74 protein-coding genes are annotated in these 86,259 nt (G+C 57.3%); 33 read left to right on the top strand and 41 right to left on the bottom strand.

The annotated features are described in order from the left end of the window. Positions 1 to 229: 229 nt before the first annotated feature. The 5 genes from LA5095_RS26095 to LA5095_RS26075 form a co-directional block, all read right to left on the bottom strand. Positions 230 to 1,615 (bottom strand): hypothetical protein, encoded by a 1,386-nt coding sequence (locus LA5095_RS26095; protein ID WP_055120361.1) that lies wholly within the window; start codon positions 1,613 to 1,615, stop codon positions 230 to 232. A 1-nt stretch (position 1,616) separates the two neighbouring features. Next, positions 1,617 to 2,204: a hypothetical protein gene (locus LA5095_RS26090; RefSeq protein ID WP_055120359.1), complete on the bottom strand. Its 588-nt coding sequence runs from the start codon at positions 2,202 to 2,204 to the stop codon at positions 1,617 to 1,619. Positions 2,205 to 2,212: 8 nt separating this feature from the next. Continuing rightward, positions 2,213 to 3,856, bottom strand: a complete 1,644-nt coding sequence (locus tag LA5095_RS26085; protein WP_055404445.1) for a hypothetical protein — start codon at positions 3,854 to 3,856, stop codon at positions 2,213 to 2,215. Between the two features lie 12 nt (positions 3,857 to 3,868). After that, a complete protein-coding gene (locus tag LA5095_RS26080) occupies positions 3,869 to 6,745 on the bottom strand; it encodes a peroxidase family protein (RefSeq protein ID WP_055120355.1) in 2,877 nt (958 codons plus the stop codon). Positions 6,746 to 7,081: 336 nt separating this feature from the next. Beyond that, positions 7,082 to 7,414 (bottom strand): SMR family transporter, encoded by a 333-nt coding sequence (locus LA5095_RS26075; protein ID WP_173937438.1) that lies wholly within the window; start codon positions 7,412 to 7,414, stop codon positions 7,082 to 7,084. Positions 7,415 to 7,930: 516 nt separating this feature from the next. On the opposite strand from LA5095_RS26075, the gene LA5095_RS26065 reads away from it, so the two are divergent. Next, complete coding sequence (locus LA5095_RS26065; RefSeq protein WP_055120464.1) at positions 7,931 to 8,593, top strand: L,D-transpeptidase; 663 nt, start codon at positions 7,931 to 7,933, stop codon at positions 8,591 to 8,593. A gap of 3 nt (positions 8,594 to 8,596) precedes the next feature. Here LA5095_RS26065 and LA5095_RS26060 read toward each other — a convergent pair whose 3' ends face one another. The 6 genes from LA5095_RS26060 to dctP all read right to left on the bottom strand — a co-directional run bounded on the left by LA5095_RS26060 (position 8,597) and on the right by dctP (position 16,098). After that, complete coding sequence (locus LA5095_RS26060; protein ID WP_055120349.1) at positions 8,597 to 10,117, bottom strand: ABC-F family ATP-binding cassette domain-containing protein; 1,521 nt, start codon at positions 10,115 to 10,117, stop codon at positions 8,597 to 8,599. A 290-nt stretch (positions 10,118 to 10,407) separates the two neighbouring features. Beyond that, positions 10,408 to 11,925, bottom strand: a complete 1,518-nt coding sequence (locus tag LA5095_RS26055) for a malonate--CoA ligase (RefSeq protein ID WP_055120347.1) — start codon at positions 11,923 to 11,925, stop codon at positions 10,408 to 10,410. Then, complete coding sequence (locus LA5095_RS26050) at positions 11,918 to 13,186, bottom strand: malonyl-CoA decarboxylase (RefSeq protein ID WP_055120345.1); 1,269 nt, start codon at positions 13,184 to 13,186, stop codon at positions 11,918 to 11,920. The genes LA5095_RS26055 and LA5095_RS26050 overlap by 8 nt, the downstream gene beginning before the upstream one ends. Then, positions 13,183 to 14,499 carry a TRAP transporter large permease gene (locus tag LA5095_RS26045; protein WP_055120344.1) on the bottom strand — a complete coding sequence of 439 codons (1,317 nt, stop codon included), beginning with the start codon at positions 14,497 to 14,499 and terminating at the stop codon, positions 13,183 to 13,185. Before LA5095_RS26045 ends, LA5095_RS26050 begins: the two co-directional genes overlap by 4 nt. A gap of 5 nt (positions 14,500 to 14,504) precedes the next feature. Continuing rightward, entirely contained in the window at positions 14,505 to 15,047 is a 543-nt protein-coding gene (locus tag LA5095_RS26040) for a TRAP transporter small permease (protein ID WP_055120342.1), read from the bottom strand. A 64-nt stretch (positions 15,048 to 15,111) separates the two neighbouring features. Further along, on the bottom strand, positions 15,112 to 16,098 hold the full coding sequence (gene dctP / locus LA5095_RS26035) for a TRAP transporter substrate-binding protein DctP (RefSeq protein WP_029062015.1): 987 nt from the start codon (positions 16,096 to 16,098) through the stop codon (positions 15,112 to 15,114). A gap of 143 nt (positions 16,099 to 16,241) precedes the next feature. Here dctP and LA5095_RS26030 point away from each other — a divergent pair, with 143 nt between their 5' ends. The 12 genes from LA5095_RS26030 (at position 16,242) to ptsN (ending at position 26,682) form a co-directional block, all read left to right on the top strand. Continuing rightward, positions 16,242 to 16,898, top strand: a complete 657-nt coding sequence (locus LA5095_RS26030) for a GntR family transcriptional regulator (RefSeq protein WP_055120336.1) — start codon at positions 16,242 to 16,244, stop codon at positions 16,896 to 16,898. Between the two features lie 128 nt (positions 16,899 to 17,026). After that, entirely contained in the window at positions 17,027 to 19,384 is a 2,358-nt protein-coding gene (locus tag LA5095_RS26025; protein WP_055120334.1) for a heavy metal translocating P-type ATPase, read from the top strand. A gap of 10 nt (positions 19,385 to 19,394) precedes the next feature. Next, positions 19,395 to 19,799, top strand: a complete 405-nt coding sequence (gene cueR, locus LA5095_RS26020; protein WP_029062012.1) for a Cu(I)-responsive transcriptional regulator — start codon at positions 19,395 to 19,397, stop codon at positions 19,797 to 19,799. A gap of 15 nt (positions 19,800 to 19,814) precedes the next feature. Continuing rightward, positions 19,815 to 20,246: a c-type cytochrome gene (locus LA5095_RS26015; protein ID WP_055120330.1), complete on the top strand. Its 432-nt coding sequence runs from the start codon at positions 19,815 to 19,817 to the stop codon at positions 20,244 to 20,246. A gap of 14 nt (positions 20,247 to 20,260) precedes the next feature. Beyond that, on the top strand, positions 20,261 to 20,719 hold the full coding sequence (locus LA5095_RS26010) for a c-type cytochrome (protein WP_055120328.1): 459 nt from the start codon (positions 20,261 to 20,263) through the stop codon (positions 20,717 to 20,719). A 139-nt stretch (positions 20,720 to 20,858) separates the two neighbouring features. Continuing rightward, positions 20,859 to 21,479, top strand: coding sequence for a ribonuclease D (locus LA5095_RS26005; RefSeq protein WP_055120462.1), 621 nt, complete (start codon positions 20,859 to 20,861; stop codon positions 21,477 to 21,479). 53 nt (positions 21,480 to 21,532) lie between these two features. Then, positions 21,533 to 22,183: an LPS export ABC transporter periplasmic protein LptC gene (gene lptC, locus LA5095_RS26000; RefSeq protein WP_208992863.1), complete on the top strand. Its 651-nt coding sequence runs from the start codon at positions 21,533 to 21,535 to the stop codon at positions 22,181 to 22,183. Positions 22,184 to 22,186: 3 nt separating this feature from the next. Next, a complete protein-coding gene (locus LA5095_RS25995) occupies positions 22,187 to 22,756 on the top strand; it encodes an LptA/OstA family protein (RefSeq protein WP_055120326.1) in 570 nt (189 codons plus the stop codon). Positions 22,757 to 22,879: 123 nt separating this feature from the next. Further along, positions 22,880 to 23,635 carry an LPS export ABC transporter ATP-binding protein gene (lptB, locus tag LA5095_RS25990; protein ID WP_055120324.1) on the top strand — a complete coding sequence of 252 codons (756 nt, stop codon included), beginning with the start codon at positions 22,880 to 22,882 and terminating at the stop codon, positions 23,633 to 23,635. Positions 23,636 to 23,724: 89 nt separating this feature from the next. Next, positions 23,725 to 25,275, top strand: coding sequence for an RNA polymerase factor sigma-54 (rpoN, locus tag LA5095_RS25985; protein WP_055120322.1), 1,551 nt, complete (start codon positions 23,725 to 23,727; stop codon positions 25,273 to 25,275). Positions 25,276 to 25,564: 289 nt separating this feature from the next. Further along, complete coding sequence (hpf, locus tag LA5095_RS25980; RefSeq protein ID WP_055120458.1) at positions 25,565 to 26,152, top strand: ribosome hibernation-promoting factor, HPF/YfiA family; 588 nt, start codon at positions 25,565 to 25,567, stop codon at positions 26,150 to 26,152. A gap of 62 nt (positions 26,153 to 26,214) precedes the next feature. Then, positions 26,215 to 26,682 carry a PTS IIA-like nitrogen regulatory protein PtsN gene (gene ptsN, locus LA5095_RS25975; RefSeq protein ID WP_055120320.1) on the top strand — a complete coding sequence of 156 codons (468 nt, stop codon included), beginning with the start codon at positions 26,215 to 26,217 and terminating at the stop codon, positions 26,680 to 26,682. A gap of 48 nt (positions 26,683 to 26,730) precedes the next feature. On the opposite strand, the gene mdoH is transcribed toward ptsN, so the two are convergent. Beyond that, the gene (gene mdoH / locus LA5095_RS25970; RefSeq protein ID WP_055120455.1) at positions 26,731 to 28,554 is read right to left on the bottom strand and encodes a glucans biosynthesis glucosyltransferase MdoH; all 1,824 of its coding nucleotides are present in this window, start codon (positions 28,552 to 28,554) and stop codon (positions 26,731 to 26,733) included. Positions 28,555 to 28,652: 98 nt separating this feature from the next. On the opposite strand from mdoH, the gene LA5095_RS25965 reads away from it, so the two are divergent. From LA5095_RS25965 to LA5095_RS25925, 9 genes are all read left to right on the top strand, one after another. Further along, complete coding sequence (locus tag LA5095_RS25965; RefSeq protein WP_055120318.1) at positions 28,653 to 29,666, top strand: zinc-dependent alcohol dehydrogenase; 1,014 nt, start codon at positions 28,653 to 28,655, stop codon at positions 29,664 to 29,666. Positions 29,667 to 29,719: 53 nt separating this feature from the next. After that, on the top strand, positions 29,720 to 30,118 hold the full coding sequence (locus tag LA5095_RS25960; protein ID WP_055120316.1) for a 6-pyruvoyl trahydropterin synthase family protein: 399 nt from the start codon (positions 29,720 to 29,722) through the stop codon (positions 30,116 to 30,118). Positions 30,119 to 30,124: 6 nt separating this feature from the next. Continuing rightward, positions 30,125 to 31,177 (top strand): glycosyltransferase family 4 protein, encoded by a 1,053-nt coding sequence (locus LA5095_RS25955; RefSeq protein WP_055120315.1) that lies wholly within the window; start codon positions 30,125 to 30,127, stop codon positions 31,175 to 31,177. Then, positions 31,174 to 31,980, top strand: a complete 807-nt coding sequence (locus LA5095_RS25950; RefSeq protein WP_055120312.1) for a class I SAM-dependent methyltransferase — start codon at positions 31,174 to 31,176, stop codon at positions 31,978 to 31,980. Before LA5095_RS25955 ends, LA5095_RS25950 begins: the two co-directional genes overlap by 4 nt. A 283-nt stretch (positions 31,981 to 32,263) precedes the next feature. After that, on the top strand, positions 32,264 to 33,700 hold the full coding sequence (locus LA5095_RS25945; protein ID WP_055120310.1) for a UbiA family prenyltransferase: 1,437 nt from the start codon (positions 32,264 to 32,266) through the stop codon (positions 33,698 to 33,700). A 6-nt stretch (positions 33,701 to 33,706) separates the two neighbouring features. After that, positions 33,707 to 35,008, top strand: coding sequence for an FAD-binding oxidoreductase (locus LA5095_RS25940; RefSeq protein ID WP_055120307.1), 1,302 nt, complete (start codon positions 33,707 to 33,709; stop codon positions 35,006 to 35,008). Positions 35,009 to 35,180: 172 nt separating this feature from the next. Beyond that, positions 35,181 to 35,618 carry an EamA family transporter gene (locus LA5095_RS25935; protein ID WP_055120305.1) on the top strand — a complete coding sequence of 146 codons (438 nt, stop codon included), beginning with the start codon at positions 35,181 to 35,183 and terminating at the stop codon, positions 35,616 to 35,618. Further along, complete coding sequence (locus tag LA5095_RS25930; RefSeq protein ID WP_055120303.1) at positions 35,615 to 36,628, top strand: NAD-dependent epimerase/dehydratase family protein; 1,014 nt, start codon at positions 35,615 to 35,617, stop codon at positions 36,626 to 36,628. The genes LA5095_RS25935 and LA5095_RS25930 overlap by 4 nt, the downstream gene beginning before the upstream one ends. A gap of 9 nt (positions 36,629 to 36,637) precedes the next feature. Next, entirely contained in the window at positions 36,638 to 38,101 is a 1,464-nt protein-coding gene (locus LA5095_RS25925) for an aspartate aminotransferase family protein (RefSeq protein ID WP_082442971.1), read from the top strand. 302 nt (positions 38,102 to 38,403) lie between these two features. On the opposite strand, the gene LA5095_RS32510 is transcribed toward LA5095_RS25925, so the two are convergent. Next, positions 38,404 to 38,589: a hypothetical protein gene (locus tag LA5095_RS32510; protein ID WP_144436169.1), complete on the bottom strand. Its 186-nt coding sequence runs from the start codon at positions 38,587 to 38,589 to the stop codon at positions 38,404 to 38,406. A gap of 305 nt (positions 38,590 to 38,894) precedes the next feature. On the opposite strand from LA5095_RS32510, the gene LA5095_RS25920 reads away from it, so the two are divergent. Further along, the gene (locus tag LA5095_RS25920; RefSeq protein WP_055120301.1) at positions 38,895 to 39,476 is read left to right on the top strand and encodes a VPLPA-CTERM sorting domain-containing protein; all 582 of its coding nucleotides are present in this window, start codon (positions 38,895 to 38,897) and stop codon (positions 39,474 to 39,476) included. Between the two features lie 124 nt (positions 39,477 to 39,600). On the opposite strand, the gene LA5095_RS25915 is transcribed toward LA5095_RS25920, so the two are convergent. From LA5095_RS25915 to LA5095_RS25900, 4 genes are all read right to left on the bottom strand, one after another. Continuing rightward, positions 39,601 to 40,791, bottom strand: a complete 1,191-nt coding sequence (locus LA5095_RS25915; protein WP_055120299.1) for a hypothetical protein — start codon at positions 40,789 to 40,791, stop codon at positions 39,601 to 39,603. Positions 40,792 to 41,013: 222 nt separating this feature from the next. Continuing rightward, on the bottom strand, positions 41,014 to 42,447 hold the full coding sequence (locus LA5095_RS25910) for a lipopolysaccharide biosynthesis protein (protein ID WP_158510441.1): 1,434 nt from the start codon (positions 42,445 to 42,447) through the stop codon (positions 41,014 to 41,016). A 200-nt stretch (positions 42,448 to 42,647) separates the two neighbouring features. Then, positions 42,648 to 43,736 (bottom strand): GumK N-terminal domain-containing glycosyltransferase, encoded by a 1,089-nt coding sequence (locus LA5095_RS25905; RefSeq protein WP_055120295.1) that lies wholly within the window; start codon positions 43,734 to 43,736, stop codon positions 42,648 to 42,650. A 42-nt stretch (positions 43,737 to 43,778) separates the two neighbouring features. Further along, positions 43,779 to 44,849 (bottom strand): glycoside hydrolase family 5 protein, encoded by a 1,071-nt coding sequence (locus LA5095_RS25900; RefSeq protein WP_055120293.1) that lies wholly within the window; start codon positions 44,847 to 44,849, stop codon positions 43,779 to 43,781. A 116-nt stretch (positions 44,850 to 44,965) separates the two neighbouring features. Between LA5095_RS25900 and LA5095_RS25895 the strand changes: the two genes are divergently transcribed. Then, positions 44,966 to 46,132, top strand: a complete 1,167-nt coding sequence (locus LA5095_RS25895) for a glycosyltransferase family 4 protein (RefSeq protein ID WP_082442970.1) — start codon at positions 44,966 to 44,968, stop codon at positions 46,130 to 46,132. An 18-nt stretch (positions 46,133 to 46,150) separates the two neighbouring features. Here the strand turns inward: LA5095_RS25895 and LA5095_RS25890 are convergent, their stop codons facing one another. Both LA5095_RS25890 and LA5095_RS25885 read right to left on the bottom strand, forming a co-directional pair. Further along, complete coding sequence (locus tag LA5095_RS25890; protein ID WP_055120291.1) at positions 46,151 to 47,473, bottom strand: hypothetical protein; 1,323 nt, start codon at positions 47,471 to 47,473, stop codon at positions 46,151 to 46,153. Next, positions 47,433 to 49,508, bottom strand: a complete 2,076-nt coding sequence (locus tag LA5095_RS25885) for a GumC family protein (protein WP_055120289.1) — start codon at positions 49,506 to 49,508, stop codon at positions 47,433 to 47,435. Before LA5095_RS25885 ends, LA5095_RS25890 begins: the two co-directional genes overlap by 41 nt. A gap of 352 nt (positions 49,509 to 49,860) precedes the next feature. On the opposite strand from LA5095_RS25885, the gene LA5095_RS25880 reads away from it, so the two are divergent. Next, a complete protein-coding gene (locus tag LA5095_RS25880) occupies positions 49,861 to 50,631 on the top strand; it encodes a WecB/TagA/CpsF family glycosyltransferase (RefSeq protein WP_208992861.1) in 771 nt (256 codons plus the stop codon). A gap of 15 nt (positions 50,632 to 50,646) precedes the next feature. On the opposite strand, the gene LA5095_RS25875 is transcribed toward LA5095_RS25880, so the two are convergent. Together LA5095_RS25875 and LA5095_RS25870 are read right to left on the bottom strand one after the other, a co-directional pair. Continuing rightward, the gene (locus LA5095_RS25875) at positions 50,647 to 51,408 is read right to left on the bottom strand and encodes a cobalt-precorrin-6A reductase (RefSeq protein WP_055120285.1); all 762 of its coding nucleotides are present in this window, start codon (positions 51,406 to 51,408) and stop codon (positions 50,647 to 50,649) included. Beyond that, entirely contained in the window at positions 51,395 to 52,492 is a 1,098-nt protein-coding gene (locus tag LA5095_RS25870) for a cobalt-precorrin-5B (C(1))-methyltransferase (protein WP_055120449.1), read from the bottom strand. The genes LA5095_RS25875 and LA5095_RS25870 overlap by 14 nt, the downstream gene beginning before the upstream one ends. A 130-nt stretch (positions 52,493 to 52,622) precedes the next feature. Here LA5095_RS25870 and cobA point away from each other — a divergent pair, with 130 nt between their 5' ends. Beyond that, a complete protein-coding gene (gene cobA / locus LA5095_RS25865; RefSeq protein ID WP_055120283.1) occupies positions 52,623 to 53,489 on the top strand; it encodes a uroporphyrinogen-III C-methyltransferase in 867 nt (288 codons plus the stop codon). After that, a complete protein-coding gene (locus LA5095_RS25860; RefSeq protein ID WP_055120281.1) occupies positions 53,479 to 54,798 on the top strand; it encodes a cobyrinic acid a,c-diamide synthase CobB in 1,320 nt (439 codons plus the stop codon). The genes cobA and LA5095_RS25860 overlap by 11 nt, the downstream gene beginning before the upstream one ends. 165 nt (positions 54,799 to 54,963) lie before the next feature. Here LA5095_RS25860 and cobM read toward each other — a convergent pair whose 3' ends face one another. The 7 genes from cobM to LA5095_RS25825 are packed head-to-tail and all read right to left on the bottom strand — an operon-like array spanning position 54,964 to position 60,665. Next, positions 54,964 to 55,740, bottom strand: coding sequence for a precorrin-4 C(11)-methyltransferase (cobM, locus tag LA5095_RS25855; protein WP_055120279.1), 777 nt, complete (start codon positions 55,738 to 55,740; stop codon positions 54,964 to 54,966). Beyond that, positions 55,737 to 57,608: a precorrin-3B C(17)-methyltransferase gene (cobJ, locus tag LA5095_RS25850; protein WP_055120277.1), complete on the bottom strand. Its 1,872-nt coding sequence runs from the start codon at positions 57,606 to 57,608 to the stop codon at positions 55,737 to 55,739. The genes cobM and cobJ overlap by 4 nt, the downstream gene beginning before the upstream one ends. Continuing rightward, a complete protein-coding gene (cobI, locus tag LA5095_RS25845) occupies positions 57,578 to 58,303 on the bottom strand; it encodes a precorrin-2 C(20)-methyltransferase (RefSeq protein WP_186009656.1) in 726 nt (241 codons plus the stop codon). The genes cobJ and cobI overlap by 31 nt, the downstream gene beginning before the upstream one ends. Further along, on the bottom strand, positions 58,300 to 59,499 hold the full coding sequence (locus tag LA5095_RS25840) for a bifunctional cobalt-precorrin-7 (C(5))-methyltransferase/cobalt-precorrin-6B (C(15))-methyltransferase (RefSeq protein ID WP_055120274.1): 1,200 nt from the start codon (positions 59,497 to 59,499) through the stop codon (positions 58,300 to 58,302). The genes cobI and LA5095_RS25840 overlap by 4 nt, the downstream gene beginning before the upstream one ends. Beyond that, the gene (locus tag LA5095_RS25835; protein WP_144436168.1) at positions 59,496 to 59,732 is read right to left on the bottom strand and encodes a hypothetical protein; all 237 of its coding nucleotides are present in this window, start codon (positions 59,730 to 59,732) and stop codon (positions 59,496 to 59,498) included. The genes LA5095_RS25840 and LA5095_RS25835 overlap by 4 nt, the downstream gene beginning before the upstream one ends. Positions 59,733 to 59,739: 7 nt before the next feature. Then, on the bottom strand, positions 59,740 to 60,426 hold the full coding sequence (locus LA5095_RS25830) for a precorrin-8X methylmutase (RefSeq protein ID WP_055120270.1): 687 nt from the start codon (positions 60,424 to 60,426) through the stop codon (positions 59,740 to 59,742). Then, positions 60,423 to 60,665: a DUF6732 family protein gene (locus LA5095_RS25825; RefSeq protein WP_029061979.1), complete on the bottom strand. Its 243-nt coding sequence runs from the start codon at positions 60,663 to 60,665 to the stop codon at positions 60,423 to 60,425. Before LA5095_RS25825 ends, LA5095_RS25830 begins: the two co-directional genes overlap by 4 nt. Positions 60,666 to 61,050: 385 nt before the next feature. Between LA5095_RS25825 and LA5095_RS25820 the strand changes: the two genes are divergently transcribed. The 5 genes from LA5095_RS25820 to LA5095_RS25800 all read left to right on the top strand — a co-directional run bounded on the left by LA5095_RS25820 (position 61,051) and on the right by LA5095_RS25800 (position 64,459). Next, positions 61,051 to 61,413 carry a hypothetical protein gene (locus LA5095_RS25820; RefSeq protein ID WP_055120268.1) on the top strand — a complete coding sequence of 121 codons (363 nt, stop codon included), beginning with the start codon at positions 61,051 to 61,053 and terminating at the stop codon, positions 61,411 to 61,413. A 79-nt stretch (positions 61,414 to 61,492) separates the two neighbouring features. After that, positions 61,493 to 62,899: a PepSY-associated TM helix domain-containing protein gene (locus LA5095_RS25815; protein ID WP_055120266.1), complete on the top strand. Its 1,407-nt coding sequence runs from the start codon at positions 61,493 to 61,495 to the stop codon at positions 62,897 to 62,899. A gap of 165 nt (positions 62,900 to 63,064) precedes the next feature. Further along, positions 63,065 to 63,379, top strand: coding sequence for a DUF1905 domain-containing protein (locus tag LA5095_RS25810; protein ID WP_208992860.1), 315 nt, complete (start codon positions 63,065 to 63,067; stop codon positions 63,377 to 63,379). Positions 63,380 to 63,382: 3 nt separating this feature from the next. Beyond that, the gene (locus tag LA5095_RS25805) at positions 63,383 to 63,874 is read left to right on the top strand and encodes a barstar family protein (RefSeq protein WP_055120262.1); all 492 of its coding nucleotides are present in this window, start codon (positions 63,383 to 63,385) and stop codon (positions 63,872 to 63,874) included. 273 nt (positions 63,875 to 64,147) lie between these two features. Then, positions 64,148 to 64,459, top strand: a complete 312-nt coding sequence (locus LA5095_RS25800; protein WP_145902529.1) for a hypothetical protein — start codon at positions 64,148 to 64,150, stop codon at positions 64,457 to 64,459. Here LA5095_RS25800 and LA5095_RS25795 read toward each other — a convergent pair. Next, a complete protein-coding gene (locus tag LA5095_RS25795; RefSeq protein WP_055120258.1) occupies positions 64,456 to 65,745 on the bottom strand; it encodes an Hsp70 family protein in 1,290 nt (429 codons plus the stop codon). The genes LA5095_RS25800 and LA5095_RS25795 overlap by 4 nt on opposite strands. Before the next feature lie 549 nt (positions 65,746 to 66,294). On the opposite strand from LA5095_RS25795, the gene LA5095_RS25790 reads away from it, so the two are divergent. Continuing rightward, positions 66,295 to 67,128: an alkaline phosphatase family protein gene (locus LA5095_RS25790; protein ID WP_055120256.1), complete on the top strand. Its 834-nt coding sequence runs from the start codon at positions 66,295 to 66,297 to the stop codon at positions 67,126 to 67,128. On the opposite strand, the gene LA5095_RS25785 is transcribed toward LA5095_RS25790, so the two are convergent. The 12 genes from LA5095_RS25785 to LA5095_RS25730 all read right to left on the bottom strand — a co-directional run bounded on the left by LA5095_RS25785 (position 67,122) and on the right by LA5095_RS25730 (position 86,133). Next, positions 67,122 to 68,153 (bottom strand): GlxA family transcriptional regulator, encoded by a 1,032-nt coding sequence (locus LA5095_RS25785; protein ID WP_055120255.1) that lies wholly within the window; start codon positions 68,151 to 68,153, stop codon positions 67,122 to 67,124. The genes LA5095_RS25790 and LA5095_RS25785 overlap by 7 nt on opposite strands. 19 nt (positions 68,154 to 68,172) lie before the next feature. Next, complete coding sequence (locus LA5095_RS25780; protein WP_055120253.1) at positions 68,173 to 69,084, bottom strand: dimethyl sulfoxide reductase anchor subunit family protein; 912 nt, start codon at positions 69,082 to 69,084, stop codon at positions 68,173 to 68,175. Then, on the bottom strand, positions 69,084 to 69,833 hold the full coding sequence (locus LA5095_RS25775) for a 4Fe-4S dicluster domain-containing protein (protein WP_055120251.1): 750 nt from the start codon (positions 69,831 to 69,833) through the stop codon (positions 69,084 to 69,086). Before LA5095_RS25775 ends, LA5095_RS25780 begins: the two co-directional genes overlap by 1 nt. After that, a complete protein-coding gene (locus tag LA5095_RS25770; RefSeq protein ID WP_055120249.1) occupies positions 69,830 to 72,652 on the bottom strand; it encodes a molybdopterin oxidoreductase family protein in 2,823 nt (940 codons plus the stop codon). Before LA5095_RS25770 ends, LA5095_RS25775 begins: the two co-directional genes overlap by 4 nt. Continuing rightward, the gene (locus LA5095_RS25765) at positions 72,652 to 73,791 is read right to left on the bottom strand and encodes an acetate/propionate family kinase (RefSeq protein WP_055120247.1); all 1,140 of its coding nucleotides are present in this window, start codon (positions 73,789 to 73,791) and stop codon (positions 72,652 to 72,654) included. Before LA5095_RS25765 ends, LA5095_RS25770 begins: the two co-directional genes overlap by 1 nt. A gap of 19 nt (positions 73,792 to 73,810) precedes the next feature. Beyond that, entirely contained in the window at positions 73,811 to 75,589 is a 1,779-nt protein-coding gene (gene xsc, locus LA5095_RS25760; RefSeq protein WP_055120246.1) for a sulfoacetaldehyde acetyltransferase, read from the bottom strand. A gap of 272 nt (positions 75,590 to 75,861) precedes the next feature. After that, positions 75,862 to 78,303 (bottom strand): GcvT family protein, encoded by a 2,442-nt coding sequence (locus tag LA5095_RS25755; protein WP_055120245.1) that lies wholly within the window; start codon positions 78,301 to 78,303, stop codon positions 75,862 to 75,864. A 42-nt stretch (positions 78,304 to 78,345) separates the two neighbouring features. Then, positions 78,346 to 79,896 (bottom strand): trimethylamine methyltransferase family protein, encoded by a 1,551-nt coding sequence (locus LA5095_RS25750; protein ID WP_055120447.1) that lies wholly within the window; start codon positions 79,894 to 79,896, stop codon positions 78,346 to 78,348. A 55-nt stretch (positions 79,897 to 79,951) separates the two neighbouring features. After that, entirely contained in the window at positions 79,952 to 82,393 is a 2,442-nt protein-coding gene (locus LA5095_RS25745; RefSeq protein WP_055120244.1) for a GcvT family protein, read from the bottom strand. A 27-nt stretch (positions 82,394 to 82,420) separates the two neighbouring features. Further along, positions 82,421 to 82,978, bottom strand: coding sequence for a helix-turn-helix domain-containing protein (locus tag LA5095_RS25740; protein WP_029061968.1), 558 nt, complete (start codon positions 82,976 to 82,978; stop codon positions 82,421 to 82,423). A gap of 142 nt (positions 82,979 to 83,120) precedes the next feature. Continuing rightward, positions 83,121 to 84,590, bottom strand: coding sequence for a MocR-like pyridoxine biosynthesis transcription factor PdxR (gene pdxR, locus LA5095_RS25735; RefSeq protein WP_055120241.1), 1,470 nt, complete (start codon positions 84,588 to 84,590; stop codon positions 83,121 to 83,123). Positions 84,591 to 84,753: 163 nt separating this feature from the next. Next, entirely contained in the window at positions 84,754 to 86,133 is a 1,380-nt protein-coding gene (locus LA5095_RS25730; protein WP_055120239.1) for an aminotransferase family protein, read from the bottom strand. Between the last annotated feature and the right edge of the window lie 126 nt (positions 86,134 to 86,259).

The following is an 86,259-nucleotide window of genomic DNA, read 5'->3' as shown; positions in this document are numbered from 1 at the left end:
ATAGAGTTCGAACGACAGCAGAAAATGAAAGCCGAGGGCGTCTAGAAAACGCGGGGCTATTCAAGTTGATATGACCGTCCAAAACGAATTGTCCTGAAGATTAGAAATCATTGAGTAAGCCTTAGTCAAGGGGCTTTAGCTCACATTCTCTTTTGCGATTTGGTCCCTTTATTCTGCACACGACTTCGGCTCAGAGTAAATAACCTTTTCGTCGAATGGCTCCTAAACCTCAATCGGAATCTCTCTCGCCATCCCAAAGCTCATCGTGATTGCGGTGGCAGTCGGTCAGGCCATCCTCGAAGAATTTCTCGTAATAGGGAATTTCGACGTGATGCACCTGTAGCCAGACGCCAGGCACGTGAATGGCTTCGCAATGAGCCGGGAAGCGACCGTGGGTGTCGTAGATATAGTTGCAGACATCTCGGGCGCAGTTGATCACGTCCTGATTGTATTCGGCAGCTTCCTGCAGGTAGCGTTCGCCAAAATCACCCTTGTAGATCTTCTTGAAAGTGTCCCTGTCCTGGTAGACGCCACCGTCTCCGAACTTCCTGGCAAGCACCGCGTCGACCGCATCGCTCATGTTGGCATAGTTGGGCGGGCACTTGGCGACGATCAGGTCTTCGCCATTGTGGCGCAGGGCGACGGGATGGGACCTCAGATTGGCAAAACGCGGCAAGGGGACATGCCAGCGCAGAATGTCCGGCAGCCGCCATCGGGGTATGTGATGGTCAAATCCCAGCATGGGTCCGTACCGGTCGCTGAATTTTGGATCGCCCGTCAGAACAGGCGGACTGATGGTGGCGTGTATCCAGGCACCAAGTCCCATGGCCTCGGCCACGAGAAACAGGTTCTGCAGGAGGAGGGGTGCTTCCAGCTGGGTTCTGAGAGACCCGATCACACCGAGTGGAACCTTGATGTCATCATTCAGGAACTTGCGGCGAACCCAGTTCTTGACGCCGGCGGAAAAGTAAAAATTCCGGTCGTCTACGAGCGCCGGTCTCGAACCGTCCGGCTGGGTCAGAAGATACATCAGGCCGTTGATATATTGATGCGAAAGGTCGACGACCGGGACCAGGATCGTTGTCCCCGGCAGATTTGACAAGAGGCGGTTGGAATCCAGATAGGCCGGAAAGTTGCGCCCGCCCTGTTCAACATCCAGCCGCTTGTCGAGCAAACGGACTTTCGCCTGGTTCGCGCGCTCGATCAGCAACTCGGGCGAAAACGGTTCGCTGCTTGGCGGCAACTGCCTGAGGAAATAGGTACCACTGTCGTTGATCAGGAAAAAATGCGTTCCCTGTGCATTGTCGGGGCTTCCCGCGGTTCGTCCGGTCATGGTGAGGTTGGGTTTGGCCATGACCAGCCGACCGGTCTCGGGGTCCTGGAACGGCCGGTCCGGCATCGTCAGACCCGTTGCGCCGGTCATGGCAATCAGGATGGCTTCCTCGAGATCGGACAGGGGTTTGGGCTCCTGACCGGAACGGTAGGTCATCGATCCCGCGGCGACTTCCTCCACGCCGCGTGGAACCCTGTGGGTTCTGCGGCGCCAGATGGTTTCCAGCAACGGCCGCGCGAGGAGGTCTGCCAATCCCTTGTGAATATCCGCCTGCTTGTTCATCTCAGGTCTCCGTTACTTTGGCCGGTACTTGGACGATCGCCCGCACCAGGGCCGCGCCGACAAGTGTGCCGGCAAAAACAAAACCCAGGATCTGGATCGCGCCCCCTCTCAGGATGACAAGGGTCAGGGCGAAGATTAGAAAGGCGAGCAGTCTGGCGATCAGTTGGAACCAGAAGGACTGCATTCTGGCTGGCAGCAGCCAGATCATCAGAACATCGAGTGTCCAGACGCCGAGCAGCAGGAAATTGCCGCCCGCGATCAACGTTCCCTGTTGTACGAACGTATCGGCTACACCGTCGAAAATTATGAAGATCGCCCAATAGGCATGCAGCACGAACAGCACCCAGGCACCTGTCCAGAAAAGATAGGCCAGATTGGCGACCGTCTGGCCGGCGGTCCTGATAAGCCACAGGCCAAGCGCCGGGATCAGCAGGAATGTGGTCGCCCAGATGGTCAGCCTTGTGCGACCCATCTCAAGGTCACCATCCAGCTCCGGCGCAATCATGCACCAGATGATCAGAAGGCCTGCCGATAGGTTCACTATGGTGATTTGCGCAAGCGTCAGCGCGGTAGGTTTGTCACGGGTCATGGCGGACCTCACAGGGTTTTCAGGTATGCAAGCAGGTCGGACAGGGCAGCCGGATCCCGCTCCGGGTCGTCAATCGCCCACGGGTAGTTATGCCCCGCATTCGAATTTCCCGGTGCTGACGTCTCGAACAGGAAGTAACGCCGGCTGTCTTTTGCCGATGGGCTGGCAAATCCTGCACGGTCGGTGTCGTAGGTGTTCCAGCCGCGATAGAACTGGGCCCGCCTCGGCTCGAGATTGATAAGCTCTGCCAGGGTCAGAATGCTCGCATTGTGCAGGAACGGTGCTCTCAAAAAGGCGCCGTCGACCGGCCCCGCCACGTAGCCGCGAATGGCCAGATTGTCGGCGTCCTGGGGTTGAGGATGAACCTCGTCGCGAGCGAAGGCGAAGGGATGCTCCTTCGGAAAATAGGCGTGGAGCGCATCCGGCATCTCGCCATAGTGGCGGAACATGACCCGTTCGGGGTCGGTGCCGATTTCAGACAAGGGGATCACTTCATGCGTTCTTTCGCCCGGTTCCCACCCTTCGCCGGATCGGTCGCCGTGGCAGGACATGCAAGAATTCCTGTAGACCTGCCGTCCGCGCTGCACGGCACCCGGGTCGGGTTGCCCGGCCTCGGGAAACAGGTCCTGGAATTTGGGTGGTGCCAGCGAAATCGTGTAGGCGATCGCTTCGCGAATATTGTGCACGATCTCGGGGTGGGCGAGGTTGACCTCGGTCGCGCCGGCCGCGACGGCAGCAAGCGAACTGCGCGCTTCCACATTCGAAACAGATCCGTCGAACTGAGCCCGTTCGCGCCAGCCCTGATTGTAGATTGTCGCGATCTTGGAGTGGATCGGCAGGTTGTTGGCCGGGTAGTGCATCACGTTTCGAAGCAACGTGCGAAAGGCCAGTGTTCGGGTCGGCCCTGTGGGAGTGACATCTTCATCTCGCGAGCGGCCATAGCCGTATGGCTCGTCAAATCGCTCGATGTTTGCAAGAAGGCGTTCCCGGATCTGACGGAGCCACAGGCCGGTCATGATCCGTTCGGGCAGGCTGAGGCTCTTTCCCGTCTTTTCCTCGTAAGTGGCCATGATTGCCGGCACCGTCAGCCGGAACGGGGCGTCTTCCACCGGTTCTCCAGGAGCCGTCGGCATGCGTTCGATCAGCGACGACTGGAAGGCATCCAGCCACGCGAAAAGGTTGATGGAGACGCTTCCGGGGCCAAGCAACCGAACGGGTTCTGCGCCATCGGACGTGCTGAATTCGGTTGTGTGGCAAAGCGCGCAGGTAAGCGCGACGAACGGCACCGGCGATGGGGCCGCCGTCTGCGGCCGGTAGTTGGTCGTGGTAAACCCGACAGGAAGGCCGTCGGGATTGTCCGGATCGTCCAGAAATCCGAATTGTTCCACCCAGGTGCCGGCCTCCTGGCCGCCAGGCTGGAAATGATGCGGAAACAGATCCGGCAGGACGAGCGCCACGGGCAGCGGCATGACTTCGGTCCCGATCGTGCCATTGCGAAACGCCTGAGGCGCATCCCGATAGATCGGCTTGGCCCAGCCTCGTTCGATGTAAACAAGGTAGCCGGTCGCCAGAACGGCGATCAGAATGGCGATGTTCAATACCCAAAGGGCGACCCGCCAGACATAGTTGAGACGAGGGACGGAGACTGGCATGAGCTGTTCTCCTCAGGTCTGCCGAGGGCGCCAGGGCGCAAAGGCACTTTGTCCCGTGGGCAGGACACTCGCAAATTCAGGGAAATGACGCAGGATAATGCTCGTCATCGTATTTTCCTGAACCCAGGCAATTCCAAGCGGTGAATAGATTTCTGGTCGGAAATCGACAGTCAGGAAACGGTCGGATTGCAATCTGCGGGTCGCCATCAGGATGAAGATCCGGAAGGCGGTGTCGGAGAAGCCGAAACCCGGTGGTGGCGTTTCCGCAAATAGACCGACCATCGTGTCGACATTGTCGAACGAGCCGTAGATGTCCTTGAGGAGCCGCACATCCTCGCTGTTCGCCGTGATGTCTTCCCATCGCCGGATCGGCGACTTGTGAAGTCCCTGACGAAACTTGTTGTACCGCGGTATCCCTCGCGAGCGCTCCCGCACGAGATCGACGACCGACAGGTCTATGATCTCGGTCTTGAGGTCCGGCGATGTACGGGTGAAGTGCTGAAGCGACCTGGGATAATTGTGGAGCGTGATCGCACCCGGATGTGAGTTGCCCATCGAATAGAGCACGTCGGACAGCCCGACCCTGCGCATCACTTCGTCCGTCCTGATCCCCTGGATATCATTGAATTCCAGTTTCTCCCGGAAACCGCCGGTCGCGGAATCGTAAATATGATAGTCGTCAGGCAGAAGCGGATGCAGCCGGTAGACCGTGACAAAGTCTTCGGTCAGGCAATATCGCGCGTTGTGATGGTCCGGAAGCGTTTCGGGAATGCCACGCAGCGCGTGCGCTTCCTGAAGCCACAGACCCATCCGGGTGAATGCCCCGCCCGGACCGGACCAGTTCGCATTCAGGGCGACATCGATTTCCGGAGTTGCCAGGATGGCGGGCGTCCATTCAGCCGTATGGATCTTGGCAATCAGCGCGGAGATCACCAGCCTTGCTGTCTGATAGACCCGCTCGTCGCTCCAGGTGCTGTATTCACGCCGGAGAGCGTCACAAACCGAATTGTGCTCACGGGCAAACAGCGTGTGTAACGCGGACAGGCCAAGCCACCAGCTCTCGTTAAAGCCTGTAACTTCCATGCCGAGATTGTTTTCCGGCAGATAGCCTTCCTCCAGACGCAGCATCGGTCCGGTGCCGTCGCGCAAGCGTGCGGCTTTCTGTAGGCTGCTGCCGTAAATCTCCGATCCGTCCCACCAGTGGGAAACGGTATTTTCAAACGTCAGTTTCTGATCATCCGAAGTCCCGATGGGAACATCGCCGGAGATCCGCATGACGGTCTCTTTCTTACCCTTGGGCGTGTTTTTCCATGTTTCGCCCTCGGGCATTGGCACCTGGATGTCGTCTTCCCCGAATTTACGGCGGCTGTGCTGAACCCAGTCATGGACCTGGAACTGGATCCAGGCGGCTGCTATCACGTTCAGCGAAGTCGCCGGTATAAACGACTTTCGATAGAGCAACTGCTTGCTGACTTCGACCGGGTTCGGCGTATTGATATCGTCCGGGCGCGGATCAGGTGGCAGATTGCGACCGAACACGGCCTTGACCTTACCCATGTCCGGAACGCCGAGGTCGTTCTGCGTTCCGTCAAAGGACCTGCGGTCCCAGGCCTCTTCCGGTGTCGGGTTCCCGGGCTGCGTCGCTTGCGGGTTCGGTTCGACCGGTTCGCGGTCAATCAGGTTTTCCCGGCGCAGCTGATGACGCAGCAGGGACAGGTTCAAAAGCGCCAGCAGATGCGGCAGACGGTACCAGGGTCGCCAGCGGTTGAGCAGCCCGAAGGCGCGTTCGAGTACTGCCGTGACAATCCGGTTGCGCAGCGGAACTGGTTCGTAAAACCGTTTCCGTGCACGATGGGCAGCGCTTGCTGCGTAAACGGCCTTGCGAGCGCGGTTGAGATTTCCGAGTGGACGGAATTCAGGTCGGGTGTTCCATGGGTTGAAGGCCAGTCCGTCGATCTGAACGGCTTTGTCCTGCGCTTCCAGCGTGGTGACGTCCTGCTCGGGCACGGTCAGGACGGCGACGACTATCGGTGCCGATCTGTCTTCAGGCCATTCCGAAGCAGCATCCTCGACCGGTGTGATCTCCTCGTTCACGAAGCGCTGGACGCAAAATTCCCAGCTGGCGTCCCCTTCACTTACCAATTGGGCGATTTCGTTCCGCAGGTAATTTGGATTGTCCGGGACTTCAGTATTGCCCTCTTTTACGGCAGCACTGTTGGCAGGCCGGATAAAGTATCGCACGGGACCGGCGTCACCCCAGAGCGCCGCTCCGCGGCTCCAGAAGCTTTCCTCCGTCAGCGAATGGACGGGACGCTTGGTGCCACCTGAAACATTGCGAAGCATCCGAATGGCTTCCCGCGGACCGACCGCGAATACCAGCTTGATGACACCGACAATTCGGTTTCCGGCCATGGCGGAGGCAAATGCGATGAACTGTTCGGCATCACGGGCGTGCGGAACGGGAAAATTCGTCATCAGGAGGTCCTGGACACCGGCGCCGGTATCCACCCTGAGCGCCGCACCTCGCAGGTCACGATCGCTGTCCGGCTGGTGCTGGCCGCTCGCGTTGGACAGGCGCAGGACAACAGGCAGTTCCGCACCTTTTTGCCAGTGGCCCACGGACAGATCATCCGGCAGGTCTTCGGAAACCTTGAGCACCGCATTGTCAATCGCCAGAAGTGCCTTGGCGTGTTGCGCGCGATCGATGCGCAGCGCACCGGATCTGCGACGGACCTTGTCCTGAACTTTCAGGATCGTATGGGCGAAGCGCTCGAAGTCCTTGCGCTCCTGGTCGGCTCCGTTTCTTTCGCTCCTGTATTTCTCCCACTTTGTAATTCCAACAATATTGTCAGTAATTTCAGGTTTGTTTTCGTCGTCTGAAGCCAACATACACGCGCCCTCACAACCAAAAAGAGAAAAAATTGAAATGTTCTAAAATAAAGCAAACTGTATATTGATATTATATTGCTGAATTTTGTAATTTTCAACGCGGCTGTTGAGGTGCATTTGAGTTTTATTGTCATTACCTTACGAAATGGCGGCAACCTCTTTAAACAAAAGGGAAATGTCGTGCCTTGATTGTATCGAAGATGCCTTCGGCCTTGTTATCCAGCGACAGGCGGGTATACGACCGCGCTGGCGAAAGCATGGTGTGATTCCGCCTACAACCTGTTCATCGCCAGGCAAGGGCAGCGTCTTGGAGAGAGGCCATGCAGGTATCTGCTTCTAGTGAGCGACCGATTTCGAAAAGACATTGATGATCACGACGCCTGCGATGATCAGGCCGAGACCGACAAGGGCGGGAAGGTCCAGTTTCTGATCGAATGCCAGCCAGGCAACCATGGTGATCAGAACGATTCCGGCACCCGACCAGATGGCGTAGACCACACCGGTGGGTAGTACCCGGATCGGGTAGGACAAAAGCCAGAATGACAGACCGTAGCCGGCAATCGTAATGAGCGACGGCACAAGACGCGTGAAGTTTTCGGTTCTTGCCAATGCGGAGGTCGCGATGACTTCTGCCAGGATGGCGGCACCCAGGAACAGGTAGGTTGCGATCGGGCTGGCGGGCATGTGCGGCTCTTTAACTTGCAAAAGGAGGCGAAGGGCTACCGAAACGGACCGAAGTCGGTTGGCAGGAACACGTGCGGTTCAATCCGCTGTTTGTCACGAGAATGCTCCCTCGCGCAATATCCGTGTGAATTTTCTGCCAGCTCCGGACGCTGCCGTCGGTGGAGTTTGACATCATCGGGGACGGATAAAGTTGGGGCGGCGGCGAAGACCGGAAGCCTTGCAAAGTCAGGCTTTTCTCCCGAACGGATTTGCCGGGTGCTCCAACGCAAACCCGGTTGACGTTGTCTTCCGCCAAGGTAACCGAATTGATGTCAAGGAACCGGTTGAGAACACAATGACTTGAAGCGGCCATTAATTTGCCGTTTACCATAATATTGTTCGCTTGAACTCTGCGTTGCGTATTGAAGAGTGCCCTTTCGGTCCCGGATCCGGGGTCAGATGGCGCGAAGTTGCAATGTTGAACTGGATTGTCCGCTCGACCGAGCGCAAAGGGAATTGAAAATGGCATCAAAACTGAGCCGCCGTCATTTGGTTTTTGCAGTTCCGTTTCTGTTGGCGGCCTGTCAGGGCAAGCAGAAATCGACTGTTCAGGCGGGTCTGACCCCTCTTTCAGACGGAACACCGAATTATGCGTCCGCCTACGCGCCGGTCCGGGATGGTGGATTTTCACTTCCGGGGATCGACTATCAGTCTTTTGATCCGAAATACCTGCGGCAAACGGTGTTTTATCCAACCAAATATCCTGCAGGGACAATCGTCGTCGATCCGAAAAAGAAATTCCTTTATCTTGTTCAACCCGGCGGGCGCGCCATCCGCTATGGCATCGGTGTCGGGCGCGCGGGCTTTGCCTGGAACGGGGAAGCGGTCATCCGTTTCAAGCGGGAATGGCCGAAATGGTTCCCGCCCGACGAGATGATCGAGCGTGACCCCAAACTGGAAAAGTATCGGGACGGGCAGGAGGGTGGACCGCGAAACCCCATCGGTGCCCGCGGGCTCTATCTCTGGCAGGGCAACAAGGATACGCTCTACCGCATCCACAGTACCAACCAGCCGAGCAGCATCGGGACCAATGCGTCCAGCGGCTGTATCCGCATGTGGCACCAGGACATTATCGATCTTTACAAGCGCGTCGAGCTCGGCACCAAGGTGGTTGTGCTGAGCTGAGTTTCAGACCGCTCCGTCCATTTGCACGTCAAAGAACGTTTCGGGACTGTCGGTTTCCGCAAGCCGTTTACCGTCGATAAGCCAGAAACGTGTGCCGACATTGCGCACGAAAGTTCGGTCGTGGCTGACAATCAGCGCTGTGGTGTCGTGGATGAGCAGTTCCCGCTCAAGCGCTTCCTGGCCATCGATATCGAGATGGTTGGTGGGTTCGTCGAGAACATAGAGATTCGGCTTTGAAAGGCGCAGCAAAAGCATCGCCAACCTGCTGCGTTGTCCTCCCGAGAGAATGGAGATTCGTTTTTCCTGCAGATCGATATGAAGGCCTGCTTCGGCCAGGAGCGCGCGTGCTCTGTGGTCGCCGACATCCGACATCTCCGTCACCGCGGACATCGGGCTCTTGAACCTGTCGAGCTGGGAAAGGTTCTGATCGGAAACACCAGGGATTGCAGAAGGGGCAACGCGGATATTGGCAACTTCGGCATCAAGTGCGCCCGTCACCAGCGACAGCAGCCGCGTCTTGCCGGTACCGTTCGCGCCAAGAACAACGACCCTGTCTCCGGGGTTGATCCATAGCGGTGGAAGCTTGAACAGCGTACGGCCGTCCGGAATTGTCACGGCAGATTCGGCAAGGCTGACCAGGGCCTTGGCGTGCGCTCCTGAGTTTTCCAGGCGGATTTTTCCTGCAGATTGATGCCTTTCAGCGGGTCGGGCCGTATCTTCTATCTTCTGGGCACGCTCGTTCAGCTGTTTGGTCTTGTTAAGCAGCAGATCAGACCCTGAATTGATGCCGATGTTTTTCAACTTCGCAGCTTTGCGGCGGAGCTGGCTCGCCTTGGCGAAGTCGTTCTGAAACTGACGTTCGGCAGCGCTATCCTGTTCAGAAAGGCTTTCGCGTGCCTTTGTGTAAGGCAACGCGAAGACATGCGATTTTTCGCGGCGCAGGAAAAGGGTCCGGTTGCAGACCGCATCCAGAAATGCCCGGTCGTGACTGGCCACGATCATCGGTGTGCTGCGCGCGACGGTCGAAATCCAGGTCTGCAGAACCCCGATGCGGTTCAGATCCAGGTGGTTCGTCGGTTCGTCCAGCAGAAGCACATCTGGCTCACTCACCCAGGCCCTTGCAAGCAGCGCAACCCTTTGCCAGCCCCCTGACAGTTTGTTCAGGGGACGCCTCCAATGAATCTCCGGAACCTCCAGGTCATTCAACGCGATATCGGCACGCCAGCTTTCCGATTCGATCTGCTCGGGATCAAGAGCGGACAGGACCGCATCAAAGAGCGACAGTTCCACAAGGTCGTCTGGAACATCCTGTGTAACAAGTCCGACCTTCGTCCCCCGCGCAAGGATGATGTCACCCTGTGTCGCCTCGGTCTCACCGGCGATTATGCGGAGCAGAGTGGATTTGCCTGTCCCGTTTGCCGCAACGAGACCGATCCGCTCACCTTTGCCAAGGCTAAGGTTCAGGTTTTCAAACAGGGGTGTAGAGTAAATAACGCCGAGATTGCGCAGATTGATCAGGGACATGTGTCACAACTTTCGAACCGGGATTCGCAGCAATAAAGCTGCCTTCTGGGCAGATCGTGGTGACTTGAAAAACTGTCCTCCGATCAGCCCTACAAACGCATTTGCAGGGCCTGGACAGGACCTCGGGTTCGATCATGGAAGCGGAAATACGTCAAATGATCCTCCCTTGGTTCGTGTGGACTGTCCGGAACGCTAGTTCGGTCTTTTCGTCAAGTCAATCATCCCGGCAACCTTTTGACCTCTTTGAGGAGACCGTCAAGCCAGAGGGGCGCCGGGCGCGTCAGGGAAGGTCAGGCCGGCGCGAACATGTCCTGGAATTTGTCCCGCAGGATGTTTTTCTGAACCTTGCCCATGGTGTTGCGCGGCAGTTCATCAATCACGATCAGCTTTTTCGGGTGCTTGAATCGCGCCAGCGAGGTCTTGACCGCTTCGTGGATCGACTCGATATCCGGGGCCACGTCTTTCTCCGGCACAAGCACGCCCAGCACCGTTTCGCCAAAATCCGGATGAGGAACACCGATCACTGCGCTTTCCGCAACACCGGGTTGATCGTCCAGGACAAGCTCGATTTCCTTGGGATAGATATTGTAGCCGCCGGAAATAATCAGGTCCTTGTTGCGGCCAACGATGTGAACATATCCGTCCTCGTCGATCCGCCCGAGATCTCCTGTGATGAAGAATCCGTCGCTACGCAGTTCGGCAGCGGTTTTTTCCGGCATCTGCCAATAGCCCTTGAACACATTGGGGCCACGCACCTCGATCTGGCCGACGTCGCCCGGAGGCAGGGTTGCACCGCTCTCCGGATCGGTGATCTTGAGTTCCACGCCGGGAAGCGGAAAGCCGACGGTTCCGGCGCGGCGCTCGCCATCATAGGGATTGGACGTGTTCATGTTCGTTTCGGTCATGCCATATCGTTCCAGAATACGATGACCCGTCCGGTTTTCGAACTGGACGTGGGTTTCGGCCAGGAGCGGAGCGGACCCGGACACAAATAGACGCATGTGAGCCGTCAGTTCCCGGGTGAACCGCGGGTCGTCAAGCAGCCGGGTATAGAATGTTGGAACGCCCATCATCGCGGTCACGTCCGGCATGTGTGCGATGATCTGGTCCAGGTCGAATTTCGGCATGAAGACCATGCTCGCCCCCGATGCCAGGACGACATTCGTCGCCACGAACAGCCCATGCGTGTGAAAGATCGGCAGTGCGTGCAGAAGAACATCGCCTTTGGTGAAACGCCACTCCCCGACAAGGGTCTCGGCATTGGAAAGGAGATTGTTCTGCGTCAGCATTGCTCCCTTGGACCGGCCCGTCGTGCCTGAAGTATAGAGAAACGCGGCAAGGTCGTCGCCTGATCGGTCGACAGTGGCAAAACGTGTCGGCATCTCGGCGGCGCGCGCGCTCAAAGAGCCTGTTCCGTCCGGATTCAGCGTTTCGATCTTCGCGTTCAGTGACGCCGCGACCGGCTCCAGAGCATCTTTGCTGCGGCCATCGCACACGATCAGCGAAGCACCGCTATTGTCGATGAAATAGGTCAGCTCATCGACCGTATAGGCGGTGTTGAGCGGCAAGAACACCAATCCCGCCTGGGCGCAGGCGGCATAGAGCGCGAGTGCTTCCGGCGATTTTTGAATCTGTGCTGCGACCCGGTCACCGGCTGTCAGCCCGATTTGCGCAAGTACATTGGCGGTTCTCGCAGCCATTTCCAGGAAATCCTGATGCGTGATCGTGCTTCCGTCCAGCAGGTGGAGAAACGGTGTCGTCTTGCCGGCATGAACGCCAAACAGGCTGTCAAAGAGTGGATTAGGCATCGGCGTTACCTTTGCTTGTCTGTTGGAGCGCAGCGGATCTGGCTAGTGACTTGACTGCATCCGCGGCCATCACTTCCTGCGTCGTTGCAAACTTTTCGTGGTTTTGAGCGACTTTGGCGAGGTCGTAAAGATAGTTGACCATCGTTCCACCGGATTGTGCGCGGCCCTTGTCCGACGTGTCCGCATCTGGATGGACTGCATGAATGATGGCGCCATTGCCAAGATGAAATCGGGCGACGGGGTCGAAGGGTCTGGTGCCCCTGGACTTTGCATTCAGCAGGTAGTGGGCCGCCGTGGCCTTCATCTCTTCCGGCGCGGCAGCATGCCACTCGACGCCTTCGCGTTCCAGCCATCTCGTAAGTCCTGGAATGGGTGACAAGGTCACGAAGGTCTTCAGTCCACCGAGTTCGGCGGCCAGATCGGAAGCGACCTGTTTGATCAGTGAGTTGCCGAACGAAATATTTGCCAGGCCAGCCTGGCAATTGGATATCGAATAGAAAACAGCCGTATCGGCGTCTTCGGCCGGGTGCGCTTCCCGGTCCTCCGCCAGGAGAGACTGTATGGAGTTTGCAATTCCCTTGGTCAGAGCGACTTCGACGAAGATCAGCGGCTCATCAGGCATCGACGGATGAAAAAAAGCGAAGCAACGCCTGTCGGCCGGTTCCAGGCGGCGGCGAAGATCATCCCAGCTATGGATCGCATGAACCGCTTCATAAGCGATGATTTTTTCCAGGATATGGGCCGGGCTTTCCCAGTTGATGGGCCTGAGAACCAGGAACCCGCGGTTGAACCAGGATGCAAACAGGTGCCGCAGATCGAGATCCAGGGCATCGAGTTCGGGATCCTTGTCGCCGAGCCTCAACAGATCCGCACGCATGTTGACGAGTGTGCCCGTTGCTCCCGGCACCCTGTTCAGGCGCCGGAAGAGTTCCTGTCTTCGAGGTTCTGAGGCCGTCATGAAGTCCCGGTAACTCGCCTTGCACGGGTTCTTCTCATAGGCATCCAGTGCGGTTCGCACTTTTTCCGGGTCAATGTTGAGCCTGCCGGCGACTGTGCGGAAGAAGACGAGCTTGTCTTCATCGTTCAGATCCTCGAAGCCCGACAGGATGTCCTGCGCGAGCGCCAGTCCCGACGTTTCACCCGCCGAGCCGACCAGATCGCCAGCCAGTTCTTCAAGTGGCCGGTCATTCCGCAGATATCGTGCGGGTTGCCGGTAGCGACGCTCGAAGACGGTGGACAAAAGGTCGGCGAGCAGTGTCATACCGCCGCCCCCATGATCACGTCGGGAAGCCAGGTCGCCAACTCGGGGAAAAGGCAAAGGAGAATGATCGCCAGGACCATGCACCCGACAAAAGGCAGGGAGCCGGTCAGGATTGTCTTCAGGGAGATATCCGGCGCAATGCCGTTGATGACGTAAAGGTTCAAACCGACGGGGGGAGATATCAGTCCGATTTCCATGTTGATAGTCAGTACAACGGCGAACCAGATCGGGTCGAAACCGGCTGTGGTTATGATCGGCAACAGGATCGGAGCGGCCATCAGGATGACGGCAACCGGCGGCAGGAAAAAGCCCGCGATCAGCAGGAAGATGTTGACGGCACCCATCAGGATCCAGCGGTTCACATCAAGGGTCCCGATCCATTCGGCGATCGACTGCGTGATGAACAATGAGCTGAGCATGTACGAGAACACACCGGCCGCGGCGATGATGAAGAGGATCATCACCGATTCCTTGGTGCTGTCGCGCAGGACCACCCAAAGCGCCTGCGGCTGCCAGAGCTTGTAGATGATCATGGCGATCAGCAGGCACAGGAGAGCACCGACTGCTGCGGTCTCGGACGGGGTCGCAATACCGCCATACATGGCATAGAGCACGCCAAGGATGATGGCCAGAAACGGGAGAACGCGCGGAAGAATTTCAAATCGTTCCGCCCAGCTGTAACTGCCCGCACTCAATTGCCCGCCGTCACCGGATTTCCAGGTCGAATAGAGTGACCAGGCCATGAACAGGCCGACCAGCATCAGGCCCGGGATTACGCCTGCCAGAAACAAGCGGCCGATCGAGGTTTCGGTCGCAATGCCATAAACGATCATGGTGACGGACGGCGGAATGAGAATGCCAAGCGTGCCTCCCGCCGCAATGGAACCGGCAGCGACACCATCCGGATATCCGCGCTTGCGCATTTCCGGTATGCCCATCTTGCCGATGGCTGCACATGTTGCCGGTGAAGAGCCGGACATGGCTGCGAAGAGCGCGCACGCGCCGAGATTTGAGACGACCAGCCCACCCGGGACCCGTGTCAGCCACCGCTCGAGCGCCTCATACAGATCTGCACCTGCCCTGGTGGACGCGATTGAAGCGCCCATGATGATGAACATCGGGATCGATAGCAGTGCAAAGTTGTCGAGCTTGCCGAAAAGGATTTCCGGCATCAGTTCCAGTGAGCGGGGGCCATCGAAAATGATCAGGAAACCGGCGGATACGATCAACAGTCCAATGGCAACGGACACACCGGAAAAGAGAACCAGAATGGTCGCAATGGCAACGATTGCGCCAAGAAGAAGAGGGTCCATCGCCGTTACTCCAGGCCAAACGGTTTGTCTGCTCCGGTCAGTACGGCCACCAGGTCAGCGACAAGCTGCAGCAGGAGGAGGCCGAAACCGATCGGAAGGGCGAGATAGGGGATCCAGAGTCTGACGCCCCAAACCGTGTCGGAACGCCAGCCGCGATCCCAGGCGAAATGCCAGTATTCGTAACCATACCAGAGCATGATCGAGATTATGACGATAGACAGCGCCGATGTGAGAATGGCGAGCGCAAATCGTGCCCGGGGTGGAAGCGAAAGCGGAATGAGGTCGACATTCACATGACCTCGCAGGCGCTGCACATAGGGCAGCCCGATCAACGTTGCGGAAATGACAAGATAGATCACGGCCTCGGTCTGCCAGACGGTTGAGGCATTGAGTACCCATCGCACGAATATCATCTGGCAGGTAATGGCGACGGCCGCGACGATCATGGTCGCGGAACACCAGCCTGCCAGGGTTGAGATGGCTGCAACGGCGCGCAGAAACGGGTTGTTTCCAGTGCGCGCGGCAACAGCAGAGCTATGGCCGGCCATAACCGACTCCCCCAGATCCGGGATTGAAAGAAAGGGCGGGCGGCCTGGGCCGCCCGCAATGCCGTTATTCGACAGCCAGAGCCTTGTCGAGCAGATCCTGTCCGCCCGGCACTTCCTCGACGAATTTCTTGTAGGAAGTCTCCATGGCCAGCTTGCGCCAGGCTTCGAAGTCCTCCGGGCTCATCTCGGCGATATCAACCCCGGCTTCCTCAAAGACCTGAACCGAGGCGGCGTCCTGTTTCTTCGCTTCTTCCAGATAGAACGCCTCGGCCTTCTCGGCTCCTGCCAGGAGCGCTTGCTGCTGGGCTTCGTTCAGCCCTTCAAAGCTCGACTTGTTCATCAACAGCGGCTGATACATGAACCAGAGCGCGACGTCGCCAGCAGGTGTATAACACTTCACCTGTTCGTAGATCCGATAGGAAACGAAGGACGAGGACGAGGTGTTGGCCGCCTGCAGAACACCGGTTTGCATGGCGTTGTATATTTCGGACGAGGCCATCGAAGCGATGGACGCACCTGCTCCGGCGAGCATCTGTTCGAATGACTTGCCGGCCGCACGGGTCTGCAGGCCTTTGACGTCATCAGGGCTCGTGATGCACTTGTCCGTTCCGGCAAAGCCACCGGCGAGATAGCCGTGGACGAGAACCATCACATCGTCTTCCGCCATTTTCGCCTCAAGGGCGTCCATGAACGGCGAGTCGCTGAGACGGGCTGCGTGATCGTGGTTTTTCACGAGGCCCGGCATCAGGGTGAGGTTGTACGCTGGCTGCTGGCCACCGGCGTAGCTCAGCGGGAACACGGTCATGTCGAGTTGACCGCGGCTGAGCGGCTTGTATTGCTCACGGGGTTTGAACAGTGACTTCGATCCGAAGATCTTGATGTTCAGGTCGACATCCGCCGCTGCGACTTCATCGGCAACGATCTGTGCCACCTGGTGGCGAACATCCTTGTTTGACCATTGGTGCGACAATCGTAGTTCTGTCGCGTTGACGATCGATGCAGAACTCATGATGGCAAGGGCTGCCACCGCACCTTTCATAAAAGTTTTCATAATTTCCTCCCGAAGTGTCCGCCCGGGAGGCTTACCCGGGTGGATGTGGCCAATCTAAGGTTGGTTTGTATTTTTAGTCAACAATCTTGTATACAAAAAATTCGAATTTGCGTTTCAGAAGGGATCGAATTACAAGAAATGTCATGGAACAACGCCGCGCCGACAACATAGCTGAAGCGCTGGAAGAGCATATATTCAGCGGCTCTTTCCAGGACGGGGATCGCCTCGATGAAGTCAGGCTCGCCGAACAGTTCGGTGTCTCCCGCACCCCGTTACGCGAGGCCTTTCAAAGACTCGCGCTATCCGGCCTGGTCGAACTGGTGCCTCGGCGGGGCGCATTCGTTCGCCAGCCCGGACCGATCGAGCTGATGGAAATGTTCGAGGTCATGGCAGAGCTTGAAGCCGTGTGCGGACGCCTGGCGGCGATGCGGATATCGGAAGAGGCACTGGACGATCTTCGCGATGCGAATGCCAAGTGCCAGAAAGCGGTCGATGCCAGGGACACGGACGGCTACTACACCGAGAACGAACGTTTCCACAAAACCATTTACAGGCAGTCGGGTAATCGTTTCCTGGAACAGGAAGCGGCCAAACTGCACAAACGTTTGAAACCGTTCCGGCGGCAGCAATTGAAGTTCCGCGGCCGGATGGCCCAATCCATGGCCGAACACGAGGCTATTGTCGATGCATTGGCCACCGGCAAGCCGGAGGAATCCGCCAATGCGCTACGCAATCATGTCGCGGTTCAGGGCGAAAAGTTTCACAATCTGATGGCAAGCCTGAAAAGCAAGGCAGAGTGAAAATTCAAGGCGCAGTCTTTGCAAACGCTGGCGGATCAAACAGGCATACGTGATTTTTCAGATTGACCTTCCAGTGACTGGAAGCCCTAACTGACACCTGCAGTCAACTTGGAAAGAGTATCCAGATCATGCAGGAAACCGTTGCCTCAATTGTCCCAACAGAGGAAAACCGCGAGGCCACCGACCCGGTCTGCGGCATGACGGTTGCGCTCGGCAAGGGCAAGCCGACACTTCGCTACAAGGGTGAAGACTACCACTTCTGCAATCCGAAATGTCACGACAAGTTCGAGACGGACCCTTACTTCTACCTGTCAGGCAACAATCTGAAAAAGAAGGAGCTGGAAGCCGAAAGATCCGCGACCGGCGCTCTTTTTACGTGCCCGATGGACCCGGAAATCGTGCAGGAGGGCCCGGGCACATGCCCGATCTGCGGCATGGCGCTCGAACCGATGAGTGGTGTCTCAGACGAACCCAATCACGAACTCATCGATTTCACCCGTCGTCTCTGGGTCAGCGCGTTGGCTGCCATCCCCCTTCTTGTCCTGACCATGGGACCCATGGTCGGCGTGCCGGTACGCGACTGGATCGGGGAAGGCTTTGCAATCTATCTCGAGGCGATTCTTGCCACACCCGTTGTGCTTTGGGCGGCCCTGCCGTTCTTTCAACGCGGCTGGACTTCGCTCGTCACACGTCACTTCAACATGTGGACGCTGATCATGATCGGTGTCGGCGCCGCCTATCTTTATTCCATGATAGCCGCTTTCATGCCGTTCCTTTTTCCAGACACCCTCAAGGGTGCAGGCGGACATATGCCGGTCTATTTCGAGGCGGCAGTGGTGATTGTTGCGCTGGTTTTCGTCGGTCAGGTTCTGGAATTGAATGCAAGGGAACGCACGGGTGACGCCATTCGCGCGTTGCTTGACCTTGCACCGAAGACCGCTCGGCGGATTGTTGCTGATGGCGACGAATATGACGCACCGCTTGAAAACATCGTGGCCGGCGACAGGCTGCGTGTCCGGCCCGGTGAAGCGGTTCCGGTCGATGGAGTTGTACTGGAGGGGGGATCATCGGTCGACGAGAGCCTGGTCACAGGTGAACCGGTTCCGGTCGCAAAGGAACCTGGCGACAGGGTCACGGGCGGTACACTCAACAAGACCGGTACCCTTGTCATGGAAGCGCAGCTGGTCGGCGAAGACACGATGCTCGCCAAGATCGTCGACATGGTGGCTTCAGCACAGCGGTCCCGCGCACCCATCCAGGGTCTTGCTGACCGCGTGGCGGGCTATTTCGTGCCGACTGTCGTCGGTGTCGCAGTGCTGGCGTTCTGTGCCTGGCTTGTATTTGGACCAAGCCCGTCACTGGTGCATGCCGTAATTGCCGCCGTCTCCGTCCTCATCATCGCCTGTCCCTGTGCGCTCGGACTGGCAACGCCCATGTCGATCATGACCGCAACAGGAAGAGGTGCGCAGGCGGGCGTCCTCGTCAAGACCGCCGAAAGCCTGGAACGTCTTGCCGAGGTCGATATGATTGTTGTCGACAAGACCGGAACGCTTACGGAAGGTCGTCCGGTGGTAAGCGATATTCTTCCCAATGCCGGTGTCACGGAAAATCATGTTCTGGAACTGGCCGCAGCGCTCGAAAAAGGGTCCGAACACCCCCTGGCCGAAGCCATCCTCGATGCAGCTGGAGAACGACAGCTCGACATTCCGGTGGCAAACAGTTTTGAAGCGGTGACCGGCAAGGGCGTGACCGCAAAAATCGGCACCAGCCGTGTTTTCCTGGGAAATGCAGTTTTTGCAAGGGAGACCGGTGTTGATCTCGACGGACTGGACGAACGTGCTGAGGAGCTTTCCGAACTGGGCAGGACCGTCATGTTCCTGGTTCAGGATTTTGGGGGGCAAGCCTTTCTTCAAGGCCTGATTGCTGTCTCCGATCCGGTAAAGCCGAATGCCAAGGTGGCTATCGCTGCACTCCATCATGATGGCGTGAAAATCGTCATGGCGACCGGTGATGCACCGCAGACAGCTGCGGCCGTCGCTGCCGTTTTGGGAATTGACGAGGTCCATGCCGGCGTTTTGCCGGAAGGAAAGCAGAAGCTTGTCGAAGACTTGAAAGCCGGTGGCCACACGGTCGCAATGGCGGGAGATGGCGTCAACGACGCCCCTGCGCTTGCAGCCGCTGACGTCGGACTGGCTATGGGCACAGGCGCAGACGTTGCGGTTGAAAGCGCCGGTCTGACATTGCTCAAGGGAGATCTTGAAGGGATCTTGCGCGCACGAACCCTTGCCCGTGAGACCGTGAGGAACATCCGGCAGAACCTCTTCTTCGCCTTCGCCTACAATACTGTTGGAGTTCCCGTCGCTGCAGGCGTGCTCTATCCGGTTTTCGGAGTTCTGCTGTCGCCCATGCTGGCGGCGGTCGCCATGAGTTTGTCTTCGGTCTCCGTGATCAGCAATGCGTTGCGCTTGCGCACCCTCAAACTGTGAGGACACCCGGATGAATATCGGAACAGCATCTGAATTGAGCCACCTGCCGGTCAAGACCATTCGCTACTACGAGGAGATTGGCCTGATCGAACCGACACGTAGCGGCAATGGATACCGGGATTTTTCGGAAGTGGATGTCCAAAGACTGAAATTTCTTCAACGCGCCCGTGGGCTCGGGTTTTCGATTGAGGAATGCAGGGATCTTCTGTCGCTTTATGAGGATCGCAACCGGGCAAGCGCGGACGTTAAGGCCCTGACGCGCGCCAAGATCCAGGAAGTGGATCGAAAGATAAGCGAGCTGAAATCGCTCAAGCGCGTTCTTGAAACGCTTGCGGAAGCTTGTCACGGCGACGACCGACCGGACTGCCCGATCATTGATGATCTTGCAGGCAAGAGTGATCTGGATCAGGACTGACGGAGGCGCGAGAACATGAAACGTATCGGAACCGGAGTGGCCGTCGCTGCACTGCTTGCCGCAATACTGGCGGGGGCTGTTACCTGGCGCTCGCAATCTGTTGAAGATGCGCGGCCAGCCGAAACAGGTGCTCCTCTTGTTCAGGTGACGGAACCGGAGCTGTTGCCGGTTGCCTTGGAGGGACAGTCTGTCTTCCGCGCGAATTGCGCTGCCTGTCACGGAAATCTCGCAGATGGACGTGAAGGCTTGGGGCCGCCTCTGGTCCACAAGATCTATGAACCGGGACATCACGGCGATGCAGCCTTTTTTCTGGCAGCTGCACAAGGTGTCCGGTCACACCACTGGCCGTTCGGCGACATGCCGCCTGTTGCGGATGTAAGCCAGGATGATGTGCGCAAGATCGTCGCCTATGTGCGTACGCTTCAGCAGGCGAACGGTATCTATTGAAGAGGAAGAGCTTGATGAAACCCAGTCATGTTTTGTGGACGATCGCGGCCGGCATTGCAGGCCTTGGAGCTGCCTGGGCCCATGGCGGAGCCACGGGGATCGTCAAGGAACGCATGGATGCGATGACGGAAATCAGCCGCAATGTCAAACTTGTCGGCCAGATGCTGAAAGGCAACGCGGCCTACGACGGTGTTGAAATTGCGCGTGCAGGTCAGGCGATAGCCACTCATGCAGGTGACGCGATGATCAAGCTGTTTCCCGAAGGCAGTTTGAAGGCGCCATCGGAAGCCAGCCCATCGATCTGGAATGAATGGACGCAGTTCTCCGGGTATGCTGACAGTCTGCAAACATCGGCGCAGTCCCTGAAGGGACTTGCAGAACAAGGCGCGGATCAAAAAGCCGTTGCGGCCGCCTTTGGGAAGATGGCAGGAACCTGCAAAGCCTGTCACGAGGCATTCCGCATAAAAAAATAGTTTCTGTCGCCAATTACGCCGCGTCTTCAGCGGTTGACTTCAGCAATCTGCTTGCCACATGGGGCAGCATGTTTTACCTGACGGTCAAACAAAGCTGATAAACAAGCTGCAACGGCACGGCAACAGGAGACAGTTCGACATGACCATCCGGTACCACAAGGGGGACCTTCCGGATCTGAAGGCCTATGAGGCGGCGGAAGCGGTTGCGGTCGATTCGGAAACCCTGGGCCTCAATCCGCACAGAGATCGGCTTTGTGTCGTCCAGCTTTCCTCTGGGGACGGAACCGCGGATGTCGTGCAGATCGCGCGCGGCCAGACTGATGCGCCGAACCTTGCCAGGCTGTTTACCGACGTGACGAAGCCCAAGATTTTTCACTTTGCCAGGTTTGATGTTGCCGTGTTGCGGCACTATTTAGGCATCGAGGTCACACCTGTCTGGTGCACAAAGATCGCGTCCAAACTGGTGCGCACGTATACCGATAGGCACGGCCTGAAAGATATCACTCGCGAATTGCTGGGTGTTGAGCTGTCGAAACAGCAGCAAAGTTCGGACTGGGCCGCGGAAAACCTTTCGGATGCGCAACTCGCCTACGCCGCATCGGATGTATTGTATTTGCATGCATTGAAGGAAAAGCTGGAATTCATGCTCGAACGGGAAGAACGTGGGCACATTGCAAAGGCTTGCTTTGAATTTTTGCCGGTTCGTGCCGAACTCGATCTCAAGGGTTGGGACGAAAACGACATTTTCGCTCATTCCTGACCAGGGCGAGTGGTTGCCGGGGTTCTGGCGGCGTCGCTCTTTTGGAGACACCATTGACAGTCATCAGCGAAGACACGGGACAATCGGTCCCGAAGCACCAGTTCAGCCGTGCACAGCGGGCCGCCCGCAGGCACAGCATTATGGTGCGCGTTTTACGCTGGCTGTTTCCCGGAATCGGCCTGTTGATCCTGGCCGTCATGGTCGGGCTGGTGGTCTTGTTCAACGTATTGAGCGGTTTTGGTGCGGCGAACATGATGCTGACCAGTGACGGGCTGGTGATGGATCATCCGGAATTGTCCGGTCATGACGGCGAGCGTTCCTACAAGGTGACCGCGCGCCGCGCGATCCAGAGATTGAGTGATCCGCGTATCATCGATCTTGAGACGATTCGCGCCGATATCGTGCTCGACGAGGATGAGAGCGCTGAAATCATTGCGCTTAAAGGCACTTACAACAATGCGGCAGAGACCTTGCGTCTTTTTGAAGGTATCCAGATCGAATGGAGCGAAGGATATACCGTGGATCTGTCCGAAGTGGATATCGATCTGAAGGATGGCGCGATGCGCACGTCGGAACCGGTTTCTATCCGGTCGGAACAAGGTCGTGTTCAGTCTGGTAAACTTTCATATGATAAGGCTAAAGGTCTCGTCCGGTTTTCGGATGGTATCAAGATGACCATTCTACCGGCATCGGAAGGACAGTAGCAGATGACATTTTCCAAGCTTTTCGCGATCGCCTCTGTTGCGGTTCTGCTGACCGGCACTGCCGGCGCTCAGACATTTTCGGACTCTTTTGCGGGCTTCGGATCGAACGAAGGTGAACCGATCGAGATTGAAGCGAGTGAACTCAGGGTGGAAGACAACAACAACACGGCGACATTTGTCGGTGACGTTGTCGTGATCCAGGGCGAAACCAGCCTTAAGACCGAACGCTTGAAAGTTTTTTATGCCGGGTCTGATTCCTCGGAAGACGAAGGGGCGGTGCAGCAACGTATTTCTCGCCTGGAAGCCGAAGGAGGGGTTTTCGTGACCTCCAAGGACCAGACTGCCAAGGGGGATGCGGCAAGCTTCGACATGAACAAGGAAATCATGGTGATGACCGGCCGTGAAGTCGTTCTCAGTCAGGGTCCGAACGTGGTTGTCGGCCAGAAGCTGACGGTCAACTTGAAGACCGGACAGGCGAATTTGACGGCTGCCAACGGCAACGTGTCCGGTTCGGGCGGCGGTGGTGGACGTGTTAAGGTTCGTATCTTGCCGAACAGCGTGGAAGAGAACTGAGTTATTACCCTGCGGGCATGACGGATTTGGTTGCTACTTGACCTGAAACGCGCCGGCAATTTTTGGATGGATTTTTGTTACGTGAAGAGAAGCTCTTCAGACTACAATGGATTGCATGGAAGTATGCCGGAACCTGCTTTGCCTGAAGACGATCTGTCACAGGCGCTGGTGGTTGAGGGGATAGGCAAAACCTACGGCCGCCGCCAGGTTGTCAAGTATGTCAGCTTGTCGGTTAAGCCGGGTGAAGCCGTCGGCTTGCTGGGTCCCAATGGCGCCGGCAAAACCACGACATTTTACATGATCACGGGCCTGATCAGGCCTGATCAGGGTCAGATACTGCTTGAAGGGTTCAACATCACCCGTATGCCGATGTACCGAAGGGCGCGTCTGGGGATCGGGTATCTGCCGCAGGAAGCGTCAATTTTCCGGGGCCTGACGGTCGAGGAAAACATCCGTGCGGTTCTGGAAGTGGTGGAATCCAATCGTCAGAAACGCCGCGAAGAACTGGATTCGCTTCTGGCTGAATTCGGCCTGACTCATCTTCGCAAGTCGCCGAGTATTGCCCTTTCCGGCGGAGAACGCAGGCGTGTTGAAATCGCACGGGCGCTGGCCAGCCGTCCGTCCTTCATGTTGCTCGACGAACCCTTCGCAGGCATCGACCCGATCGCGGTTGGTGATATTCAGCAACTGGTGCGTCACTTGACGCAACGCGGGATCGGCGTCCTGATCACCGACCACAATGTACGCGAGACCCTCGGTCTGATCGACAGGGCCTATATCATCGCGTCCGGCGAGGTGCTCACGGAAGGGTTGCCGCAGGAAATCGTCACGAATCCCGACGTGCGAAGGCTTTATCTGGGCGAACAATTTACGCTTTGATGACGGGTGGCGAGCTAGGGTATAGTGCAGGTCTGCAAGTTATAAGCAAAAAACAGACCACAAGTAGCTGATAGGCGCCCGGGAACTCGATGGCCATTTCAACAAAGCTGGAGATGCGGCAAAGCCAGTCGCTGGTGATGACGCCGCAGCTGATGCAGGCGATCAAGCTTCTGCAGATGTCCAATCTCGATCTTGTTTCCTATGTTGAATCCGAACTTGAACGCAATCCGTTGCTCGAAAAAACCGACGGCGAGGCCAACGACGGAAATACGGGTGACACTTCCGTCACTTCGGACCGGATCTCCGACAATCCCGACGGTTCTTCTCCGGCTGGCGAAGAACCGGATGCCGGGGACTGGATGCAAAACGACCTGGAAACCGGGTCCGAGGCCATTGCATCGCGCATGGATACCGATCTTGGCAATGTATTTCCGGATGAACCTGGCGTGCCCGCATCTCCGGATCCTGCCCTCCTGAAAACCGGTGACAGCTACAAGAACGTCTCGAGCGGAGGCGCGTCGGAAGACTACAACCTGGAAGCCTTCGTTGCCGAGGAGGCTTCTCTGGTCACTTCGCTTGAAGAGCAGATGCATTTCGCGTTGAGCGACGAGGCGGACAGGTTGATTGCCGGTCATCTTATCAATTCTCTCGATGAAAACGGGTATCTTTATCTGGATCTGGAGGAAACGGCTGAACAGCTGGGTGTCGGGCCGGATCGTGTTGAATGGGTGCTGAACATCCTTCAGACCTTTGAACCCGCCGGTGTCTTTGCACGCAGTCTTGCCGAATGTCTGAAGCTGCAGTTGATTGACAGGAACAGGTTTGATCCGGCGATGGAAGCTTTCATCGACAATATCGAGCTGCTCGCAAAACGTGAGCTGTCCGCGCTCAAGAAGATCTGCGGTGTCGACGACGAGGATCTGACGGAGATGATCGCCGAGATCCGGGCTCTGGATCCCAAGCCGGGCAGCGTGTTCGGGTCATCGCTCGTGCAACCTGTGGTGCCGGACGTGTTTGTCCGCCCGGCCAACGACGGCACCTGGGCAGTGGAACTGAATTCGGATACCTTGCCCAAGGTTCTGGTAAATCAGACGTATTTTGCCAAGGTCATCAAGACAGCACGAAATGAAACCGAGAAGGAATATCTGACAGATTCCCTTCAAACCGCGAATTGGCTTGCCAAAAGCCTCGATCAGCGGGCCAAGACCATTCTCAAGGTATCAACCGAAATCGTTCGCCAGCAGGATGGGTTTCTGACTTACGGGATTGCCCATCTGCGCCCTTTGAATCTGAAGACCATTGCCGAAGCGATCGGCATGCATGAATCAACAGTCAGCCGCGTGACGTCCAACAAGTTCATGGCAACGCCTCGCGGGATTTTTGAACTTAAGTATTTCTTCTCGTCTGCCATTTCCGGCACCTCTGAAGGCGACACACATTCGGCAGAAGCGGTTCGTCACCGCATTCGGCAAATGATCGATGCTGAGGACCCGAAGGCGATTCTGTCCGATGACACGATCGTGAAAACTCTCAAGAATGACGGGATCGACATTGCGCGAAGAACAGTCGCAAAATATCGCGAAGCGATGAAAATCGGCTCATCGGTCCAGCGCCGCCGCGAAAAAAATTCCAATATCTGAGACACGATCGGCCGAGCAACAGGACCAAAGATGGCAATATTTCGAACTGAAATCGAAATATCCACTGAGACAATTTATTGGAACTACACCATTCTTCCGATGCGTTTGCCGACCTGTTTATTAAGAATTGACACTTTGCGTTAGCGCAATTATAGCACCGCCCTCATGACGTAATGAGGGGATGGCGCTGACGCGCTGACTGGTCCATTCTGTGGACTTGAGACGTTTCGCGTCTCGACATCGGCAATTGCTGATGATTTATCGGCCAATAGAAAAAGAAGAGGTCCCCATGGCTTTGCGGATTTCGGGTAAGAATGTTGATGTGGGCGATGCACTTCGCGAGCACATCACAGACCGAATCGATGATGCCCTGTCCAAGTATTTCACGGGCGGATTCACTGGCCACGTCACGCTTAGCAGGGAGGGCACAGGCTTCAAGTCTGAATGCAACCTGCACCTGGACACGGGAATCGTGCTACAGGTGTCGGCGCAGGATCAGGATCCGCGGAACAGTTTCGATGCTGCTGCGGACAAGATCGAAAAGCGATTGCGCCGTTACAAGCGGAAGCTAAAGGATCACCACAGCCACAACGGCAACGGTCGTGAGGCGTTCGAAGCAGCATCCTACGTATTGGCGTCACCGGAGGACGACGAGGAAGTGCCGGTGGATTTCAATCCGCTTGTTATTGCCGAGACCTCTGCCAAGGTTAAGACCATGACAGTCGGTATGGCGGTGATGGAGCTGGATCTGACCGAAGCACCGGTGGTTCTGTTCAAAAATGCGGCAAATGGCGGTGTAAACGTTGTCTACCGCAGAGCAGATGGCAATATAGGGTGGATAGACCCAGCGTTGGTGGCCGGAGAGGCCGCCGAATAAAATGATGCGGAAGAAGCCGGCATCCACGCCGGAGCCGGCTTCCGAAATTTGTAGGCAAACTAATGGATCTTAGTGATCTTCTGGGTAAAGATGCGGTGGTTTCCTGCCTGAAAGCCAAAAGCAAGAAACAGGCAATTCAGGAACTCTCCGGCCGTGCGGCGGAACTGACCGGTCTTTCCGAACGCGAAATTTTCGACACTTTGCTTCAGCGCGAGCGGTTGGGATCTACGGGAGTAGGTCACGGCATTGCGATCCCGCATGGCAAATTGACACGTCTTGACCGCCTGATGGGGATATTTGCGAAGCTCGACAAGCCAGTGGATTTTGATGCGCTGGATGACGAGCCGGTCGACCTCGTTTTCCTGCTGCTCGCACCAGAAGGGGCAGGTGCTGACCATCTGAAGGCTCTTGCCCGGATTGCGCGCCAGTTACGCGATTCTTCGGTCACCCAGGGTATCCGCGCGTCCTCGGACGCTGAACAGATATTCGGTTACCTGACGCAGCCTCTGGCGTCTTCCAACGCAGCTTAATCGTTTCAAATGACAAAGGACCTGCCGACCGGGCAGGTCTTTTCTGTGTCAGACTTCCGCCGGGTTGGGATCACCTTGAACCATGCCGGGCTGGGCAACCGTTTGAATCGCCCCCTTGGACAGAGCCGGCAAGTAAAGGTCGGCAAGTTCGGAAGGCGGGTTGGATTCTTCCGGAATGCGCCACAATGTCGACCGGATCCCGAGTTTTCCGAGAAATCTCGTCGATGTGGAAACAGCGATGAGGACGGCGAGCAATGGTCCGATGGCAATCGGAACAACGGGCCAGACCATACCGATCGGCTGGGTGGAGATCCAGCTTAATCCGGCGAGGCCGAACAGCGTCTGCGGCCACAGCTTGGCTGCGGCTAGCGGCACGGGAAGGCGCGCAACGCCGCGCGCCTGAGCGCCCCAGCCGATGCTCTTGCCAAATACCAGCCCTCCCATGAACAGGGTATGTGCGACGGCCATGATTGGTGCCAGCATGGCCGAATAGACGATTTCCGCACCGACACTGATCAGGATACGAACCGTCCCGCCGAAAGACTTTCTCAAATCCTTGCGGGCGAGCACATCTGCAACTGTCGCAAGCTTCGGCGCGAACACCATCGTTAGGATCATGAAGAACAGCACCGCTCCGGTGTCGGCACGAAACGGCGCATAGTCAGTCGTCATGCCAAGTGTTGCGGCGCCGACCATGAAACCGATCCACGCGGGAGAACCCAGGAACATCAGAATTGCCAGGAACAGCTGGGCACGGCTGACAGGTTTCAGACCTTTCATTCCCAGAAGGCGGCGATACTGAAGGTTGCCCTGACACCAGCGGAGATCGCGGCGGATGAATTCCAGCAGATGCGGCGGATTGTCCTCGTAGCTGCCAGTTTCGAGAGGCAGCACGCGGCACTCATAACCTGCACGGCGCATCAGGACAGCTTCGACCTGGTCGTGTGACAGGATTGTGCCTGCCAACGGCCCCTTTCCGGGCAGGACCGGCAACCTGCAATGCTCCTTGAAGGGTTTCAGGCGCAGAAGTGCATTATGGCCCCAATAGGGTCCGCAATCGCCCTGCCACCACGCGCTTCCGATTGTGTAGGAGCGCATCCCCAGCCGCATGCCGAACTGGAAAACCCGCGCGAAGGCGCTGTCCGTCGGCAGGCCGACGACGAGGCTTTGAAGAATACCGACCTTGGGATTGGCTTCCATCCGTCGGACGAGGCCCGTGATTGCATCCGCGGACATGTAGCTGTCGGCGTCCAGCACAAGCGCAAAATCGTGATCGTCGCCCCAACTGTCGCAGAATTCCTCGATGTTGCCGGCTTTGAAGCCCGTGTTCTTCGAGCGGCGCCGGTAGATGATTTCCATCTGGCCCTGGAACCGTTCGGACATTCGCGCTGCCATTTCCTGCTCTTGAAGGGCAATTGCACCGCGCGACGTGTCACTGAGAACATACAGTTTGAAATGCTTCGACTGACCCGAACGGATCAGGTTGGTCATCATCGCGCTGAGATTGGTTTCCAGGCTTTCCACGTCCTCGTCACGCACGCAGGACAGGAGCGCCGTCGAGCTTTTCAGCGGCATCTTCGGATCGCCTGCATTGATGGGACAGACAGCGGCAAGCGGATCGCGCGAAAGCCGCATGACCAGCAAGCCGATGACCGCATTCCAGAATCCGATGATCGTCCAGGGCAGCGTGACCATGAAGCACAGCACAATGAACAGATCGAGCGGTGTCAGGCCGCCTGGTGACAGCGTGACCACCATGAGTGCAGTGAGTGCGACAAAGCTGGTTCCAAGAAGAATTGCGAAGATCAGTCGTCTGATCGTCATTCTGGTCGCTGTTTTGTCTGAAATGGAGGTGTCAGTGACTCGAAACATTTTTGTGACTTCCAATCCGGGCAATCGTGGCGATAGTGCGCATGTCAAAATGTCCTAATATTGACAACGGCTAAGCGAGCAAGCGGAATGTTACGGGAATGACGGAAAAAAGGCTGGTGACGCACGGCACAACCACGCCGCTGGCGCTGTGGTACGTCGGAAACGGGCAATGTGAACTTGAACCGGTTGCGGTTGAAGAACCCAAACCGGATGAGGTTCTCGTGCAAACTCTTTTTAGCGGTGTCAGTCGCGGAACGGAGGGCCTCGTCTCCCGAGGTGAGGTTCCCGAAAGCGAGTGGCTGCGCATGCGCGCACCTTTCCAGGCGGGCAACTTCCCGTTTCCCGTGAAATACGGGTACGCAAATGTCGGCACGGTTCGCGGAGGAGACCCTGATCTGGTTGGTCGAACCGTCTTTTCGCTCTACCCACATCAAAGCGCTTACACTCTCCCTTCCAGTTCCTGCATGCCTGTTCCTGATGGCGTTTCGCCGGAACGTGCTGTTCTTGCTGCCAATATGGAAACAGCGCTTAACGCTATATGGGACGGAAAACCATCACCTGGGGATCACATCTGCGTGGTTGGCGGTGGTGTTGTCGGTCTCCTGACCGCTTACGTCGCCGGCAGGTTGCCTGGATCAACCGTCACCGTCATTGATACAAACCCTCAACGGGAAGAAACTGCACGAGCACTGGGACTTTCCTTTGCCCTGCCGGAAAACGCTCCCGACAATCAGGATCTCGTGTTTCACACCAGCGCGAGTGCCGCAGGCCTGGCGACGGCTCTGGCATGCGCCGGGGACGGGACATCGATCATTGAAATGAGCTGGTACGGCGCCCGGAGCGTTGCCACGCCGCTCGGAGCGGACTTCCATAGCCGGCGGTTGAAACTCGTGTCCAGCCAGGTGGGCTCCATTCCCCTGGAACGCCAGCCACGCTGGACCTACAGGCGGCGCCTGGAAGTGGCGATGACCCTGTTGAAGGACCCGGTGCTCGACAGGCTGATCACGCACGAGGTGCCCTTCCGGGCATTGCCGGATCAACTTCCCGATTTGTTGAACAAAGCGTCAGATGTCCTGGCAGCTGTTGTCGTTTATGACGCAAAAGCCTGCTAGAAAGCGATCGACGGCCTTCCCGCCATTTGCACAGAAGTTTCAGGAACCGGAATATGTTTGCTGTTGAAGTTCGAGACCATGTCATGATTGCGCACTCCTTCAAGGGAGACCTCTTCGGTCCCGCCCAGGCACTGCATGGAGCAACTTTCGTCATCGATGCGGCCTTTCTGGCAGAAAAGCTCGACGAAAACGGCGTGGTAATCGATATTGGCCGCGCGCATGAGGCTTTGAAGGAAGTGCTTGAACCGCTCAACTACAAGAACCTGGATGATGTTCCCGAATTTGCGGGCGTCAACACGACGACCGAATTTCTGACCAAACACATTCACGACCATCTGGCGCACGCGGCACGAGAAGACCGTCTGGGTCGGCCTGGGCACGAACTGAAGGCTATCCGGGTGACGATCTCCGAATCGCACGTCGCACGGGCCTGGTACGAAGCCGGAATCTGATCCCGCATGAAAACACTTTGTTTTGCCTATCCGGGGGATCTCGAAACACCCACCGGCGGTTACGGATATGACAGGAAGGTCATCGCGGGTCTGAGAGACCTCGGGTGGCAGGTCGATCTTGTGTCGCTCGGCGACGGGTTCCCGTTTCCGTCGCAGTCGACGCTGGCAAAGGCACGGGAGCTGTTCGCACGCGTACCCGATGGTGGAAGGCTGGTCGTTGACGGGCTGGCCCTTGGCGTCATGGATGAGGCGGCCGCGGAACAAGCTGAACGGCTGGACCTGATTGCACTGGTGCATCACCCGCTGTGCCGTGAAACGGGACTTTCTCCCGATCAGGCAGCCGAACTGTTCCAGAGCGAACGAAAATCCCTGACGCATGCAAGACATGTCATCGTCACAAGCCATGCAACATCCGATCAGGTGACGGACCTCTTTGCGATCGCGCAAAAGGATATCACGGTGGTTCTTCCGGGAACCGACATTCCGGCCCCCGTCTCGCGGGCAGCATCCGGCACAACGCGGCTTCTATCTGTCGGAACCGTTGTTCCCCGCAAGGGATATGATCTTCTGCTTGCCGCCTTGGCGGATCTTGCGGAATTGGATTGGAACCTCGATGTTGTCGGAGGCCTGGACGCAGATCCTGACTGCTATTCGGCTCTTCAGGCCCAGGTCGTTGACTTTGGGTTGAGCGACCGGGTGACCTTTCATGGTGCTGTTGCGCCGAAAATGTTGCCGGATTTCTACCGGAGCGCGGACGTCTTCGTGCTGGCCAGCCGCTATGAAGGATATGGAATGGCCTACACCGAGGCACTTGCATACGCGCTCCCGGTCATCGGCAGTGGCGGCGGCGCCGTGAAGGACACGCTGCCTCCGCGCGCCAGTGTCTATTGCGGTACCGAAGACATCGACAGTTTGCGCCAGGCGCTCCAGTTGCTGATCCTTGATGAAGGCAGGCGCAGGGACATGTCTGCAGCGGCCAGGATCTCCGCGGCGCAACTGCCAAGCTGGCGGGATGCAGCCACCCAGTTCGCGCTGAGTTTGGAGGCGGGGGACGCATGAGCGGATTTTCTTCCAAATGGTTGTCGCTCCGGGAACCACTCGACATAGCAGCCCGCAATCGTGCGGTGGAACAGTCTTTCCTGGAGCAGTTGCCCGGCGGCTCACCGAAAATTCTGGATCTCGCCAGTGGGGCGGGATCGACCGTGGCCGCCTTGAAAGATCGACTTCCTGCCAACACCCGTTGGTTGCTGACGGATCATGACAAGGGCTTGATTGACGTTGCCTCGAAACGCTGGAAGAACCGGTTGAAAGGCGACCTTTCATTCCGCCAGGTTGATCTGGCCGGGGCGCTTGAGGATCTGCCCTTTGGTGAAGTAGACGCCGTCAGCACCTCTGCTTTTCTTGATCTTGTCTCCGAGAGTTTTCTCACGCGGCTCGTGGATTGCATCGTCAGCGCAAGGAAGCCGTTCCTGGCAAGTTTGACGTATGACGGGCAGGCGGATTTCGCGCCTCCCGCAACCCTGGACAGGGCGATGCGGGAAGCCCTCAACACCGATCAGCTGCTGGACAAAGGCTTCGGCCCTGCCCTGGGACCTGGCGCGGCTCCCTGCGCTGTCGAGCTTTTCAAGGCGAGGGGATACAACGTCTTGCAGGGTCAGTCGGACTGGCGTGTCGACGCGTCAGAGAAGGATTTTCTGGAGGAGTTCCTGAATGGATGGGCAGGTCTTGGTCTGAGGAAAGGTCTTGATTGCAACGTTTTGGAGGACTGGCGGAGGCTTAGGTCGGATCAGACTGCGTCCGGAGAGATCCGCGTCAGGATCGGTCACATCGACTTCGCTGCCTTTCCACGTGTGAATTGTTGAACAGGCACATACCTTGTAAGGCTAAAATTCGAATTTTTTAATTTACGATTTGCTAAGTATATCGGCATCGATTTGGCAAAAATACGGGTTGTTTGCGTAAAATGTGCAAGCTTTCGTACTCTTCCACTTTGCCTTAAAGCGCATGATAAGAAATTTACGATAGCGTTCAGCCAAAATGAAGCACGATTACTGTGCGTTTAGAAATGGCTAACAGGGAAAAGATCAGGTTTGCTGGGCTCGATAGAAAGCCGGAGCAGTTGTTTGATCTTGGGACGTCTGCGTGATGGATCAGCGCTTAGAAACTTCAAACAGGGCAATCTACGTCGATCTGGACGGCACGCTGCTCCGCACGGATCTGCTGTGGGAAAGCCTGTTTCAGGCCCTGCGACGGAACCCATTGGTGATTTTCGCATTGTTTGGCTGGCTCATGAAGGGAATTGCCTTCACCAAGGCGAGACTTGCGGAGATCGCCGGAATTGACGTGACAGCACTGCCGTATCGAAGCGAAGTTGTTGAACAGCTCAACAGCCAGCGCGCCATGGGCCGGCGCATTGTCCTGGCAACCGGATCAAATGAGAAGCTGGCTCACGCAGTTGCAGGCCATCTCGGCCTGTTTGACGGTGTTCTGGCATCGGATGAGGAAACAAACCTTACCTCGGTGCGCAAACTGGAGCGCATCGAGGCGGAATCCGGCGGCGTCGGCTTCGAGTACTATGGCAATTCGCACCACGACATTTGTTTGTTCGAAGCAGCGTCGGAAGCGATCGTTGTCGCTCCGGACCGGGCCGCCAACCAGTGGCAGAAACAGTCTGGCGCGAACCGCATCGATGCGTCGGAAAGTGAATTGAAAGCTGCACTGCAGGCAATGAGGCCCCATCAGTGGCTCAAGAACGCGTTGATCTTCGTTCCGGCGGTTCTGGCGCATGATATTTTCGTAGGCTCTGTGTTTCTCAGTGCGGCTCTTGCGTTTGTCGCCTTTTCACTATCGGCCTCTGCCATCTATATCCTCAACGACCTGATGGATCTTGAAGCAGATCGGAAACACAAGACCAAGTGGAAACGGCCATTCGCCAGTGGGCGCTTGAGCGTGCCGAATGGCCTCATGCTGGCATTCGCATCAATCGTGGCGGCATTCGTCATTTCCGCCTTTCTGCCGATCGAATTTGCAGGAATTCTTCTTCTCTACCTGTTCATCACGACGGCCTATTCTCTTTCCGTCAAGCGTATGCTGCTGCTGGATGTGTTTGTTTTGGCCGGGCTATACACGATCCGCGTCCTTGCGGGGGGAGTGGCCGCAAGTATCGAATATTCCTTCTGGCTGCTTGCCTTTTCCGTGTTTTTCTTCCTGTCGCTTGCGCTTGTAAAACGCTTCACCGAATTGCAGCAGGTTGGCGAGATCGCCTCCAGGGAAGTGACAGGGCGCGGTTATCGTCATGTGGATCTGGAAACGATCTCGCAAGCCGGAATGACCTCCGGGTTCGCTGCGGTCCTCGTGCTCGCGCTTTACATTCAGAGCCCCGCCATCGAGCAGGCCTATGCCTTGCCGCAGATGATCTGGCTTTTATGTCCCCTCATTCTCTACATCATCATGCGAATATGGATACTGGCGCGTCGGGACGAAATGCATGAGGACCCGATTGTCTTTATCCTGAAAGACTGGCGCAGCCAGTTGATGATCGGATGCGGAGCCCTTTTGTTCCTCATCGCAGCGATCTGGTAGGTCGCCGTGACAAATCATATCCAGAGCTGGGGTGGGCTGAAGGTCGAAGCGCCGGATCTTCTTGAGCCTGAGGACTTTCTGAAATCGGATAGACCGGCAGGGAGCATTCTGCCATTCGGTAACGGCCGCAGTTACGGAGACAGCTGTCTGAACGCATCGGGAACTGCGATTGCGAACCGAAGCTCGAACAGCATCCTGTCATTTGACCGGGTCACGGGAATTGTCGAGGCAGAAGCCGGCGTTCTGCTTTCCGACCTGATCGATGCAGTCGCACCCCATGGCTGGTTTCCGCCGGTTCTTCCCGGGACGCAATTCGTGACCCTTGGCGGTGCGATCGCCAATGATATTCACGGCAAGAATCATCACCGGAAAGGCACCTTCGGTTGCCATGTCACCGAGATCCACCTGGATCGTTCCGACGCGGGAAGCCTTGTGCTGCACCAGGGTGATGAAACAGGGCTCTTTGAGGCGACGATTGGCGGACTGGGCCTGACGGGGCTGATCCGCAAGGCCTCGTTGCAACTCATGAAGGCAGGCTCGTCGTGGATCAGACAGGAGACAACACGGTTCGACAACCTGGAAGCCTATTTCGAGCTCGCGCCGAGGATTGACGAAACACACGAATATGCGGTCGCCTGGATCGACTCTCTCAGCAAGGGAGGGCGTTTCGGGCGCGGTCACCTGATCGCAGGTGATCACGAACAGACGGGGGGACATCCTGCAACCGGAGCCGCATCGAGACTCAGCATACCGTTCACGCCACCGATCAGCCCGCTCCAGGGTCCGTTTTTGAGGATGTTCAACGAAACCTATTTCCGGAATGCACCGGAGGGGACGTCGTCGAAACGCGTTCCGTTCGACACCTTCTTTTTTCCACTTGATAGCATTGGCAGCTGGAATCGCCTTTATGGTCCTCGCGGGCTTCATCAGCATCAAAGCGTGATCCCGGAAAGTCAGGGTTTTGAGACTGTCAAAACCCTCCTGGAATGCACTCAGGCAAGTCGGCACGGTTCGTTCCTGACGGTTCTCAAACGCTTTGGGTCAATGAAAAGTCCCGGATTCATGAGCTTTCCGCACGCAGGTTTCACGCTAACACTGGACTTTCCGGACAAGGGAGCTTCGACGTACCGGCTCCTGGAAAAACTCGACGAAGTGACACTTGCCGCCGGCGGTGCGGTCAATCCGTACAAGGACCGGCGAATGTCGGCTGCAACCTTCAAGGCCTCGTTTCCGGAGTGGCAGCGTCTTGAATTGCTGCGAGACCCCTTGCTGCTTTCAGATTTCTGGCGGCGAACAGCATTGCAATGAAAATATTAAGTAAACCAGGAGTTAAAATTATTAGTAAGAACAATAATTCGTGGTAACAATTAATTATTCATGTCGAGTTGGGTGGTTGGAGCAAGTTTAAAATTAAGACAAAATAATTGAATTCGTTGAATAATCTCGCTGATACATCGAGCGCGCGCGGAGATGGCCCTGCATGAATACCTACCTTCCTTTCATATTGTTTACAGTTCTGACCAACGCCGCTGCGCAGATCCTGTTGAAATACGGCATGGTCCGGATCGGTGACTTCAGCACGTTGCATAGCAATCTGATCATCAAACTGCTGCAGGTCGTCTTCTCGCCCTTTGTGTTCCTGGGGCTGTGCACGTTCGTGATTTCCATGGCGTCTCATCTATACGTGTTGTCGAAGGTGGAACTGTCCTACGCCTATCCGTTTTTGTCGCTCGCCTACGTCGTGGTCGCCGTCTACGCCTATTTCATTTTTCAGGAAGATCTGAACGCGATGCGCGTTTTCGGCATTGCTCTGATTTGTGTCGGAACGGTCTTCATCGCGCAGGGCGGATCCAACCACGATCGCGCCGGAACATCCACCAAGGTTCAAACAGCTGCTCTTGAGGAGACCTCGAAGTGAAACATATCCTTTTTGGCGGTGACGGCTTTGTCGGCCGGCAGCTTGCAAAGCGCCTGCTTGAGCACGGCGAGGAAGTCATCGTCGCCGACATCGCGGACAGCCATCGGCATCTTTATGCCAAGGCAACGATTGTCGATTGCGACGTAACGGATCCCGAGGCCGTCGCTGCCGTGCCGATAAGCAGCGAAGATATAGTCTACAATCTCTCGGCGAAAATGCTGTCGCCGATCCAGGTGCGTTCAAAGCGGCACGACTTCTTTTATCCGGTCAACTTTGACGGCACAAAGAACATCATCGAGGCGATGGACCGTGCCGGTGCGCGTAAGCTGGTGCACTATACGACCGACATGGTTTATGGCCATACGGTCACGTTTCCGATGACAGAAGATCATCGCGTCGCACCGCTCGGCGAATATGGGCAGTCGAAGCTGGATACCGAAATTCTGGCGGCCGAGTGGCGGGAACGGGGAATGAATATCACGCTCTTCCGGCCAAGGCTTATCATCGGTCCTGGCCGCCTTGGTATTCTCACCAAGCTCTTCAAGCTGATCGACATGAACTTGCCCGTGCCCATGATCGGATCGGGGAAAAATCCCTACCAGTTCATCTCGGTCTATGATTGCGCGGATGCGGCCTACAAGGCCTGGAAGGCGGGCGTGCCGAACCAGGCCTACAATCTGGGTTCCATTGATCCGCCACCTGTCAGGAAATTGCTCGGCGATCTGGTCAAGCACGCAAATTCAAGGTCGATCCTGCTGCCCACATGGGGATTTGCCGTGAAGCGGACCCTCGATTTTCTGGACGCGATCAATCTGCCCCTGATGGATCCCGAACAGTACCTGATTGCTGACGAAATGTGCGTTTTGGACGTTTCAAAGGGCGAACGTGACCTCGGCTGGGTTCCCGCGTATCGGGACGAAGACATGCTCATTGCCGCATATGACGAATATCGCACACAAAAAGAAGACGGAACCAGCGTCGACCACGGCACGGCCCAGCCCGCAGAATAGGAATTCCAGATGTTGCAGAATACCGCGATCCGCCCCGAATTCTCCGAAGTCGATGTTGACGCCGAACCCGTGAACACCGCAAAGCCGGATCTTCTGACGGTCGAAGAGGCAAAAGCCCTTGATCCCCAGTCGATGGCAGATCTTTTCAAGGAGCACATCAATCCGGGGCAGTTTCACTTCATGAAGCTGCTCGGATTTCACAAGGTCAAGATCGAGACTGCCGAAGGCATGTACTATGTCGATCAGAACGGCCGAAAGATCCTGGACTTTTTCGGTGGTTTCGGTTCCCTGGCGCACGGTCACAACCATCCGCGCGTGATTGCAGCCCGTCAGAAATTTCAGGACGAAGGTCGACACGAGATCGCGATTGCCTTTCTGTCGCAATACGCGTCTGCGCTGGCAAAGAACCTGGCAGCCTGTTCTCCCGGTGAACTGGACATGGTGTTTCTCGGGTCTTCTGGGTCTGAAGCGATGGAGGCCGCGGTCAAAGTCGCGGAACGGGCCTCCGGTCGGCCGAACTGCAAGATCGTTCACGCCGGGAACTCCTTCCACGGCAAGACCAAGGGCGTCTTGTCAATCACGGACTCCGACCTCTACCAGGGCAACTTCAATCTGGTGGAGAACCGCATCAAGGTTCCGTTTGGAGATCTGGAGGCTCTGACCCGCGCAATTGAATCGGATCCGGACATAGGCGTTGTCGTGCTGGAAACGGTCCAGGGCGGCGGCGGCATCATTTCCGCCCCGGAAAGCTATTGGAAGGGCGTGCGGGCCCTGTGTGACAAACACGATGTCCTTTGGGTCGCCGACGAGGTTCAATGCGGCTATGGCCGCACCGGAAAGTTCTATGCATTCGAACACTATGGTGTTGTTCCGGACGTGACTGCGCTTGCCAAATCTCTCGGCGCCGGCAAGGCCGCCGTCGGAGCGATGATCGCAAAACGCGAAGTCTACATGAAGGCCTACGGGTCGCCGAAAACGGCGATGATCCATGCCCAGGCCACCTTCGGTGGAATAGGCGAGGCAAGCATCACCGCGATCGAAGGCCTGAATGTTCTTTACGATGAAGACCTGATCGAGAACGCCGCGCGTGTCGGTGACCATCTGATTTCCCGTCTGAAGGCTCTTCAGGAAAAATACCCGAAGATCATCAAGGACGTGCGCGGCAAGGGCCTGATGGTGGGGCTGGAGTTCCAGGACTTTTCCAAGACGATGCCGGCAGTGCTGAGACCGATGATTTCCCTTCTGGATGACAAGCTGAAGGGATCGCTGTCGGGATTTATCGGCGCGCAGCTTCTCAGGGACTATGACATCCTGGTTGCCTTTACCGAGTACAACCGAAATGTGATCCGACTCGAGCCGCCGCTGGTCTGCACCTCAGAGAACGTCGACACGTTCTGTGACGCTCTTGATGACCTCCTGTCGAAGGGGATCGTCAGCATCGTCAATGGCTTTATCAAGTCGCAAAAGGGATAACCGGCAGACTGCCGGATGCCGGAGCGCTTCATGCTGCCGCCGGTTGGAGAACAAGTTGAAAGGCCCGCTCAGATCGAGCGGGCCTTTTGATTTCAGATGGGTTAGGTTGCGCTCCGAATCCGCCCAAATCGTTCCACGACCTCGCGCGGCCGATTGAGAACTTGGATCACCTTTCAACGGGCATCGTAAACAACGGCAGTTCGCAGCTGGGTGGATCTGCTCGTGCGGAAGGTGGAATGAGACGAACGTGCCGCCGACGAAGAGCGTCGGGCAGGTCACCGCGAACCATCATCTCGTGGGTATCACCCTGCTGCGTCTGACCGGCAGTACGAGACCGCCGGAAACATCAGCCAGCCACACGCCGTCAGGATTATGGCCAGATTGACGACAAGCACCACAACACGGTGAAACGTGTCGATCGCAAGATGCGTGAGCCTGTGTTTTTTGCTGAGTGCGAGCAATGTCTCGGACGAGCGAAAATCAGGCAAATGCCATCTGGTGAAACGACAGATTGCATTGCGGTGTGTACCAACGCCATCCAGGCGTGTGGGGTGATTTTCTCCAGAGCGGACTCGCTGAAAAAATATCGCCTGAAGCTTGAGCGTCCGCCGGATAACGCAGAGATTGCAGGGTAAACATGTAACCCATTGTTCTGTAATGTTTTTTATTTCAATGCGAACATTTCCTTAGAGTTAATAATATGTTAATATTCCGCATGAAAAGAGAAAGTTTCATCTAAGGAAACTCGGTTTTTTTACATTTGGGGCAGATTTTGTATTGGTAGGAGCTTCACATGAGAATTCTTGGCTTAGCATTGGCCGCAGCAGTGGCTATCCCCCTGGCAACCGCAGGAATAGCAAATGCGGCCCCGATTTCGGGCAATATATCCGGCAACGTTCAGGAAAATGGTCCCAAACCACTTAACCCGTGGGCGCCGGGCGGTACACCCTTGTACGACGATTTCAGCAATGGAACCGGGAATCCGTCGTTTAGCCTTGTAGGCGATACTCATATTTTCGGCACCGTCAGACATGCGAGCAGCACCAATTTCAAAGACGGCTGGACCATGACCCTGGATAGGGCCTACAAAATCGCCTTTAGATGGGCACCCCATGCAGGTAGCCTTTTTGACGGCGATTTCAATTGGGGCGGAAATACCTTCAGCTTCGCAGGGACGGGTGGACCGAGCGTGCTTGGCATTCTGGGAGCAGGAACACATTCCTTCCAGGTCGATGCAACAGCAGGCGGCTTGCCACCCATCGAAGACGGATACTGGTCAGTCCATGCAACGGTTGTTCCGCTACCGGCTGGCGCCGTACTTCTCCTGTCGGCCCTTGGTGGTCTGGCGCTGTTCAGGTCCCGCAAGAGCGCTTGAATTCAACGCGGCATGTGACGCGCATTTGCCGTCTCAGCGCTCAATGTCGAGCACAGGATTACAAACCAAAGCGCCGCCCTCATCGGGCGGCGTTTATTGCTTCCAGGATCGCGATCAGGCGCCCCTACTGATCCGACCTGATCCTTTCAGCCGGATATGAAAATTCCGGCCTCCAGATTTCCATCAGCACCAGCAACAGAGGCAGCATGTACGGCAGGTAGATCCGGTCGTCCGGAAGCGGGAAGGTAACGAACTTCCCGCCGATGCAAAGTGTCAGCGCAATCACCGCGATCCACTGCCCCTTGGAGATCTCCCTGCCACTGCGTACCAGCAGCACGAATCCGAACAGGAAAACCGCGAGAAGCATCAACCAGTCATAAGTCTGCACGGTTCTGGCGAGATTGACGACAAGCGCCTTCACGTAAAGGGTTGCGTCAAACGCCGGAGCAAATCCGCGCATATCGTCCTGGTATTCGATGTTCGAGAAATAGAAGTGTGTCCACCAGCCAGGATGGTCTGCGGATCCCACGACGGGAAAATACAGGAAGACGCAGGCGACGAACAGACCGAGATAAATCAGCCTGTGTTTGCCGAGTGCAAGCGAAGCCAGCAGGAGAGCGAAAAACAAGAGGATGCCGTCCGGACGCACGAGAAACATCAGATAAAGAAACGGTGCGGCAAAGAGCGGCTTTTCGCGGCAGACGAAGTAAATGGCCGGGAGACTGAAGACGGCCATCATGAGGTCGGGTGTCGCTTCACGAGCTGAAAACACGTATCCGATCAGGATGGCGACAGGTCCGACAACAAGCAAGCCCTGCACGAAGTCCCGACGAAAACTCCAGACGATGATGATGAACCCGACAAGCGCAGCTGAAGCGGTCGAGATGATGGTTGTGGCATGGACATGCCCAGCCACATCCCCGAGTATCTTGATGGCCTCGGTATAGGCAACCTTCACGCGATACATGGGAAACAGGGAGACGAAGTGCTCCGGATTCTCGTACTGCCCGACGCGGTAGGGAATGCTCGCTGTTACCTTGTAGAACTGAAGATCGGACGCGGCATCCTGAACTTCCTTGTAGGCGGTTGCATGAATTTCTTCCGCCGTTTCAAGCCTGTCTTCCACGGCGATACCGACATACGCCAGAATGTCCCAGTTGTAGACGGGATTGAAATAGGCGAGCGCGAGTGTACCCAGTACGATCAGGGAAAAGACACCTACGGAGATGGTGTTCACGACGTTCGTGGAAAAGATCCGGCCAAGCGCATTCGAGAGGGGGCCGGACCGATGGCCAAATGCGGTTTCGATAGTCATGACTTGGAACAATCTTCTTTGTTAAGGCAACGAGCGGCGGTCTTCGTCCCATGAGACGAGCCCAATGATCCTGTGTCGTGGTCGCCTGCGATCTGTATCGATGCGGCCCCGTAGACCCCGGACCACCATCACCATAAAAAAGTCTGGCTAATAACTGCTTAAACGACTTCGGGACAAACTCCGGTCACCGATGACCTCCGCAGTTCTGGATCGTGCTGAGCCTCAGGAGAAATTATTCAACCCAAGACGGGATCTGACCTCGTTCGCTAGCGGTTCAAGTTCGGACGAGGGCACCGTTCGCAGTATGAGCAGCGCGACGATATAGACCGGTGCGGCAGCCATCACCGCCAGAACGAGACCCGGAATGCCGGAGACAAATTGCAGAACGCCAAGTGCGGCTCCAGCACAAAGGGCGGCGGCTGAAATGCTCTTGGTCAGTGTCAGAACCGGAACGTGGAGGTTGAGCACACGGCTGCAATAGATCGTGAGAATGCCCAGCAGAAGAGTATTCACAGCGCCTCTCGTCCATGCAGCGCCTGTTTGTCCGAAAGATGGAATAACGATCATCAGGGCCACAATTGAAAGGCCGCACCAGACAAGTGACATTCGAAGTTCATCGGAGCTGCGGTTCTTTGCGAGAATAGCGCGGGAAAGAACTGCGGCCAGCGCCTGAGCAATGGAAAAGACAAGCAGTATCACCGCCGGACCGACGGCTGGGGAGAAGTCGGAACCAAAGACAAGAGGGATGAGTTCGGGAGCAATTGCGGCTCCACCGATCGTGATTGGTGCAATGACGATGGACAACCAACGGATTGTTCTCTCGAAAGCATCGGCAAAGGCCCGGTCGTTCGCCTGATCGTGCAATTCCCCGAATTTGGGAACCACAAACGCGACAATGAAGAGCGCCAGCTGCGCGATCATGCCGGCCATCGTCAGGCCGATGGAATAAAAACCAACCTGGGTGATCGAAAAAAAGAACCCGATGATCGCCAGCTCGATCCGCGCTCCGAACAACGCAAGGATACTCCCTGAAATCCAGTTGTTTTTCGCATACCTGCGGATTTCAGTTGGAATTGGTTTTCTTTCGGAGGGTCTTTTTGCCAGATAGGATTTCAGGTCCATTGCTTGCGGCAGATGCCGAAGCGCGTGTCCGAGAATGGCACCCGCAGGTCCGAGAACGAGAGCACCGCCCAGAACGGCAAAAGGTTGGATCAGACAGCCGACCAGCGTCCGGTGCGCTGCCCGGTCGAATTGCCCCAGTCCCTGGGCCGCTCCGATCGCCATGGTCGAATAGGCATAGCTGAGATAGAGGGCGATGGTGACGAACCAGACAGTCGCGTTTTCGACCAGACCGCGCTGAAGCAACCAGAAAGCGTAACAGGCCATTGCGAGCGCAGCCACGACGGACGCCGATGCAAAGCGGTAAAACAATCTGCGGAACAAGCCGCTTCTCAGTTCCGGACTGCCGTCGGTGTCCCGAGCAATGAAGCGCAATGTCGCCTGGGGCATGCCCAGATCCGCAACAAGCGTGGCCACCGACATGAACCACAACGCATAGGCAACGATACCGGTTCCATCCACACCAAGGGTTCTGGCAACGATGATGCTGCAGACAAAGCCTGCGATCATCGACAGCATGCCGGCTGAAGTATTCACAACTGACATTCGCAACATGGATGCCATCAGGTGGGGCCCATCGCAGTTATTCCGTTGGCGTGTCTTTTTGTTGGTGCCCTAACGGTTTCCGGTATCCGCGATTCCGCACCGGATTTTACGTTATTTGCCGTCGTACAAGCAGAAACAACTTATAGATATGAGCAATTAAGATTTGATGATTGATTACCGGAGACCGTGCCCTAGAGTTCAATATATCTTGTTGCCACATCCTTCCAGTCAAGCATTTCGGTTGTGTTTGCTTTGAATGGCGTCTGCAGGGCGTTTTCAATGGCAGTCCGGATCGACGGTTCGTTTCCCGGTCGGTACCCGTGCCGGTTCACGTTGTCGCCGGCCGCGAAGTCCGGGCAGATTGCCGGTAGCTGCAGGTAGTCATACTGCATGAGCTTCATGCTGGAATCGGACAGGTATTCGGCATGGTCCTGATCGTGATAAGGGGCAATGCCAGCATCTGCATGCTTCAGGAACGGCAGTGTCTGGTCAAATGGCATGCGGCCGTATTCCGTTACGTTTTCGGGTTTCTCTTCCATCTGTGGGGTTCCGATGAGATGGAACTGGACGTCCGGAAAACTCCTGGCACCGACATGGAAGAAACCGGGGTCGAACAACATCGAACCGACGGTGACAACGTTCCTGCCTGCCGAATAGGGCCTTGGACCTATATTGTCGAATTCGGATTTCGACAATCCGTGCGGTATGAAATGAACGGGCCGACGATACGGTTCGAAATGTGCCGCCATCGCCCGTGCAACGACCACGATGTGGCTGATGGCGTCCCTGTCCCGGAAGAGCTGTTCTTCGATGAATGGATGTGCCCCCACAGTATCGAGCAGGTCAGACACAAGGTAGATGATTTTCGCCTTTGGAGCAGAGCGGCGGATCCGGCCGACCAGGCTCGCCGAGATGCCCGACTCGACAATGACGACGTCTGCAGATGCTGCAGCGTCGTCCAGGGCGTTGCATGTCGAGTTGATCCACCATTTGAACAAGCCACTGGTCAGGGACTTGAGGTTGCCCAGACCCTTGCCAAACGGATGAATGATCGAGCGCCAGAGGTAACAATCGACACCGTTTATGTTCTGCCACGTGTTGCCGGCCCAAAACAAACCCTTGCGGTGATCGCTCGAAAGAAGCGACAGCGGGCTGAAGCCGGTGGACACGAAACGGACATTGCAGCCGAGGTCGCGATAGGCATCGGCAAGAAAATGCAGGTTTGCGCGCCACCCGGTCCGGTAGTCGTGCCGTGAAACCAGCAGGATTTCCTCAGGCATTCAAAGACCTTTCAACGCATGTACGTGTTTATTGAGCTCCATTCATTCACATTGGCCGGAAAAGCCGTTGAAAAACGGTTTAAGCGCCACTGTTTGAGGCTTTTCACCATCTGCAGACGGTTGCAGGGACAAGGGATAGTCTCCCCACCAGTCGCCAGCGGCCCATGCCGTCCAGCCGATCCATGTATCGTGATTGTTGTTGAGATATCCGGCAACGTCCTTGAGACCCTCCAGGCAATCTTCCGACTGGCTGCCACCAAATTCACCGAGAAAACCCTTGAAATCGTGGTCTCTCATCCAGTCAGTTACCTTTTTTAGTGCGCTGAGCGCATCTTGCGTGCGTGGGCAGGATGCATGCGTTCCGGAGTAGTCTTCATCCAGATATTGATGGAACTCGAAAGCGAAATTGTCCGCCTTGTCGGAAATGTTCCGGAAATGATCCGCGTTCGACCCTCCATCCTGTTCGTCGAACCAGTGTGATGCGCCTGTCCAGATCGTGCCCGGAACCAGCACCAGTTGATCCGCGCCGCTGTCGCGGATCGCATCGAGACCCGCCTGTGCTCCCTCGAACCAGGTCTTGGCCGTGATGTCGGCAGGTTCGTTCATAAGGCCGAAGACGACCATGTCGTTTCCAGCGAAATAAGGAGGCAGCCGCCTCCAGAAGTCGGCAAGTGCTTCGCTCGTGACCTTGCCGGTTCCAAGCCGCTGACCCCTGTATTCGGCATAGTTGTGCAGATCCAGAACAACGCTTAGGCCACGGCTGTTGGCGGCTTGAACGGTGACCTGCAGGCGTGCGAGTTCGGCAGGATCGAAGTTGCCGAAAAGCTCCGGCTGCAGGCGTTCCCAGAGGAATGGAAGCCGGATCGCGGTCATTTCCTGCTGCGCCGCCCAGTCGAGTGTTGTTTCCGAAGGGTAGATGTAACCCTGACCGTGAATGGAACCCGGATCTCCGAACTCTGCGCCGGCAATATTAACGCCCCGCAGGCATGTGGTCGCCTGAGCCGATGCAGGCATTTGGACCAGGGCGCAAATGAACCAGAAGAGGAACGCAGGACGAATTGCAGCTGCAAGCCGAGGAGGAGACGGTGGAAGAGCGGAAGTGGGCTTGAACATGCGTTTGTTTCGGAGGCTTCTGCGTCAAATGGACTGGCGATAAAGGTATTGTTGATGGGCGGATGATAATGTGGTTCCTGATAACACCACTTAGCGAGTATCGCCGGATAACTTGGATGGACGCAATAGGTCAGCCGGACATCGCGGAAAACAACCCCACGAGCCTTTCGGGAAAGAATATTGTTCACGTCGTGAGGCAGTATTCGCCGAGCATCGGTGGGCTGGAAGATGTCGTCAGAAATCTGGCGGTTCAGCAGAAAGACCGGTTCGCCAGCGTCAGGATCGTTACACTCGACCGCCTGTTCACCGATCCGGGGACAAGTCTTTTGCACCACGATGTCATCGACGGCATTGAAGTGATCCGTATTCCCTATTCAGGCAGTTCGCGGTATCCGCTCGCTCCTTCGGTACTCGGACAGATTTCTGATGCTGATCTGGTCCATGTCCACGCAATCGATTTCTTTTTCGATTTTCTTGCAATAACGAGACCGGTACATCGCCGGAAACTGGTGGCCACGACACATGGCGGATTTTTTCATACGCGAAACTTCGCCAGGCTGAAATCTGTCTGGTTCAATACGCTTACGCGCTTGTCAGCGTCGCAGTATTCAGCGCTTGCTTGTTGCAGCACCAGTGATCTTGACTTGTTCAACAAGATATCTCCAGGAAAGTCGGTCCTAATTGAAAACGGCGTGGCGATTGAAAAATTCCGGAACGCCGCCACGCTTCATCCAGAAAGAAGACTGCTCACACTTGGACGGTTTTCTTCGAACAAGCGGTTGGAATGCCTGATTGAAATGATGGCAGTGCTTTGTGCCGAAGATCCCCGTTGGCATCTCGATATCGCTGGCATGGAGTCTGATCTGACGCGCAATGAACTGTTGCAAATGGCCGAAACCCGCGGAGTGTCCGGTAATGTCGACGTTCATGTCGGGTTGACGAATACACAGTTGAGGGACTTGATCACGCGGTGCAGTTTATTTGTCAGTGCGTCCGAGTATGAAGGTTTCGGGCTCGTCCTGATTGAGGCGCTGAGCGCGGGATTGATACCCGTTGTTGAAGCCAATGAAGCCTTCAGGGTCATTGCGGAGAAACATTCGGTTGTTCGCACGGTTGACTATTCGAAGCCTCGTCAGGCAGCAGATGTTGTAAAGTCGGAATATCTGGAGCTGGAACAGCGACCGGATCTGCGCGAAGACGCCGTTCATGCCGCCCGGGCATATGGCTGGCCTTCACGGGCGCGCCAGTACGAAGATCTCTACCGGTCTATCTTTGCAGCTTGAGTCTCGCCATGCAGCCAGTCAGGCTCGCTTCATGCGCTCAGATCCGGGGAATTCGGCAACTTGCGAAGGTTTTGATGGCCGCCTTGATGGTTTTACGGCTGAGAGGCGGACAACGTCGGCCGCGCCGGCAACTATCCAGAAGAGCGCAGCAAGCTTGATCGAATAAAATGAGTTGGAAATTGTCATGAGCAGCGCGATGTAGGTCGCGGCCAATGCCTTGAACTGTATTGCGCGCTGATCTTCGTAAGGTGCGAAAACATAGCAGGTCCACAGGGCGATAAGACCGATGGCGCCGATTTGCGCGAGTGAATAGGCAAAGCCGTTGTCTGCAAGGAACGGCACGTTTCCGTCGACACCGAACAGGATCTCCGGCGTGACTTTCTGCAGCAACTGGCTTGCGTGCACCAGTCGGCCTGCAAAATCGTCACTCCATCCGATCTGTGTCGACCAGCCTCCGTAGAGGCCGAGTGCGAAAACGATCAGCAGCGGCAAGCTCCACCAGGTCACTCTGGGCAGAAAGAGTCCGGCCACCGCTGCGGCGACCATTGCAATGCAAACGAACATTCCAAAACGGGCGTCTGGGAGAATGACGGCTGCGAAAGCGGCAGCAAACATCAGTGAGCGATAACGCATACCTGAACGGAAAAGCGCCCAGAGGCACAGGAAGGCGCCGAAATTGCCCATTGTCACAGGTTCCAGGAACACCGACGAGGCACGAACGTTCCCCAGGAATTCAAGAAAATTCCGTCCGTCTACGCGTGTGCTGGAGACAAAGAGATTGGAGCCTTCGATGAAATTGGCATCCGCACTCAGCGTCCCACGGGCAACGTAATAGTCGAAGATGCTCACGAGTCCGGTATAGACATCAAGAAAGACAAACTCGAAAAACCCGACCGACAGGACGACAAGGGCACTGATCCACACCAGTCGGTCCGCATCCTCGATTTGTCTGAAGTTCCTGCCGATCAAATAGAAGACGATCGGGATCAGGAAATCGCGGATCGCCTTGAGATCCAGCTCGGGTCGCAAGGTGAGGATCAGCGCCATGTAGCTGAAATAGAGCAGTAAAATCAGTAACAGCAGGGTGTTGCGGCTGAAGATCAGGAAAAGTGCGACTGCAAGCAATGCCATTTCCGACAGGATCACGTGGCTTTCGGAAATTCGGAACACATTGGTGTTCACGAAGGCCAGGACAAAATTGAAAAGAAGAGTTCCGACGACCACTGCATAGACGGCTTTCAGCCAAAGCCGGTACTGTGTCCGCTCCAGGTCCGGTGCTGTCGGGACCGCAATCTGGTGCTCATGCAGCGCTGAGGACAACATTTCCGATGATCCGGTCATACCAGGGTTCCAGGAAGGCGGCCGCGTGCTCGAACTCGGTCTCGTTGGTGTCTCCTACTGCCGTGATCAGAATGATGCCGTCGCAATGCCGTAGCAGGACCGGCAGCATCGGGCTTTCATCGATGTTCCCTGCGTCGACAAGCAGAATATCTTCATTTGCGGAGCCGAGATCGCCGCCTGACGCATATTTCTTGCGAGGATCGATGTGCTCCACACGAAGGTACCCGGCAAGACCGGCCGCATCGGCGTCACCGGCTGACCGAGGCACCGCGCCACTTGAGCTCGAAAGCTTGGCGGCAATCGTTTGAATGGCGTCTATTCCCGGAGTGACCGGTTGAGGTTTACGGGGGACTTTGGTTTCGTCCTGGCGATTGTTGGTCGTATGAGCAAAGAGGATCTCTTCACCCATATCATGGAGTTCTTCCGCGACGCTGCGAACAAACTCGGAGGTGTCGCCGGTGCGTCCGACCGAAAGAGCAAGGATGTTGGCTGGGCGATTATAGGCGATTGCATTTCTGAGTGCGTAGGCGACCCGAACCCGTGCGATTGCAGCCTTGGACTCCAGCTGTGTTCGATCGGTTCCGGCCAGATGCGGCAATCTTATCAGGGACGCGCTTTCCTGCGCCGGTTTGTTCAGGTTGGCCAGGATGGGGGCACTTGTTTGCGTGACAAGTTGCCGTTCGGACATCATGGGTCCCCTGAGAACTGTCAGCAACACCGCTCCCGACGCCGCAACAGCAAATCCGAAGACCAGGGCGGCACCAAGCACGAGAATTTTCTTGGGCCCGCTCGCAGTGGTCGGAACGGGAGCCTCGGACAAAATACGGGTCGTGCTTGTGTCGAGCTCCGGAAGTTCTTCAAGTTCTCTGGAGCGTTTCAGAAAGGCTTCGTAGACCGCCCGGCTCGCACCGGCTTCACTTTGCAGCTGCCGAAGTTCGATCAGGGCCTTGCCCTGCACCGTATTCTGCGACTGGAGATTTTTCGACTGCAGCTCGAGAGCGTTGACCGTCGACTGGGCCTGTTCAAAACGGTTGCGGACAGACTGCTTGATACGCTGCAACTCACTTTGTATTTCTCTTTGCGTATTTGATAGTTGCGAACGCAATTCAAGCAGCGTTGGATGGTTTGATCCAAGGGTTGTTGCGGCTTCTGCAACCTGTTGCGCCACCTGGGCATATTGGACCCTCAGTGAGCTCAGGACCGTGTTTTCTGTGCCACCCGGAACCGCACCTGCCTCCACGTCGGACAGCGTCAGGGGCGCCATCTGGTCATAGAGTGACTTTGCGCGCTCCAGTTCGACCCGTGCATCGGTGATTTGGGTGTTCAGCGCGTCCAGCTGCTGGTCGATGACGGACCCGCCGGAGGTGCTGATCAAACCTTGTCGCGCCTTGTAGGCTTCCACCGCAGCTTCCGCTGTTTCGACGCGTGAACGCAATTGCTGCGCCTGCTTGCCCAGGGTCGTGCTGGCTCGGGCCAATGCTTCGGTCCGGGTGCTTCGGTTTTGCTCGATGTAGACCCGGGCGGTTTCGTTGGCAATTGACGCTGCCAGCTCGGGGTCGGGATGGCTGACAGTGATCGAAAAGACGAATGATCGGCCCAGCCGAAAGACGTTGATCGCCTCTCTCAGGGCTTCCAGCGTTGCGGCCCGAACATCGGAAGAAGACCTGGAGTTGCCGGAAAGGCCACCTCCGATGACAGAAAGCAGCCTGTTTCGCAGGCCGGGCTGATAAAAACCCGGATCGATATCGAGCTTAAGGTTGTTGGCGACTTCGTTCAGGACACCCGCGGACAGGATCACGAAGGTCTGGCTATCAAGATCCATCGCTTGCAAGGTCTGGCTTCTGCCCGGCGCCGTCGGATCTGTGCCGATGATCTGAACCCCGTCCGGCTGCACCAGCAATTCCGCGCTGGTCTGGTAGACCGGCGTCTTGAGAGCGGCGTAGGTGAGGGCAAGGACCGCAAAGACGATCGGGCACACGATCAACCAGACCAGGTGGCGCCGCAGGATCGCCGGTATCTCTGACAAATCAATCATACTGCCATCGGTCTTCAGTTTCGTCGCATTCGCTGCATGCCGAGTTCATGACCGCCATCTTCCGGGTTCTTAGCCAGAAGACCGGTCACCATCCTCATTGGTAAACAAACATGATTAACGCATCGCAAATAAGCAGATCGGAACCGCCTCAACTTCGAGCAAGCGTTTAGAAGAAGTTTCTAGGTTAATTAGAAAATCGAGTGTCACGAAAACCAAGTATTAATAATAATATCGGCGCCATTTCTGAATTAAGTTATTTTAATTGTATTCGAGATAAGACAATTCAATCTTGAACAAAGACAAGACGGATAAAGTGCATTCAATACCATGTGGCTCTCCTTTGATGAATAAGGTGGATCTGAATCTTCCGATCAGGGCCGGTACATCGCCAATCGGTCCGTTGGCGATCTTGAGGATGAGCAGTGAGGAAGCTGTTCAGCTTGTGCGGTCATCTGTCCAGATGAGCTATCCGCTCGACATCGCCATTTGCAATGCACACACAACACTGACCGCTTTGGATAATCCGGCATTTGCCGAAACGCTTCGGCACATGACATTGTTGAACGACGGAATCGGCGTCGACCTGGCAAGTCGCTTTTTGAACGGGAAATCTTTCCCGGACAATTTGAACGGTACAGATCTGATCCCGGATATTCTCACGGAAGTCGGATTTCCCTTGAAGATTTTTTTGCTGGGAGCGACGGACCGCCACGTTCAGCTTGCAAAAAAACACATCGAAACGGTCTATCCGATGCACCATGTTGTCGGAGCCCGGAACGGATATTTTGACTTGGGTGAATGCTCGCACGTCTGCGAGCAAATCAATCGCGCCCGACCGGATCTGCTTCTTGTCGGCATGGGCAATCCGAGGCAGGAGAAATTTATCGTCGAAAATCGCGTCAGGCTGAATGCCACGGTGGCAATCGGCGTCGGCGCATTGTTCGATTTCATGTCCGGTTCAGTCGTCAGGGCACCGAAATTCGTACAGTCCATTGGTCTGGAATGGCTGTTCCGCCTGTTGCAGGAACCACGCCGCTTGTTTCGCAGGTACATCATAGGGATTCCGCGTTTCTTCATCGCACTTCTGAAGCTTAAATTTGGAAAGTCAGACACAGAAAACTAGCGCGCCGAACCGCGTTCAGGATCTATTGCTCGCCAGGACAATGCGTATTTTTTCAACCGTGTCCGCGACGGTCGTTGATGTCTTTGTCCATGGCGGTTTCGGCCGGTCAATCATGATTACCGGCAATCCCAGTCTGCGAGCGGCTTCGATCTTGGCGTAGGACCGTTCCCCACCACTGTTTTTCGCAACCAGATGCGTGATGCCGCGCTTACGCAGCAGTGACATCTCTTCCTCCGCCGAACTTGATGGCCGTGCCAGAACCAGTTCCCATTGTGGCGGCAAAGGTTGGCGAGGCGGCTCGATCATGCGCGCAACACCGAAAATGTCCGAACGAGGGTAAAAACGGGAGATTTCCTTGCGTCCAACTGCCAGAAATGCGCGGGACGCAGACGGCAGCGCTGAAACCGCATCCTCTATCGAAACAACCGGTTCCCACCGGTCTTCCTCGAGAGGTTTCCAGGCCGGACGTTCCAGGCGAAGAAGGGGCAGTCGACAGTTGCTGCAGGCCTCAAAAGCATTGCGGCTCATCTGCGCCGCAAAAGGGTGCGTCGCATCGATGACCAGGGTGACGCTCTCATCTTCAAGAAATTTTGCGAGCCCGGCTGTCCCGCCGAATCCGCCGATACGTGTGGGTACTCCAAGATCCGGTAGATCTCTGACAACGCCGGCGAAGGAAACGGTCAGGTGCAGTCCGGGAAACGTGCTGCTCAGCCTTTCGGCGAGCTGACGGGCTTCGAAAGTCCCCGCGAGCAGCAAAATGTGATCAGGTGCCGTCAAAGCCGCTTTCTCCCAGGACGTTGCCCTGCCGATCGGTTATCAGAACTTCCAGTGCAACCGGCGCACCCTTGAGAATTTTCCGGACTTCCAGCTTTGTTCGTTTTGCCAGCAAACCGCTCAGGTCGACATTTTCCTCCAGTGACCGGTCGAGTACTTCCTTTGCCGTATTTGCCTGGGCGGCATCGACGATGGAAGAAGGAGACGCACCGGCTTCTGCAAGAAGGTCCTGCAGAAAGGAAAAATCGACGGAACTCCGCGCTGAATGCAGGTCGAGCGCACCTTGCGCCAGCTTTGAGAACTTGGCGAACCCTCCGGCGAGGGTCAGCCTGTCGACAGGGTGATGGCGCAGGTACTTGAGCAGGCCACCGGCAAAGTCACCCATATCCAGGTAGGCTGTCTCGTCGAGAGAATATCGCGCCTTTACCGCATCTTCGGAGGACGTTCCGGTGGCGCCGACGACATGAGTCAGACCGATTGCGCGCGCGACATCGATACCGCGATGGATGGAAGCGATCCAGGCCGCACAGGAAAACGGGCGCACGATACCGGTTGTCCCAAGCACCGACAGTCCACCGACGATGCCGAGACGCCCGTTCATTGTCTTGAGCGCCAGTTCCGCGCCGCCGTCAATCGAGACTTCGATTTCCACATCACCTGTTGCGCCGTATTTGTCCGCGACTTCCCCGATCGCTGTCTGCATCATCTGTCGCGGAACCGGGTTGATCGCCGGTTCGCCCGGCGGGATCGGCAAGCCTGGCCGCGTCACCGTGCCGACACCGTCGCCGGCCTTGAACCGGACACCCGATCCGGGTTCCAAAATCCGCACGGTCGATGTGATCAGGGCGCCATGTGTCACGTCAGGATCGTCACCCGCATCCTTGGTGATGGTCGCGCTGGAAACATCACCGGAAATACTGTGCCGGGTGAGAATGAAATCGGCGGTGCCGCCTCTTGGCAGGGAAATCTCAACAGGGTCGGGAAATGTGCCGGTTATGAGTGCACAATAGGCAGCCTTGGCCGCAGCCGTTGCACATGCGCCCGTCGTCCAGCCTCGTCTCAGTTCTTTCGGTTCGTTCCTCGACATGCAAACTCTATAGCTGATGTTGCAGACCGGTGCGCGCTCCTGAGCGACATTGCTCTTAAATGTCGCATTCCTTGTGTTTTCCATCGCGCAGGTGCTTGGCGTTCCGGAAAATGCCGGATAAACAGAATTCATGAACGGTACTGACAAGAACAATAGTTTTCCCGATGGCCTGCCGGTTTTTGAATCTGGCTGGGTGTGGCTTGCCGGTGCCGGTCCAGGCGATCCCGGCCTCCTGACGCTGCACGCCGTGAACGGTCTGCGCCAGGCGGATATTGTTGTTTATGACGCTCTAGTCGACAGAAGCATTCTCGACTGGGTCAAACCCGGTGCAGTGACGGATTTTGCTGGCAAACGCGGCGGCAAACCCAGTCCGAAACAACGCGATATCACACTGAAGCTCATCGATTATGCCCGCGCAGGAAAGCGTGTGCTTCGCTTGAAAGGCGGCGATCCATTCGTCTTCGGGCGTGGCGGCGAAGAAGCCCTCGGTCTTGTCGAGGCAGGTGTTCCGTTCCGGATCATTCCGGGTGTCACTGCCGGTATCGGAGGTCTCGCCTACGCGGGCATCCCGGCAACTCACCGTGATTGCAATCAGGCAGTCACGTTCCTGACCGGTCATGACCAGACCGGTTTGACCCCCGATGCCATCAATTGGGACGGGATTGCAAAGGGATCTCCGGTAATAGTCATGTACATGGCAATGAAACATCTGGAGACGATAGCCGGCAAACTCATAAGTTGTGGGCGATCTGTTGACGAGCCTGTGGGCATCGTGTGCAACGCTTCCCTGGCCGGCCAACAGGTTCTGGAGACGACGCTGGGTCGCTGTGCGGTCGATGCTGCAGCTGCCGATATCCAGCCTCCGGCGATAGTCTGCGTCGGAGAAGTCGTGCGACTGCGCAATGGCCTGGATTGGCTCGGGGCCATGTCTGGCAAGATACTGACATCCGATCCACTGGATCTGCGCGCAAAGAACCGAACGGCAGATGCCGGATAGCGAGACATTCCAGGATCCCGGAGGGGTGTTGATTGCGGCACCTTCCTCCGGTGCCGGCAAGACGACGCTTACTCTCGCACTGCTAAGAGCCCTCCGCAATGCCGGTCGTCTGGTGGCGTCAGCGAAATCCGGTCCGGACTATATCGATCCGAAGTTTCACGAAGCAGCCAGCAGCAAACACTGCATCAACCTGGATGCCTGGGCGATGGACACCGATACGCTGCGCGCCCTGGCGATGGACCGGGCAGCAGGGCATGAATTGCTTCTGGTTGAGGGCGCCATGGGATTGTTCGACGGCGCGGCGAACGGGAAGGGATCCGCCGCCGAGCTTGCAGCGGTCCTCACTGTTCCCGTGATCCTTGTCATTGATTGTGCCAGGCAGGCTCAGTCTGTCGCAGCGCAGGTTTTCGGGTTTCAGAATTACCGGCCCGATGTTCAAATTGCAGGTGTAATCCTTAACCGCGTTGGCAGTGCGCGTCATGAAACAATGCTTCGTACAGCGCTCGCACCGCTGGGTGTGACCGTGTTCGGGGCCATCCCGCGTTCGATGGAATTGACGTTGCCGGAACGACATCTGGGTCTGGTGCAGGCGAGTGAGCACAAGGATCTGGAGACGTTTCTGGAAACGGCGGCAGAGCTTTGCCGCACACATGTTGATCTGGCTGCCATTGAAAGCGCGGCGACCTGTATTCCGGCTGCAGAAGCCATTCGGATGAACCTGCCGCCGCCTCTGGGGCGGAAGATAGCGGTGGCGCGCGACGTAGCCTTTGCTTTTTCCTATCCGCACCTGTTGCACGATTGGCAACGAAAGGGTGCGGAAATCGCTTTCTTTTCACCGCTTGCCGACGAAGCCCCAGGCCCGGATGCAGATGCGATATTTCTCCCAGGGGGGTATCCGGAACTCCATGCAGCGGTCTTGGCAGGGGCTGAAGGCTTCAAGTCAGGAATGCGGCAGGCTGCGAATGCGGGCACACTCATCTACGGCGAATGCGGTGGCTACATGACGCTTGGCGAAGGTCTCATCGACGCGTCCGGCGAAAGGCACGGTATGCTGGGTCTATTGCCTTTGGTGACGTCGTTTGAGGATCGCAAGCGTCACCTCGGATATCGCATGCTGGAACCCGTTGGCGGGTTGCCCTGGACATCTCCGCTCGCCGGGCATGAATTTCATTATGCGTCTATCGTATCCGAGGGAAGGGCTGACCGCCTGTTTTCCGCGCAAGATGCCGAGGGCAACAAACGAGATGACATGGGATTGCGGAGCGGCAATGTGATGGGCTCATTTGCCCATGTGATTTCGTCTTTTTGACCCGCCTCAAATGCAAGAAGATGAGGCAGGCAACCTGCCTGTATCGAACCCGTCACGGGATCGGTAAGGACCTGGAAAAACCGAAACCGTACAGTCGTCGGTCCAATTCATTCCGGATTGGCACACAGCTTTTGCTGCATCCATCCGGAATGACGCACCGAAATGTTAGGAGGCTTTCGCTTTCTTTTTCGGCCTTAGAACATGCACGTGATCGGCGTCGTAGAGCGCGCTGTCGCGGAAGTCTTGTCCCGGCTTCAGGGCATGGCCAACGAACACAAGGGCAGTCCGGGTGATCTTGGACTTGCGTATCTGGTTCGCAATCGTTGAAAGCGTGCCGTGAAGAAAGGCCTCGTCGGGCCACCCCACGCGATAGGCGACAATCACCGGGCAATCCGGTCCGTAATGGGGGACAAGCTGACGTTCAATCTCCCGAAGGTTCCGGATCGAAAGATGGATTGCGAGCGTCGCGCCGCTCTTGCCGAGCGTATCGAGGTCCTCATTGTTCGGCATGGCGGAGGACTGCATTGCCGTCCGCGTGACGATTACCGTCTGGGCGACTTCCGGGATCGTCAGTTCGGTTTTCAGGGCCGCCGCTGCCGCCGCGAACGCAGGCACGCCGGGGGTTACATCGTAATCTATGTCAAGTGCATCCAGCCGGCGCATCTGTTCCGCCGTCGCACCGTAGACCGACGGGTCGCCGGAGTGCACGCGGGCAACATTCAGACCCTTGTCATGTGCGTCCCTGATTTCGTCGATGATTTCATCCAGCGTCATGGGTGCTGTATCGATGACGCGCGCATCGTCAGGCGCCGCGGAGACAATCTGTTCCGGCACCAGAGACCCGGCATAAAGACAGACCGGACACGACTGGATCAGCCGTAGTCCGCGAACGGTAATGAGATCTGGATCGCCAGGTCCTGCGCCGATGAAGTGAACGGTCATTGGTTTTCTTCTGCCTTTTCGGTTTCCGGCGGTAAATCTGTGTTTGCGGGTTTGGGCGCGTCGATCCGCTTGGCGTAGCCGCGCGGCGTATAGACAAAAATGCTGCCGTCACCCTTCATGATCGCGCGTGAGTTCGAGGAACCGACCAAAACGGTCGTGAGCATATCGACTTCGTCGACAGTCAGCGCTTCAAGGGTGGTTACCCGCAGTGTTTCTTCCGGCCGCCCGAGATTGACACCGAGCACGACAGGCGTTGTTGCGGGGCGATGTTTCAGGAGGATCTCGCGCGCGGCTGCCAATTGTGTGCGGCGGCGCTTGGAAACGGGATTGTAGAACGCGATCACGAAATCACCTTCCGCAGCTGCCTTCAACCGTGTTTCGATGGCCTCCCATGGCGTCAGCAGGTCGGAGAGCGAGATTGCGCAAAAGTCGTGGCCGAGTGGTGCTCCGATCCGTGCCGAACAGGCCTGCAGCGCCGAAATGCCCGGCGCGTTGGTAATGCTCACGCGTTTTGCAGCATCCGAGACGCCGCCGAATTCCTCATTGCGGTGAAGCAGCTCGTAAACCAGCGAACCCATTGCATAAATGCCGGCGTCTCCGGACGAGATCAAGGCGACATTCTTGCCTTTGCCGGCTTCCTCGAGCGCGAAACGAACCCTGTCTTCTTCTGCGCCGAGCGGGAAATTGTGGTGCTTTTTTCCGGTGATGTGGCTTTCGACAATGTCCAGGTAAAGCGAATAACCGACCACATCCGTTGCAGCAGACAGGAGCCGCGTGGCTTCCGGCGTCCGCCATTCGTCCTTGCCGGGTCCTATCCCGATCACCGAAAGGTGCCCCCGGGATCTGCCGATGGTGGCCGGGTCTATCGGTTGGGGTGCGCGCGCGATGGCGCATGTGGCACTTTCTGTTTTCTGTTTTTCAACGACAAGTGCGCCGAAGGCACCGGACGCTGCCAGCGCCGCCCCTTCCGAAACACCGTGGCAACCGACTTCCTGAAAAACGATGTTGGAAGGGTTCTTGAGGCGCGGTGTTTCACGCTGAAGATCCTCGGCGGAGAAGACGCGCAGCGGCACGCCGAGATAATTGACCAGGTCGTTGACGGCAGCTTCATCCGCTTTCAGATCGATGGTCACGACGCAGGCGACTGCACCCCGGGCAATCCCGGCTTCCGCGAGCCGGCCTTCGACAAGGCCGATGAGTTCCGCCGGATCGCAGTGCCGGGCACAGCCGACACCAACCGCATATTTTTGCGGGTGGTAGACAAGCCGGGTGGGACTTCCTTCTACCGGTTTTTCGGTTGCTGCCAGCGCAATCGATGCGTTGTCGGACTGGTTGAGTTCGGCTTCCAGCAACCAGTCCGCCTGGCCTTCTATGCGAACATCCGCGCCGGACAGAAGTTCGGCCATCACCGGTTTTGCATCTTCCGGGTTGGCAAGGATCCATCCCTTTGGCGGAACGTCGAGGGCAATGCCGAGTTTCGTATCACCCGCCGTGGTGATCGCAGCGTGGCCACCCAGAGACTTTGCCAGGATCCTGGCAAGTTCGTTTGCACCGCGATGCCCGCCGAGCAGCGGGACGATGCTGGAACCGTCTTCCGATACCGCAATGACTGGCGGCTCGTTGCGCTTGTCCGACAGGATCGGTGCAAGTGCGCGGATCAGGATGCCGCTGGCGCAGAAACCGACTATCGGATGACCGGCCCTGAAAAGCAGCTGCAGATGTTCAATGGTTTCGTTGAACTGCGTATCCGCCGTTGGGACGCGGCCCGCCAGGCCGTGAATGCGCGCAGTTGAAAAGCGCTTTGCAACGTCTTCGGCTGTGTCCAGACCGGCTTCGTTCAGGACGAAAAGGATGGGGGAAGCGTCCACGCTTCGTCTCCCTTGTAGATGAGGATCATGGAAAAGTAAGGGGCGGTTTCGGCCTCAAGGTCAATGAGGCGATGAACCTTTTGCTCAGCCAGGCTGGCGCGTTCCACATAGCCGGCTCTTTCCAGAAGACCCATCCGGCCAAGCAGAGCCCTCAAACGGGAAAGGTGGCGTCCGACCTTCATGATGGCGACTGCCTGCGCTTCCGCAATCTTCTGTTCGATCTCGGTGTCCGGCAACGGTCCCGGGATCACTGTAAGAACATCGTTTCTCGACGTCAGCGGACGCTGGAGCTGGGCCGCACAGGCTGTGAGCGACGTGACGCCTGGAACGATTTCAATCGCAAAGCGATCGGACAGACGGTCGAAGAGGTACATGAAGGAACCGTAGAAGAACGGATCGCCTTCACACAGCGTTACGACGTCTTCGCCGGTTGCAAGAACTGCTGCAATCTCATCCGATGCCTTGTCGTAAATCTCCTGGGCGGGAAAACGATCGACACGCATCGGCACGACAATTGGAATTTCTCTTGCAGTGTGGGGGATCGTGCCGGCGGCGATGGAGCGGGCAAAGCTTTCGCCCGTATCCGGCGCCGGATAGGCAACAACTTTTGCCGACGCAATCAGCCGATGTGCCTTCAGGGTCATCAGTTCCGGATCGCCGGGGCCGAGACCGATGCCGTAAAGTGTTCCGCTCATGATCTGGTCAGGCTCCATTGCGTCACCGGCATGAGCGGGCGCCAGCCGGTCAGACCGCCGACAGCGCTTGCGCGGTGTATGGAAATTTTCTTCAAGTTTCCTCCAAGTGTCTGATAGGCCGCAAGCAGAACGGCTTCGCTCTCCAGCGTCACGGCATTTGCGACGAGCCGACCTCCGTGAGGCAACGCCTTGAGCACAGCATCGATGATGCCGGGCACCGTCAAACCTCCACCGATGAAAACGGCGTCCGGTTCGGGCAGACCCTGGAGGCCCTCCGGTGCGGTTGCGTCGATCAGCTTCAGATGAGGGACACCGAGAGCAACGGCATTGTCCATGGCCATCTGCCGGCGCTCGGCAAGGGGTTCAAGTCCGAACGCCTGTGTCCGGTTCGCGGCCCTGAGCCACTCAATGGCAACGGAACCGCAACCGGCGCCGATATCCCAGAGAACCGCGCCGGGATGCGGCTTCAGTTCAGCTAGCGTGACAGCGCGAACATCCTGCTTGGTCATCTTGCCGTCATGGTGAAAGGCTTCATCGGACAGTCCGGGCGTCCGCGGACGGATGTGGGTTCCCGGTTCGGCGACAACATCGAGGGCAAGCGTATGAAAGGCCGCGACTTCGCAGGACCAGTCTTCAGCGGTCGAGACAACCTGTCGTTCCTTTTCGCCGCCAAGATGTTCCAGAACGGTCATCCGGGTCTGGCCATAGCCCTCATCCGCCAACAGGTCCGCAACCTCACGCGGTGTGTCCGCACCGCTTGTCAGGATGAGAAGCCGGGCACCCGGATAGAGTGCGCTTCGCAACAGGTCGACGGGCCGGCCATGAACCGACAGGCACTCGCAGTCCTGCACCGGCCATCCCAAACGCGAGGCGGCAAGCTGAAAGGCGGAAAGGGACGGAAACACTCTCAACTGACCGGCACCGAAACGCCTGACCAGCGATGACCCTATGCCGAACCACATCGGATCGCCGGTTGCCAGCACCGCGATGCGCTTTCCATGCAATTGTGAAAGGTCTTCAAAAACCGATGCAAAGGGCGATGGCCAGGTTCTCTTCTCGGCAGATCCGACACTTGCCAGGTCGAGGTGACGGGATCCGCCATAGACGATTTCCGCGCGCACGAGTGCATCCTTTCCCCCCGGAGCCAGAACGCCGTCTTCACCAATGCCGATCAGGGTCAGCCAGGGAGAGGTCATTTGTCCTCCAGATGATAGGGCTTGATCTTTGTTTTCGAGGAAAGGGATTTCGGCCTGCCGTCGAGAGTGGCCGAAACCTGTCTTGTCCCGCGCGACATCGTTTTTTCGCCAGCGTGACCGCCTGTGTCTTCTGCACTGTTTTGAGCCACAACGCCAGGACGGGACAGAAACCCGCGCGATCGCATCGGCTTGCCGGTGTTTGTCGATCTCAGGCCCTTTTTGTTTTCGGTCACCGCTGTCTCAACTTTCTTCCGGCAGGCCGGCAGCAAGAGCATTGACCGCCGCAGCTGCCATCGCAGAGCCACCGCGTCGGCCTCTGAGGGCCAGAAACGGCAGGCCGAACGGGTTCTCGATCAGAGCGTCCTTGGATTCGGCAGCTCCGACAAATCCAACCGGAAATCCAAGCACAAGAGCCGGCTTGGCGCCACCCGAGGCGATCGTTTCAAGGAGATGGAACAGCGTCGTCGGCGCATTTCCAACCGCGACGACGGCACCTTCCAGGCGGTCCGTCCACAATTCAACGGCGGCTGCAGAGCGGGTCGTGCCAAGGTGCTTTGCCAACTCCCGAACACGTTTATCATTGAGAGTGCAGACGACATCAGTTCCCGCGGGCAGACGGGAACGGATGATGCCATGCGCCACCATCTCGACGTCGCACAAGACCGGTGCCTTGTTCCGGAAAGCGTCGTTTGCCGCGTCAAGCACCGTATCCGACCAGGCCAGTTCAGTTGGCAGATCCGTCATCCCGCAAGCATGGATCAGGCGCACGGCGATCGGGTGCAATTCCTCCGGCAAACAGGAGAGATCCGCTTCGTCGCGCACAATGGAAAAGGACTGACGATAGATCGCCGACGGGTCCTTCTCGTACCGGTATGCTGGTGTCGGTCGATCTGACAAATATTGCTCCCAGACCGGTGTTCCGCTCATTGAGCGGCTTCACCGGCGTTGTCTTCTTCTGCACCATCTGCTTCGGCTGCGTCGTCAACGTCCTGTTTCTTGCGGTCTTTCAAAGCGACGACGCCTGCAACGAGAGCGGCCCCGGCAAGAGCTGCAACGCCGATCCAGTGCGCGTGTCCGGCAAGTTCACCCAGGTGACCACCATGCGCAAAGGCTGCCGAAGGTAAAAGAACTGCAGCGAGGCTGGCGAGGACAATCCGGTTGATCATAATTTATCTCCCAAAGGCAGGTGCCGGAACCGGCAGTTGAATGACCGCGAAACAGGGAGATGAAAGCATGCAACCAACGTTGGCCGATTTTGAATCAGCCAAACATCGTGTTGCTTCGGACAGCTCCGGCCTTGGTCCCCTGAGTGGGTCAACCGCATCCAGAATCGCTTTCAGTCCCTGATAGGACGCCGTCAAGTTGCGGCAATCTAGGGGAGCGCTATTGGCGGATCAAGCGAGAAAACGACATCCATTGGTCGAAACAGACACATTGGATGACAGGATTTGTTTTTCTCCGGAATCTGACCTAATGAATTGAGCATCTTGAAAGGGGCATTCGGGTGTGAGGCACTTCCGGCTAAATTTTCCGGACTTGAGAACAGCAGGCATGGCGCTGCTGTTGCTGCCCTTCCTGTTCACCGCACTCGTGCCTCAGGGTTTCATGCCTGCTGTCGAGGCGGATGGTGGGTTCACCGTTACGCTCTGTACCACGGACGGGTTGCGAACGGTAACTCTGGACGCCAATGGTCTGGAAATTCCTGCGCCTTCGGAAGATGACGAAGATAGTTCACTCGCGCATGGACACTGTGTTTTTGCAGGTGTCGGTGCGTTTCTCGACACTCCGCAAGCAACCGGTTTCGACTTTCGACCCCATATCTCTGGTGTATCGAATTCGGGACATCACGGCATCTGGCTGCCCACCACGATAGCCGGCTCTCTGGGCGCGCGCGCACCTCCTCATGGGGCCTGAACCTCCAGTCAAAACCCCCAATCGTATCTGAAACCTGCCGGGCAGAGACCCGTTGCAGCAGGTTTTCAATGGAGTTCCCATGAGCACTTTTTCTCCGGACGCCAACAATGCGTCCAGGCCCAGCCGTTTCTATCTGGCGGCCTGGCGCTGGCACTTTTATGCCGGTCTTTTCGCCATTCCGTTCCTGACTGTTCTCGCTGTCACCGGTCTGATGATGATGTATATCGGCTACTTTGACGGCCGCGATGGTGAGAGGATTGCCGTTCCGGTTCCGGCAAACAGCATTGTCCTCTCCATTTCGGATCAGGCCAACGCTGCCCTTGAAAGCCGTCGGGGCGGCGCACCTGTGGAGTGGCTGAAGGGGCGGTCGGAAGACAGCGTTTCGGTTTTCCGGATCAATCAGGACGGCGCGCAGGAAATGGTTGCCGTCGATCCCTACACCGGCAACATCGTGGAAAGCTGGACCCGGCGTCAGGGTTGGTACGATTTCGCCGACGGCATTCACAGCGATCTTCTTCTGGGGATGCCCGGAGACCGGCTCCTTGAAATCGCGGCGGGTCTTTCCCTCGTCCTGATCGTGACCGGATTATACCTCTGGTGGCCGCGCGATGTTTCTCTGGCAAGAGCCCTTGTTCCGGACCTGACCCAGAAGGGACGAGCGCTTCTGAAAACGCTGCACGTGAACATCGGCATTTATGTTTCCGCGCTTCTCCTGACGTTCCTGATCACGGGCATGGCCTGGACGGGCATCTGGGGCGGCAAGTTCGTTCAGGCCTGGAGCACGTTTCCTGCCGAAAAGTGGGACAACGTTCCCCTGTCGGACGAAACCCACGCCGCGATGAACCACGGCGCGGTTTCCGAGGTGCCCTGGGCTCTGGAGCAGACCCGGATGCCGGCATCAGGTTCCGAGGCAGGTATCGAGGGAACAGCGCCCGGTGTTCCGGTCGACATCGACAGCGTTGCAACACTGGCCGGTGCGCTGGGCTTCAATGCAAGATATCGCATTTCCTATCCCAGGGGCGAAACCGGCGTCTGGACGATCAACCAGGATACGATGAGCGCTGATGCGGAAGACCCGTTTTCCGACAGGACCGTTCATGTCGATCAGTACACCGGCCGTGTCCTCGCCAATGTCGCCTTTGCCGATTACTCGGCAGCAGGCAAGGCAATGGCGGTCGGCATTCCGTTGCACATGGGTCTGATGGGTCTCTGGAACCTGATACTCAACACGTTGGTCTGTCTGTCGGTGATATTCCTGTGTGTCAGCGGCGCCGTGATGTGGTGGCTTCGCCGGCCAAAAGGCATGGCGCTGCGGGTTTTTGCACCGAAAACACCGGAGGATCTTCCGCATTGGCGCGGCGCAATGATCCTGATGTTGTTTCTGTCGCTGGCTTTTCCGCTGGTCGGTCTGACGCTGTTGAGCGTGCTTGCACTCGACTATCTGATCATCAAGCGGGTGCCCATGCTGCGCCGGGCGTTTGGCTGAAGATGGCTTCGGGCGTCGGGTTTTCCGGCGCCCGGTCCAATCTCTTTTTCAGGAAATGGCAGCAGCGTTATCTGCAAGGCCTGTAGGCGGTTGACGGCGATGTTGGTTCTCTGAAATTACCGCCATGTTGCAATTTCTTCTTCCTCGAACCGAAGTCGAACCATCGTGCTTGATCAATTGGAATTTTCTGGTGACCTGTGGGTGTCGCCCGGACCGGGTGGCTGGACGTTCATCACCCTGCCGGTGGAATGCGCCGACCAGATTCGTTTTCTGGCTGGTGGCCGGAAGGCGAAAAGCTGGGGCATGATCAAGGTCAAGGCCAGCATCGGCTCCTCGACATGGCGCACCACGATCTGGCCGGACAAGGCCTCTGGCTCTTTCCTGCTGCCGGTCAAGGCCGCAGTGCGCAAGACCGAGAAGGTCGCAGTTGGCGACAGGGTCGAGGTGAACATGACAGTCTTGGATGAGCCAGGCGGATAGAAGATGAAGCGAAACATCAAAGGGCTGACAGCAGGCCTTTCACCCTTATCCCGTCAAACGATATTGCAGGTCGAAAGTCTCGCAGGCGCGGCTGACGTCATCGAGACAGTCGACGAAGCCCGGCGGGCGCAAAAATTCGACTTCGACGGCAACCTGATGAGAACGTGGCCGGAACTAGTGGAAGAGATGGGGGCGGGCCTGGGCTTCCAATCCGGGAACAACGGTTACGATTTCGTGCTGGCGGCTTACAGAGACTGCATGCGTGACGTCATCGATGACCACGAGGCAGGCGTTTTGCTGGTTATCTCGAACGCAGGCAGGCTTCTCAACCGGGACAGGAAGTATTCGTTCAGTCAATGGGTGGAGCTGATCGGGGACGTGGCACTTTATGCCGGCGAGACGATAACAGACGGCCAATGGTGGGACCGCGGTCCACGCTATTTCAAGGTCATACTGGAGGTCGCTTCCAGTGCACGAACTTCGCGCAGATCGTGAGGTGCCGATTGGTGACTGAGCAGCCTCCGATCCCCGCGTCGTCCTGCGCGTTGATTGGCTCCAGACTGCTTTTGGTGGAAACATATCATCGCCTGTTATCAGGCGTCGGTTCGCCGGATTTGCGCGATCCTGGGTTGAAGAAAACGAGTTGCTAGAAGTGTTGAAGGTATGCATGAACCCGGTCGGCAAAGGAAAGGCGAGGGCCTGGACGTCACGTTACTGATCGCTACGTCTGCACTATCCCAAGCCTTGCTCGGATGCATTCCGCAGTCAATGACCGAAGCCTTTATTGAAGTGCATGAAAACTCAGCAGCTTGGAAGCTCGTCATCGCCTTCGATCAGGATAACAAGGTCAATCGGGAAATTTTCGATGACATTGCATCGGAACTCTTTGCTGAGCTGCACAACTTTGAGGAATCTGAACACGCGAAGGGAGCGAGCCAATTTGAAGCTGAATTCAGGGTCTATGACGTTCCGACGATAATTCTTCCCTCAGGCGGTGAAGGTGGTATTCAGAAGGCCTTTGCCTACAGGAAAATGTCCACGGAATTGTACGACGAGTTCGCGAACATGCCGGCGGACTAAGCAGCTACTGCCCAATCTCCGGCATCTTCCCGAGCGCCGATCAGCGCCAGACCGTTGGCGACGGACGTGAGTTCGTTGCCGCCGGAGATCTTCTCCGTTCCGAACCGGTTGGCGAACTGGTGGCGGACGGCGGGCACGAAGGAGGTTCCGCCCGTCATGAACACACGGTCGATGTCGTTTTCAGAAAGTCCCGCCTTTGCAAGCGTTGCGTCGAGGGCCTTGTCCATCTTGGCAAGGTCAGCGGCGATCCAGCCTTCGAACTCCTGGCGGGAGACCATCGCCCGGAAATCCGCACCGAGAGGGGCGAAGGAAAACTCCGCTTCGTCATCTGACGACAGCCTGGCTTTCGTTTCGGACACGGACTTGTAGAGCGGATAACCCTGGTCCTCGTCGACGAGTTCGATGAACAATTCGATCTTGTCCGCCTCCAGGCACCAGCGCAGCAGCTTCTTCATTTCCTTGAAATCGTCGGACGTCTTGAAGATCGACAACATGTGCCAGCGGGCGAAGTTGGAGAAAAGGTTTGGCGGGATCTCAAGGACCTTGCCCATGCTTTGGTAGGCCGATCCCTTGCCCAGTTTCGGCAGGACAACATTGTCGATGATGCGGTAATCGAACGTGTCTCCGGCAATTCCGATGCCTCCGCGCCCCAGAGGCGTTGCCTTCAGGTGCCCGGCCGCAGTCTCGAACCGCATGATGGAATAGTCCGTGGTGCCGCCTCCGAGATCGGCCACGAGAATGGTCGTGTCTCTTTCCAGCGACTGTGCATAGGAAAACGCTGCTCCCACAGGTTCCATGACAAACAGAATGTCCTCAAAACCGACCTTGCGAAATGCTCTGCGGTAACGTTCCATCGCCAGGGTTTCGTCCGGATTGTGACCTGCGAATTCAACCGGGCGGCCAACGACCAGCCGGGTACCGGCGGGATCGAAACGTGTCCCGGCGCGCTCAAAGGCGCAGCGCAGGAATGTTGCCATCAGGTCCTCGAATTCGAAACGCACTCCATAAACGCCCGTGCCCTTGAAAAGACGGCTGGCAGCGAAGGTCTTGAGCGACTGGATGAAGCGGACATCGCCAAAGCTTTCCAGGAATTGCCGGATCGCCCAGGGGCCGACTTCGGGATGAAGCGCCCGGGCAGCGCCGCGATCCAGAAAACTCAGGACCGTCGGCAAGGAGGTAAATGTCTCCTGCCTGTCCTGAAAATGAACTGGCTGCGTTGCTGATTGCCGGGCCGCCACCGCAACGGTGTTGGAGGTCCCAAAATCAAGTCCGATTGTTTCAGTCATTTCAGCCGTCCTCGTTTAGCGACGCGCAAACGCACCACGATCCGTTCGTCACCCGAAGCTGAAGTTCGTCTCATTTTCAGCATTCTCTGATCGAACTTCAGTTTCAAAAATGTGACGAGCAGGCATCCGTCTCCAGTGTGGATTTGAATTCCGCCACACGAGCGGCAGTTCGGGCAGGATATGCAGTCTCGAATTTGGAATGGCCGCGCTGAATACGGGTTAATGCGGCAAAAGGCAAGGTGAAACCGCAGAAAAACAAATGGCTAGATGCCCGCACCCTGGCAACAGCGGATTTGTACATACCGGAACGAGGTGGGGAACAGCGCCGAAAACAGATGTCTGGGATACATGTCGCCGGACGTGTCGCATATGTGCAAGAGAACGGGTCGAATGCGCGTTTACAGAACGATTTCACGCCGATACATCCGTCGTGGTGGCAGGGGCGATTTCTCTTGAGGTCGACGTAATTTTTTTGGACGACTGATCGAACCGTGCCGGCAATGCTGAAAAGAGGCCGGATGCCCGGTCGTTTCCAGGGGAAGACGGAAAATGAGAAAAGTGCTGCTCGTGATCATGGATGGTGCCGGTTACGCATCGGTCCTCAGCGAGTGTGGTTATCTGGAAGGCGCGGTCAGGCTGGAGCAGGCCAGGCGCTGGAAGATGCACACGGCTCTGCCCAGCCTGTCAGGCCCGATGTATGAAACGATCCATACCGGGCTATGGCCGCACGAACATGGCATTGTCTCGAACGAAGGCATGCGCAGGTCGTCGTCGCCGAACATCTTTTCCGAAGTGCACGCAGCGGGGAAAACGACCGGTGCGGTCGCCCAGGAGTATTTTCACCGGCTTTACGTCGATCAGGTCTGGGACAGGCTGCGATCGGTCGAACACGAAGACGAGACCGCCGACATCCAGTACGGCCGGTTCTATTCCATGGAAGGATATGGTCCGATCAACGCGGTCGCTCCTGCGGAGATTGACCTCTGCGCCCAGACAACGGTGCTGATGGAGCGCCATGCGCCTGACTACATGCTTCTGCATTCCTGCTCGGCTGACACGCTCGGACACACATTCGGCGGTGACAGCATGGAATACCGCCGGCAGATCTGGCACATCGACAATGCAATGTCGCGCGCGATACCGCTGTGGCGTTCCCTCGGGTACGACATCGTCGTCACGGCTGATCACGGCATGACCGCCGATCACTGGCACGGGGGAACGGTCCCGATGGCAACCGAAGTGCCGTTTTACCTGTTTTCCGATGCTAAGGCGCCTGCCGAGACCGAAGAACTTTCACAGCTCGGCATTGCCGCATCGGTGCTGACGCTGCTCGGCGTCGATCTGCCGGAGGGCATGCGTGAAAGCTTTGTCAGCGTTCAGTGATGTGCATGCGCCACGGTGTCTTCCGAATCCTCGGTAAGGACTGCAGTCCGGACAACCGGCGGAGACACACGGGTCTTTTTGCGCCGCTCCGTGGGGGAAAACCCGAATTTTTCCCGGTAGACGCTGGCGAAATGCGCCTGGTCGACAAATCCGGTCGAAAAGGCAACCTGTGCGACGGCCATTCTTGTCTTGCGTAGCAGTTCATCGGCCTTGTGCAGGCGGATGTCCATGTAACAGCGCATGACGCTGATACTGAGATCGGACTTGAAATTGCGCTGCAGCTTGCGGGAGCTGACGCCCGCCAACATCGCGATCTGGTCAAGCGTGAGCAGATCCGTGACATGGCTTTCCATGAGTTCGACGGCGGCAGCGACGCAACTGTTCAGGCTGCTGTTGCTGCCCAGGTAGCGGGAACGAAGCGGTTCGTCCGCACTGCGCATCCCGCTGTGCACCAGCCAGTCGCTCACGGTCGTTGCAAGCTCCGCTCCGAGTTCCGTCTTGATCAGGGCAAGCATCATGTCGAGCGAGGCAACGCCGCCCGCACATGTGTAACGATTGCGGTCGACGACGAAAATTCGCCGCTCCAGGAAGTAGCTGTCAGAAAGGGCGTTGAGTTCCTCAACGTGCTCCCAATGAACGGTGAACCGCCGGTCTTCCATGAGCCCGGCTTTGGCCAGCAATGCGCCACCGCCCGAGATGCCTCCAAGCGCGACGCCGTGTGCCGCCAGTTTCCTGAGCTGCGCATAAAGGGTGGTGTCCTCATGGTCTCCCAGGTTGTTGCCCGCAACGACAAACAGAATATCGACCTGGTTGCTCAGGATCCCAAGAGGCTCGGTTTCAAACAGCGCACCGCAGGTAGCGCGCACCTTGCCGGCATTCTGCGAAAAGTAGCTGAGACTGAAGTGTGCTTTGCCACTCAGCTTGTTTGCCGCCCTTAGCGGTTCGATCGCGGAGGCAACGGACAGCAGGGCGTAGCCCTCGATCAACAGGAAACCTATCTTGCGCCTTTTGGTCTCGCTTTTCATTCAAATACCTTAAGAAAATTCAGCGAGATAAGCTAGGTTGATAGGGCGGATTGGAGCCGGACGCGCCGTAGTAGAGACTGACCACGTGCTGTGCTTCGGCAAAGAACAGCCATCGGGATGCAAAGGCTCCGGCCAGATAGAACAGTGTCGCGATGACGGCTGTGAAAGGGTTCATCGGCAAAAGAACTACGATGACCAGCGGCAGCACGATCATTGCAACGAATGAAATGAGGCGCAGCTTCTGCGCGTGTTTGCGGCCGACAACAAAGGCCATTTCCTTCAACAGGTAATTTGAGCCGGTGTGCGGTGGTTCGAAGAGGCGTGCCTTGCCCCGGTCTCCAAGACCTGTCGCCGTTTCGATGGTGTGGCCACGTTCTTCAAATCGTCGATCCCCCAAAACCCAATGGAAAATCTGCACTGCGCCGGCGAACAGGAGAAGCACCGCCGCTGCGCCCGTCTGCTGTGCAAGCATTGCCCCGCCAGCCAATGAAATTGTCAGCAGATGAAGCGGCGTAAGCCAGTGGTTCCAGCGTGGCACGGTCTTCAGCTGGGCGTAGATCATGGCAGTCGCGACAACTGTCGCCAAAGAAAGAAAAGCGCCAAGCCAGCCAAGCAACGTGATCGAAGCGTTGAAAAAGACAGCGGCAAAGGCATAGACGCCCAGCACGATCAACGCAGCCGTCGAAAGCCACGCCTCCCGGGAAAGCCAGCTTGTCTGCCACTGCGTGAAGGCCTTCAGGGCGCGTTGGGGATTGCCGAGGTGGAACGTGGCGGCCAGAAGACCGCCGACGGCCAGCGCGAATCCGGCTGCGAAATAGAAAAACGCAGCCCAACCGGTGGCTTCGGGGAGACCAAGGCCGAGAAAGGTCAGCAAGCCGAAGCCCAGTCCGGACAACACGGTAAAGATGATAACGGAAGGAGCCGGATGCATCAGAGCGCCTCCAGTCGTTTGTCGAGCCAGGCAAGAAAACCCTTGGGTTCTTCGCAGACAGGTTCAATCAGGGGCGTCAGGACGTCCATGTCCTTCATCTGGTCCTTTGGTCTGGGCGGCAGATATTTGTTGACCGGTTTCGTTCCCTGTTCCGGCATCAGGTCGATGCCGCCGCGTTCTGCGGTGAGCTTTGAGACATTGCTCTCCGGATCCGCAAAATCACCGAAATGCCGCGCGCCGGCGGGGCAGGTTCGTACGCAGGCCGGTACCCGGTCCTCTTCGGGCAGGTTTTCATTGTAGATACGATCGACGCAGAGCGTGCATTTCTTCATCACGCCGGCTGCAAGGTCCAGCTCCCGTGCACCGTACGGGCAAGCCCAGGCACAAAGACCGCAGCCGATACAGGCATCCTCATTGACAAGAACGATGCCGTCCTCGGAGCGTTTGTAGCTGGCGCCGGTCGGACAGACCGTCACGCACGGGGCGTCTTCGCAGTGAAGACAGGATTTTGGAAAATGCACCGTCTGGCTGCAGCCGCCGCCCGTCGGTTCGACTTCATAGCTGTGGATACGGTTCAGGAAGGTTCCGACCGGTTCGCTGCCATACGCACCCGTGTCACTGAGCGGGACGCCATAATTTTCCGTGTTCCAGCCTTTGCAGGCCGTGACGCACGCATGACACCCCACACAGGTGTCCAGATCGATGACAAGACCGAGTTTCTTTTGTGTTGTTTCAGGCAGCCGGGTCATGAGGTCACCTTCTGCCGAACAGTTGCGGGTCCAGTGCCAACCGGTGACTTCAGCGCGCTGAAGACCGGCTGGCTTTCCGGTGGCGCTTTCACCTTTTCAACTTTTACCCTGAGATCGAACCAGGCCGCCTGACCGGTAACCGGATCGGAATTCGACCAGCGCAGGCCGTCACCGTTTGGAGGCAGCAACTCGTGAATGAGATGGTTCAACAGGAAGCCCTTGGTGGCTTCCGGTGCATCTTCGTCAAGCGCCCAGGCCCCCTTGCGTTTGCCGATTGCGTTCCAGGTCCAGACCGTATTCTCGTTGAGTCCGGCCATATGCGCGACAGGAACGGTGATCTCGCCATGTACGGACGTGACCCTTGCCCAGTCACCGTCTTCAAATCCGTTTTCCTTCCAGATCTTCGTCGGAACATAAAGCGGGTTCCGGCCGTGGATCTGTCGCAGCCAGGCGTTTTGGCTGCCCCAGGAGTGGTACATCGCCATCGGCCGCTGGGTGAGCGCATGGACTGGATAGTCTTCGGTATCGACCGACGCGTCTTCCAGCGGCGGATGCCATACAGGGAAGGGCGTCAGGTGGTCCATGATCTGTTTGCGCAGGTGATCCGGCGGCTGCCTGTCGCCATGACCTTCGGCAGCAAGCTGCATGCGGCGAAGGGGTTCGACATAGAGCTGGAACAGGTAGGGTTGAGGCTTGTCGTAAAACCCGAGATCAACCGCCCATTTTTGATAGGCGGAATTCCATGGTTTGTAGAATGTGGCTTCGGCCGGAACGTGCTCGATGAAGAAGCTGCCGTTCTCGATATACCGTTCAAGCTGGTTCGGGTTGACTTCGCCACGACCGGATTCTGTGCCGTTGCCGCGGAAGCCGGCCAGCGGTCCGATACCCGGCCGGCGCATGTGATTGACCATGTAATCGGCGTAATCGGTGTAAAGGGGCTCGCCCTTTTCGTTGGTGAAGCCGGGCAACTTCAGACGCGCACCGAGATCCACCAGCACCGACTGGAACCCCCGAACGTCCCGGTCCGGTTCGATCACCGGCCAGCGGATCGCGTCGGCTGCCGCATCGGCCTCGCAAATCGGCCGGTCCAGAAGAGAAATGCAATCATGCCGTTCCAGATAGGTCGCGTCGGGCAGGATCAGATCCGCATAGGCGACCATCTCCGAAGAATAGGCGTCGGAGTAAATGATGCGCGGGATGACATAGTCACCGTTTTCGTCCTTGTCGGTCAGCATCTCCATGACGCCGCGCGTGTTCATGGACGAGTTCCAGGCCATGTTGGCCATGTAGAGAAACAGGGTGTCGATCTTGTAGGGATCGCCGGCATGGGCATTGGATATGACCATATGCATCAGCCCGTGGGCCGAAAGCGGGTTATCCCAGGTAAATGCCTTGTCGATCCTTGCCGGTGTGCCGTCTTCCTTCAGTGCCAGGTCCGCGGGGCCGCGCACAAAGCCGAGATGGGGCCCGTCGAGCGGACAGTCCGGCTTGGAATGACAATGTGGCGTGGGATGCGCCTCGACGGGTTTGGGGTAGGGAGGCTTGAAACGGAAACCACCGGGAACTTCCACCGTTCCGAGCAGGATCTGCAGGATGTGGAGCGTGCGGCACGTCTGGAACCCGTTTGAATGCGCCGAGATTCCCCGCATGGCGTGAAAACTGACGGGCCGCCCCTGCATTTTCTCATGCCGTTTGCCTCGAAAATCCGTCCAGGGCTGGTCGATTTCGAATGCTTCCTCGAAAGCGACCCTGGCCAGTTCGGCCGCGATTGCCTTGATGCGTCCAGCGGTGACGCCGCACCGCTCGGCCACGGCCTCAGGGCTGAAGTCGTCGGACAGAAACTGGTCGGCGAGATGCTGGAAGACGGTCTTGTGGGTGACCCCGTCCATGTCGACGCTGGCGGCGAGATCCGGGTTGACCCCCTCCTTGTCGAAGGGTTGAAGCGTGCCGCTGGCCCGATCGATCACCAGCGTCTTGTCGTCATTGTCCCGCAGGAGGAGCCCTTCCTCGGGCGAACCGGGGGTCGCATTGATCAGGCACGGCGCATTGGTGAACTGGGCCAGGTAGGTCAGGTCTATCTTGCCGGCCTTCAATAGGACATGGATCAGGGCGGAAATGAAGAGGCCATCTGTGCCCGGAGTTATTCCGACCCATTCATCGGCGATTGCATTATAGCCCGAGCGGATCGGGTTGACGCCGATCACCTTGCCGCCGCGCGCCTTCAGTTTTCCGAGACCCATTTTGATCGGGTTGGAATCGTGATCCTCCGCGACACCGAAAATCATGAAGAGTTTGGTGCGCTCCCAATCCGGCTGGCCGAATTCCCAAAAGGCGCCTCCCATCGTGTAGATGCCTGCGGTTGCCATGTTGACCGAACAGAAGCCGCCATGTGCAGCGTAGTTGGGAGTTCCGAAATTCTGCGCCCAGAAACTCGTAAAGCTTTGCGACTGGTCACGTCCGGTGAAAAAAGCGAGTTTTTCCGGGGCAGATTTGCGAACCGGGTCCAGCCAGGAGGTCGCGAGTTCGAGCGCTTCGTCCCAGGAGATTTCCTCAAACTCCCCTGAACCGCGCGGCCCGGTCCGCTTGAGCGGGGCACGCAATCGGGAGGGAGCGTTGACCTGCATGATGCCCGACGAGCCCTTGGCACACAGCACGCCCTTGTTGACCGGGTGATCCCGATTTCCTTCTATATAGGCAACCTTGCCGTCCTTGAGATGCACGTTGATGCCACACCGGCACGCACACATGTAACAGGTCGTCTTGCGGACTTCGTCCGACACTTCCGGCGACGTGTTGAGTACCGGTTCGCTTAGTGACATCAATGTTCCTCCATGATCGCTTGCGCGCTGCGTGCAATCATCTCTTCCTCTTCGGCTGGGACGATCCATACCATTTTTTTCGAGGAAGGTGTGTGCAGCTTGCTGGCTCCCGACGCATTTGCGTTCGGGTCGAGATCTATGCCGAGCCAGGCAAGCCCTTCAAGGATCTTTCGGCGGACAACGGCATCATTTTCGCCGATCCCGCCGGTAAATACGATGGCATCCAGACCGCCCATCGCGGCAATCATCGATCCTGCGTGACGGACGACCCAGTAACAGAAATGATCGATTGCAAATTCGGACTTCGTCGTCCCCATCTGGTGGAGCTTGCGCATGTCGGACTCGCCACCAAGCCCCAGCAATCCACTCTCCTTGTTGAGTATCTCCGACGTGCGCTGGAGACCGTGGTCGGCCACAAGTTTCAGGACCACGTTGGCATCGATAGACCCGGATCGGGTGCCCATCGTCAATCCTTCGAGGGGTGAATAGCCCATCGTCGTGGCAACCGAACGCCCGTTCCCGATGGCGCACAGGCTCGCCCCGTTACCCAGGTGCATGGCGAGGATCTTGTCCGGCAGCACGTTTGCAGAGAGTTCGGGCAGTTTCAGCACGAGACTTTCATAGGAAATGCCGTGGAACCCGTAGCGCTGCAGTCCGTCTTCCACTGCGCTGTCCGGGATTGCGTATCGCCTCGCAACGTCGGGATTGCTCGCATGAAAAGCAGTGTCGAAGCTGACGCATTGCGGCAGGTTTGGCGCGAGCTCCGCAACGGCCCGGATGGCGGCAAGATTATGGGGATTGTGAAGGGGCGCAAGCGGTGAACAGCGCCCGATCTCGTCGGCAATGTCGGGTGTCACCAGACAGGGCGCGCGCAGATTGCGGCCGCCATGCACGACGCGGTGCGCGGCGGCCGCAAGATTGACGAGGTCCACGCCTGCTTCCTCTAGCGACCGGAAAATCGCTTCAAGTGCTGCAACGTGATCTGGCAGGCTGACTTCTTGCCGGGTGCCGTTCAGAACCAGGCTGGAAGCGCCGCCGATTTCGACAGCGCTTCCGCTGGTCCTTTTCGACAGGTCCGCGCCGAAAAGCGCGAACTTGATCGAGGAGGATCCGGAATTCAGGACAAGAACATCACCCATTGCGTTGCAAACCGGCCTTTCAGCTTGCCGTTTGCGGACGCATGTCGGACGCCGAAATACCGGCAACCGCGACCGGTTTCTTCATCGCGTCGCGGCGGAACGGCTCTCCGAGTTCCTGGTTGATCAGAGCTTCGACAAGGGTGGTCTTGCCGTGTTTCATCTGGTCGTCAATTGCCTTGTCGAGCATCTGCGTCAGCTCATCCATCGTGCGTGCCTGAACACCCTGCAGACCACAGGCTTTGGCGATTTCCGCATAGCTCACCTGTTCGTCGAGTTCGGTGCCGACGAAGTTGTCGTCGTACCAGAGTGTCGAGTTGCGCTTTTCCGCCCCCCACTGGTAATTCCGGAAAACGACCATTGTGATTGCCGGCCACTCGTTGCGTCCGATTGCGGTCAGTTCGGTGACCGCAATGCCGAAGGCACCGTCCCCGGCAAAACCGACGACAGGTGTGTCCGGGCAGCCAATCTTGGCGCCGACGATGGCCGGAAGGCCGTAACCGCACGGCCCGAACAGGCCCGGCGCCAGGTATTTGCGCCCGGTTTCGAAGCTCGGATAAGCATTGCCGATCGCACAGTTGTTGCCGATGTCGGAACTGATGATGGCTTCCTTGGGAAGGGCTGCCTGAATGGCCCGCCATGCCTTGCGCGGGCTCAGCCACTCGGGCTTTGCGGCGCGGGCACGTTCGTTCCAGGTGGTGCCGGGATCGTCGTCCTCGTGATCCATTGAAGAAAGTTGCTGTGCCCAACGGGACTTGGTCTGCGCGATGGTGTGCACGCGCTCGTCGCGACCGTCGTTTCCGGCGCTCGCAGAGAGTTTGTCCAGAAGCGCCTCAGCCACTTTCTTCGCGTCTCCGACGATTCCGACGGAGACGGGTTTCGTCAGTCCGATACGATCGGGATTGATGTCGACCTGAATGATTTTGGCGTCCTTCGGCCAATAATCCATGCTGTATCCGGGCAGTGTGGAGAACGGATTGAGACGTGTACCCAATGCGAGAACGACGTCCGCCTTGGAGATCAGTTCCATGCCGGCCTTCGAACCGTTGTAGCCGAGCGGGCCGGCAAAGAGCCTGTGTGAACCGGGGAACGCGTCATTGTGCTGGTAGCCGCAGCAGACCGGAGCATCCAGGCGTTCGGCAAGATCCATCGAAGCAGGAATGGCTCCGCCGATAACGACGCCCGCGCCATTCAGGATGACCGGGAACTTCGCGGTGCTCAGCAGTTCGGCCGCTTCCTGGATCGCGGTTTCGCCGCCGGCGGGGCGTTCGAAATCAACGATCGCAGGCAGGTTGATATCGACAACCTGTGTCCAGAAATCACGGGGCATGTTGATCTGGGCCGGTGCGCTTGCGCGTTTCGCCTGCAAGATCACGCGGTTCAGCACTTCGGCAACGCGCGTGGGATCACGGACTTCTTCCTGATACGCGACCATGTCCTTGAACAGTGCCATCTGTTCCACTTCCTGGAACCCGCCCTGGCCAAGCGTCTTGTTCGCAGCCTGCGGTGTGACGAGCAGGAGCGGTGTGTGATTCCAGTAGGCGGTTTTGACAGCCGTGACGAAGTTGGTGATGCCGGGCCCGTTCTGGGCAATCATCATGCTGACCTTGCCGGTGGAACGGGTGTAACCGTCCGCCATCATCCCGCCCGATCCCTCGTGCGCGCAGTCCCAGAATTTGATGCCGGCCTGAGGGAACAGATCGGAAATCGGCATGAAGGCAGAGCCGATAATGCCGAATGCATGTTCTATTCCGTGCGCCTGAAGCACTTTGACAAAGGCTTCCTCGGTCGTCATTTTCATGTCGAATACTCCCGTGAATTCAAGAAAATCTCTTTTCGCAAATAATGCGTTGGGAAGAGATTTAACCCGACTTTCCATCGCACTCTTAGGGCCAGATTGCGAAGCATCATAAGGCCAGAAGAGGTCAAATCCGATCCTTCGCCATCGTCAGGTCATTGTTACCGGATATTAAAAATTGAGACAATAGGTCTCAAAAATTAATTGATAGACGAGTCGGACTTGGATTTTCACAAGCTGAAGCCCTGCGCTCGAGGGAGTTTTACGTCAGTTGATCAGACCTTCACCCTTTCCGATTTCGGGTCATAAAGAGGTTTGAGGGACGCATCGGCCTTGACCCGCACACCAGCGACTTCAATTTCGTAAGACGAGCTCAGCAGTTGTTCCACGCTTTCCCCGGGACAGGGCACATATCCGAGGCCAACGGCACCCCCAAGAGTATGCCCGTAGTTTCCGCTGCTCAGGAAACCGACCACATTGCCGTCCCGCAGGATCGGTTCAGCATGGTAGAGGAGCGGTTCCGCGTCGGTCAGGCGGAACTGTACCAGCCGCTTTTCGAGACCTGCTTCGCGCTTGCGCAGCACTGCATCGCGACCGATGAACGAGGGTTTGTCTCTTTTGACCGCAAACCCGAGGCCGGCTTCCAACACGTGATCTTCACACGTGATGTCATGGCCGAAGTGCCGGAAGCCTTTTTCGATCCGGCACGAGTCCATCATGTGCATTCCGCACAGTTTGGCATTTAGCTCCTTGCCCGCTTCGTGGAGTGTTTCGAACACATGCGCGGCCATGTCTGACGAAACATAGATTTCCCAACCGAGTTCGCCGACATAGGTGACCCGATGCGCGCGCGCGAGGCCCATGCCGATCTCGATTTCCCGGGCTGTACCGAACGGGTTGACGATGTTGCTGAAGTCGTTCGGCGAGACCTTTTGTAGGAGCTCCCGCGACTTCGGTCCCATGACGGCCAGAACCGCTTCGCCGGCGGTAACATCCGTGATCACGACCCTGTGGTCGCCGACATGTCGCCGCAGCCAGGTTTCGTCGGCAAGGCGTGTTGCCGCCGGAGTGACGACAAGATAAGCGGTCTCCGAGAGGCGGGTCACCGTCACATCGGCTTCTATGCCACCGCGATCGTTCAACAGTTGCGTATAGACGATCTTGCCGTCCGGCACGGAATAGTCGCCACCACCGACATAGTTCAGGAAGGCTTCGGCATCGGGACCTTCGACACGGATCTTGCCGAAGGACGACATATCGTAGATGCCGACATCTTCGCGGACTGCCAAGTGTTCGCGGGCGGCATTGTCGAACCAGTTTTGCCGTTTCCACGTATAGCGGTATTCGCGCTCCTGACCTTCGTCGGCAAACCAGTTGGCCCGCTCCCATCCCGCCAGTTCGCCGAAAACGGCACCTTGCGCCTTGAGGTGCTCGTGGAGCGGTGTCCGGCGCACGCCCCTTGCCGTTGCCTTCTGCCGATAGGGGAAATGATCTGCATAGAGCAGGCCGAGCGTTTCCTTGGACCGCTCGAACAGATAGTGGCGGTTGCCCTGAAAGGGCTGCATACGGGAAATGTCGACGTCGCCGAGGTCAAACGGCTTTTCTCCGGTATCCATCCATTCGGACAGCGCCATTCCCGCACCGCCCGCAGACTGGATGCCGATGGAATTGAACCCCGCGGCCACCCAGACATTGTCCATTTCCGGCGACAGACCCAGGTGATAGGCATCGTCCGGCGTAAAACTCTCCGGTCCGTTGAAGAATGTATGAATGCCGGTTTCGGCAAGCAGCGGCAAGCGGTTGACCGCTGCTTCCAGAATGGGTTCGAAATGGTCGAAATCTTCCGGCAACTGGTCGAATTCAAAATCGTCCGAAATACCGTTCATGCCCCAGGGCTTGGCATTGGGTTCGAAGGCTCCCAGAAGAATCTTGCCGGCGTCTTCCTTGTAGTAGGCGCATTCGTCTGGGACCCTGAGAACAGGCAGGTGCGTCAGTCCGGGAACGCTGTCGGTCACGATATAGAAATGCTCGCACGCGTGCAGGGGTACGTTGACGCCTGCCATGCGTCCCAGTTCATGTCCCCACATACCGCCGCAATTGACCACGTGATCGCACTCGATTGTGCCGTTGCCTGCCGCCGATTGCCATTCGACACCGGTGACCCGGCGGCCGGATTTCTGCAGACCGGTAACCTTGACACGCTCCATCACTTTTGCACCGCCCATGCGGGCACCTTTCGCAAGCGCCAGCGCAATATTGGCCGGGTCGCCCTGACCGTCGAGCGGCAGGTAAACACCGGCGACAACACCATCGGTATTCAGGTGCCCGTAGCGCGATTTCACCTCGTCAGGCGTGATTTCTTCCACCTGCACACCAAACGCGCGTGCCATCGATGCCTGCCGGAATATCTCCTCCTTGCGTTCTTCGGTCAGCGCCACGGTGATCGAGCCGCAGCGGCGGAAACCGGTCGCGACCTCCGTTTCCGCTTCGAGATTGCCATAGAGCTCCTGACTGTATTTGGCGAGACGCGTCATGTTTTCCGTCGCCCGCAACTGGGCGATCAGTCCGGCCGCATGCCAGGTGGTGCCTGAAGTCAGTTGCTTGCGTTCCAGGAGGACAACGTCGGTCCAGCCTTTCTTGGTCAGGTGATAGGCGACGGAACATCCGACAACGCCACCGCCGATGATGACGACGCGGGCTTTTGATGGAGGTGTCACTTTATGCTCTTTCTGTTCTTGGTTTTTTGAGATGAGTTGCCTTCAGGGCCTTGAAAGTTCAGCAAGGGGCAGGACTGCCCGTAACGCTTCTTCGGTCGCTGCGTCGATCGTGTGCCCGTCGTCTGCAAGGATGCTACGCATCTTTTCCTGGGCGCTGTCGAGCAGACGGGGTCTGCCGCGTTCCTCCCATTCCTTCGGGCTCGAACGGTCCGCAATGTCGGGATAGACATATTCGCTCTGCATCAGTTGAAGCGTCTGGTCATGGCCGAGATAGTGGCCGGGACCGTCGAGTACCACCGAGCGTATGACATCGATGTTGACGAACTCGTCCTTGACATCAATGCCGCGAACGCAGCGCAAGACCTGACCAAGCATATCGTTGCCGAGCACAAGGGACTCCAGGCAGAAACCCAGGAGCGATGCATGCATGCCGACAGCCTCGTAGACCATGTTGAGACCGGACAACCCGGCCATGACATTGCTGATGCCCTGTTCCCAGCCGGCCTGCATGTCCGGCAACTTGCTGTCGGCGATCCCGGCTGCCGCGCCACCCGGCAGGCCGTAGAACTGATGCATCTGCGCGCAGGCGGAACTCAGCAGGGCCTGTTCGCCGCTGCCGCCGGACATTGCACCGGTCCGCAGGTCGCTGACAAATGGCCAGGTGCCGAACAGCGCAGGATGACCGGGTTTGATGGCATTGACATAAACAACGCCGGCAAGACATTCAGCAACAGCCTGCACGACGGCCGTTGCGATTGGCGCTGGTGCGGTAGCCCCGGCCTGACCGGCCGACAGCAGCAGCACGGGCATTCCCGCTTGAATGCACGCTTCCATCACCTCACAGCTTTCCTCGGCGAAGGTCAGGGGAGGCACAACAAAACAATTGGAGTTCGAGACGAACGGGCGCTCCCGCCAGGCGTCCTCGCCGCCGGCGATCCCGTGCAGCAACTCCATGGCCGGAGCTACATTGGCGGCCTCGGTGAACGAGGTTCCGATGTGTTTCGTTGTCCCTGCGCACGCTGCGTAGACAGTGTTTATGTCAAGTTCTCGAGACGATTCGAATTCGCGGCAGACAAGAGGGCGCTGAAAGAAGTGCACATTGTCCAGCCGTTGAACCAGGCGTGCTGCATCGTAGAGATCCTGAACTGTCGGGTGCCTGTAGTCGCCGGTCTTCGGATCGACGATATGAACCGCAGCACCTGCCGTGCCATAGTGAACATTCGTGCCCGACAGGTTCAGGTCGAATTTCGGATCCCTGCCGTGCAGCGTGAGGTTCCGGGCCGCCTTTGCGAGCATGTCCTCGACAAGCGCGCGCGGAAAACGAATTCGCCCGTCATCCCCCTCGATCGCACCGGCCTCTTTGAGATAGGCTCGCCCGGAAGCTGGAGCGGAGCCGAAACCGATTTCCTCCAGAGCCTGCAGAGCGGCCTCGTTGATGCGCTCTACGTCCGTTTCCTTCAACGGCCGGAGCTGCCCGCCCGGCATGCCCGGCCGGACCGGCCGGATCGCTTCATCGAGCGGACGCGCGCGCGCTGCCGTGCGGGCAGAACGCCCACCGGAACGGCGGCGCTGTTTGACTTCACTCCCGGTCATGCGCATTCCTCCGATTTCAATGCCGACTGGTTGCAGTATTCTTCGGCAGTCCGGCTCACGCCCGAAGCCGTTCGTTTTCCGGGTCCCAAAGCGGTTGATCCGGCTGAACGACGGCCTTGTATCTTTGTCCGTAGATTTCGACCTCGAGGTCGGTGCCGGGCGCGTCCAGGCCGGATCGCACGACGCCGAGTGCGATACAGGTGTTGACCCGATAGCCCCAGCCGCAGGAGGTCACCTCACCGACAATCTCATCGCCTTTCCAGATGCTGGACATATACGGCGCATCAAGATCCCCGGCATCGACCGTCAGCGTCACGAAACCCTTGGCTGGGCCCTGCTGCTTTTCGATCTGGAGAGCCTGTTTCCCCGGGAAATCCTGGGGTTTGTCGAGTTTCACGAAACGTCCGAGGCCGCTCTCGAAAAGGGTGTAATCGGTAGAAAGGTCACCCTTCCAGGCGCGGTAGCCCTTCTCAAGACGCAGTGCATTGAGCGCATACATTCCGAATGGCCTGGCGCCTCCTGCCAGAATTGCGTCATAGATCGTGGAAATATTCTCCATATCCGCATGGACTTCCCATCCGAGCTCGCCGGCGAACGAGACCCGGACAAGCATCGCCGGTTTTCCGGCAACCGTGGTCTGCTGATGGGTCAGCCAGCCAAGACCGAGGTCGGCATCCGTGAGGTTGCTCAGGAGATCCCTGGACTTCGGACCTGAAACAATGAGGGTCGTCATGTCTCTGGTCCGGTCGGCGAGCGTCAGCCCATCTGGCAGATCCGATTTGAGGACCTCGAAGTCATGCCATTGGGCAACGGCAGCCGTGATGAGAGTGAAGTCGTCGTCGCCATGCCGGATGATCGACATTTCGGTCAGGACGCGCCCCCGGTTGTCCGGGAAATAGCCGAGATTCATGCGTCCGGACTTGGGCAGGCCACCGGCGATTTTCCCACGCAACCACTCGGCAGCGCCTTCCCCGGAGAGGCTGAAGCGGGAAAAACCGCAGAGATCCAGAACGCCGACCGTGTCGCGTACAGCTTCGCACTCTTCGCGAACGCGAGGTTCCCAGGGCCCCGAACGGGACCAGGTTTGCGTCGCCTCTTCGGACGCGTCGTCCCCGGGCTTGGCGAACCAGTTGGCCCGTTCCCAGCCGTTGTAACTCCCCATCTGGCCGCCGAGTTCCAGGATCCTGTCATTGTTGGGAGAGGTTTTCCTGTTACGCGCAGCCGGCCATTCATGATGCGGAAAATGCATTGCATATTCATGGCCGTAGACCTCCTTGGCCTTGTCAATGCAATACTGCTTGTCCGTGTAATCCGTGTAGCGCCGCGGGTCGACACACCACATGTCCCATTCCGTAGCGCCATGCATGATCCACTCGGCTGCGACCTTGCCTGCGCCACCGCCCTGTGCGATCCCGAATGTGAAGGTATGGGCCTCGAATGCATTGGGAACACCCGGCATCGGGCCGACCATGGGCAGGCCGTCAGGTGCGTAGGGAATGGGACCGTTGATGTTGCGGCTGACCCCTTGCGTTCCGAGAAGGGGAACACGTGCCATGGCATCTTCGATGTACCATTCCAGACGATCTAGGTCGTCGGGATAGAGCTGAAAACTGAAGTCGTCCGGCATCGGGTCATCAGCTCTCGTCCAGGCTGTCTGGCAATTGCGTTCGTAAGGTCCAAGATTGAAGCCGGTGGTTTCCTGGCGCAGATAGTAGGATGTGTCCACATCACGCAGCAGCGGCAGTTTGCGGCCGTTTTTTTCACTCCACTCTGCGATTTCCGGAACCGGTTCGGTCAGGAAGTACTGATGACTCATCACGGCCATCGGGACCTGGCGGCCGCCAAAAGGCAGGAACCATTCACCGACCCGTTCGGCATAGTAGCCAGCGGCATTGACGACGTATTCGCAGCGGATGTCTCCCTTTTCAGTGTGTACGATCCACTCACCGTTTTCGCGGCTGACACCGGTCGCGGGTGTAAAGCGCAGGATCTTGGCGCCGTGGGTGCGCGCTCCCTTTGCCAGCGCCTGTGCAACCTGGGCAGGGTCAATGTCACCATCCAGCGGATCCCAGAGGCCTCCCTCCAGATCGTGAAGTTCAAGGAAGGGGTAGCGTTCCTGCAATTGCTGCGGTGTGCACATTTCCATTTCAAGGCCCATGTGCCGCGCCATTCCTGCAACATGGTCGAATTCCATCATCCGCTCATGGCTATGTGCCAGTCGCAGAGAACCGCTGACGTGATAGTTCAGTGGATAGTCGACCTCGTCGGCAAGGCCTCGATAGAGTTCCAGCGCATATCGCTGCATGTTCATGATGCCGTAGCTGCCTGAAAAATTCGGGCAGTTACCGGCGGCATGCCAGGTGGAGCCGGCGGTGAGCTCGTTCTTTTCCAGGAGGACGCAGTCAGACCAGCCGTTTTTGGCCAGGTGATAAAGGGTGGACACACCGACAATACCACCGCCGACAATAACGACACGGGCTGTAGACGGGACGGACATTATTCGGATTTCCTTCTCGAAAAAGGGTCAGTAGACCGGCGGGGAAATGACCCAGACGGCGACTGCGGGTTCGGAATAGGGATTGGCCCAGCGATAGGATGCGTTGCGGATACGAAAACTGTCTCCGGCTTCGACTGTGAATTCGTCTTCGTTCAGCCAGATGTCCAGTTTGCCGGAAATCATGTAGGCGACTTCCTGCGTGGCGCGCGAGATCGGTTTGCTGCGTCGCGATCCCGGTTGAAACGTCGAGTGGATCATTTCGAAACTGTCGGTCAGGTCTGGAGACACAAGAGTTTCGACGAGGCCGGCGTCCCGTTCTCCGATCACGCGGCGCGCGGTAGAGCGAACGATGCGGCCCTTTTCTTCGTCCGGTGCTTCAGTACTGCCGAAAAAAATCGACAGCGGTACGTTGAAAACATCTGCAATCTGCCGCAGGTCAGACAGACGTGGCGTGGAGATGTCCCGTTCGATCTGGGAGAGCCAGCCGACCGACCGCCCGAGTTTCTGGGCAAGATCCTCAAGCGTCATTTTGCGGGCTCCCCTGAGAGCCCTGAGGTCTTCGCCCAGACTGTTGCTGTTCATCATGTCGGCCTGCTCGTGAAAATTTCGAAGATAATTTCACGCTTCAAAATGAAAAAATCAACAAAAATTTCACGAGCGAATGAATTTTTTCAGTCGCATTCTCAAGACGGGTGTCGGAAGGGGATTTCAGCCGTGAAAAAGCATCCTACGGGACTGCTTCTTCGAGCCTCTTGGCGAGGTGCGAAATGCCGTCGGGAATCCGGGCCGAGGCAATGGAAGAATAGGCGAGGCGGTAGTATCCGGGCTGCTCTTCGCCTTCGGAAAAAAAGGCACGCCCGGCCTCGATCAGCACACCGTCCTGCCTGAGTTTCATCGCCAGCTTCGAACTGTCGGCACTATTGGGCGCACGCATCCAGAACGAGGAGCCGCCGAACGTTCCCTGGCCGGTCTGGGTCAGGCCGTTCTCGTGCAGGCTCTGCTCCATGATGGACCTTCGTTTGCGGTAGATCCTGCCCATCCGCGCAATCTGGGCATCGTAATGGCCCAAGGACAGAAAATAGGCGGCGGTGCGCTGGATCAGTCCGGGAGGGTGTCGAAGGACGAGGGAACGCAAGGCCCGTGCTTCACGGATAAAGGGTTCCGACGCAACCAGATACCCGAGCCGCAGGCCTGGAAAGAGCGATTTTGAGAAGGACCCGACATAGATAACCGATCCGGTCGGGTCGAGCGATTTCAAGGCCGGTGATGGAGACTTCAGAAAGGAAATTTCGAACTCGTAGTCGTCTTCCACGATGATGAAGCCCTTTCGGGCAGCAAGATCCAGCAGGCGCTCCCGGCGGGAAACGGGCATCGTGGCATTGGTCGGGCAATGATGACTGGGTGTCGTGAAGACCACGTCGAGAGTCTCCGGCAGGTTTTCCGGTGGAAGGCCTGCGGCGTCGACATCTACCGATACGGTATTGCAGCGGGTCTGGCTCAGGATCTGCCGCAGACCGGGATAACAGGGGTTTTCGATTGCCGCCGTGCGTCGCTGTGTCAGCAGGATTTGCGCGGTGATCCAGAGCGCGTGCTGTGCGCCCATCGTGATCAGGATCTCCTCCGGCCGTGCGGTGATTGCACGCCGTGGCAGGATCTGCCGCAATATGAATTCGACGAGCATGGGATCGTCACGCTCGTAATAATCTGTCGCCAGCGTGTCGAAATCCTTGCGGCCGACTGCCTTCAGGGCACAGTTTCGCCAGTTGTGATGGTCGAAAAGCCTGGCGTCCGACTGACCGTAGATGAAAGGATACTTGTAATCGCGCCAGTTGTCCGGCCGTACCAGGGGAACGTGTTCGGAAAACCGCTGTCCAATGGTCCGCGCCCAGTCCACCTGAGTTTTGTCGGCTTGATCCGGCAGGTTGAATTTCGGCCTGCTTGGTGCGGTCTGGGAAACGAAATAGCCGGAGCGCCCTTTCGAAACGAGATATTCGTTGGAGACAAGCTCGGTATAGGCGATTGTGACAGTTATGCGGGCAACACCCAGATGCTCTGCCAGTTTTCGGCTGGAGGGCATTTTTTCACCAGGCAGACAGCGACCTGACAGGATGGCTTCAACGATAAGCCGCTGGATCTGCTGCTGGAGCGACGTTTCGTTGTCTGGGCGCAGAAAAAACGTTTCGGCTGGAATTGCCATATCTGGCCCTAATTCTGTTTGCAGCTGGACTTATAATTAGCTGCCGCATTCGAATTGGCAAATACAATTTGGCTTTGGTTTGAACGCGGATCAAAAAACGGAAAAAGGCATGGCAATGATACTTGCCATGCCCTGGTGGTTTTGAGAGGGAACGCGGAGCTCGCTAGCTGAAGACCCGCGTCAGCGCACCGTCGATGGCGTCTGTTATATTGTCGATGTCATCCGACGTGGAAATCAGGGCGGGCGACAGGCAGATCACATTGTTCAGGCCGGGAACCGCCCGGTTGCTGACGCCGATGATCACACCCTGGGCCATGCAGTCTGCTGCAACCGCCTGCATCAGTTTTTCAGCAACCGGTTCCTTGGTCGCGCGATCAGCCACAAGCTCTGCGCCACAGAAGAGGCCCTTGCCACGAACGTCGCCGACGACCCGGTGTTTTTCCATCAGGCCGTGAAGGTTTGCCATCAGGCGCTCACCCATCAAGGTGGTATTGTCGAGCAGGCCTTCGTCCTCGATGATCCGCATGTTCTCGAGCGCTGCCGCCGGTCCGGCAGTGCAGCCGCCGAAGGTGGAGATGTCGCGGAAGAAGTTCATCGGGTCACTGGCATCGTCCTTGAACATTTCAAAGACATCTTCAGTCGTCACCAGACAGGCGATCGCGGCGTAACCGGAAGCGACGCCCTTTGCCATTGTCACGAAATCCGGCTTGATACCGTATTGCTGGTAACCGAACCAGGTCCCGGTGCGTCCCACACCGCAGACGACCTCGTCGATATGAAGAAGAATGTCGTATTTCTTGCAGATCTCCTGCACACGCGCCCAGTAGCCTTCAGGCGGGGTGATGACGCCGCCCCCGGCGGTCACAGGTTCCAGGCAGAGCGCACCGATCGTGTCTGGGCCTTCGCGCAGGATGACTTCCTCGATCGCGTCGGCGGCACGTTCGCCGTAATGGTCTACGTCCCACTGGGCCCTGTATTCGCAGCAGTGAGGCACCTCGACGAAGCCTGGCGTGTAGGGGCCATACTGGGCATTGCGTTCTTGCTGGCCACCGGCGGAAATCGCGGTGATTGAGGAACCGTGATAATCCCGCTCCCGATAAAGGATCTTGTGTTTCTTGCCGCCAAAGCGCTTGTGCGCGATCTGACGGACCATCTTGAACGCCTTTTCATTCGCCTCTGTGCCGGAGTTGGTGAAGTACACCCGGCTCATGCCCGGCATTTTCGAGATGAGGCGTTCGGAAAACAGCGATCCCGGGATCGATCCGGCCGAATGGGCGAAGTAGTTCAGCTTGATCAGCTGATCGCGCACCGCATTTGCGATGGATTCGCGCCCGTAGCCGACATTCACGGTCCAGACACCTCCAGAAACAGCATCCAGATGCTCCTTTCCGGTCGCATCCCAGAGCCGCATACCGTTGCCTTCCACCATGATTTTCGGATCATTGATCTCCAGCCCCTTGTGCTGAAGCAGGTGGTGCCAAACGTGGTTGCGGTCGGCTTCGATGATTTCACACAGATCATTCGGAGAAGCTGCAACGTTCATGGCAATGTCCTTTCGTCTCTCATCGGCATGCTCGAAACTTGTCGAATTCGATGCTGGACTGCGCAAGCAGTTTTTTGTGCGCCTGCTCACAATTCAAGCAGACCATTGCATCAATTATTTTCAGTC

This window comes from Roseibium album (genome assembly GCF_001404515.1).
GTDB lineage: Bacteria > Pseudomonadota > Alphaproteobacteria > Rhizobiales > Stappiaceae > Roseibium > Roseibium album.
This window is presented reverse-complemented; position numbering and strand designations above follow the sequence as displayed.

What these genes read in the sequence shown, in the direction of transcription:
- LA5095_RS26095 (WP_055120361.1), bottom strand. Translation starts at nt 1,615, where the DNA reads ATGAACAAGCAGGCGGATATTCACAAGGGATTGGCAGACCTCCTCGCG.
- LA5095_RS26090 (WP_055120359.1), bottom strand. Translation starts at nt 2,204, where the DNA reads ATGACCCGTGACAAACCTACCGCGCTGACGCTTGCGCAAATCACCATA.
- LA5095_RS26085 (WP_055404445.1), bottom strand. Translation starts at nt 3,856, where the DNA reads ATGCCAGTCTCCGTCCCTCGTCTCAACTATGTCTGGCGGGTCGCCCTT.
- LA5095_RS26080 (WP_055120355.1), bottom strand. Translation starts at nt 6,745, where the DNA reads ATGTTGGCTTCAGACGACGAAAACAAACCTGAAATTACTGACAATATT.
- LA5095_RS26065 (WP_055120464.1), top strand. Translation starts at nt 7,931, where the DNA reads ATGGCATCAAAACTGAGCCGCCGTCATTTGGTTTTTGCAGTTCCGTTT.
- LA5095_RS26060 (WP_055120349.1), bottom strand. Translation starts at nt 10,117, where the DNA reads ATGTCCCTGATCAATCTGCGCAATCTCGGCGTTATTTACTCTACACCC.
- LA5095_RS26055 (WP_055120347.1), bottom strand. Translation starts at nt 11,925, where the DNA reads ATGCCTAATCCACTCTTTGACAGCCTGTTTGGCGTTCATGCCGGCAAG.
- LA5095_RS26050 (WP_055120345.1), bottom strand. Translation starts at nt 13,186, where the DNA reads ATGACACTGCTCGCCGACCTTTTGTCCACCGTCTTCGAGCGTCGCTAC.
- LA5095_RS26045 (WP_055120344.1), bottom strand. Translation starts at nt 14,499, where the DNA reads ATGGACCCTCTTCTTCTTGGCGCAATCGTTGCCATTGCGACCATTCTG.
- LA5095_RS26040 (WP_055120342.1), bottom strand. Translation starts at nt 15,047, where the DNA reads ATGGCCGGCCATAGCTCTGCTGTTGCCGCGCGCACTGGAAACAACCCG.
- dctP (WP_029062015.1), bottom strand. Translation starts at nt 16,098, where the DNA reads ATGAAAACTTTTATGAAAGGTGCGGTGGCAGCCCTTGCCATCATGAGT.
- LA5095_RS26030 (WP_055120336.1), top strand. Translation starts at nt 16,242, where the DNA reads ATGGAACAACGCCGCGCCGACAACATAGCTGAAGCGCTGGAAGAGCAT.
- LA5095_RS26025 (WP_055120334.1), top strand. Translation starts at nt 17,027, where the DNA reads ATGCAGGAAACCGTTGCCTCAATTGTCCCAACAGAGGAAAACCGCGAG.
- cueR (WP_029062012.1), top strand. Translation starts at nt 19,395, where the DNA reads ATGAATATCGGAACAGCATCTGAATTGAGCCACCTGCCGGTCAAGACC.
- LA5095_RS26015 (WP_055120330.1), top strand. Translation starts at nt 19,815, where the DNA reads ATGAAACGTATCGGAACCGGAGTGGCCGTCGCTGCACTGCTTGCCGCA.
- LA5095_RS26010 (WP_055120328.1), top strand. Translation starts at nt 20,261, where the DNA reads ATGAAACCCAGTCATGTTTTGTGGACGATCGCGGCCGGCATTGCAGGC.
- LA5095_RS26005 (WP_055120462.1), top strand. Translation starts at nt 20,859, where the DNA reads ATGACCATCCGGTACCACAAGGGGGACCTTCCGGATCTGAAGGCCTAT.
- LA5095_RS25995 (WP_055120326.1), top strand. Translation starts at nt 22,187, where the DNA reads ATGACATTTTCCAAGCTTTTCGCGATCGCCTCTGTTGCGGTTCTGCTG.
- lptB (WP_055120324.1), top strand. Translation starts at nt 22,880, where the DNA reads ATGCCGGAACCTGCTTTGCCTGAAGACGATCTGTCACAGGCGCTGGTG.
- rpoN (WP_055120322.1), top strand. Translation starts at nt 23,725, where the DNA reads ATGGCCATTTCAACAAAGCTGGAGATGCGGCAAAGCCAGTCGCTGGTG.
- hpf (WP_055120458.1), top strand. Translation starts at nt 25,565, where the DNA reads ATGGCTTTGCGGATTTCGGGTAAGAATGTTGATGTGGGCGATGCACTT.
- ptsN (WP_055120320.1), top strand. Translation starts at nt 26,215, where the DNA reads ATGGATCTTAGTGATCTTCTGGGTAAAGATGCGGTGGTTTCCTGCCTG.
- mdoH (WP_055120455.1), bottom strand. Translation starts at nt 28,554, where the DNA reads ATGTTTCGAGTCACTGACACCTCCATTTCAGACAAAACAGCGACCAGA.
- LA5095_RS25965 (WP_055120318.1), top strand. Translation starts at nt 28,653, where the DNA reads ATGACGGAAAAAAGGCTGGTGACGCACGGCACAACCACGCCGCTGGCG.
- LA5095_RS25960 (WP_055120316.1), top strand. Translation starts at nt 29,720, where the DNA reads ATGTTTGCTGTTGAAGTTCGAGACCATGTCATGATTGCGCACTCCTTC.
- LA5095_RS25955 (WP_055120315.1), top strand. Translation starts at nt 30,125, where the DNA reads ATGAAAACACTTTGTTTTGCCTATCCGGGGGATCTCGAAACACCCACC.
- LA5095_RS25950 (WP_055120312.1), top strand. Translation starts at nt 31,174, where the DNA reads ATGAGCGGATTTTCTTCCAAATGGTTGTCGCTCCGGGAACCACTCGAC.
- LA5095_RS25945 (WP_055120310.1), top strand. Translation starts at nt 32,264, where the DNA reads ATGGATCAGCGCTTAGAAACTTCAAACAGGGCAATCTACGTCGATCTG.
- LA5095_RS25935 (WP_055120305.1), top strand. Translation starts at nt 35,181, where the DNA reads ATGAATACCTACCTTCCTTTCATATTGTTTACAGTTCTGACCAACGCC.
- LA5095_RS25925 (WP_082442971.1), top strand. Translation starts at nt 36,638, where the DNA reads ATGTTGCAGAATACCGCGATCCGCCCCGAATTCTCCGAAGTCGATGTT.
- LA5095_RS25920 (WP_055120301.1), top strand. Translation starts at nt 38,895, where the DNA reads ATGAGAATTCTTGGCTTAGCATTGGCCGCAGCAGTGGCTATCCCCCTG.
- LA5095_RS25915 (WP_055120299.1), bottom strand. Translation starts at nt 40,791, where the DNA reads ATGACTATCGAAACCGCATTTGGCCATCGGTCCGGCCCCCTCTCGAAT.
- LA5095_RS25905 (WP_055120295.1), bottom strand. Translation starts at nt 43,736, where the DNA reads ATGCCTGAGGAAATCCTGCTGGTTTCACGGCACGACTACCGGACCGGG.
- LA5095_RS25900 (WP_055120293.1), bottom strand. Translation starts at nt 44,849, where the DNA reads ATGTTCAAGCCCACTTCCGCTCTTCCACCGTCTCCTCCTCGGCTTGCA.
- LA5095_RS25895 (WP_082442970.1), top strand. Translation starts at nt 44,966, where the DNA reads ATGGACGCAATAGGTCAGCCGGACATCGCGGAAAACAACCCCACGAGC.
- LA5095_RS25890 (WP_055120291.1), bottom strand. Translation starts at nt 47,473, where the DNA reads ATGACCGGATCATCGGAAATGTTGTCCTCAGCGCTGCATGAGCACCAG.
- LA5095_RS25885 (WP_055120289.1), bottom strand. Translation starts at nt 49,508, where the DNA reads ATGATTGATTTGTCAGAGATACCGGCGATCCTGCGGCGCCACCTGGTC.
- LA5095_RS25870 (WP_055120449.1), bottom strand. Translation starts at nt 52,492, where the DNA reads ATGTCGAGGAACGAACCGAAAGAACTGAGACGAGGCTGGACGACGGGC.
- cobA (WP_055120283.1), top strand. Translation starts at nt 52,623, where the DNA reads ATGAACGGTACTGACAAGAACAATAGTTTTCCCGATGGCCTGCCGGTT.
- LA5095_RS25860 (WP_055120281.1), top strand. Translation starts at nt 53,479, where the DNA reads ATGCCGGATAGCGAGACATTCCAGGATCCCGGAGGGGTGTTGATTGCG.
- cobM (WP_055120279.1), bottom strand. Translation starts at nt 55,740, where the DNA reads ATGACCGTTCACTTCATCGGCGCAGGACCTGGCGATCCAGATCTCATT.
- cobI (WP_186009656.1), bottom strand. Translation starts at nt 58,303, where the DNA reads ATGAGCGGAACACTTTACGGCATCGGTCTCGGCCCCGGCGATCCGGAA.
- LA5095_RS25840 (WP_055120274.1), bottom strand. Translation starts at nt 59,499, where the DNA reads ATGACCTCTCCCTGGCTGACCCTGATCGGCATTGGTGAAGACGGCGTT.
- LA5095_RS25830 (WP_055120270.1), bottom strand. Translation starts at nt 60,426, where the DNA reads ATGAGCGGAACACCGGTCTGGGAGCAATATTTGTCAGATCGACCGACA.
- LA5095_RS25825 (WP_029061979.1), bottom strand. Translation starts at nt 60,665, where the DNA reads ATGATCAACCGGATTGTCCTCGCCAGCCTCGCTGCAGTTCTTTTACCT.
- LA5095_RS25820 (WP_055120268.1), top strand. Translation starts at nt 61,051, where the DNA reads ATGGCGCTGCTGTTGCTGCCCTTCCTGTTCACCGCACTCGTGCCTCAG.
- LA5095_RS25815 (WP_055120266.1), top strand. Translation starts at nt 61,493, where the DNA reads ATGAGCACTTTTTCTCCGGACGCCAACAATGCGTCCAGGCCCAGCCGT.
- LA5095_RS25805 (WP_055120262.1), top strand. Translation starts at nt 63,383, where the DNA reads ATGAAGCGAAACATCAAAGGGCTGACAGCAGGCCTTTCACCCTTATCC.
- LA5095_RS25800 (WP_145902529.1), top strand. Translation starts at nt 64,148, where the DNA reads ATGACCGAAGCCTTTATTGAAGTGCATGAAAACTCAGCAGCTTGGAAG.
- LA5095_RS25795 (WP_055120258.1), bottom strand. Translation starts at nt 65,745, where the DNA reads ATGACTGAAACAATCGGACTTGATTTTGGGACCTCCAACACCGTTGCG.
- LA5095_RS25790 (WP_055120256.1), top strand. Translation starts at nt 66,295, where the DNA reads ATGAGAAAAGTGCTGCTCGTGATCATGGATGGTGCCGGTTACGCATCG.
- LA5095_RS25785 (WP_055120255.1), bottom strand. Translation starts at nt 68,153, where the DNA reads ATGAAAAGCGAGACCAAAAGGCGCAAGATAGGTTTCCTGTTGATCGAG.
- LA5095_RS25780 (WP_055120253.1), bottom strand. Translation starts at nt 69,084, where the DNA reads ATGCATCCGGCTCCTTCCGTTATCATCTTTACCGTGTTGTCCGGACTG.
- LA5095_RS25775 (WP_055120251.1), bottom strand. Translation starts at nt 69,833, where the DNA reads ATGACCCGGCTGCCTGAAACAACACAAAAGAAACTCGGTCTTGTCATC.
- LA5095_RS25770 (WP_055120249.1), bottom strand. Translation starts at nt 72,652, where the DNA reads ATGTCACTAAGCGAACCGGTACTCAACACGTCGCCGGAAGTGTCGGAC.
- LA5095_RS25765 (WP_055120247.1), bottom strand. Translation starts at nt 73,791, where the DNA reads ATGGGTGATGTTCTTGTCCTGAATTCCGGATCCTCCTCGATCAAGTTC.
- xsc (WP_055120246.1), bottom strand. Translation starts at nt 75,589, where the DNA reads ATGAAAATGACGACCGAGGAAGCCTTTGTCAAAGTGCTTCAGGCGCAC.
- LA5095_RS25750 (WP_055120447.1), bottom strand. Translation starts at nt 79,896, where the DNA reads ATGACCGGGAGTGAAGTCAAACAGCGCCGCCGTTCCGGTGGGCGTTCT.
- LA5095_RS25745 (WP_055120244.1), bottom strand. Translation starts at nt 82,393, where the DNA reads ATGTCCGTCCCGTCTACAGCCCGTGTCGTTATTGTCGGCGGTGGTATT.
- LA5095_RS25740 (WP_029061968.1), bottom strand. Translation starts at nt 82,978, where the DNA reads ATGATGAACAGCAACAGTCTGGGCGAAGACCTCAGGGCTCTCAGGGGA.
- pdxR (WP_055120241.1), bottom strand. Translation starts at nt 84,590, where the DNA reads ATGGCAATTCCAGCCGAAACGTTTTTTCTGCGCCCAGACAACGAAACG.
- LA5095_RS25730 (WP_055120239.1), bottom strand. Translation starts at nt 86,133, where the DNA reads ATGAACGTTGCAGCTTCTCCGAATGATCTGTGTGAAATCATCGAAGCC.